Source organism: Bacteroides sp. AR20 (assembly GCF_964250605.1).
Lineage (GTDB): Bacteria > Bacteroidota > Bacteroidia > Bacteroidales > Bacteroidaceae > Bacteroides > Bacteroides uniformis.
In genome coordinates, this window is record NZ_CAXUGK010000003.1 from 1 (window position 1) to 115,343 (window position 115,343).

Sequence of the window (115,343 nt, forward strand, 5' to 3'; positions counted from 1 at the left end):
AAATTAAGAGAAAAGCTAACATAAAGTAAAGCTTTTCTCTTGATTTATTAGAAAGAGGAACATTTACTGAATATCCCTGGATAACTTAAAAGATTACCCCTTCCAGAAGATATTGAACAGACAATATAGTAACGATTGGAATAAGGAACAATTAGAAGTAAAACTATAAAACATGTTTTTTAGCCAGCCGATACGCTTCCCCGACCACTTCCTTCGGATAACCGCACATCTCGATAATCCGGATGGCATTACGTTCCGTCGCCGGTCCCGGTTTCAGCTTATAATCAAAAGACAAGGTATTGTCGGCAACACATTCACAAAAATGAAACGATTCATATTCGTTCTCAAGTAAGGAAGCCAGTTCAACGTCGTGAGTGGAAGCAAACACGATACTGTTCTTGTGTGCCAAAGCAGATAGCACAGCTTTGGCTATAGCTATCCGTTCCACCGTGTTCGTCCCTTTGAACAACTCATCCAGCAGGAAAAGCTGCCTACGTCCCTTTCCGACCTCCAGCATCTCTCGAACAATCTGTACCTCCTGCAGAAAGAAACTTTTTCCTTCCATCAGACTATCCTCCAGATGGATAGCAGAAAACAATGCGGTATCCATGGGAAAACGAAAACTGCGGGCGAAACAAGTATGGAACACTTGTGCGGAAAGCAGGTTAAGTCCGATAGCACGGATAAAGGTTGTCTTACCAGACATATTGGAGCCGGTAACAAGGACAGAACTGCCACAAAGCGTAATGTCATTGGGGATACAATGCTCTATAAGCGGATGATAAAGGCCCTCTGCATGAAGCGTTTCACCCTCGTCACAAGCTTCCGGAAGAGTATAATAGGGCAGCCCATCCCGAAGCTCGGAAACAGAGCAAAGCGCATCCACCAATCCAAAATAGCGGAAAACCTCTTCAATCTGTTCTTGCCTGCCCTGCAATAGAAAGAAAGCCTTGGAAACCGGAATAACCTCCCGCAGGAAAAACACATTCACCATCTCGATGAAGAAATAAGCAAGAATGGCGATGTCGCTCTCCAGCTTGATACTGAAACGGAAAGTGGAAAGTTGCTTTCGTAACGGACGCAGCGCCTGCAAAGTCTTTTGGATATCCCGATGCACCGATACACACAACGGAATCTGTGCCAGCCTCTCCGCTTGCCTGAGCAGCAGCCATAACTGAGGGATGGAAAAGAAATAGCCCTGAATCCGTGCCTTGCTGCGATAGTGCAATACCATGTTCACCAATACCGATATACACAATAACCCCAGAACGTAAAGCGAAGATGTAACATAAACCATCCCTGACAAAACAAAAGGCACGAACTGCAATATACTTAGCAAACGGTAAAAGCGGCGGGAATATATGGGATGGGAAATGGAAAACAACGATGCAATGGCGCAAGCATCCGGCGTATCCAGTTTCTGCAACTCCGACCGGATTTCTGCACGCAACTCCTTGTCGGCAGAGAGTTCGCGAATCACTTCCTCCTGTTCCGAAATCTCCGAAAGGCGGTTGTAATGCAACAAGTCGTAGAGGTACTGTCGGCCCACACAAGAAGAGGTACGGTCGGCCCATTCGAAAAAGTCATCCAGATTGAGGTCGTCCCAGGTTTTCTGTGACACCAAATGTTCTTTCTCCTTCACCGACCGGTACTCGTGGTATAGCGATATATCCGAAAATGGCTGTCCCATCAAAGAATTATTTAGAATGATGCACAAAAATAATGAAAAGCTTGCATTCTATCTAATTTCCTTGCAGCTTTCCCTATATTGTGTTTACTTTGCAGATACAAACACTTTTCGTTACTTCAACATTTAAATTCTAACAAGATGAAGCACACCCTTTTCACATTGGCACTGGTCTTATTGGCTCTGCTGTCAGCATCATGCGGAGATAAGAAGAAAGTAGTATATCAGAACCCACTTCCCATGGCCTTCGGAGACCCGTTCCTCCTGAAAGCTTCCGACGGGAAATTCTATATGTACGGGACGGGGGGAGTACAGAACGGCTTCAAAGTATATTCCTCCGATGACCTGGTGACATGGAAAGATGAGGGTCCCGTCTATCAAGGCGGCACATCCGACTCATGGGCCACCGACTGTTTCTGGGCGCCCGAAGTGTATGAGCGCGACGGCAAATACTACTTATGGTTCAGCGCCAACTGGAAGGAAAACCCCACTCAGGAGCAAGAGAACTTCCGTATCGGCGTAGCCGTAGCCGATAAACCCACCGGGCCTTTCAAAGATTTGTCCGACCGCCCGGTATTCGACCCCGGCTATCCTATCATCGACGCAAACATACTCTTTGACGATGCATCCGGAAAGACCTACCTCTACTACTCCCGCTGCTGCTACAAACATGCCGTCGAGAGCGAAGTCTCAGCATGGGCCAAAACAAAGGGCTGGTTTGACGAGATTGAGGAGAGCTGGATTTACGGCGTGGAGCTGAAACCGGATTTCTCCGGTGTCATCGGAGAGCCGGTAGCATTGCTTTGCCCGCCCAAAACGATGGACGACCCTCAAGCGAAATGGGAGAACCGTTCGGTGACTACACATGAGGTCAACAGACGCTGGACAGAAGGTTCGTATATGGTGAAACACGGGAATCTCTATTACATGCTTTACTCTGCAAACTTCTTCGGAGGAAAGAATTATGCGGTGGGCTATGCAACCTCCCAAAGTCCTTTAGGCCCATTCACAAAGGCTGCCAACAATCCGGTGCTGCAAAAGGATACAGAGCAAGGCGGCATCGTGACCGGAACCGGGCATTGTATGCTCATCGATATTCACAACCGCCTCTACTGTGTCTATCATGGACGCACCGAAACCACTGGTGACGAACGAATGGTATTCATCGACCCCATAGACATCCAACCGGACGGGAAACTGGTAGTCCACGGACCGAATACGGATTTACAGAAAATCACATATTAAAGCTATCAGGCGCAGACTGTACAGCATTTCACGGTTCATTATTCCCCGTGGCTCTCCTATACATTCCGCGCCTGATGAAAATTAAAAAGGACATATCCATACACAACAATCCGCTCCATATTTGTTCCTGACTTCAATTCTATTTTCACCGGTATCCAATACAATGCCTTTCCATTCCAGTACATTTACGGAATCAGGTTTTGCAGTCCCATATGCTTTGCCATTGATATACAATTTGGCAGCTCCGCTATTGCTGAATACTTGCACATCAACGGTTTTGCGGGTTCTGTTTACCAATCGTTTTCCTGCGATATATACAAACTTATCTTCTTGATTCCAGTTTGCCTTATAAAAGTAAAAGGCATCTTTCTTTATTTTCCGGTCGTAAGTCACCAGCCCCTTATCGTTGCGTCCCATAATGGATCCCTCCCTACGGCCTGCCGCCGAAAAGTCGAACATGCACCAGATGAAGTTGCACCACAAGAATTCGCGTTCCTGAAGCTGTTTCCAATTCTCCACATGATAATAAGTCTGCCAGTTTTCGGGATGCCATTGCCCCCACGGTTCCGGATGCCTCAGCGAGTCCTCCTGCTGGAATACGCATGCCCCGGCACCATACTCGCTGATGCCCATCTTCCGCTCCGGATGTGCTGCATGCTCGCGGTCTATCCAGCGCCCCATGTCATCCATGTTGTCGCCATACCAGCCGAAATACTTGTTGAAAGCAATCAGGTCGGTGAATCCGTTGAAGTCGTCATCCTGATTACTGGCTCCCATAGTGGGACGGCTCGGGTCCAACTGACGGGCCAAAGCATGAAGCTCTGCCGCCATACGCGAAGGACGGTCCAGCCAACCGGAATTTATCTCATTGAACAGCCCCCAGAACAAAATGCAGGGGTGATTGTAGTTCTGTAAAATCAGTTCCTTCAATTGCAGGCGCAAGTTTTCATCATAAGCAGGATTATTCACATAAACATTGACAAAAGGAATCTCAGCCCATGCCACCAGTCCCCGCTTGTCCATCTGTTGATGCATGTATTTGGCTTGCGGATAGTGACAAAGACGCACGGCATTGCATCCCATTTCCTGCATCAAGTCCAAATCTTCATCATGGTCTTGCGGATAAAATGCCGAAGCGCGTTCTGCCCTATCCTGATGCCGGTTCACGCCATTCAAGCGATAAGGCTTTCCATTCAGGAAGAAACCTTTCTCCGCATCGGCATGAAAGTAGCGGAAACCTATCTCTTCTTCGCGGCGGTCTATCTCTTTTCCATCCTTACGCAATATCACCACTCCTTTATATAAATAGGGATTCTTCACTCCATCCCACAAATGAGGCCTTTCAAGCACTATGTCCATCATCACCTTTTTATCCTCACCCACCTCTGCACTGGCAACACGGCAAAGCAACTTTTCCTTGTCATATAGTCGAAACTCCACCTCGCAACCGGTCACAGTAGTTTCCCTTGCCGAAAGCAGTGCTTCAATTTTCAAATGGGCCTTTTTCTCCGATACATCGGACTGAGTGAAGAATACACCTGAAGAGGCATAATAAGCAGGTTCTATGCAGACATCCTCCGTCACCAGCAGTTCCACCCCCCGATACAACCCACCAAACATATTGAAGTCGCCGCAAATGGGAGCGACATCCATAGTCTGAGCATTGCTGACACGAATTTCCAATACACTTTCTGTTCCCGGGACCAGGAAATCAGTCAATTCTGCCACAAATGCCGTATAACCACCCTTATGTTGCATCACAAAATGATGGTCGATAAAAATGTCGGCAACCGTCTGTGCAGCCATCACTTTCAAGAAAAAACGTTTGCCCCGATAATGGGCAGGAACAGACAACTTACGACTGTAATTGCATAATCCCCTATAATAATCGGCATTGCCAAACATGCCATCGCCCGCATTCCAAGTGTGAGGCAAAGTAACCTTCACTATTTCCGAAGCAGGTGCCTGAAAACCCCGGTGGAAATTCCATCCTTCATTCAGTGGAATCACCTCTACGGCAAATACACATGTTGACAATATTCCCAAAGAGAATAAAAATAAAATGATGAATCTGTTCATTTTCGATAAAGTATTAGAAGGTTAATCATATTGGCAGGAACCAGTCCTTCCCTGCAAAGGTATGAAATAAATGTTGAATAATAAATGAGAAAAACACTTCAAGACACGCAAGACAACAAACGGATGGCATGTTTAAGACTTATACGACCGCGATGCAACATTACAGACCTATTAATGCAACATATTTACGTTTATTTAAATAAGATATTGCTATCTTTGAGAATTCAATTTCAGATTATATAGTATGTCTTTTACAAACTATTTACACAAATTAGTGTTCCCCCTCATTATTCTGTTACTGGCTTATCTGCCGTTAGCAGGACAAACTCCGTATGTATTTCGCCATCTGAAAGTAGAAAACGGGCTTTCAAACAATAACGTAAAAACCATATTGAAAGACTGTGAAGGCTTTTTATGGATAGGGACCGCCAATGGATTGAACCGATACGACGGATATAGCTTTAAAGTGTATCAACCCAAAGAAAAAGACATCCATTCTTTATTGTCTAACGACATCTGGAACTTACAGGAAGACGGTTTGGGCAATTTGTGGATTGGAAGCGAGGCAAGATATTGTATATACGACCGAGACAAAGACAACTTCATTACCGATATTCCCTCATACCTCCTTAAAATAGGCATCCAGATAAATGGTACCTACAAAGTACATGTTGACAAAAGACACAATTTATGGGTACTGCAAGGCCAAAATGCTTTTTACTTCAATTTTTCTCATAAAACCCTTAAAACATTCAAAATAGAAAACTTTCCAGAAGAAACTCCGGAACTGAGTATCAGCGATGATGGTGAAAACCTATATCTTCTTTGGAATTCGACCTTATTGAAACTAGAGAACAACGCAAAGAAATGTAAACGGGTAGATAACATCAGCTTACCCTCCAACTCTATTATCGAAAAGCACATATACATTGATTATCATGGAGGCATCTGGCTATATTCATATACCGATGAACAAATATTCTATAAGAAAAACATAAAATCGGAATGGAACCAAATCAATCTCCATTCCAAAATAGAGACAAAAAGTAATGCGGTAAGGAGCATACTGGATGACTCGAACGGACATGTCTGGATAGGAACGGACCATAAAGGAGTATTCATTTATGACTACGTAAATGATAACCTTGTCAACCTCCTGAATACCCCTATGTCTTCCACATCCCTTGCTTCCAACAGAATAAATACAATCTACCGTGATGATTCAGGCGTCATTTGGTTAGGAAATTTCAAAAAAGGAGTTTCTTATTATCACGAAAGCTTCCATGAATTTATTGATACCCAGCATAAAGAATGCGGTGATATAGCCTCCATTTTAGAGGATAAGGCCGGAAACATTTGGCTGGGAACAGATGGGAACGGACTTTATGTAAAAGAAAAGCAAAAAGGATTTGCCATTCGCAAACTATCCATCCCCGACATAGCCATCATCAGTCTTCTCGAAGACCATAAAGGACGGATTTGGGCAGGAAGTTATCAAGACGGATTGTTCTGCTATGAGAACAACAGTATTCGCCATTTTACTCCAGAGAACAGCCAACTGCCATACAGTGGCGTATGGAGTATGAAGGAAGACCGATATGGAAACTTATGGATAGGTTATGTACTGGAAACTTTGGTTTGTTTTAATCCGGACACAAATACTGCGACAAGTTATCTACTACCTGATGGGAATAATATCAATGTACTCAATATCTGTTATGACTATGGAGACAAAATGTATATCGGGACTACATACGGACTCTGTGTAATGGACATCGTGACGAGAAAACCCGAAATGATTTATGCCAATCGAAAAGAGACACAGCCATTCAAGCAGCTCTTCATTTCCACTGTATTCAAGGACGACAGAGATATATTGTGGTTAGCCCATAAACAAGGATTGACTGCCTGGGACTTAAAAAATGATTCACTACACTGGTTCGACGTAAACAACGGATTGTGTGACAATCTCATTAACAGTATAACCCAAGACAATCATGGTAACATGTGGCTTGCAACAAGTAACGGATTGTCTATATTGGAAGTAACCCCAGACACCCAGGAAGGAGTAGACTTTTCTTTCAAGAATCTTTCTACCAGAGACGGATTGCCAGAAAATCATTTCAACTCCCATTCCGCTTGTAAATTGTCCAGCGGAGATTTACTGCTGGGAGGCACCAGTGGCTATACATCTATAAATCCGAACAAGCTGACCGAAAAGAGCCGACCGCTGGCAAAGGTGTATTTTACAAATCTGACCATTGGCAATCAACATATAGAAGTAGACTCAATATATGAAGGGCGTAAACTATTAACAACTGTACTTGGCAGAACCCCATCATTGTCTGTCAGATATGACGATTATTTAATCTCCATCGAATTTGCCGCAGGCGATTTGCTGAATGCTGATAAAATAAGATATGCCTATAAACTGGAAGGATTAAATACCCAATGGTACTATACAAACGAGAACAAAGTAGCTTTCACCACCCTTCCTCCTGGCAATTACAAACTATTGATTAAAGCTTGTAACAGTGACGGTATATGGAATGACGAAGCTAGTGAGTTGAATATAACCGTTTCATCTCCAATATATTTATGTAATGTTGCTATCATCTTATACATATTGTTTGCCATTGGTATAATATCCTATGTAATATACCGATTCAAAAAGCATCACAACATAAGACTGGAGCAACAACGAGCAAAACTGGAGCAAGAACAAAAGTTGCTCCTGAATGAGATGAAGCTAAAGTTCTTTACAAATATAAGCCATGATTTACGTACACCACTGACGCTTATCATTAGCCCGTTACAAATGTTATTGTCAGAAACCCTGGATGACGGAATACGCAAAAAACTAAATACAATCAATAAAAATGCACAACAATTACTTACATCGATAAACTCTCTGCTTGATTTCCGGAAACTGGATGTAGGAGCCGAGACAGCTCATTATAAATCGGGAGATATTGTCAACTTTATCCGCGAGATTTGCAGTACTTTTCAAGAGTATGCTCTTGACCATACCATCAGCTTCTGTTTCATGTGCGAAGTAGAAAACCTGAACATGTCCTTCGATCCGGTTAAAATAAAAAAAGTAATGAACAACTTGTTGTCCAATGCCTTCAAATACACTCCTGATAAAGGAGAAATCAATGTACATCTTTATCGCGAAGATGACAATGTATGCATCTGTGTGGCAGACAACGGACAAGGTATCATAGACAAAGACAAGAAACATATCTTCGAACGTTTTTATCAGGTGCAACAAACTTCGGAAAAAACCGGCAGTGGAATCGGCCTGCATATTGCAAACGAATATGTACATCTACACAAAGGAACAATCTCCGTTACAGACAATTTTCCTAAAGGTTCCGTATTTACCGTTAAATTGCCTATCGTCACATATGCCAGTGAAAAGGAGGAATTACTTCCGGAACTGCTAAACAATGACAAAGCTCCGAATGAACTTCCCGTTCCAAATGCGGAAGAATTGCGGTATACCATCTTGTTGGTGGACGACAACAAGGATTTCTGTAGTTTCATGTCTGAATACCTGTCCGATGAATACGCCATACAGGTTGCCTACAATGGAGCAGAGGCATTGAAGATATTAGAAAAAAACAGTGTCAATATTGTAATAAGCGACATCATGATGCCAGTGATGAATGGAACAGAGCTATGTCGGCAAATCAAAACAAACATGCAATGGTCCCACATTCCCGTTATATTGCTTACAGCCCGTATGGCAGAAGAATACAAAAGTGAAGGATTTGAGCAAGGAGCCGATGACTATATCGTAAAGCCTTTTGACTTCAAATTACTAAAGCTGCGCATCAGGAAATTTATTGAATGGACAGAAAAAAGCCATCGTAAATTCAGTCAGAAAATAGAAGTGACACCTAATGAAATAACAATCACTCCACTAGACGAACAATTTATTGAAAAAGCTATCAAAATAGTAGAAGAGCGCATGAGTGATTCCGACTTCTCTGTGGAAATGTTAGGAGCAGAATTGGGGTTGAGTCGTAGCCATCTCTACAAAAAGCTGATGTGTATCACCGGTAAAGGTCCGGCAGAATTCATCCGGATTATCCGTTTGAAGCGCAGTAAGCAACTTCTAAAGGAAAGCCAGAAACAAATTGCAGAAATTGCCTATGAGGTGGGATTCAGTTCTCCAAAAAGGTTCACTGTAAACTTCAAGAATGAATTTGGAATATCACCATCTGATTACATCCGCAGTCTAAAATGATAACTTGAAACATAAAGGTATGTTATTTGAGACATGATAGACCTATGCTATTATGATAACTTTCCATATTTGCAGTAGCTTTTAATAACAGTTATTTTTAAATCTTAAATTAAAGTATTATGAAGTTACACGCAAATGTATGCTCTCAATGGGAATGGACAAAATTGAGACAATTGCTTGTTATCGTGTTACTAGGTTTGGGTATTGTTTCCACGTATGGACAAACCAAAACAGTATCCGGTATCGTTAAATCAGAATCGGGCGGTGAGCCACTTGTAGGAGCCACCGTCAAAGTGAAAGAAACCAATACGGGCGGCATTACCGACATCGACGGCCGTTACACCATCCAGGCAAATCTGGGACAAACATTGATAGTCTCTTACATCGGCTACCGCACCAAAGAGGTGAAAGTAGAGCGCACCACCCGCATCGACATACTGCTGCAAGAAGACAATGAGATGCTGGACGAAGTAGTAGTAGTGGGATACGGTACGATGAAACGCAGTGACCTGACCGGTTCCGTAGTCAGCGTGACAGGTGACGAACTGAAAAAGTCCGTAGTCACCTCGCTCGACCAAGCTTTGCAAGGACGTGCCGCCGGTGTGCAGGTGACCCAGAATTCCGGAACTCCGGGTGGCGGTATCTCGGTCAGCATCCGTGGTATCAACTCCTTGAACGGCAACGAACCGCTCTACGTTATCGACGGTGTAGCCATCTCAGGCAACAACACCAGCAACAGCAGCGTGCTCAGTTCCATCAACCCTGCAGACATCGTTTCCATGGAAGTATTGAAAGATGCATCGGCCACAGCCATCTATGGTAGCCGCGCCTCCAACGGTGTAGTACTCATCACCACCCGTCAGGGCGAAGAGGGCAAAACGAAGGTCTCCTACGAAGGTTACTATGCCTTGCAACAGCTTCCCAAGAAACTGGAAACACTGACACTCCCCGAATATGCAGTTTACCAGAACCTCCGCGCCGCCACCATCGGCTTCGGTGCACGCGAAGAGTTCAAAGACCCCTCACTCCTCAGCCGCGGTACCGACTGGCAGAATGAAATCTTCCGCACTGCCCCGATGCACAACCATCAGATAAACATCTCCGGAGGTTCGAAGAGCATGAAATACTCGCTCTCCGGCGGCTACATGCAGCAAGACGGTATTGTATTCGGTTCGGACTTTGAGCGTTTCTCTTTCCGCGTCAACATGGACAACGACATCAACAAGTGGCTCACCACCGGCTTGCGCGCCTCCGTAGCCCGTACACAGCAGACCAACAACGTAGACGGTTCGGGTGCCATCTACAATGCCCTGAACCAGCTCCCCGAAGTGCCTGCCCGCAACCCGGACGGCAGTTTCGGCATGCAGACGGAGAACATGTATGGAACTTACTTCTCCAACCCCCTCTCCGACCTTATCCAAAATGAAAACTATAGTCGCAACACACAAGTCTATGTCAACGCCTTTGCCGACATCAAGCTGTGGAAAGGACTCGTATTCCGCACGGAATATGCCGCCAACTTCAATTACAGCAACGACTATAAGTTTACCCCCTCCTACGACTACGAGCACTTCAAGCAGCAGTCGTCAGCAAGCCGTGGAGCCGGCAACGGAAGCAACTGGACATTGAAAACTTACTTTACTTATAATAATACCTTCGGCAAACACGGCCTCTCTGCCATGCTGGGACACGAAGCGCAAGAAAACAAGTACGAGTCGCTGAGCGGCAGCCGTACCAACTTCCTCTTCAACTCCGTACACGAACTGGATGCGGGTGATGCCACAACAGCAAAAGCCAACAGTTCCCGTGGTTCATCCGCCATCGAATCATACTTCGGCCGTCTGAACTACAACTACGACGACCGCTACTTGCTGACCGCTACGCTCCGTGCCGACGGTTCGTCTTCGTTTGCCAAAGAAAGTCGTTGGGGTTGGTTCCCTTCGGTAGCATTGGCTTGGAAAGTCAACAACGAAGCTTTCCTCAAAGATGTGGAAGCCATCAACTCACTGAAACTCCGCCTGGGTTGGGGTGTAGTAGGTAACCAATGGGCGGGTTCCTATGCCTACGGCGTCACCATGGCTTCGGCAGCCTCCATCTGGGGTACTGGTTTCTATGCAGGCAACTATCCTAATCGTGAACTGAAGTGGGAAGAAACAAACTCCTTCAATGTAGGACTCGACCTCGCCCTCTTCAACAACCGCATAGAGTTCATCGCCGATGCTTATTACAAGAAAACGGACAATCTGCTGATGCAAGCTTCTCTTCCTACCTACGTAAGCGGTCTGATTCGTGCACCGTGGGTCAATGCCGGTGCCATGACCAACAAAGGTGTGGAATTTACCCTGAACACGCACAACATCCAGACACGTGATTTCACCTGGACCTCAGGACTCACCTTCTCCATCAACCACAACGAAGTGACGAAGCTCTACTCCGAATCATCCGCTATTTCGGGAATCAACGGTTCGGAAACACTGACCTACACCATGGTGGGCGAACCGGTCGGGCAGTTCTACGGCTATAAAGTAATCGGTATGTTCAAGGAAGAAGGAGATTTCTACAAGAAAGGTGCCGACGGCAACTTCCTGCTTGACGAAACGGGCAACCGTATCCAAGTAGCCATACCAAAAGACCAGACCATCGGCAAATCGGGCATCTGGGTAGGTGACTACATCTATGAAGACCGCGACAACAACGGTGTAATTGATGAGAAAGACCGTACGTTCCTCGGCAATCCGGCACCCAAATTCACGTTCGGCTTCAACAACTACCTTTCTTATAAAGGATTTGACCTCAACATCTTCCTGAACGGCTCGGTGGGCAACAAGGCTATCAACCTGATTCGCCGCACCTTCACCGATCCCATGCGTAACAGCAACCTGCTGAAAGAAGCTACCGGCATTGCCCAAATCGCCATGCACGACCCCGAAGTGGGCGACGAGGTACTTTCCAATGTTTACGTGGCCAACGCCGATGCAGCCAAAGTACAACGCATCACCACCAGTAGCGCCAACGACAACAACCGTATCTCCGACCGCTTTGTGGAAGACGCTTCCTACCTCCGCATAAAAAACATCTCGCTGGGGTACACCTTCCCACAGAAATGGTTGCGCCGTTTGCAGATAGACCATCTGCGCCTCTACGTCAACATCCAGAACCTCTGTACCATCACAGGCTACAAAGGCTACGATCCCGAAATAGGCGCTTTGAACTACAATGTATTGCTACGTGGTGTGGACGATGCGCGCTATCCTTCGCAACGTATCTATACATTTGGTCTTAACTTCAATTTCTAATGAGCCAGACAAATCATTTATCATTTAAAATCTCAATATAGTTATGAAACACAGATTTCTAACCCTTATATCATCGCTCCTTCTGCTTACGGCATGCAGCGACTCATTTTTGGAACGTGCTCCCGAAGGGAACTACGTAGATGTGACATACTACACTTCCGACGATGCACTCGAACAAGCCACTGCACCGCTTTACAACCGTGCATGGTTCGACCTCAACTCCCGCGCCATCGTGCCGCTGGGCAGTAACCGTGCCAACGATAACTTCAGTCGCTGGGGAGCTCCCGAGTTCACCAACTTCAAGGTGACAGCCCTGAGTGAAAACCTTGCCAATGCATGGACAGGTTTCTACTCGGTCATTACAATGGCCAATGCCGTTATCAGTGATGTGCAGACCAAATGTAGCAACAGCGTGAGCGAACGTGCCAAGCGCACAGCCATTGCCGAAGCCCGCCTGATGCGTGCCTGTGCCTACTTCTACATGGTTCGCCTCTGGGGACCGGTTATCATCATCGAAGACAACGACAAAGTGGTTGCCAATCCCATGCAACCGCTCCACCGCGAAGAAGATGTGCTGGAACTCGTTATTCGTGACCTCACTTATGCAGTCGAGAATCTTCCTGAAGTGGCAACCGCCAAAGGACGTGTCAACGCATGGGGTGCAAAAGGCATGCTTGCCAAAGTCTACCTCGCCCGCTCAGGCTGGAAAGGAGGCACACGCGACAACGCCGACCTGGAGAAAGCCAAGGAACTGGCCGCCGACGTGATAAACAACAGCGGCATCAGCCTTTACGAAAACTATGAAGACCTCTTCAAGTATAAGCACAACAACAATCCCGAATCGCTCATTGCCATGCAGTGGGTGCCACTGGGTGATTGGGGCGTATGCAACACTCTGCTTGCCGACCTCGCCGGCAACAGCAAGATGACCGGCGGTGTAAACGTATGGAGCAGCTATCAGGCAAGTATAGATATGCTCCAGCAATATGAGTTGGGCGACACTATCCGCCGCAACGCCACCTTCTGCACACCGGGTACATACTATTCATACATCTGCATTGCCGACGGTGGTTATACTTACGACGGCGCCACCTCTTGCATTAAAAAAGGTGTACCGGGCGGTCCGGACGACGACAACGACGGTTATATCCAGTCCATGAACTCTCCGCTCAACACCTACATCCTACGCCTTGCCGACGTTTACCTGACCTATGCCGAAGCTTGTCTGGGCAACAGCGAAGAACTGACCGGTGGTCCCGGCCTGGAAGCATTGAACCAGGTGCGCGACCGTGCACGTATCCCCCGCAAGGAACGCGTAACCTTCGAAGACATCATTCGCGAACGCCGCGTAGAGTTCTCGATGGAGTATTGTAACTGGTATGACATGGTATCGTGGTATCACTGGAAACCCGACTACATGCTGAATTACTTCCAGAACCAACACCGCGGCTACACGGTAGACCTCATCGTGAAGGACGAAGACGGTTACCTCCACTTCGGCAAGAAAGAAGGCGACACTTTCCTCGAAGGCATAGAAAATTGGCAGAAACCGGGCGAGAACATCGAAATCCACCACGGCAACATCCTGATGCCTTATCCGGAAAGCGATGTCATCCAGAATCCGCTACTGAACGAAGAACCGGTAGCATACGAATTCAGTGAATAAACCAAGTTATACATTCATTATCTCAAATAACGACTTTAATATGAAATATATACATTTTCCTTTTGTGTTGCTCACCATCCTGTTGGCATGCAACCTTTTCACCGCCTGCAACGATGACGAGGGCGGCGGTGTTCCCGTAATCCACCACATCCGTCTTGTCGACCCAGAGAAGGCCGACAGTACGTTCACCGATGTAAATCCGGGCACCATGATTGTAGTCATCGGCGAAAATCTGAATGATGTGCGGAAAGTGTTCATCAACGAACAAGAAGTTTCGTTCAATAGCAACTACGGCACTTCCACCAGTCTCATCCTCACTATCCCCGGCGAATTGCAACTGACGGGTGCCAACCCCGAACTGAAAGGCGAACTGCGTATCGAGACCTCGCACGGCATTGCCACGTACTCCATGCATGTACTCTCACCCGCACCCTACATCACCCGTGTAGCCACAACCTTCCCCGTGGAGACGGGCACGCCTCTGCGCATCGTGGGCGGTAACTTCTACGAAATTCAGCGCGTTTATTTCACCACTGCCGTGGACGACATCACCAATGCACCTGTTTCGGTAGAAGTAACGGACTACACGGTAAACAAGAACTTTGACGAAATATCATTCAATGCTCCCGCAGGCCTGATTGATGAAGGCAGTCTGGTAGTGGAGTGCTATACCGCATCCGCATTTACTCCCTTCCGTCGCACAGCCCTCCCACCAAGTATCAGCAAGGTAAGCTCCATGATGCCTATCACGGGTACCACAGTTACCGTACTGGGACAGAATTTTATGGATATCGCCTCCATCACAATGGGCAATCGCTCGGTAGATCTCTCTACTGTTACCGTAAGCGAAGCTAACGATATGCTTACCTTTACCATGCCGCGTGCACCGCAAGGCACTTGCTCACTCGCCATTACCACAATGGGCGGTACTGCCGAAGTTCCGGGCTTCTATCCTTTGGAGAATATAGTATTGAACTATGACAACATCGGTTGGTTCTCCTGGGGCGGGCAAGCTGTACCCGTCACTGCCGACGGTACAGCAGCTCCTTTCTTCTCGGATGGTAAATGCTACAGCATATCAGGGGAACTTTCAGCATGGAATTACTGGTGGGGCCAATTGCAGAACGGTGCCGTATGGGGCATTGACACAGCCTTCCTGCCTACCGATACACCGACTTCCGAACTGGCTTTGCAGTTCGAATGCTTCGTGGCAGTGGAATATGGCGAAGGTCCTGTATTCCGCATCTACCTCAAAGGGAATGAGGCTCACAACTACACGAACTATCGTCCGGTGAGCGACTTCACCGGAAAAACCGAAGTAGGCCAATGGATGCAGTGCAGCATTCCGCTCTCCGAACTGGTAGACGAAACCACTTGGGGCGAGTTCCAAAAACGTGACGGTGACGAGTTGGCACTCCAGATGACAAACCCCAGCGAAAACGGTCCATACAACATCGAAATGTATTTTGATAATTTCCGAGTTGTCAAGATACAATAATTTGAATTAAATTCTGGCACAGGATTACACAAAGTGACACCTTCTTTTAAACTCTTAGACGCTGATTCAATTGAATCAGCGTCTAAAAATAAATACACCGAAATTATTAAAACGAAATTTTACCGATACCATGACACAAATCTTCAAGAAAACCTTATTAACCAGCCTGGTTCTATTTCTGATGACAGCTTGCTCTGACGATAAAAAGGAGCTGAAAATCATCGTAGAGCCTACTTCTTTCCATTTTGAACAAACGGGTGGTAGCAAGAAATTCGGTATCACCCCCAATGAACCAGCCACTTTCCAAAGTTCGGAAGCATGGTGCAAAGTAACCTCGGAAAGCAGCACTCCCGTACAGGCAATCTATAACATAACCGTAGAACCCAACACTACGCCCGACGTGCGCAACGCCATCATCACCGTCAGCGTAAAGGAGCATATACAAGAAATCAACGTGGAGCAGGCGGCCTATATCCAAAGCGATGAACCGGAAAAATACACTGTACGCGAGAATCTCACAACCCACCAACTGATTAACGAAATGGGACTGGGCATCAACCTAGGCAACACGCTGGATGCCGTGGGCGACTGGATAGACCCAAGCAACATTCTCAATTACGAACAAGCATGGGGAAGCCCTATTATCACACAAGAAATCATTGAAGGATATGCCAAAGCGGGCTACTCATCTCTGCGCATACCGGTCAGCTGGGGCAATCTGCTGTCCGACGACTTCAAAGTGCATCCTGACCTGATGGACCGCGTAGAGAAAATCCTAAACTGGACCCTCGACTGTGGCATGGTGGCTATCATCAATATCCACCACGAAAACGAATGGATTAAACAAGTACCCACCGACAGCAAAGCAAAAGAAAAATTCACTTCCATCTGGAAACAGATATGTGAACGCTTCGAAAAGTACGGTGACCACTTACTGTTCGAGCCAATGAATGAAATCGGATACGATGAGATTTGGACTCCGTGGGGCGGTAGTGAAGCCGACAAGGCAAAGGCACTGGGATACGTGAACGACCTCAACCAGCTCTTTGTCGACATAGTAAGAAACAGTGGCGGCAACAACGCCAAACGTCATCTGTTGGTGGAAATCTACAACACCAACTTGGAGTATGCTTACGACCCCTTGTTCAAGATGCCGAATGATCCCGCAAACCGACTTGCTCTTACAGTGCATTACTATACTCCCGCAAACTTTGCCATACTGGGTGGAGGCGAGGTTGTCGATTGGGGTGTAGGCCGGGAAAGCTGGGGAACGGAAGCTGACTTCAAGGAACTGAACGACAATATGGACCTACTGAAGAAGAATTGCGTAGACAAAGGAATCCCCGTCATCATAGGCGAATATTGCGCCGACTCCAGAAACAGAACAAAGGAAGTGATAAGACTCTTCTGTGTTTCCGTAACCGAAGCCATCTACTCGCGCGGCATGTGCCCAATGCTATGGGACACTCCGGGGGGACAATACAACCGACAGACTTGCCAGTTCGACGACCCTCTCTTCTTAGAAGAAATGATGGCTATTCCGGTTAAATATCCACGGAATTAAACAAATATTCATAATCAATAATCAAATAAAAATGAACAGAATCAGCACTTGTTTCGCCAGCCTATTGCTTTCTTGTGCATTGACGGCACAAGCACAGCAATATCAACTGAATTCACCGGACGGAAAACTAATTGTCAACATCGAAGCCGGACAAGCCCTCAACTGGGCGATTGCCCACGACGGTACCACCGTTCTTTTGCCTTCAGACATTGCCATGCAATGCACTGAATCTGAGGGAAAGCCCATTGCTTTCACCTTCGGCAAAGATGTGAAGGTGACCAAAGCTACCCGCACTTCCGTCGACACTTCCTTCCCCACTCCTTTCTACAAAAAGGCGAGTGTGAAGGACACTTATAACCAACTCACGCTGAAATGCCGTAACGGCTATAGCATACAGTTCCGCGCCTACGACGACGGAGCCGCCTATCGTTTTGTTTCCGAACTGCGCAAACCTTTCTGCGTGAAGGACGAGATTGCCGAGTTCAACTTCGACCGCGATTACCACGCTTTCGTGCCCTATATTAACGACAATCGCGCCGGCGAGCGTTACTGCTACTCCTTCGAGTCCTACTACGATGAGGCCCCCCTCTCTCGCATGTACAAAGACTCGCTTGCCATTACTCCGCTGATGGTAGAACTGGAGAACGGAAAGAAAGCCGTCATTATGGAAGCCGGATTGTCCAACTATCCCGGCATGTTCCTCACTGCCAACCCACAGATGCCCCACGGAGTGAAGGCAGAATTCGCCCCCTATCCACTGGAAACAGTCATCGGAGGCTATGACCGCTTGAACCTCGTCCCTACCAAACGTGCCGACGTTATCAGCAAGCCCAACAATGCCCCCTACTTCTGCCCCAACGGGCGTCCCACAGGGAAACAGACCTATCCTTGGCGTGCCGTGCTTGTTGTTACCCACGACACACAACTCGCCAACAACGACATGATGCAACGCCTCGCACCCGAATGCCGCATCGCTGACACATCCTGGATTAAACCCGGAAAAGTGGCATGGGACTGGTGGAATACTTGTAACCTGACCGGCGTGGACTTCAAGGCAGGCATGAATACGCCCACCTATAAGAAATACATCGACTTTGCCGCCGAAAACCAGCTGGAGTATATCATCATCGACGAAGGTTGGAGCGGAAAGGAATCATTAATGGAAGACATCAGTCCCGAAATCAATCTCGAAGAACTGGTGGCATACGGCAACCAAAAGGGCATAGGCATCATCCTCTGGGCAAGCTGGCGCAATCTTACGGGAGGAGGCGACATCTCCCCTGCCGTGGAACAAGTTATCAGCCACTACGCACAAATGGGAATCAAAGGTTTCAAAATTGACTTCTTCGACCGCGACGACCAACTCGCCATCTCTTCTACCGAACAACTCGCAGCATGTGCCGCCAAGCATCACATGTTGCTTGACCTACACGGACTGAAACCCTTCGGCATCCAGCGCGCCTATCCCAACATCCTCAACTTTGAAGGTGTGAAAGGACTGGAAAACAGCAAGTGGGAGCCCATCGTGAACGGTGCACCCTTGCATGACTTCCCGCGCTACGACGTTACCGCCCCCTATCTGCGCCAACTCGCCGGTCCGATGGACTATACGCCGGGAGCTATGGTAAATGCCACCCGTTCCCTGTTCCGCTCCGTCAACGACCACCCCATGAGTCAAGGTACACGTGTACACCAGATGGCTATGTACACCGTCTTCGAAGCACCCTTGCAGATGCTTGCCGACAGTCCCAGCAAATACATGAAGGAACAGGAATGCACCGACTTCATCGCCAAGGTTCCCACTACCTTTGACGAAACCATTGCTCTTGATGGTAAAATAGCCGAATACATCACGATAGCACGCCGCAAAGGAAACACTTGGTTTGTAGGCAGCATGACCAACTGGACTCCGCGTAGCTGCACCATCGACCTCTCCTTCCTCAGCGAAGGCAACTACGAAGCCGAAATCTTTGCCGACGGCATCAATGCCGACCGTGAAGCTACCGACTATAAAAAAGAAGTACGCATCGTCACTGCCAAAGACAAACTCAATGTACAACTGGCACCCGGCGGTGGATGGACAGCACGAATTACAAAAAAATGAATCTGAGAAAACTGTTTCTGCCATTGTGTTCAGTAGCCTTGTGCCTGCAATCCTATGCACAAGACAAATCCTTCCTTAAGGATATGCTCTGGTATATAGACAACCCTTCTGTATTTGAAAAAGGACAAGAGGAAGGACACGCTTGGCATATGCCCGAAAAGAGCATGCTACTGAATGGGACATGGAAGTTTTTCTGGTGCGATACACCGGAAGGGATACCTGCACACTTTTTTAACCCCGAATTCCCGGATAAGCAATGGGGCGACATCAAAGTTCCCTCAAACTGGGAAATGCAAGGTTATGGTGACAAGCTGTTCAGAAATGTATCTGCTCCCTTCGGGGTGAATCCACCACATGCTCCCAAAGAGTATAACCCTACCGGACTATACCGGCGAACATTCAAGGTACCTGCAAGTTGGGCAGCAAAAGACCAGATATTTTTAAGGTTCGAGAAAGTGGCATCCGCTTCTTTTGTATGGGTCAACGGTCATGAAGTGGGCTACAATGAAGGAGCACAAGAACCTGCCGAATACAACATCACTCCTTATTTGAAGCCGGGCGAAAACACGCTGGCTGTCTGTGTACTAAAGTATTCGGACGGCTATTACCTGGAAGGACAAGATTATTGGCGACTGGCCGGAATCTTTGACGACGTATGGTTGTACGCCACACCTGCTGTCAGGATATTCGACTGGCAAGTAATCACAGAGTTTGATAATACGTATACCGATTCGCAGTTAAGTATTCAGGTAAAAATCAAGGACTACCAAAAGAAGCCAAATGAGAATTATGGATTGAAAGCTTACTTAAAGGATAAAAACGGCAAGATTATCTGTAACTTTTCCGCAGCTCCATTTGAAATGGACGCTGCGGAAAAGACAATACAGTTGCATACCTTGGTACAAGAACCCCGGAAATGGACAGCCGAGACACCCGAGCTTTATACGCTCGGTCTGGAATTATCCAATCCGGCCGGTCTGCAGAAAGACAAGATAGAAACGGTCATCGGATTCAAAAAGACGGAAATCAAAGACGGTGTTTTTTATCTTAACGGTATCCCACTGAAAGTCAATGCACAAAATTCGCACATGCAGCATCCCGAAGAGGGACATGTCATGGACGAAGCCACCATACGCAAGGATTTTGAATTGTTGAAACAGTTTAATTTCAATGCCGTACGTACCTCTCACTATCCTCCGGTGAATAAGTATTTGGAACTGGCCAATGAATACGGGCTTTATATCATAGACGAGGTGGGCGATGAAGCCCATGCCTCGGAATGGATTTCAAGTCTCCCGGAATACGAAGAGATGTATCGCGAGCGATGCCGCAGAATGGTGTTACGGGACAGAAACCATCCCTGCGTCTTGTTCTGGAGCGCAGGAAACGAAAGCGGTGAAGGTATCAACATTACCCACACCATTGAAGAAGGGAAATCGCTGGACCCCACCCGCTTCTGGATGTATGGCGGAAATGCATTCTCCCATCCGGCAGAAGATATTATCGGCCCCCGTTACCCTACTCCTATGGAACTGGAAATGCAGGTAGGCATAGGAGAGGATTCCCGACCATCGTTTATGGATGAATACTTATCGGTTGCAGGCAATGCCGGCGGTGCCCTGGACGATTATTGGGAAGCCATCTACCGACATCCCCGCCTGATAGGAGGGGCCATCTGGGATTTTGTAAGTCCGGGACTGACCGAACGGATAAGGCAAGTGGACGACCTTTCGCCCTTCCATACTCCCGCCCATCTGATGGGAAATGCCCGCTTGGTGAAGGAAGGAAAGAACACGGTGCTGGACTTGAACGGTCACGACCAATGGGTAGAGGTCTATCGTGCAGACAATGTGGAGTTGAACAGTAATGAACTGACACTCACTTGCAGAATCTACCCCCGGAAACTGGTAAGCAGTTGCGGCTCATTCATCACAAAAGGCAATTATCAGTTCGGGCTGCAACAACGCGGTAAAGACAAACTGGAATTTTATATCTATACTGATAAAAAGCATTCCGTATGCGCCTCCTTGCCTACTGACTGGGAATACAACTGGCATCAAGTGACGTGCGTCTACGACGGACAGAAAATGTCCATCTATATAGACGGAGCAGAAAAGGCCTCCACACAAGCATCGGGCAATATCCGGAACTTCCCCTACCCCGTCAACATCGGTCGGAATGCAGAAACACACGGCCAAGAGACTTCGGTCTACATCTGCGATGCTCAAATGGACGAAGTCGGCATTTTCGCCAAGGCACTGACTTCCTCTTTTCACCCGGAAGAAGCCGCTCTGTGGCTAGATTTTGAGCAAGAGACGGAAAATGGTACATTCTACAGTTACGGCATCGGTGCACGTACGTACGGCAGCATCTGGCCCGACCGTAGCGTACAGCCCGAAATGTGGCAAATGAAGAAAACCGGACAACCTCTTTCTTTTTCCATGTCGGATGTGACAGAGGGAGTCGTTGAGTTATGGAATCGCAATCATTATACAAATGCTTCCCGATATGCCATACGATGGGAATTGAAAGAAGATGACAAGGTTATTCAATCGGGCGACTTGGCACTCTCAACAGCGCCGCTTAGCCAAGAGCTGGTGCACATACCTTATAAGAAGCCAGCCCTGATTCCCGGCAAAGAATACCGCCTGATGCTTCATGCCGTCCTGAAAAAAGATGAATTGTGGGCAAAAGCCGGACATGAGGTGGCATGGGAAGAACTTGAACTGCCTTGGAGCCTGCCATGCTCTTCGGAAGAAAAGGCTCAAGGCGTACCTTCCTATTCACTTTCGGAGAAAGAATTGGTTGTCTCCGGAGATGGCTTCAAATATGTATTCAACCGTACCGACGGACAACTGACGTCGATGGTTGTTCAAGATATGGAACTGCTGGAATCACCGCTCCGGCTGAATCTTTGGCGTGCCCCGCTGGCCAATGAGCTGGACAACTGGAATGCCTCCAGCGCCCGCTCCTCCAACTGGAAAGAAGGTTACGGATACACGGTAGCCACAGAAATGTATTCTGCAGGGATTGACCGCCTGGCACATCAGCCCCTCTCTTTTTCGGTGTCCGAAACCACCGAAGGCGTACATATACACATCATTGATGCGGAATTGATGGGCAAAGGAGAAAAAGAGAAAAAAGACCTCTACATCGAAGGAGTACAGAACAACGGCATCATCAACCACTATGAGTATATTATCAATAGTGAAGGGACGATAGAGATACGCCATGTATTGAAGCCTGAAGGGAAAATGCCGCTTTGGTTTCCTCGCATAGGACTTACGCTGACCGTAAGCGATGCGCTCGACCAAGTGAAATGGTACGGCCGAGGACCGCAAGAGAACTATCCGGACCGGAAAACCGGCTATCCGATGGGGATATATGCCTCTACCGTACAAGCTATGTACGAGCCCTATCTAATGCCACAAGATTACGGATTGCGGACAGATGTACGCTGGCTGCAACTGACCACGGACAAAGGCATCGGCCTTCAATTCAAGATGAACGAATGGTTCAACTTCAACATTTATCCGTACAGCACAGACAATCTGACGAAAGCGATGTATACCTACCAATTGCAGAAGCAGAAAGGCATGACCCTGAATCTCGATTATGCCACTACCGGGGTCGGCTGTACGGCCCGCGGTGTATTCGGTGCTTACAAGGCGATGCCGCAGGAATATCGGAGAACCATCAGCATAAGACCTATGATGAAATAAAAATATTGTATCGGACTGGTAAGATTATGAAAAACAAAAATTACTTTATTCTATTAGTGTTGTTTTTAAGCGCTTTACAAATAAAAGCGCAGTATTCATTCGACAACGTGCTTTATGGTGCAGCCTACTATCATGAATATATGCCCTATGAGCGACTGGATGAAGATATCCGGCTGATGAAAAGAGCCGGCCTGACAGTAGTGCGCGTTGGAGAATCTGCCTGGGGAGTATTTGAGCCGCAAGAAGGAAATTTTGAATTTGAATGGATGGACCGCATTCTGGACAAGATGCATGCAGCAGGAATCAAAGTCATCTTGGGAACTCCCACCTATTCCATTCCTGCATGGCTGGCATACAAACACCCGGAAGTGCTGGCAGAACACGCCAAAGGAAACAAAGCCTATTATGGAATCAGACAGAACATGGATTTTACAAACCCGACCTACCAATTCTATTGCGAACGGATTATCCGCAAGATGCTGGAAAGATATGCACAGCATCCGGCAGTCATCGGGTATCAAGTGGACAACGAAACAGAAGCGCGCGGAGTAAACAACAGAGACTATTTCTTCGGATTCAGGAACTACATCAAACAGAAATTCAACAATGACCTGAATCTGCTTGCCAAGGAATGGGGAATGAACTACTGGGGAATGAACATCAACACCTGGGAAGAGTTCTATCCGCGCGATGGAGTGACAAGCCCCTCGTACAAGAATGAATGGGAACGCTATAACCGGAAGGAAGTGGCCGATTTTCTGAATTGGCAGTGCGACCTTGTAAATGAATACAAGCGTAAAGACCAATTTGTCACCCACTGCTTTATGCCCGACTTCCATAATATAGACCAAGTGGAAAGTTTCAGGCAGATGCAATATCCTGCCATCAATGTCTATCACGATGTACAGGATAAACAAGACGGCCAGCGCATCGCTTATGCCGGTGACTTCGTGCGCACCGTGGCCGACAACAATTACATCGTCATGGAAACCAACGCACAAGGCATCGGCTGGGATGCCCGCACCCAGTTTCCTCCCTACGACAACCAGTTGCGGCAGAATGTGTACGCACATTATGCTTCCGGAGCCAATATGGTGGAATACTGGCACTGGTCTACCCTGCACTACGGGCAGGAGACATACTGGCGAGGCGTGCTGGGCCATGACCTCCAGCCCAACCGCATATACAAGGAATTCACCACCACCGCCAAAGAGTTGGAAAGAATAGGCAGCCACATCGTGAACTTGAAAAAGAAAAACCGGGTAGCTATCCTCTACAGTCATGATTCTTATCATGCTCTCGGCTTCATGCCCTACACTTACAAGAGCAATTATCCCATTGATATGGTGCATAAAGCCCTCTATTTCCAAAACATAGAAACGGACATCATCCCTTGTGACAAGACAACCGATTTCAGCGGATATGACATGCTTGTCATTCCCCCTTTGTATGTGGCTACCGACCAATTGCTATTAGCCATTGATGAATTCGTACAGTCCGGCGGACACGTGGTAATGATGCACAAAAGCGGTTACTGCAATGAGCACTCCGCAGTTCGGGCCACCTTGGCTCCCGGGCCGCTACGCAAAGCCTGCGGCTTCCATTACCAGGAATTCTCCACTATCGGTGACTTATCATTAAAGGATAACCCCTTTCAATTAGAGGGAAAGAACCAGATAAGCGACTGGTATGAATTCCTGATTCCCGAGACAGCCACCCCGTTGGCTTATGCAGAGCATCCGTTCTTCGGCAAATGGCCCGTTGTCACCGAAAACAAGTATGGCAAAGGCAAACTGACCTACATAGGAGCCTACCCTTCGCAGGAATTGCTGAATGCCATCGTGCGAAAGGCAGCCATCCATGCCGGTATCATCTCTTCAGAGAGCGACGTGTTCCCCATCATACAGCGTTCGGGAATAAACAAAGCCGGAAAAGCCATCCGTTACTTCTTCAATTACAGCAGCGAGAGTAAAGAAATCACTCATAACTATCCGACATCCAAAGAGCTGATTTCCGGCAAGACTGTAAAAGAAGGAGACCATGTAACATTGCCCCCCTGGGGAGTTCTCATCATGGAAGTTTATTGACCATCAGAAAACATGAGAAAAAATGAGAAAAAAGATATTTGCCTTTCTATTGCTAAGTGCCCTATATGCCGGCGCCCAAGAAGCTCCGGACTGGGAGAATCCTATTGTAGTCGGCATCAACAAAGAGCCGTATCATGCCACACTGACATTGCCTTCGCAAAAAGTCGATTGCAAAGAAATCATATCCCTGAACGGCAAGTGGCGATTCCAATGGTCTGCCGACCCGGGAAAGCGCCCGGCCGACTTCTACAAGAATGATTTCAATACCGACACATGGGATACCATCACAGTGCCGGGAGCATGGCAATTGCAAGGTTATGGGAAACCTATCTATTCCAACGTAAACTATCCCTTCCAGAAGGATGCACCCAGAGTGACAAGCGAGCCTCCCGCCGAATATTACAGTTACGGGCACAGAAATCCCACAGGCTCTTATGTCACCACGTTCGAAGTGACGCCCGATATGAAAGACAAGTGCCTATACCTTCACTTTGAAGGAGTAAAATCGGCCATGTATGTCTGGGTAAACGGAGAGCGGGTAGGCTACAGCCAGAATTCGATGTCGCCTGCCGAGTTTGACATAACCGAATTTGTGAAGAACGGAGCCAATCGTCTGGCAGTGGAAGTGTATCGGTGGTCGGACGGCAGTTATCTGGAAGACCAGGACATGTGGCGGCTTAGTGGAATACTCAGGCCGGTAGAGCTATGGGTACGTCCCCGGACAAATATCCGGGACTATAGGTTCAGCAGCGACTTGTCGGACGACATGCGTTCAGCTACATTCGGAACCGAAATTTGGATAAGAAACCAGACCGACCGCAAAGTAAAAGACCTGACCGTAGAAATAAACCTGGTGGGGAAAGACAACAGAGGAAATAAACTCGACAAAAAAATGGTGGCTCCCGTAGGTACTATTCAGGCCTTTTCTGAAACGAGCGTCACACTGTCCGAAATGCTCCGGGAGCCTCAACTATGGTCTGCCGAAAAACCGCATCTATATGACATCCACATCAAGCTTCGCAGGAAGAATGAACTTTTGGAATCGTTCGAATACCATTGGGGCATACGGAAAATAGAAATCGCGGGAGACGTCTTCAAAGTCAACGGGAAAGCCGTCAAGCTGAAAGGAGTGAACCGTCACGACTTCCATCCCCGTATGGGATTCTTTGTCGACAGCCGGACGATGGAGAGAGATATCCGGCTGATTAAACAAGCCAACATCAACATGATACGCACGTCCCACTATCCACATCTGCCATTGCTGTACGAGCTATGTGACAAGTATGGAATCTACGTAATGGACGAAGCGAACCACGAAAGTCATGCCTACGGTTTGGGGAACAAAGTATTAGGAGACAACCCTCAATGGACACTGGCCCATGTGGACCGGGCAGTAGCCGTGGTGGAAAGGGACAAGAACCATCCGTGCATCCTATTCTGGTCATTGGGCAACGAGGGTGGAAGCGGTGCCAATTTGCGAGCTATGGCAGACACAATCCGTGCCTTAGACCCCACCAGACCGATATACGACGATACAGACCGCACCGTATCCGATGTCTATGACGAAGCTTATCTGCATCCCGACGCTTTGAAGGAACTTGGCGAGAAAATAACCGACCGCCCCGTATTCATGAGAGAGTATGCCTACGCCATGGGAAATTCCATCGGCAACCTCAAGGAGTATTGGGATGTGATTGAAAAGGACGAAAGTATTATCGGAGCTGCCATTTGGTGCTGGGTAGACCAAGGCATTCCTAAAAAGCTTAACGGTGCACCGTTAAGTTTCGGCGAGAGCCCCTCGTCACTCCCATTACTGCCCGATGAATTCTGGGCGTATGGAGGAGATTTCGGGGACTATCCCAACGACGGTCCCACCGGCATTAACGGGCTGGTATCTCCCGACCGGGTGCCTCACCCCCATTACTATGAAGTACAAAAAGTATATCAATACATCAAGTTTGAAAAGAAGGGAACACAGCAAATCAAATTGACCAACGGGTATGCGTTTTCCGATTTGGATGAATTCGATTACAGCTATGAGTGGATATGCAACGGAAAGGCTGTACGCAACGGCGACCTCCACTTGTCCGAAGGGAATCTGCTGGAGGTACCTTCAAGACCGGATAAGTGTGGGGAACTTTGCCTCAATGTATATGCCACGTTGAAGGAATCCACGACGTGGGCAGAGAAGGGCTTCAAAGTTGCCAAGGAACAACTTACGTATCATGACTATGAATTCCCACAATTGAAGGATGACGGCGGGAAGGCCACGTTTAAGGAGACACCCGAAGCGGTGGAAATTATAGCCGCCGATGCCTTGTTCACCATAGAAAAAGGTACCGGTGCTTTGGTGAGTTGGCGAGTCAAGGGAGAAGAGTTGTTGCACAGTGCCTTGGAACCCTATTTTTGGAAACCGGCAAATGACATTCAGGTCCGCAACGGCTACAATGAACGTTTGAGCGCTTGGAAAAATGCAGAGCAAAAACGTATCGTAAAGGCATACCAAGCAACCGTAAACGATGGTATGGTGATAGTGGATGCCAGTCTCTCCCTCCCCCGGATAGGAGCCGGTTACCATCTCCGCTACACTGTGGACGGCAAAGGCCGCATACAAGTAGAAGCAACCTATCAGCCTGAAAAGGAAGATATTCCGCTGATGCCCAAATTCGGTATGCGCATGAGAATGCCCTCGGCGCTGAACCGGATAGCCTGGTACGGACGCGGCAAGTTCGAGAACTATCCCGACCGCAAGAGCGCCGCTTTCCTGGGAGTCTACGAGTGTGGCATACACGAATTTATCACGAACTACATCGTACCGCAAGACAATGCCAACCGGTGCGATACACGCTGGTTCATGCTGGGAGACAGTGAGCGATGGAAAATACAAGTCAAAGGCTTGCAACCCCTATGTTTCCGTATATGGCCCTACGGGGAAGAAGACCTGGAAGGGAAAGAGCATGCGCACGAACTGCCCGAACGCGACTTCATCAACCTGAATATCGACTCCAACATACACGGAGTAGGTGGAAACGACGGATGGGGCGCACAGACCATGAAGCCATACACCATTGACGGCAATCGCTCCTACCGGTATGGGTTTATCATGGAGTATATGGACAAAACAGAATAATCCATTCATCAATGCATTCAAAAAGGGAATAAACATTTTGTAAACAACAATAAAGGTATGAAAAGAAACATCTTTAAAACAATTCTCCTATCCGCCTGCATCCTGCAAGGGGGCAGTGCATTGGCACAACAAGAGAAAGCAGAACCGGGCAAGTTCTCACCTACCTGGGAGTCATTGTCCCAATACGAAGTGCCCGAATGGTTCCGCAACGCCAAATTCGGCATATGGGCACACTGGGGTCCGCAATGCCAACCCGAAGCCGGCGACTGGTACGGTCGTGGCATGTACGAAGAGGGCGGTGCTGCCTACAAGTGGCACTTGGAGCATTACGGACATCCTTCGGAATTCGGCTTCAAGGATGTAATCAACGAATGGAAAGCCGAAAAATGGAATCCGGAGAGGCTGGTAGCCCTTTTCAAGAAAACCGGTGCCCGATATTTCTTTGCTATGGGCAACCATCACGACAACATGGACTTGTGGGACAGTAAATACCAATCATGGAACTCCGTCAACATGGGCCCCAAGCGAAACGTACTGGGCGAATGGGAGAAAGCGGCCCGCAAAAACAAACTTCCCTTCGGTGTCAGCATCCACTCCTCCCATGCTTGGACATGGTATGAAACTGCACAAGGAGCCGACAAGAAAGGCCCATACGCAGGAATCTCCTACGATGCCCGCGTAGTGACTAAGGAAGACGGCAAGGGAAAATGGTGGGAAGGCTACGACCCGCAAGAGCTATACGTACAGAATCATGCCCTGAGCGGACATGCTTGGGCTGCATGGGACTGGCCCGAAGGAACCTCTGTCCCCCCACAGAGCTACTACGACAACTTCTTCGACCGCACAGTGGACATGATAAACAAATATCATCCCGACCTGGTCTATTTCGACGACAGCGTACTCCCCTTCTGGCCCATCAACGATACGGGGCTGAAAGTCGTGTCGCACTACTATAACCAAAACATGAAGCTTCACAAGGGCAATCTCAATGCCGTAGTCTTCGGAAAGAAGCTGGAAGCTAAACATAAAGAGGCCATCGTATGGGATGTAGAAAAAGGGGTTCCATCGGAATGCCAGGACAAGGCGTGGCAAACCTGTAGTTGCCTCGGTACTTGGCACTATAACCGCTCTGCTTACGAAGACAACTGGTATAAATCAGCCGAGACCGTCATCCACATGCTCATTGACATCGTCAGTAAAAATGGCAACCTATTACTAAGCGTACCAATGAAAGGAAACGGCACCATCGACGACAAGGAAGAAAAAATTCTGGAAGACATAGCCGCCTGGATGGAGGTGAACGGAGAAGGAATATTCGACACACGTCCCTGGTGTATTTATGGTGAAGGTCCCTCCACAGAAACAGCAATACCTTTGGACGGAGCAGGATTCAACGAAGGCAAGAACGCACCCTACACTTCTGCCGACATCCGGTTTGTGAAAAAAGGGAAATACTTGTATGCCCATATCATGAAATGGCCCTCAGACGGAAAAATACAGATAAAATCACTGGCTACCGGCAGTCCCTACTGCAAAGGAGAAATCGAAAAGGTAGAATTATTAGGAGGTGGAAAGGCAAAGTTCAGAAGAACTTCCAAAGGCTTGCTTATTGACCTTCCCAAAGACAAGACACCCAATCCTATTTCTTTGGTACTGAAAATCACTAACCGTTAAACTGCTGATATTGTATGAAAAAGGGATTTTTTTTAAGACTATTTGTCCTGCTGATGCTGACATTTTTCATAGCAGAACAAGGCAGAGCACAAACCTACCAACGCACCTCACAAGGCATAAAAAGCACTGTGCAAGGTATAAATATAGATATTAGCTTCTTCTCTCCTGTCACAGTGAGAATCTTAAAATCGCCTGACGGCTGGAAGTATACCAAAGAAAGTTTGTCGGTCATCGGGCAACCGGAAAAAGTAAAACTATCCGTCTCTTCGAAAGGGGGCATATTGACTATCAAAAGCCATCAGCTTACAGTCCATCTCAACGAAGAGACCGGACAAATAACTTTTGCCTCTTCCGATGGAAAATCGCTGTTGCAGGAACAAAATAAAGGCGCACGTTTTGATGATTTCAACGATGCTGGCACAAAAACCTTCAGCGTTTATCAATCGTTCACCTTAGAGAAAGACGAAGCTATTTATGGATTGGGACAATTGCAAAACGGCAAAATGTCGCAACGTAACCAGACCAAACGCCTTATCCAAGACAATCTTGAGGATGTGATTCCCTTCTTCCAGTCCGTCAAAGGCTACGGTCTCTTTTGGGACAACTATTCGCCAACCATCTTCAAAGACAATCAAGAAGAGACATCCTTCCTTTCTGAAGTCGGCGACTGCATTGACTACTATTTCATGTACGGCGAAAATGCCGATGGAGTAGTTGCCCAGATGCGCTACCTCACAGGACAAGTGCCCATGTTTCCATTATGGACATATGGATTCTGGCAAAGCCGTGAACGCTACAAAAGCCAAAAAGAGATTGTTGGCGTAGTGCAAAAATACCGCGAACTGGGTGTGCCCCTCGATGGAATTATCCAGGATTGGAGATACTGGGGAAGCAACTACCTGTGGAACGCAATGGATTTTTTGAACGAAGAATTCTCCGACCCCAAAAAAATGATGGAAGACATACACGGAATGAATGCCCACATTATCATCTCCATTTGGTCAGCTTTCGGACCACATACCAAACCCTATCACGAGTTGGATAAAGGGAACATGCTCTTCAACTTCCGCACATGGCCCGAATCCGGTTCCGAGAAGTGGCCTCCCAATATGGACTATCCATCCGGTGCCCGCGTGTACGATGCCTACCATCCGCAAGCACGCGACATCTATTGGAAGTACCTGAACGAGAACCTACGTTCTGTGGGTATAGACGGCTGGTGGATGGACTCTACCGAACCCGACCATTTTCACCCCATTCCTGAAGATTTTGACACGCCCACCTATTTGGGGTCATTCCGTAAAGTACGCAATGCCTACCCTTTAATGAGTGTAGGTGGAGTGTACGACCACCAGCGTGCCGTAACTTCGGATAAACGCGTATTTATCCTTACCCGCTCAGCCTTTGCCGGCCAGCAACGTTATGGTGCCAATACATGGACAGGAGATATCACAGCATCATGGGAAGTTTTGGAGAAGCAAATACCTGCGGGATTAAACTTCTCACTATGCGGCATTCCCCATTGGAACAGCGATATCGGCGGATTCTTCCTATGGCAATATCCCTTGATGCTGGATGACCCGGATTATCGCGAGCTTTATGCCCGTTGGATACAGTTCGGTACATTCTGTCCCATGATGCGATCACATGGGGAAGGTGCTCCCAGAGAAATCTATCAATTCGGCAAAAAAGGCGAGCCAATATACGATGCGATTGAGAAATACATTCGGTTACGCTACAGTTTGTTACCATACATCTACACAACTGCCTGGGAGGTAACTGCCAATCAGTCCAGCTTCATGCGTGCCTTGGCAATGGATTTTGCCCACGATCGCAACGTGTGGAACATCCACAATCAGTATATGTTTGGCAAATCCCTATTGGTATGCCCTGTAACCCAACCCATGTATACCCAAACAGTTTCGGACACCATCCGTGTAGAAGATTTCAGTACCGTTAAGTCTATGCGAATATATCTGCCTAAAAATACGGAATGGTATGATTTTTGGACCAATCAGAAACACTCCGGCGGACAATATATCGTGAAAGATACCCCTATTGACATTTTACCACTTTATGTGAAAGCAGGTTCCATCCTGCCAATAGGTCCCGAAGTGCAGTATAGCACCGAAAAATCATGGGACAACTTGGAGATAAAAGTGTATCCCGGTTGTAACGGCGAATTCACACTTTACGAAGACGAGAATGACAACTACAATTATGAAAAAGGAATGTACAGCACCATTACGATGAAATGGAATGACCGTACTCGCATGCTCACTATTGAAAATCGGAAAGGAGAGTTTTCCGGTATGTTGAAAGAACGGAAATTCAACATAGTAACTGCTGATGGCGCAAAAAAGGCAGTGGCTTATAATGGGAAAAAAGTAACGGTTAAAATGTAATGGTTTCTAAAAACAGCTATTAATTTGCATTATGGAAATAAATACTCGTATGAAAAAATATCATCATTATCTTACCCTTTTAAGTTTATTTATGCTGCTCGGCATCCTGAAATTGCAAGCAGCGATACAACTCCCTGCCATATTTTCCAACCATATGGTGCTACAACGTAACTCAGAACTTACTTTCTGGGGATGGGGTATTCCGGGAGAAACAATTTCCATCGCCCCCGAATGGATGAAAGGAGAAATAATCAAAACCCAAGTCAATAATACGGGGAAATGGTCAGCCCGTGTACCTTCCGGCGAAGCCGGCGGACCTTATGAGATTCGTTTCAGCGGCTCGTCAGAAGTAACCTTGACCGATGTCATGCTAGGCGAAGTTTGGCTGTGCAGCGGACAATCCAATATGGAATGGAGCGCCAACCACGGCATAAAGAACGGAGACGAGGAAACGGCAAATGCCCATTGTCCCAATCTCCGAATTTTTCACGTGGCCAGAATAGCCGCCCCGTTCCCTCAAGAAAACTGTTTCTCGCAATGGACACAGTGCACGCCCGAAACGATGCGCAGCACGAGTGCCCTGGCCTACTTCTTCGGCCGCAACATCCAGGAAGAGCTGGACGTGCCGGTAGGAATCATCGTAGCCGCATGGGGCGGAACCACCGCCGAGACATGGACGCCCCGCGAATGCGTAATGAGCGACCCGGTCTTGTGCGACTATCCGTATGAATCCAATCCTTGGTTTCCGGCTGAAACAGGCACGTTGTACAACAGCATGATTTATCCCGTGATGCCCTACGGCATTGCCGGATGCATCTGGTATCAGGGAGAAGCCAACCAAGGCCGTGCCAGCTCCTACGCCCGGGTGATGCAGCGGCTGATAGGCTCGTGGCGTACCGGATTTAACAAGGAATTCCCATTCTATCTGGTCCAGATAGCCCCCTTCCAATACCACTCCAAAGACAACGGACCGGCACTGCTACGCGAGCAGCAGGCCATGTTGCCCGAAATGCTGGACAAGGTCAAGATGATTACCGTGTCAGATTTGGTGGACAATGTGCAGGACATCCATCCACGTGACAAAAGAAGCGTAGGCAAACGTCTCGCCAATCTTGCACTGGACGATACATACCATATATATGCAGGCCCCTATAAAAGCCCGGTCTTTGAAAGCGCCTGCCGCAAAGGCAACCATGTGACAATCTCTTTCAAAGACATAAAGAACGGACTGGCCGTACACGGGAAAAGGATAGAGGGGCTGATGATGGCCGCAGCCGGCCAGGAATGGCAAGAGGCCCGGGCCAGGATAGACGGGGGAAAGCTGATTGTCCCGGTAAAAGGAATCGAAAGCCCGGTTTCCATTCGCTACTGCTTCAGTGACGCTGCTCAAGGCAACCTTTTTTCAACGGAAGGCATCCCCTTAGCCCCCTTCCGGGCAGACAGCATTGCCTCTTCTGAAAACATTCCGGTTTCTACAGACAGCGCTTTGGAAGAATCTTTTGAATTCTCGCCCAAGTTCTCTACCGGCAATGCCAATCCCCTTCTCGACTTCCAATACATGGCCGACCCCACAGCAGTGGTGCACGACGGCCGCATTTATGTGTACGGCACTAACGACCACCAGCAATATGATGTAGTGGGCCGTAACGGGAAAAACACCTATCAGCACATCCATTCGCTGACGATGGTCTCTTCTGACGACATGGTGAACTGGACTTATCACGGAGTAATCAATGTAAAGGCTCTGGCTCCCTGGGGAATGGCTTCGTGGGCACCTTCCATCGCTTCGCGCAAGGAGGCCGACGGCAAAACACACTTCTATCTGTACTACTCCAACAGCGGTTCCGGTGTAGGTATGCTGACTGCCACTTCCCCCGTGGGGCCCTGGACAGACCCATTGGGCAAATGTGTGGTAGACGGTAATACTCCAGGACTCGGCAAGTGTAAAGCTCCCTTCGATCCGGGAGTAGTCATCGACGACAAGGGCATCGGCTGGCTCTCCTTTGGCGGGGGCGACAGCGACGACTACATTCCCGGAGACGCACGCATCGTGCGGCTGGCAAATGACATGAAGACGCTGGACAGCGAAATAGTTGAAATAAAAGCGCCATACCACTTTGAAGCAAACGAACTGAACTATCTGAACGGCACTTGGATTTACACCTACAACACCAACTGGAAGAACCGGGATGCATGGCCCCACAAGGATATAGACAAGCCGAGCCGGTGCTGCATGAGCTACATGACGAGTCGCACGCCACTTGAGACAGACAGCTGGACCTATCGGGACAACTACTTCAAAAATCCCGGCGACTATGGCATGTCCGACAGCAACAACCATACACATCTGGTAAAATTTCAAGGGAAGTACTATCTCTTCTACCACTCACTGGGCTTGCAGGACAGCCGCGACCTCAAAGTGGGTGTCCGCAGTATCTGCGTGGAAGAAATAGAGGTGGACGAAAAGGACCTCACTATCCACATGGGCACAGCCACAGCCAAGGGCGTTTCACAAATCAAGCCTCTCGACCCGTTTGCGCAGCAACAGGCCGAGACCACAGCCGCCACACGCGGCGTTGCCTTTGAACCTACCGGACAGACAGGCAACATGTCTGCCGTAGGAAACAAGAGCGGACAGGCCATCTGTGTCCGCGGTGCAGAATTCCCGCAATCACCTCAAGCCATACAGATGAAGATAAAAGGGAAAGGCTCCATCGAAATACACATGGACAGTCCAGACGGTCCGCTCCTATCCACCTTGACCTTTGATACCGATACGTGGCAAACATTGACAAAGCCGTTGGACAAACGGATAAAAGGCAAACACGACATTTACTTCGTATTCGGGAACGGAAAGTTCTTATTTGACGAATGGAAATTCACAAAATAATGAATCCGTCGGCAGAATCTGCCCAGTATCTCTTCACCCTTGTGATGATATCGCTGCACAATTCGAGCCAACACACAACAAGCCAGCAAGTTACTTTGCCAGCGTTTTGCCACCATATTGGCAAAGTTTTGCCATGCCTTTGGCAAAGCTTTGCCAATGTGGTGGCAAAACCTTGCCAACTTGTCGGCAAGAAAGACAAAAGCAACATCGCTGTCCGCAAAGAGGCGGAAGCACGTCCTCAATATAATTCCGCTAACGGGAAAGAGACAGATTGGTTCCATTAACGGGCAGAAGTTTTAAAAAATGGGAAGGATTTGGCACAATAGTTCCGCGCAAATTCTCATTTATCGAACAAAAATTGTATTTTTGCCTGCGACTGAAAAATCAGTAATATCATAGAATAGACAATTCCCGAACAAATATGAGCGAAGATTTTGAAGCACCGAAAGATGATTTGGACAAGGAACTCCCGGCCGGGAGCGAAGAACACTCGGATTACAAACCTGCGGACGCAAAGGATGCCAATATAAAGCACCAACTGAGCGGCATGTACCAGAATTGGTTTCTGGACTACGCCTCATACGTTATATTGGAACGTGCCGTACCCCATATCATGGATGGTCTGAAACCCGTACAGCGGCGTATCCTCCACTCCATGCGCCGCATGGAAGACGGGCGCTACAACAAGGTGGCGAACATCGTAGGACATACCATGCAGTTCCATCCGCACGGTGATGCTTCTATCGGCGATGCTCTGGTACAACTGGGACAAAAGGACTTGCTCGTGGATTGCCAGGGAAACTGGGGTAACATTCTGACGGGTGACAGCGCCGCTGCCCCCCGTTATATCGAAGCACGTCTCTCCAAGTTCGCACTGGACGTGGTATTCAACCCCAAGACCACCGAATGGAAACTCTCTTATGACGGGCGAAACAAAGAACCGGTTACACTACCGGTAAAATTCCCACTGCTGCTTGCACAAGGTGTGGAAGGTATTGCCGTAGGCCTGTCATCCAAAATATTACCACATAACTTCAATGAGCTGTGCGATGCTTCCATCAGCTATCTGCACAACGAAGAATTCAAGCTGTACCCCGACTTCCAGACGGGAGGCAGTATCGATGTATCCAAATACAACGACGGTGAACGTGGCGGTGCGATACGCGTGCGCTCCAAAATAGAAAAGATGGACAACAAGACACTTGCCATTAAGGAAATTCCTTACGGGAAAACGGTGGCCAGTGTATGCGACTCCATCGTAAAGGCCAGCGAAAAAGGAAAAATCAAGATACGTAAGGTAGAGGACCTAACATCCGGCAGTGTGGAAATATTAGTGCATCTAGCCCCGGGTGTATCATCCGACAAGACCATCGATGCCCTCTATGCCTTCACCGACTGTGAAGTGAGCATCTCTCCCAACTGCTGTGTCATCGACGACCAAAAGCCCCACTTCCTCACCGTGAGTGATGTATTGCGCAAATCAGTCGACAACACATTGGCACTGCTACGCCAGGAACTGGAAATCCGTAAGGGAGAGATACTGGAAAGCCTGCATTTCGCTTCACTCGAAAAGATATTCATTGAAGAACGTATTTACAAGGATAAGGAGTTTGAACAAGCCAAAAACATGGATGCCGCCTGCGAACATATCGATGAGCGCCTGACTCCCTACTACCCGACTTTTATCCGCGAAGTGACCAAGGAAGACATCCTCCGGCTGATGGAGATAAAGATGGCACGTATCCTCAAATTCAACTCCGACAAGGCAGAGGAACTGATAGCACGCATGCGAAAGGACATAGAGGAGATAGACTGCCATCTGGCAAACATCGTGGAATATACCGTCGACTGGTTCCGTATGTTGAAGGACAAGTACGGCAAAGCCTTCCCCCGCCGCACGGAACTGCGTAACTTCGACACCATCGAAGCAACCAAAGTCATCGAAGCCAACGAAAAGCTGTACATCAACCGCGAAGAGGGTTTCATCGGAACTGGATTGAAGAAAGACGAATTCATAGGCAACTGCTCGCCCATAGATGACGTGATTATCTTCTTCCGCGATGGAAAATATATCATCACACCGGTGGCCGACAAGAAGTTCGTGGGCAAGAATATACTTTATGCCAACATTTTTAAGAAGAACGACAAACGTACCATCTACAATGTCTGCTACCGTGACGGCAAGGAGGGGACAAGCTATATCAAGCGTTTTGCCATCACTTCCGTGGTGCGTGACCGCGAATACGATGTGACGCAAGGTACTCCCGACTCCCGTATCACCTACTTCACCGCCAATCCCAATGGAGAAGCTGAAATCATCAAGGTAACCCTGAAACCCAATCCCCGTGTACGCCGTATTATCTTCGAGGAGGATTTCAGCAACATCAATATCAAGGGACGGCAGGCCATGGGAAATATACTCACGAAACTCCCCGTACACAAGATAGCCTTGAAACAACGTGGAGGCTCCACGCTGGGTGGACGGAAAGTCTGGTTCGACCGTGATGTGCTACGTCTCAACTACGACGGGCGCGGAGAATATCTCGGAGAATTCCAGAGCGAAGACACCATCCTTGTCGTACAGAACAGCGGAGAGTTCTATGCCACCAACTTCGACTTGAACAATCACTATGACGATGGCATACGCGTATTGGAGAAATACGATCCGAACAAAGTATGGACCGCCGTACTCTACGATGCCGACCAGCAGAACTATCCTTACATCAAGCGTTTCTGCTTCGAGGCAACCGCCCGCAAGCAAAACTACTTGGGAGAAAACAAGAACAGCAGCCTCATTCTGCTGACAGACGAGTGCTACCCGCGTTTAGAGGTGGTGTTTGGCGGCCACGACAATTTCCGAGAGCCGATGGTGGTGGAAGCCGACGAATTCATCGCCGTGAAAGGCTTCAAAGCAAAAGGTAAGCGCCTGACCACCTATACTATAGAAACCATCAACGAATTAGAGCCTACCCGCCAACCTGAACCCTCGCAGAAAACCGAAGAGCAGGAAACGGATGAAGAACCGGAAATTCTGGACCCCGACCACGGTAAAAGCGAAGGGGACATACTGGACGAGATGACAGGACAGATGAAACTCTTTTGATGAAGGACGGAAATGAAGTATTAGTGGCTAACGATTACTAATTTGTAATTGATAATTTAATATGTACATATACAAGATAATAATCCTATGCGGACTGCTCTTGGGAAGTGTCGGACTGAAAGCACAAGAAGCACAATGCAGCATCGACCGGAAGCTACGGGCTGACTCCACCAACCGTAACCGTATTATCACCCGTGCCACCATGTATGGTGTCGGCTTCACCAACGTGTTCGACACTTATCTTTCACCTCAGGAGTATAAGGGAATCGATTTCCGTATCTCCCGCGAAAGCATGCGGATGACACGGTTGATGGACGGCAACGTGTCTCTGCAAACTTTCTTCCAGGCAGACTTGGGATATACACACAACAAAGTAGACAATAACAATACATTCTCCGGACTGGCCAACTGGAACTACGGCCTGCATTATAATTTTCCAATCACGGGCAATTTCAAACTGCTTGCCGGAGGAGTCGGCGACTTCAACGGTGGCTTTGTCTATAATCTGCGCAACGGAAACAACCCCGCCCAAGCACGTGCCTATATCAACCTTGCCGCATCTGGAATGGCTATTTGGGACTTGCGCATCAAGAACCGTCCCATCACACTACGCTATCAGGTAAATCTTCCTTTGGCAGGTATCATGTTCATGCCCAACTATGGACAGTCCTACTACGAGATATTTACGTTAGGACATTGGGACGGAGTAGTGAACTTCACCTCCCTGCACAACCAGCCCTCTCTGAGACAAATGCTGACCGCAGACTTTCCGGTGGGACGTGCCCGGATGCGTTTCGCTTACATATGGGACGCACAACAGTCCAAAGTAAATGAAATAAAGACACATACTTACTCGCATGTATTCATGGTGGGGTTCGTAAAGGAACTCTATCTGTTTCCTAACAAGAGAAAGTAAAAAGTGACAAGGTGATAAACGATAAGATGATAAGGATAATGTGCATGAAAAGAAGATATATTTTAATAATTTGGAGTATCCTACTCACGTTATTGCCCCTATTGAACGGATGTATTCGTGAGGAAGAGTTCGACAATACCCCACAAGGCAATTTCGAAGCCTTGTGGAAAATAATAGACGAACAGTACTGCTTCCTGGACTACAAGCAAATAGACTGGGATGCCATCCATGACAAGTATCAGCCACTCATTACCCCGGGAATGAGCTACGACGGTCTATTTGAAATATTAGGTAACATGCTTGCCGAGTTAAAAGACGGACATGTCAACTTGTACTCTTCTTCCAACATGGCGCGCTACTGGGACTGGTATCTGGATTATCCTCGTAACTTCAACGAAAGTATCATTGAAAAGTACCTGGGAAGAGACTACCGCATTGCTGGAGGCGCCAAATATACCATATTGGAGGACAACATAGGATATATCTATTACGGTGATTTCTCCAGCGGCATCGGAAACGGCAACCTGGATGAGATTCTGTTATACCTTTCCGCTTGTAACGGCCTGATTATCGACGTGCGCAACAATGGTGGCGGCAACCTGACAAACGCCACCCGAATGGCACAACGCTTCACGAATGAAAAAGTACTGACGGGATATATTCAGCACAAGACCGGCAAAGGCCATAGCGATTTTTCAGATCCGACTCCCATTTATGTGGAACCTTCCAACAGTATCCGCTGGCAAAAAAAGGTAATTGTCCTGACCAACCGTCATTCCTATAGTGCAACCAATGATTTTGTCAACTCCATGCGCTGTTTTCCCAATGTCACCCTGGTTGGTGACAAAACCGGCGGCGGGTCGGGCCTGCCATTCTCTTCGGAACTGCCCAACGGATGGGGGGTACGCTTTTCTGCCAGCCCGCACCTCGATGCCCAAAAACAGCATATCGAGTTCGGCATCGACCCGGACAAGAAAGTGGATATGAGCAAAGAAGATGAGAACAATGACTTGGACACCATCATTGAGGAAGCAAGAAAAATACTGAAAGTGACTTTCTAAAACGACTTTATCTACAAAACAATTTGCCAAAACGAAAATTCTTTCTATCTTTGCTCCCGCTAATCGGAATTATTCCGCGGATGTGGCGTAATTGGCAGCCGCGCCAGACTTAGGATCTGGTGCCGTGAGGCGTGTAGGTTCGAGTCCTATCATCCGCACAATCCCTATAATAAATTTCAAAAGACAAACAACTAAGAGGGGAGGATATTCATTAAGAAACATCCTCCCTAACCGCTTCAAGTACCTTTTTTATCTCATCAAAACACAATATTTAGAATACTTATTGTATCTTTGCTTCCAAGAAACACTTCGATTAACCTGAAAAAATGAAACAAAATACGATAAGACCGATGCTTTTCAAGTATTGGGTAGTGTGCCTTCTATTGTTCATCCTCTTCATCCAGGCCAGGGCTTCTTCCTTCATGCCCGCCGTCACCAACTATCTTGCCAAAGACTATGAAGCCGGTTATCAGAACTGGGCATGTGCGCAAGGCAGCAACGGCGAAATGTATTTCGGCAACAGCCAGGGGCTCCTGGTATATGACGGTTATCGCTGGACTCTCCACAAAGTGCCGGGGAACCATATTGTCCGTTCGGTGTATGTGAAAGAAGACCGTATCTATGTGGGGGCATTCGAGGAATTCGGCTATTTCAAGTATTCGGAGGCAGGCACTCTCCGGTACCATTCTTTGAGCAAATTCCTGAAAAATTTCCCCATGGAGAACAACGAGATATGGAACATTGTAGAGCTGGACGGTCGCATCTACTTCCAGTCGTTCAGCGCCTGGTTCTCCTACGACGGGAAGATGGTACACGCTTTCCGCAACAGACAGCAACAGCCGCTCTACTTCTACACCCAAAACGGACATATCTACACACAGATGATTGATGAGGACTTCTATGAATTCGACGGCAAGGATTTCCTTCATCTCTTCCCCCGCAGCCAAGTGAACGATGACAATGTAGTGGCATTACTGCCCGACGGGGACGACAGCTTCCTGATGGTCACAGAGAATAACGGATTGTTCCGCTACAACGGTGACATCACCCCCTGGAAAACAGACATTGATGCAGAGCTGAAGAAACAGCGGGTGAACCGCGCCGTCATGACCAATGATTCCATATTCATGATAGGTACAGTCTTGAATGGCATATACGCCATCGACCGCAAAGGACATTGCCTCTGGCACTTCAATCTGGATAACCGTCTGGACAACAACACAGTCCTGGGCTTGTTCTGTGACAAAGATAACAACGTATGGGCAGCATTGGACGACGGCATCGCATACATCCACCACAACTCACCCGTCATGCTGCTGACTCCTGCCAACCATGAAACCAAACTGGGCATGGTGTACGACATAGCCCACCGGGGCGACTGTTTCTATCTGGCCACCAACCAGGGCTTGTACGAATACCACCAGGTTACCGAGAATCTGCGCCTGCTTCCCCATACTGAAGGACAGAACTGGTATGTGAAGGACATTGACGGGCAACTCTTTGCAGGCAACAATGCCCATACCTTATTAATAGGCGAAAAAGGGAATGTTTCCGTCATAAGCAATACCAACAGCAGTACGTGTCTGATAAAGTGCACCCTCTATGGCGAAGAGATACTGTTGGAATCATCCTACGCCAATTTGCGTATCTATAAAAAGAAGAACGGGCAATGGACCTTTTCGCATGTCATAGACGGCTTCATTGCACCGGTCATGCACTTGGAGGTGGACCAAAGCGGTGTCATCTGGGCTTCACACATGTATCAGGGAGTCTATAAAATAGTCTTGAGCGATGACTTGTCGGCTGTAAAAAGCGTACGGCACATCTCCCATTTAGGCTCGGAATATATCATCGGCCCTATCCAAGTAATGAAAATGCGAGGACGTATCGTCTTTTCCAGTCCCAACGGCTTCTATACCTATGACGACATCACCCGGCAGATTATCCCCTTCCAAAAGCTGAATGCCATTCTGCCTTACATCAGGAATGCTCATTCTGTGGTATCCGTCACGAACGACCGCTTCTGGCTGTCCGGTTCACATGAGTACGTATTGGTAGAGTACGCAGAAGGAGAGTACATCGTGAAGCAGCGCATCCTCATCGAACTGTTTGATTCTCCATGCATAGAGAACTACAACAATGTGTTCGTCGACAATGACGTCGTCTATTTTAATCTGAACAACGGAATCGCCAGTTACAGCAAAAACACAGACAGCCTTAGTCCTACTCTGGAGTCCGCCCTCTCACTGAGCTCGGTCACTGCTTCCTCTTCCGATAAAAAGGAGAAACGCCTGCCTCTGTCTGGAAATGTCGAACTGGAAAGCAATTACCGGGATTTGCTGTTCTCAGTAAGCCTGCCGCATTACAATAAATTGTCCGTACATTTCCATTATGTCCTGCAAGGAGGACAAGGCATGGCGCTGACATCGGACCTGAAAGAGCCCGAAATCCGCTACGGTAGCCTGGATTACGGAGAATACACATTCCAGGCAGAAGCCTATAATGATTTGGGACAGAAAATCGGTGAGGTGGAATATCATTTTGCCATAGCCCGCCCTTTCTACCTCTCCTATTATGCCTTTGCGCTCTATCTCATAGTTCTCACAGCGCTTGTCTACTTTTTCTCCAAGTGGCGCGCCAACCGTGCCATGGAAAAGAAACGGAAGGAGTATGAGGCAGAGCAGGTGCAGCAGAACATCAAGATGCGCGAGCAGGAGCATCTGATAACTCTGCAGCAACAGCAATTGCTGGAAGCCGAGTTGTCGGCAAAGAGTAAAGACCTTGCCAGCATGGCACTGGGTGTATTTGCCAAGAACGAGGTCCTGGAGAAACTTCGTACTGTCGTACAAGAGTCCCTGGTGAAAGGGCAATATGGACGCAAGAACCTCGAATCTCTGCTGAAGCTCATCAACGAAAACATCGAGACACAGGAATTTTGGGATGTATTCCAGAACAATTTCGACCTGATTCATGAGAAATTCTTCCGTAATTTGCGCGAACGTTATCCCAGTCTTACCGCTACCGACCTCCGTTTTTGTGCGCTGCTGCGCCTGAATCTTTCTACGAAAGACATTGCGCAAATGACCAACCTCACTATCCGGGGAGTAGAGGCAGCACGCTACCGTTTGCGCAAGAAACTGGATATCCCCGACGGAACGGGATTAGTGGATTTTCTCATCGACTTGAAATAAAGCGGCTACAAATCATTCAATCATAACAAACTGATTATTAGAAACAAGTAACACGAAAACGTAGTAAAACGGTACCCATTTTTACCCTAAACGTATTATCGTGGTAGTGTTTTTTTTTGCCTTACTTACCGTAATTACTTCCTTTGCCGGCAGAATTATTAACTCTTAAATTTAGTTTATGAGAAGGCAAACTTTATTTCTTCTATTCATGATTTTGTTCTCATTGCCACTGACAGTTTTGGCACAAGGAACAAAGACAGTTAAAGGAACTGTTGTTGATCAGAACAACGAACCGATTATTGGAGCCACGGTTGTAGTAAAAGGCTCTACTATTGGAGCAGCTACCGACCTCGACGGTAACTATGTACTGAACGGCGTCCCCGAAGACGCAACTCTCGTATTCAACTATTTGGGCATGTTGCCGCAGGAAATAAGCGCTGCGGGACAATCCGTCATTAATGTAAAGCTACGTGAAGATGCACAACTACTGGAAGAAGTTGTTGTTATCGGTTACGGTTCGGCCAAGGCGAAAGACCTGACGGCCCCGATTGACGTTGTCAAAGAGAAAGAACTTATCAATGTTCCTACCTCCTCCCCGATGGCAGCATTGCAGGGAAAGGTACCGGGTGTTAACATCATCAATTCGGGAACGCCGGGCGAAGGTCCTAAAGTGACCATCCGTGGTATGGGTTCCTTCGGTGACACTTCTCCTCTCTATGTAGTGGACGGAATGTTCTACGACAACATCAACTTCCTGAACAATTCCGACATTCAGGACATGACCATCTTGAAAGACGCATCCGCATCTGCCATCTACGGTGTACGCGCCGCCAACGGTGTTGTAATCATCACCACCAAGAAAGGAAGCCGCAACCAGGATGCCAAGATTACCTATAACGGTTATGTAGGTATTCAGAAAGCCACCAACCTGCTGGAGATGTGTAACTCTCACGAGTATGCCACCATGATGTTGGAAGCCAACCCGGAAGCTTACCGGTCGATTTTCGAAAAGTCAGTAGCCGAATTCGGAGGCAATATGGAAAACCTGCAATTCAATGCCGATACCAACTGGTATGACGAACTGCTGCGCACAGCCATGATGACCAACCACAGCCTGAACGTCTCCGGTGGTACGGAAAAGGCAACCTACTCTGCCGGCATGAGCTATCTGGCACAAGACGGTATCATGGACGTGGAAAACTACTACCGCCGTCTGAACTTCCGCGCCGCCCTTGACTACGAAGCCCGCAAATGGCTGAAGATAGGTTTCAACGGCGTGTTCAGCAACTCGCAGCAGCAACTGCCCAAGAATGCCGCATGGCAACAGGCATACAACACACCGTCCATCATCCCGGTGTATGACGACCGCCGCGACGACACGGTGTTCCCCAAAAAGTACACATCACCCGAGCAAGTGGGCCTGACCAACAACTTCAACAACCCCATAGCCACTGCCAACTATTACGACAACCGGAACGAGACCTACCAAGTGCTGAGCAACTTCTATGCACAACTCAACCTCATCCCCGACAAGCTGAACATACGCAGCAGCTACAGCTACGACTACTCGATGATTCGCGGTTCCGAGTTCACCCCTACCTACTATGTAGGCACCAACCAGAAGAAAGAGGTTACCGAACTCACCAAGAAGAACACCAACTACTACAAATGGATATGGGACAACGTTGCCACCTACACCGACAAGTGGGGCAAGCACTCCTTTACCGGCATGCTGGGCGCTTCCATGCGCCAAGAGCAATACCGCCTGCTCGAAGGTACTGCCACCAACGTACCCGAAGGTGCAGACGTATGGAAATACATCGCACTGGGCAACAAGGAAGGCGCTACGGTGAAAGACGACGGCTGGAAATACCGCGGCCTCTCCTATTTCACCCGGCTGAACTATAACTACAACGACAAGTACATGCTGATGTTCACTTTCCGTGCCGACGGCTCGTCCAAGTACAACGACAAATGGGGCTACTTCCCCTCCATCGGTGCCGCATGGGTCATCTCGCAGGAACCGTTCATGAAGAACCAGAACATCTTCGACTACATGAAGCTGCGTGCCAGCTGGGGTAAGCTGGGTAACGACAAGATTGCCGCCAGTGCAGGTTTCGCAAGCATACAGAACGTACAGTCCGTATTCGGCCCCAATACCGCCATCGACGGATTCATCAACACCACCAACTTCAGCTGGCTGGGTTGGGAAGTAGTGAACGAAACCAACGTGGGCATCAACTTCAGCACGCTGAAGAACCGCCTGAATGCCGACATCGACTGGTACTACCGCCTGACCGACAACGCCGTGATTTCGCCCAAGCTCCCGATGAGCGGAGAGCTGCTGGCAGGCAACAACGGACAGATTCTGAATACCGGTATCGACCTCTCCTTGAACTGGAACGACAAAATCGGCAAGGACTTCAATTACAACATCGGTGTCAACCTCTCTTATCTGCACAACGAAGTGAAAAGCCTGAAAGGAAACATGAAAATCATCAAAGGCGGAAAGACCGTGAATATGGTGGGCGAGACGATGAACTCATTCTATGGCTACAAGGTCATCGGCATCTACCAGACTCCCGAACAATGTGCCGCCGACCCCATCGCCGTGGCCAACGGACTGGAACCCGGCGACTTCATCTACCAGGACGTGAACGGCGACCATGTGATAGACGGAAATGACAAGCAGGTATTGGGCTCGTACGTGCCCAGCTTTACTTATGGCTTCAACGCGGGATTCTCTTACAAGAACTTCGACTTCAGCCTCTCTACCTACGGACAGGCAGGCGGCGAACTGTGGAACCGCAAGCGCGCCCTGCGCTATGCAGCCGACTACTATAACTTTGACCGGGCTCAGTACGAGAACCGCTGGACGGGTGCAGGCTCTACCAACGAACATCCGTCTGCCAAGGCTCTTCTCAAAACCTGGAACAAGTCGGACAGCAACAACGCTTCCTATTTCGTGGAAAGCTCCGATTACTTCCGCATCCAGAACATCACGCTGGGCTACTCGTTCAAGAACCTGAAGATAGGCAGCTACGTGATGCCGGGACTCCGCCTCTCACTGACCGCCGACCGCCCCTTCACTACCTTCAAGGCGAACAGCTTCACACCCGAAGTGTCGGATGCCGAAGGTTGGGATACCGAAGTATACCCTCTGACTTCAACCTATACTTTCGGAGTGCAAATAGATTTCTAAACCCTAAAACGTAAAACAATGAAATTCTTAAAGAAAACATTCGCATATATACTTCCCGCCATGATGGTGCTGGGAGGAGCCACCGCTTGCACCGATTTCATAGAAATCGATCCGGAGAACAAAGTTCCCGAACAAGGCGTAGACTTTACCAACAAGAACAATATGTACCAACCCGTAGTGGGTGCCTACTCCAAAGTACGCACACAGGGCATGCACTGGTGCAACGCACTATTGATGTTCACCCGCGACGGTGACGTGTGGTCGGGCCGTACCGACGACCAGGGCGATGCCGTGACCTTCGGACGCAAGTTCAACTATAACAACTCCTTCTGGGCGCTGAACCAGGTATGGATGAACTTCTACGACATCATCCGCATCACCAATGCCGCCCTGCAAAGCCTCGACAGCTATGCCGAACACCTTGCAGCAGGAAGCGAAGACTACAAGACCTACGAATCCTATTGCGGCGAAGTGCGTACCATCCGCGCATGGGCCTACTACTGCCTGGTGACCAACTTCGGCCCCACCGTCATCTACCGTGACAACCTGCAGACCGATTTCCGCCGTTCTACCGTAGACGCCGTATATAATTATATGCTGGAAGATTTGAACTATGCCATCGGAAAACTGCCCCGCATGCGTCCCAACCAGATGGAGCACAAGGGAGCCGTGACAGCCTTCACCGCCCAAGCACTTGCCGCCCGCGTCTATCTGCTGAAAGGAGACTATGCCCAAGTGGAGACTCTGACCGACGACATCATCAAGAATGGCGGATTCCGTCTCTACGATGACTTCTACCAACTGTTCAAGATTCCCGGAAAGTTGTGTGACGAGTCTTTGTTCGAATGCCAGGTGACGGACTACGGCAATGGTTCGGGCGATTATCTGGGCGTAGACCAGTGGTTCAACTTCCAGGGTCCGAACATGGCAGAGAAGTATGTTGAAGTAGTGAACGCAGATGGCACCATCAGCTACAAGCAGGCCGAAGGAGCCAAGTCCATAGGCGGCTGGAACTTCATCGGCTACGAACCCGAGTTCGTGGCATGGGCCGAAGCCCGTGGCGAAGGTGTGCGTGCCGAGACTTCTTTCCTGAAAGCCCTGAGCAAGACACGCGAGGGTTGGCAGGTAGGTCCCACATCGGCCACCAAGACCGACTGTTGGAACGGCAAAGGTTACCTTCCCTACAATCAGATGACTCTTCCACGTACGACCTACGGAGCCAACAACAATGTGCGTATCATCCGCTATGCCGAAGTGCTGCTGATGAACTCCGAAGCCAAAGTCAGACTGGGCAAGGATGGAGACGCAGGCTACAACGAAGTGCGCCGGCGTGCAGGCATGAGCACCAAAACCGGTGTTACCCTGAAAGACGTGATGGACGAACGCCGGATGGAGCTTTGCGGCGAATGGTGTGCCCGTTATGTGGACTTGGTGCGTACCGGCGATGCCGCCACCGTACTCGGTCCCAAAGGATGGACAGCAGAAAAGACTTATTGGCCCATACCGGCCAACCAGTTGGACGACCTTCCCGACCTGAAGCTGGAACCCATTGACGGAATTGCCGAATAAATCCGCTCCAATATGGTAAAAAGATTCCTAATCAGTTGTGGAATAGCCTTTGCCGCTCTGGCGGCAAAGGCAACCCCTGACGATTCCATCAAAGTGGTGAAGGGGCAAGTCAGTGACTATTACATCACTGTAACCCAAGACCGTATCGTAAAAGGACACGTACTGGACACCAACCGCCAGCCACTCGCAGGCGCCACAGTCATGTTCTTCGCAAGTCCCATGCACAATACCACTGCCCACGACGGCAGCTTTGCCATCAAAGGAGCGAAGAACGACGTGCACCTGTATGTCTACTATCCCGGGAAAAAGATAGTGAACAGAATCCTGGCACTGGATGAAACCGATATTGAGGTAGTGATGGAAGAAGAGGTACACAAGGCAACCGCAATCCGCCGTCCCGCCCAGGCGACCCGGTGGTATGACCCGCAGGCGCCTCTGTCGCGCACCTTCTGCAATCCGATGAACATCAGTTATAACTTCGAGCCTTTCAACAACAATGTGCGTCCCAACGGTTCGTTCCGTTCCTCTGCCGACCCGATGGCGGTGGAATACAAGGGAGAATACTTTCTGTTCTCCACCAACCAGGGCGGTTTTCACTATTCCAGGAACCTGGTGGATTGGGATTTCGTTCCTGCCGGCTTCCAACGCAAGCCTACGGACGACGACCAGTGCGCGCCGGCAGCCTATGTAAGCGGTGACACGCTGTTCTATACCGGCTCCACCTACGAAGGCCTTGCCGTGTGGTACAGCACACACCCCAAAACGGGACGTTTCAAACGTGCCATCGAAAAGAATGTGCTTCCCACATGGGACCCCTGCATGTTTCTGGACGATGACGGCAGACTGTATATGTATTATGGCTCCAGCAATGAATATCCGCTAAAGGCGGTGGAACTGGACCGGAATGATTTCTATCCCATCAGCAAGATTCACGACGTGATGATGCTCCGCCCGGAAGAACACGGCTGGGAACGTTTCGGAATGAACAACGATGACGAGGTGACGCTCCGCCCATTCACAGAGGGCGCTTACATGACCAAACACAATGGCAAATATTATTTCCAATATGGTGCTCCGGGCACTGAATTCAAAGTCTATGCCGATGGCGTATATGTTTCGGATTCCCCGCTGGGCCCGTTTGTCTACCAGAAGCATAACCCGATGTGCTACAAGCCGGGCGGTTATGTGCAAGGTGCCGGTCATGGAGGCACGTTCTGCGACGTGAAAGGCAATTACTGGCACGTGGCCACCTGCATGCTCTCCCTGAAGTACAAGTTCGAACGCCGCATCGGTCTTTATCCGGTGGCTTTCGACAAGGATGGTGTCATGTATTCGTCTACTGCCTTCGGCGATTATCCCAACTGGGCAGAACCGATGGACGTAAAGAACCCTGCAGAGCGTTTCACGGGATGGATGCTTCTGTCCTACGGCAAACCGGTGGAGGTATCATCTACGGATAGCATCCATGCAGCTTCCAACCTGACGGACGAAAGTATGCGCACCTACTGGGCAGCCCGTTCCGGCAACCCCGGCGAATGGGCCGGGATAGACCTGGGCAGTACAAAGAATGTACGTGCCGTGCAGTTGAACTTCTACGACCATAAAGCGGTTCAATACAACCGTGCCATGGATATTTATCACCAATACCGTATTTTTGCTTCCGAAGACGGAAAAGAATGGACATTGGTCATAGACAAGAGCGACAGTGACAAGGATTGTCCGCACGACTACATCGAGCTCAACGAGCCGTTGCGTGCCCGTTATCTGAAATACGAGAATGTGCACATGCCTACGGGAAATGTCGCCTTGTCCGGCTTCCGCGTCTTCGGGAACGGTGACGGCGATGTCCCGCAAGCCGTGAAAGGACTGACTGTGAAACGTGACAGGAAAGACCGCCGGAATGCCCTTATCTCCTGGCAACCCGAAGCAAGCGCCTATGGCTACAACATCTACTACGGCACCGCCGAAGGCAAGATGTACAATGCCATCACGGTACTGGGACAGACGGAATATGACTTCCGCGGACTGGATGCGGACACGGACTATTACTTCACTATCGAGGCGCTGAACGAAAACGGCCGTTCGCCATTGTGCAAGATGACAAAAAATTAAACACAAGAAATAAAGATATGAAAAAACCAATAATGATACATGTGCTGGCTTTGTTCCTGATTTCCACATTGGCGGGCTGTGCATCCTGCTCTTCCGACTTGAAGGAAAACGGGAAAGAGAACGGAAAAGAGGAAAAGCCCGACACAGAGGAAGTACGTCCCGAATCATTCGCTTCGGATGACGAAATGCTTGATTACATCCAGAAGGTACATTTGAACTACATGTGGGACGGTGCGGAACCGACCTCCGGACTGGCACGCGAACGCATCCACCTGGATGGGGATTATCCCGAAAAGGACCAGAATGTTGTCACCACCGGCGGCAGCGGATTTGGTATAGCCGGACTGCTGGTAGGCATCGAACGCGGCTTCATCCCCAGGGAAGAAGGCGTGAAGCGCCTGACCAAGATTGCCGATTACCTGAAACGCGCCGACCGCTTCCACGGCGTATGGCCCCATTGGTTGTACGGCCCTACCGGCAAGGTGAAACCTTTCGGACAAAAAGATAACGGCGGAGACTTGGTGGAAAGCTGCTTCCTGATGCAAAGCTTGCTTTGCGTACGCCAATACTTCCGCGACGGCAACGAGCAGGAAAAGGCGCTGGTAGAGAAGATTGACCAATTGTGGAAAGAGATGGAGTTCAGCTGGTATCAGAATGGCAAGGATGTCATCTACTGGCACTGGTCTCCCGAATACAACTGGGAAATGAACTTCCCGCTGGAAGGCTACAACGAAGCATTGATTGTGTATGTGCTCGCAGCCTCCTCCCCCACTTATCCCGTTCCGGCTTCAGCCTACCACAACGGCTGGGCACGCGGCGGCGGCATCAAGTCCGACTCTGCCCCCTACGGCCTGCCTTTGGAATTGAAACACAACGGAGCCGAGAAACTGGGCGGTCCCTTGTTCTGGGCACAATACTCGCACATCGGTCTGGACCCGCGCAACCTGAGCGACCGCTATGCCAACTACTGGAACGTGGTGCGCAACCATGCCCTCTCCAACTACCGCTACTGCGTGGAGAATCCCAAACAATACAAAGGTTACGGCGAGGACTGCTGGGGACTGACCGCCAGCTACTCTACCAAAGGCTATGCAGCCCACTGCCCGGGCGACAACGACCATGGTGTCATCACACCGACAGCAGCCTTGTCCAGTTTTCCCTACACACCGGAGGAATCCATGCGTGCACTGAAGTATTTCTATTCCAAAGGCGACTGGATTTGGGGCAAGTACGGATTCTACGATGCCTTCTCCGAGGGAAGTGACTGGACGGTACCCCGCTATCTTGCCATCGACCAATGCACCATTGCCCCGATGATTGAGAACTATCGTTCCGGCTTGTTGTGGAAACTCTTCATGAGCTGTCCCGAGGTTCAGGAAGGATTGCAGAAGCTGGGATTTAAGGCTTAGGGATTTACGATTGAAGTTAGTATGCGACATGATGGAGCAGCTAAGCTTAAGTTGAATTTCTATATCACTATTCCCCTCCCCCTTCAGGGGGCCGGAGGGGATAATCAAAATTATATCATATGAAGAAATACACATTATTAGCAGCCTTGGCTTTCTCTGCCCTCACCGTGACGGCAACGCCCAAAGAAAACACATCCCAAGGCAATCCGCAGGAGATGGATAAATTCATTACGGAGCTGATGGGCAAAATGACGCTGCACGAGAAAATCGGTCAGCTCAACCTGCCGGTAACGGGAAACATCGTCACCGGACAAGCCAAGAGCAGCGACGTTGCCGGTAAAATCCGCAACGGTGAAGTCGGAGGTCTGTTCAACCTGAAAGGCGTGAAGAACATCCGCGAAGTGCAGAAACTTGCCGTAGAGAACAGCCGCCTGGGCATCCCCTTGCTGTTCGGTATGGACGTGATTCACGGTTACGAAACGGTATTCCCCATCCCCTTGGCACTCTCGTGCAGTTGGGACATGGAGGCTATAGAGAAATCGGCCCGTATCGCCGCCATTGAGTCGAGTGCAGACGGTATCTGCTGGACGTTCAGCCCGATGGTGGACATCTGCCGCGATGCCCGTTGGGGACGTGTATCAGAAGGCAACGGTGAAGACCCCTTCCTGGGTTCAGCCATTGCACAAGCCATGATTCGCGGTTATCAGGGCAAGGATATGAGTGCCAACAACGAGATAATGGCTTGCGTAAAGCACTTCGCACTGTATGGTGCCGGAGAAGCCGGCCGCGACTACAACACGGTGGATATGAGCCGCAACCGTATGTTCAACGAATACTTCCCTCCCTACAAGGCTGCCGTAGAAGCCGGTGTGGGTAGCGCAATGACCTCCTTCAATGAAATTGACGGAGTACCCGCCACTGCCAACCACTGGCTGCTGACCGACGTACTGCGCAACCAATGGGGCTTCGACGGCTTCGTGGTGACAGACTATACAGCCATCTCCGAAATGATAGACCACGGAATCGGCGACCTGCAGGAAGTATCCGCACGTGCCTTGACCGCCGGAACAGACATGGACATGGTAGCCGACGGATTTATCGGCACACTGGAAAAATCCCTGAAAGAAGGCAAAGTGACTGAGGCCGACATTGACAAAGCCTGCCGACGCATCCTAGAAGCCAAATACAAGCTGGGACTGTTTGCCAATCCGTATAAATACTGCGACGTGAAGCGTGCCGAAAAAGAAGTGTTCACTCCCGAACACCGTTCCATCGCCCGCCAGATTGCCACAGAGACATTCGTACTGCTGAAGAACCAGGACAATCTGCTGCCCTTGCAACGCAAAGGCAATATCGCCTTGATTGGCCCGCTTGCCAACACCCGTGCCAACATGCCGGGCACTTGGAGTGTGGCAGCCACAGCAGACAAATACAGCACCCTGCTGGAAGGTTTCAAGAATTCTGTCGGCTCCAAGGCCAACATTCTCTATGCACAAGGCAGCAACCTGATGTACGATGCCGACTACCAGACACGCGCCACGATGTTCGGCCGTGAACTGCCCCGTGGCAATGACCAAGAACTGCTGGACGAAGCCCTGAAAGTAGCCGCACAAGCCGATGTCATTGTAGCCGCCCTCGGCGAGTCCTCCGAGATGAGTGGTGAGAGCAGTAGCCGTTCCGAACTGGAAATGCCGGACGCACAGCGCCACCTGCTGGAAGCATTGCTGAAAACGGGCAAACCCGTAGTATTGGTATTGTTCTCCGGACGTCCCGTAGTGCTGACTTGGGAGAATGAAAATGTTCCTGCCATCCTGAATGTATGGTTCGGAGGTAGTGAAGCTGCAGACGCCATTGCCGACGTAGTGTTCGGAGACGTTTGCCCCAGCGGTAAGCTGACCACCACTTTCCCGCAGAATGTGGGCCAGTTGCCTATGGCATACAACCACAAGAATACCGGCCGTCCTCTGAAAGAAGGCAAATGGTTCGAGAAGTTCCGCAGCAACTACCTGGATGTGAGCAACGACCCGCTGTATCCTTTCGGCTATGGCTTGAGCTACACCACCTTCCAGTACAGTGACATCACGCTCAGCTCCAAGCAACTGAATGCGGACGGCAAGCTGACCGCTTCCGTAACCGTAACCAATACGGGTAACTACGATGCAGATGAAATCGTACAGCTCTATATCCGCGACTTGGTGGGCAGCATTACCCGCCCCGTGAAAGAGCTGAAAGGCTTCGAGCGCATCCACCTGAAAAAAGGCGAAAGCAAGCAGGTGACCTTCACCATTACCCCCGAATTGCTGAAGTTCTACAACTACGACATACAGTATGTATACGAACCCGGCGAGTTCCATGTAATGATTGGACCCAACAGCCGCGATGTAAAGACTACGAGTTTTGAGTTGAAATAGGTATAGTTTTGCTTTTAGGTAAGAGGGCAGTCCGCGAAAACCGGGCTGCCCTTTTTTAACACCGTCACCAAATCTTTTTTGCATTTTGATTGTTCAGAGGAGAAACTGAATGATTTATCCACTAAAAAATCAATGTAATGAAGAAGAACCTAAACCTTCCCAAGAAGAAAACCGGAAGACTGAGAAACCTATTTCTGACGGTGTGCCTGCTGGCAAGTGTCGCTGCATCGGCGCAGGAGAAAACAGTAACCGGTACCGTGACCGATGCCCTGGGTGACCCGCTGATTGGTGCCACCGTATTGGTGCAGGGAACCTCCAATGGCGTGATTACCGACATAGACGGCCGGTACTCCATCCAGGCCACCCCGGAGAACACATTGGATTTTTCCTATGTAGGCATGGTGAAGCAAGCTGTCAAGGTAGGCAGCCAGTCGGTAATCAACGTCCAGATGAAAGACGACTCGCAGATGCTGGCCGAAACCGTTGTCATCGGTTATGGCAGCGCCAAAAAGCGAGACCTTACGGGCTCCATCACCAACATTAAAGGCGACGAAATCGCCAACAAGCCGGTGGTCAACCCCGTATCCGCACTGCAAGGAAAGATTGCCGGCGTGCAGGTGATAAACTCCGGCAAGGCAGGCTCCGACCCGGAAATCCGTGTACGCGGAACAAACTCCATCAACGGCTACAAGCCACTCTATGTGGTGGACGGACTGTTCAACGACAACATCAACTTCCTGAATCCGCAGGACATCGAATCCATGGAGATACTGAAAGACCCGTCGTCGCTCGCCATCTTCGGTGTGCGCGGTGCCAACGGCGTGATTATCATCACCACCAAGAAGGCGAAAGAGGGACAGACACGCGTCAATATCAACGGCTCGTTCGGTTTCAAGTCCATCACCGACAAAATTGCACTGACGGATGCCGAAGGCTTCAAACTGCTGTACAACGAACAGTTGAGGAACGAGGGCAACCCGGAATACAACTTCTCGGACTGGACGGGAAACACCAACTGGCAGGATGAAATCTTCCAGACTGGGTTCATCACCAACAACAACATCAGCATCACGGGTGCCTCGGACAAGAACAGCTTCTATCTCGGTGCGGGCTATGCTTACGAGCAAGGCAACATCAAGCACGAGAAGTACAGCAAAATCACGCTGAACATCAGCAACGACTATAAAGTGACGGACAACCTCAAGGTAGGTTTCCAATTCAACGGGGCACGCATGCTGCCCGCCGACACGAAGAGCGTTGCCACTGCCCTGCGCGCAGCTCCGGTGGCGCATGTATTCAACTCCGAGTATGGCCTCTACACCTCACTGCCCGGATTCCAGAAGGCACAGATGAACAACCCGATGGTGGACGTAGACCTGAAGGCGAATACCACGAAAGCCGAGAACTACCGTGGCTCGGGCAACGTGTACGGGCAATGGGATTTCCTGAAACACTTCCAGTTCAAGGCCATGTTCTCCCTGGACTATGCCTCGAACAGCACACGGACATACACCCCGGTTATCCAGGTATATGACGCAAGCGTCGAGGGAGACATAGCCACGCTGGGCAACGGCAAGACCGGAGTGTCCCAAGCCAAAGAAACGGAAATGAAGGTACAGAGCGACTATCTGCTGACCTACACCAACTCCTGGGGAGACCACAGCGTGACGGCCACAGCCGGTTTCACCACCTACTACAACAAGCTCGAGAATCTGAACGGCGCCCGTACCCAAGGGGTAGGCCTGGTCATTCCGGACAATCCCGACAAATGGTACGTAAGTATCGGCGACGCAGCCACCGCCACCAACGGCAGTACGCAGTGGGAGCGCTCCACCGTGTCCGTGCTGGCACGCGTGCTCTACAACTACAAGGGCAAGTACCTGTTCAACGGCTCCTACCGCCGCGACGGTTCTTCCGCCTTCTCCTACACCGGCAACCAGTGGCAGAACTTCTACTCCGTCGGCCTGGGCTGGCTGATGAGCGAGGAAGCATGGATGAAGGACATCACCTGGCTGGACATGCTGAAACTGAAAGGCTCGTGGGGCACACTGGGCAACCAGAACCTGGACCGCGCCTATCCCGCCGAACCGTTGCTGACGAATGCCTACTCCGCCGTGTTCGGCACCCCGTCCGCCATCTACCCGGGCTACCAGCTTGCCTACCTGCCCAACCCCAACCTGCGCTGGGAGAAGGTGGAAGCCTGGGAAGCCGGTGCAGAAGCCAACTTCCTCCGCAACCGCCTGCACTTTGAAGGGGTGTACTACAAGAAGAAGACCAAAGACCTGCTCGCCGAAGTGCCGGGCATCTCGGGCACCGTACCGGGCATCGGCAACCTCGGCTCCATCGAGAATTCGGGCGTGGAGCTTGCCTTGAGCTGGCGCGACCGGATAGGCGACTGGAACTACAACATCGGTATGAACCTTGCCACCATCAAGAACAAGGTACTGAGCCTCGTGCAGGAAGGCTACTCCATCATAGCCGGAGACAAGCAGCAGAGCTACACAATGGCAGGATACCCCATCGGCTACTTCTACGGCTACAAGGTGGAAGGCGTCTACCAGACCCAGGAGGAGATTGAGCACTCTCCCAAGAACACACTGGCAACCGTCACCCCGGGCGACCTGAAATTCCGCGACGTGAACGGTGACGGAGAAATCACCACGGCAGACCGTACGATGATTGGTAACCCCACCCCCGACATCACCTACGGCTTCACGCTCGGACTGGGTTACAAGAACTGGGAGCTTGCCGTTGACATGATGGGGCAGGGCGGCAATCAGATTTACCGCACGTGGGACAACTACAACTGGAGCCAGTTCAACTTCATGGAGCAACGCATGGACCGCTGGCACGGCGAAGGGACCAGCAACACCCAGCCACTGCTGAACACCAAGCATACCATCAACAATCTGAACTCCGAGTATTACATAGAGGACGGCTCCTTCTTCCGCATCCGCAACGTGTCGCTGGCGTACAACTTCGACAAGGCGCTGATTTCGAAGATAGGCATGCAGGCACTGAAGCTCTACGTGAACATACAGAACCTGAAGACCTGGAAGCACAACACCGGATATACCCCGGAACTGGGCGGCTCGGCCATCGCTTTCGGGGTGGACGACGGCAGTTATCCGATGCCGGCGATTTATACGTTCGGATTTAATCTGACGTTCTAAAAGCCCTCCCCTAAATAAGAAAGAGTAACTTCAAACCTCCCCCGCCCCCTTCAAAGGAAACGGGGAATGAAAAATATAAATTTATGAAACTGATAAAATACATATTTACATTGCTGGTGGGTGCAACAGCCCTCTCACTGACATCCTGCAACGACTTCCTGGACCGCGACCCGCTGGGGCAGTTCACGGAAGATGACTCTCCTAACGCCCTTGTAGGCGGAAAGATATTCAACGTCTACTACCTGATGCGCTCGTACGATATCACTGCCGGTATTCCTGCTTTTATGGTGCACATGGTGCGCAGCGAGGACTCCGAGAAAGGCAGTGATGCCGGCGACGGCAGCAACGAGGCCGCCATGTGGGACGACTTCGAATACACTGCCTCCAACGGCCCTCTGAGTGCCTATTGGGGACAGAACTACAAAATCATCTACCAGTGCAACGAAATCCTGGACGACATTGAGAAGAGCGGACACAAGGACGACACCGAAGCCATCCGTAACCGTGGCGAAGCGCTCTTTTTCCGTGCCTGGTGCTACTTCAACCTGGTACGCGCCTTTGGCGAAGTGCCGCTGGTCACCATCAAGGTAGTGGAAGCCTCCGATGCCAACGTGCCCAAGACCACGGCGGAAAAGATATACGAACAGATTGACAAAGACCTGACCGAAGCCGAAGAATGCCTGCCCCTGCGGTGGGACAGCGACTATACGGGACGGCTGACCTGGGGCGCCGCACGCTCCCTGCACGCACGCACCTATATGATGCGGAACGATTGGGACAATATGTACACAGCCTCCACCGAAGTGATAAAGTCGGGCATCTACAACCTGAATACACCGGTCGACAAAGTCTTCACCGTAGAAGGGGAGAATTGCGGCGAGAGCATCTTCGAACTGCAATGCGAAGCCACCGACGCCATGAAAGAGGATGCCAGCATCGGCAGCCAGTTCTGCCAGGTGCAAGGGGTGCGCGGAGCCGGCGAGTGGGACCTGGGATGGGGCTGGCACATGGCCACCAAACTGATGGGAGAAGCCTTTGAGCCGGGCGACCCGCGCCGGAACGCCACATTGCTCTACTTCCGCCGCAGCACGGACGAGCCCATCACACCGGAGAATACCAACCAGCCTTATGGCGAGTCACCCGTATCCACCGCCATGGGTGCCTACTTCAACAAGAAGGCCTACACGGACCCGACACTGCGCCGCAAGTACAGCCGTATGGGTTTCTGGGTAAACATCCGCCTCATCCGCTATCCGGACGTGCTGCTGATGGCTGCCGAAGCCGCCAACGAGAAAGGGCTGACGGGCGAAGCCGCCGGGTATCTGGAACAAGTACGCGCCCATGCCCGCGGCACACTGGCAAACGTGCTTCCGAAGGTAGAATCTGCCAGCCAGTCCGTGCTGCGTGACGCCATTCGCCACGAACGCCGCGTAGAGCTGGCATTGGAACCCGACCGCTTCTACGACCTCGTGCGCTGGGGCATTGCCAAAGAAGTGCTGCAAGCTGCCGGAAAGAATTACCAGGACAAGAATGCACTACTGCCTCTGCCCCAGACAGAGATAGACAAATCGAACGGAGTACTGGTACAGAACCCCGACTATTGATACCCGGCCAAAGGAAACAGCCGATCCAATCAATGGCAAAAGGTCTATTTCATAACTTGCTTTCAATCAAAGCATTGTTACTGCAAAGAGCTGCAAACTTTTTGCAGTGGCACTGCAAAAGTGTTGCAGTAGCACTGCACAACAGTTGCAGTGTCGCTGCAAAGCAGTTGCAGTAGCGCTGCAAACCGTTTGCAGTATCACTGCAGAGAAATTGCAGCACCGTTGCAAAGAAGTCATAGCGCTACTGCAATAGAGTGACGGCAATCTAAAAACAATGAAGGGAACATACTTACAAACAATTAATTCAATATGAATATGAAGAAAATTTTCAAGAGAACAAGTCTGCTGCTCGCGACCGCTTTAATAGGCGTCACCGCCACCGTGCAGGCGCAGAAGTCTCCGCAGGACATGGACCGCTTCATCGACGCACTGATGCGTCGGATGACTGTGGAAGAGAAAATCGGCCAGCTCAACCTGCCCGTGACCGGAGAGATCACTACCGGTCAGGCAAAGAACAGCGACGTGGCCAAGAAGATTGAGCAGGGGCTCGTGGGAGGGCTTTTCAATCTGAAAGGAGTGGCCAAGATACGCGACGTACAGAAACTGGCCGTAGAGAACTCCCGCCTGGGCATCCCCCTGCTGTTCGGCATGGATGTGATACATGGCTATGAGACCATCTTCCCCATCCCCCTCGGCCTCTCCTGCACGTGGAATATGGCAGCCATCAAGCAGTCTGCCCGCATAGCCGCTACAGAAGCCAGTGCCGACGGTATCTCATGGACATTCAGTCCGATGGTAGACATCAGCCGTGACCCACGCTGGGGACGTGTATCCGAGGGTTCGGGCGAAGACCCGTTCCTCGGAGGTGCCATCGCCCGCGCCATGGTGTTGGGGTATCAGGGAAAAGACCTGAACGACCAACTGAAACGGAACGACGAAATCATGGCATGCGTCAAGCACTTCGCACTGTACGGTGCCGGAGAAGCCGGACGCGACTACAACACCGTAGACATGAGCCGCAACCGCATGTTCAACGAATACATGTACCCCTATGAAGCAGCCGTCCATGCCGGAGTGGGCAGTGTAATGGCCTCTTTCAACGAAGTGGACGGTGTGCCCGCCACCGCCAACCGCTGGCTGATGACAGACGTGCTGCGCAAACAATGGGGCTTCAACGGTTTTGTGGTGACCGACTTTACCGGTATCTCCGAAATGGTGGAGCACGGCATCGGTGACCTGCAGACCGTTTCCGCCCGTGCGCTCAACGCCGGTGTGGACATGGATATGGTGAGCGAAGGTTTCGTGGGCACGTTGAAAAAGTCGCTCACCGAAGGCAAAATAACCATGAAGACGCTGGATGCAGCCTGCCGCCGCATCCTTGAAGCGAAATACAAGTTAGGGCTGTTCGATGACCCTTACAAATACTGCGACCTCAGCCGTCCCGCACGCGACATCTTCACGCGCGAGCACCGCGACGCCGCACGCCGGATTGCCGCCGAAAGCTTTGTGCTGCTGAAAAACGAACCTTTTGAGGGACAAGGCAAGAAGTCTTCTCGTCCCGTCCTTCCTTTGGAGAAGCAAGGCACCGTCGCCGTCATCGGCCCCCTGGGCAATACCCGCAGCAACATGCCCGGTACCTGGAGTGTTGCCGCACGCCTGGACGACTATCCCTCTCTGTACGAAGGATTGAAAGAAATGACAGCCGGCCGGGTGAACATCACCTACGCCAAAGGCAGCAACCTCATCGGTGATGTAGCCTACGAGGAACGCGCCACCCTATTCGGCCGATCGCTGAGCCGGGACAACCGTACGGATAAGGAACTGCTGGACGAAGCTTTGAAGGTGGCCTCCGGTGCCGACGTGATTGTAGCCGCCCTGGGCGAGTCTTCCGAAATGAGCGGTGAAAGCTCGAGCCGTACCGACCTCGATATCCCCGACGTGCAACGCACCCTGCTGGAAGCCTTGCTGAAGACCGGAAAGCCCGTTGTACTGACCCTCTTCACCGGCCGACCGCTGACGCTCACCTGGGAGCAGGAACATGTGCCCGCTATCTTGAACGTATGGTTCGGTGGCAGTGAAGCGGCATACGCCATCGGCGACGTACTGTTCGGTGACGTGAACCCAAGCGGTAAGCTGACCATGACTTTCCCGAAGAACGTAGGGCAGATACCTTTATTCTACAACCACAAGAATACCGGTCGCCCGCTGGCTGCCGGCAATTGGTTCGAGAAGTTCCGCAGCAACTATCTGGATGTGGACAATGAACCGCTGTATCCCTTCGGATACGGACTCTCATACACCACTTTCCAGTACAGCGACATCGCCCTCAGTACCCCGGTCATGGGACAAAATGGCTCCACCACTGCCGTAGTCACCGTGACCAATACCGGTAAGCGTGACGGTGCAGAAGTCGTGCAGCTCTATATCCGCGACCTCGTAGGCAGCATTACCCGCCCCGTACGCGAGCTGAAAGGCTTTGAAAAGGTGTTCCTGAAAGCGGGCGAAAGTAAGACCGTATCCTTCAAGATTACCCCTGAGCTGCTCCGCTTCTACGACTACGACCTCAACCACGTGGCCGAGCCGGGAGATTTCGATGTGATGATAGGTGGCAGCAGCCAGGCAGAAAAGACAGCCCGACTGACACTGAAATAAAATAAAATATTTAATATTGCACTCTAAAAACAAGAAAACATGAGATATACTACTTTACTCCTTTGTTTTTGCAGCATTCTGCTCCTTGGCAGCTGCAAGAGCCAGCCCTCCGCACAGAACGGACAGCCGCTGGAAGTGATGACGTTCAATGTCCGCCTGGATATTCCTTCGGACAGTGTAAACAACTGGAATTACCGCAAGGGTGACGCCTGCCGTATGATAGCCTACTACAGCCCCGACTTGCTGGGCATGCAGGAAGTGCTTCACAACCAAATGGAAGACCTAAAACGCGGGCTGCCGCAATACACAGCACTCGGTGTGGGGCGCGACGACGGCAAGGAAGCAGGCGAATACTGCCCGATATTCTTCCGGACCGACCGGTTTACACTGGTGGAATACGGCAATTTCTCCCTCAGCGAGCAACCCGAAACTATCGGCATCAAGGGCTGGGACGCTTCCTACAACCGTGTCACCACCTGGGCGATACTGCAGGAAAAGAACAACGGACAAAAGTTTGTATATTTCAACACCCATCTGGACAACGACGGAAAGACAGCCCGCAAAGAGGGCGTGCAACTCATTCTCGACAAAATCAAGGAGATAGCACCGGACATGCCCGCCATCATCACTGGTGACTTTAACTGTACGCCCGGTGAAGAACCTCTGCAAACGCTGGAAAAGGGAGGAATGGAAAATGCCGCAAAGACAGCTGCCGTCACCTACGGTCCGTCCTGGTCTTTCCATGACTTCGGCCGTCTGCCGGTGGAGGAACGCGTACTGCTGGACTATGTCTTCGTGACCAAAGGCGCAAAGATAGACCACTACCGCGTTATCCAAGACAAACCGGAGAACAGCTACCTTTCCGACCACTGTCCTATACTTGTTGAATTGACCGTGCAATGAATATAGATAAGTAAATGATAAAAAAACAAGTAAGCATTGGTACAATGAAAATACAATACTGTTTATTATTGTTCCTGCTGTTGCTCGGTTTCACGCAATGCAAAAGCCCCGCCGCCAAAGAAGACCGGCTGAGCGACGATGCCCTGATGGACACCGTACAGCGCCGTACCTTCAACTACTTCTGGGAAGGTGCCGAGCCCAACAGCGGACTGGCACGCGAACGCATCCACATGGACGGTGTCTATCCGGAGAACGACCAGAACGTAATCACGTCCGGCGGAAGCGGCTTCGGCATCATGGCCATACTTGCCGGTATAGACCGCGGCTATGTCACCCGCCAGGAAGGGCTGGAACGAATGGAGAAAATCGTCTCCTTCCTCGAAACCGCTGACCGTTTCCACGGTGCCTACCCGCACTGGTGGTATGGCGATACGGGCAAGGTGAAACCCTTCGGGCAGAAAGACAATGGCGGCGACCTGGTAGAAACAGCCTTCATCATGCAGGCGCTGCTCTCCGTCCACCAGTACTACATCGACGGTTCGCCCGCCGAGCAAGCCCTCGCCGCCCGCATCGACAAGTTGTGGCGCGAAGTGGACTGGAACTTCTACCGCCAGAACGGCCAGAACGTGCTCTATTGGCACTGGAGTCCGGAATACGGTTGGGAAATGAACTTTCCCGTACACGGTTACAACGAATGCCTCATCATGTATATCCTTGCCGCCGCCTCGCCTACCCACGGCGTGCCTGCAGCAGTCTATCACGAGGGCTGGGCGCAGAACGGGGCCATTGTAGACCCTCATAAAGTGGAGAATATCGAGTTGCATCTGCGCTATCAAGGCACAGAAGCCGGACCGCTCTTCTGGGCACAATACTCGTTTCTCGGCCTCGACCCCATCGGGCTGAAGGATGAATACTGCGCCAACTACTTCGACGAGATGCGTAACCTGACGCTTGTGAACCGTGCCTACTGTGTCCGCAACCCCAAGCACTACAAAGGTTTCGGGCCCGACTGCTGGGGACTGACAGCCAGCTACTCCGTCAACGGATATGCCGCCCACGCTCCCAACGAACGCGACGACCAGGGAGTCATCTCTCCAACTGCCGCCTTGTCATCCATCGTCTATACCCCGGAACAGTCGTTGCAAGTGATGCGTCACCTCTACGAGATGGGAGATAAGGTCTTCGGCCCCTATGGCTTCTACGATGCTTTCAGCGAAACGGACAACTGGTATCCGCAGCGCTACCTCGCCATTGACCAGGGCCCGATAGCCGTCATGCTCGAGAATTATCGGTCGGGACTGCTGTGGAAGCTCTTCATGAGTCATCCGGATGTGCAGAAAGGGTTGAAGGAGTTGGGGTTCTCAACAGTCAGCAAGTAACTTACTATCATAAAAAATCCCCTTCTGAAACTTGTATTCTCTGATGAATAGCGAGGTACAAGTTTCAGAAGGGGATGTATTTACAACCTATTCACCGCCGCCACCGGAACCACTGCCACCGCTCTTCACATCATCATTGCTGATAGTGCGCGCAGCCTTTTTCACGCTTGCCTTCAACTCACCGATACGGTAGCTGACGCTTATGCCGAAGCGTTGGCGGCTGTACTTATAATTGCTTTCCCGTATAAAACCGCTGCCTTCGGTGGTGGAGCTTTGGTCCATATACTTCTTGAAGAAGTTGCTGGCAAAGGCAGACAAGGTGAGGCGCTTGTCCAGGAAGGACTTGTTGACGCTCAAGCCATAATCAAAGAAGCTGCTGCCCTTACCTTGCAGCATAATCCACGGCGTCTGTCCGAAGACATTCAGACTGATGCTCCAGTCATGGGGCAGCGTCTGCTGTGCACCGCCGTAGGCAAAGAGGCTCCAGCCATCGTTACGCATGCCTTCACTGCCCTCCAGATAAGAGTAATTGCCGCTCATGTTCATGTAGATACGTGTACGTGGAGTGGCATTCCAGTTGACGTAGCCGTTCACACTGGCATAACGGGTCTTGCCGATGTTGGCATAGGTAGAATAAAGCACATCCTTGCCCGTGGGATTCTTCAATCCCTCAATCTCCGTATCGGGCATGAGCCTTGTCACATTCTCAATACTGTTGTTGGTAAACGAGTAACGGGCCGAGATATTGATGTTGAACTTCTGTGTGAAGTTACTGTAACTCAAGTTGAAAGCATGGCTCTTCTCGCTGTCCAGCTCCGGATTACCCTGGCTGATGTAGGAGGGGTCCGTATCATTCAGATAAGGATTCAGAGACCAGATTCCCGGACGATAGATACGCATGTTGTATCCTAAACGCAGATTGGACATATCCGTCAGCTTGTAGCCGATGGAAGCGGAAGGCACTACGTCGTCAAAGTTCTTTGTGAAATCCTCACCGCGGCCCACCAGATACTTCACATCTTGGATGGTATGCTCGTAGCGTAATCCCAAACGGCCCGAAAGTCTCTTCACCTTCAGTCCATATCCCAGATAGGCGGCGATAATATCGTTCAAATGCTTGTAGTGTGAGCTCTGGTCCTTGTTGTATTCATACTTTCCGGTATCGTCCGCATCAAAACGGTCGTCTTCGGAGGAGTTGTTGCGCAGAATGTACTTGGCACCTGCCTCCAATGTATGCAGCTTGCCGATAGGCGTGGTATAGTCGGCCTGGAACGTATGCTCCGTGGTATTCTGCTCACCGTCGTTATGCTGGTTCTTCAAACGGTTCAGATAGTCTGCCCAATCGGGGTTATAGCCATTGTCTATTTCATATTCCGTATAGGAATCCGACGTTTGCGGACGGGTGTTTATCTTGTAGGAGAACGTCAGCATGCGGTCCTTGACCTTGAACAGACGCTGGTAGTCGATACCTCCGTCGATGGAATACCAGGAAGACTTGCTGCGGTTGAAGGCAGAGTAGCTGTAAATGGGAGCAGCGTTTATGTTCTCCGGAAAAGTAGCGATGTAGTCCGTAGAGCCGTTACTCTTGTTCCCGCCGCCCCAAAGTCCGAAAGACATGGTGACCAGGCGTAATGTATCTATTTCGTAGCTGGCCTCCATGCTGCCCGACTGGAAAGAACCGTGTCCCTTGTTGCTGCCGTCATAGTCCAGATTGGAAGAATTCTCCGTAACAGCTTCCGGTGTCACATGCTGGCTACCACTGCTGTAGTTGCGGGGCTGGTCGTTGTAATTGTAATTGTAGCGGGCGCCGACGGTCAGCTTTCCGCTCTTTATGGTACCGAATGCCCCGCCGCCTGCACCGCGGTTGCTGACGTTGGCACTGAACGTAGCCGTATAGCCTTCGAGTCCGCTGCCCACGGTGACGATGTTCAGAATACCGCCCACACCCTCGGCGTCATACTTGGGGCCGGGATTGGTTATCACTTCAATATGCTTGATACTGTTTGCAGGCATACTTTTCAGCACTTCCGTCGGGTTGTTGCTCATCATGTTGTTGGGCTTTCCGTTGACATATACCTTAAAGCTGCTACTCCCGTTCACCTGAATATTGTCCTCGCCATCCACCGTTACCAACGGTACCTTGCGAAGCATTTCCAGCACGGAGTTCGACTGGGCGTCAGGGTCATCCTGCACATTGTACTCTATCTTGTCGATATCTGCCTTCACCAGAGGCTTCTGTGCCACTATTTCCACCTGCCCCAGCTCATTGGAGGCATCTACGATATACAGCGTGCCGAAGTCCACCAGCTTCTCCCCTGCCTTCACAGAAAAGTCCTTCACGATGGGAGTACGTCCCACGGAAGTGATGGTCATCACGAAGTTGCCCGTACCGGGTACTTTCTCCTGGAACTGGCCTTTCATGTCCGTTACCAGCATTTTCAGCGCCTTTGCAGGGGCCTCTTTCTTCACGATTTTAATGGTAGCATAAGGTTCACCCTCCTGGGTGAGTGAGTCGAGCAAAATTCCTTTAACCTGGAAAGAAGTGTTTGCCGTGTTTTGCGCTGCAAGCAGTCCCGAAATCATCAGCATCCATAGCAGCACAGTCCATTTTGTTCTCATTGCGTTTTTATATTTAGTGACTATTCATGTTTATTGTCTTGGTATTAGACGTTTCCCGTTCGAGTTTTGTCACAATGAATTCGGCAAAAATAGCCCCTTTTTCATGCATTTACGAGACTTTCGGAGTTAAAAAAGCAAAAAGAAAGCAATTTAGAGAAAATAGAAGAAAAGTAACAGACAGATATTTGCGGCAATAACAGAGCCGAATCCCCCCAATATCCACGGCCGCAAAGGGCTTTTTCCACCGGCAAAGAATAACGCGTAGCACATGTTTACCGCTATATTGCTGACAATAGCCTGCATGCTGCAAGCCGTAATCACCAGCACCGCCACACTGCCCGTTCCTTGAAGCAGGTTCAGGATGAAAGGAGTAATGTCACTGAACCCCGAAATGAAAGAGAGCAAGTTCAGTCCACCCGTGCCGGCATACACCAGCGTATAGTGGGTCAAGATAGTGAACACCACAAACAGCATGGCAAAAATCAGCGCTACCTTGAACTCCAACGGATTACTGCTGTCCTCGTCCTCCGTGGTCTGCGTGCCGTCGTCCACCCGTTTCCGCTTGGAATGCAGATACCATGCCACGGCTGCCGTTACCACCGACATTATCAGCAGGTAGGGATAAATGGCCAGTAGCGTCTCCCGGCTGAAAATACCTATCAATATCAAGAAACGGAGGAACATCATGCTGACCGCCAACAACATGGCTGCCACATATTCGGGAGCATCCTGCACAGAAGCCTTACGGCTCTTTCGCGCCAGTACGGAAATGGTAGCCGTGCTGCTGTACAAGCCTCCCACGATGCCCGAAACCAGAATGCCCGACTCATGGAAAACGTAACGCTTCAACAGATAAGAAAGGTAGGAAATGCCCGATACAACCACCGTGGCCAGCCAAATACTGTATGGCGTCAGGTTGATGCCGGGAATAAGATTCTCATTGGGCAGCATCGGCAGGATAATGCCGCTGATGGCAAGGAACTTGGCAAGCGTAATCATCTCGTCGTTCTTCATGCGCTGGGCCAGTTCCGTGAAGGTGTGTTTCAGCTCGGTGAAGAGCAGGACGGTCACTATGACCATGACGTAGAACCACGACGGCTGCGTGGCCACAATGGGAGCAATACAGTAGGTGATGAGTGCAATAATGATGGTGGTTACTCCGAACACATGGTACTGTGACTGCTTCACATAATAGTTCAGTCCGAGCAGCAGTCCCAGAATGGCTCCTCCTCCCATGAACAGACGATAGCCCGTAGGGTCGAGGATATAGAGCAGATAGCCCAGAATGCCTATAAAAGTGAAGGTGCGGTCGGTACCGAAAAGCGTAGTTTCCCCTTCGCGCTTCAAGCTGATTTTACGCTGTGAAAGCCCGATGAGTAAAGAGAATACAGTGACCAAAAGGAAGGTGACCAGTTCTCTTGGCAGGTAGTCGTAAAGTTTCTCCATGACGATTAAACAAGTACGGCATACAATTGGTTTGCTACCATGTGGTGAAAGGGTGTTTCATCAGTTGCGAGTTATAGTAGCGGACATCTCCCGTCACCTCCCGTCCGATGAATGCAGGTTTCACGAAAGGCTCGTCTTCCGAGGAGAGTTCCACCTCGGCCACAGTCAGTCCCTCATTCTCGCCATAGAATTCATCCACCTCAAAGACGTGCTGTCCGCTGCGCACCAGGTAACGGGTCTTGTCGATGATACCCGGTTCGCACAGCTTCAGCAATTCCCGCGCTTCGCACAGCGGAATTTCCTTTTCCCACTCGTAGCGGCTGGTTCCCGATTCATTGGATGCACCCTTGATGGTGAGAAATCCCCGTTCATCGCGGATGCGCACCCGTACTGTCCGTCCACGTACACTGCTGATGTATCCTTGTACGATACGGCTGTGTGCATACGCTTGTGGCTTGTATTCTCCCGTCACGAGGAATTTCCGTTCTATCTCCTGCGGCATGTCGTTTCCAGTGATTTTATCAGCCCCAGTAAGAGTAAGCCACAAACATGGCGATGACCAATACAATGGCTATTACTCCCATCGTCATCATCACTTTCTTGGCTTGTTGCTCTTCCTTCTGGCTGTGCATTGCTTTCTTTTTACTTTTTCCCATGGTGTGTTTTATAGTTTAAAGTTCAACGATGAACAAAGTAAGAAGAAATTCGGGAAGAATGCAAATGAAAGGGAGAAAATTTATTCGCCACTTCCTGCAAACTCCATCAGGTAAGCTTTGATAAAGCCGTCTATCTTTCCATCCATCACACCATTCACATCACTGGTCTGGAAGTTGGTACGGTGGTCCTTCACGCGGCGGTCGTCGAAGACGTAGCTACGAATCTGGCTACCCCATTCGATTTTCTTCTTACCGGCTTCCACCTTTGCCTGCTCGGCCATGCGGTGTTGGAGTTCCTTGTCGTAAAGCATGGAACGGAGAAGGCGGAGAGCGTTCTCGCGGTTCTTGGGCTGGTCTCGTGTCTCGGTATTTTCAATCAGGATTTCTTCCTCTTCGCCCGTATATGGATCCTTATACTGATAGCGCAGACGGACACCGGACTCTACCTTATTGACGTTCTGTCCACCGGCGCCACCACTTCGGAAGGTATCCCATGACATGCGGGCAGGTTCGATGTTCACCTCGATGGTATCATCTACCAAGGGAGTGACAAACACGGATGCAAAAGAAGTCATACGCTTGCCCTGGGCATTGTAGGGCGAAACACGCACCAAGCGGTGTACACCGTTCTCACCTTTCAGGTAGCCGTAGGCATAATCGCCGGAAATCTCGATGGTACAAGTCTTGATACCTGCCTCGTCTCCTTCCTGCAGGTTGGCGATGGTGGCCTTATAGCCGTGAGTCTCGGCATAGCGCAGATACATACGCATCAGCATGCTTGCCCAGTCCTGGCTCTCCGTACCACCGGCACCAGAGTTAATTTTCAGCACACAGTCCATCTGATCGGCTTCCTCGCGAAGCATATTCTTGAGTTCGAGGGCCTCGACAGCAGTGATTGCCTTGGCATAGGCATCGTCCACTTCCTCTTCAGTCACCAGTTCGTCTTTGTAAAAGTCGAAAGCCAGTTGTACCTCGTCAGTCAAGGTCTTTACCTCATTGTAGCCGGAAATCCATTGCTGCAAGCCTTTCACTTTCTTCATCTGAGCCTCGGCAGCCTTCTGGTCGTCCCAGAAACCGGGAGCCTGGGTGCGGAGCTGCTCTTCTTCCACCTGTATCTTCTTTCCTTCAATGTCCAGATAGCGGTTCAACGCCTCGGTACGTTCTTTGATATCTTTCAGTTGTTCTGCGGTAATCATATATGCATTTACAATTTAGGAAGTGCAAAGGTACAAAAAAACACATAATTCCGCAATTGTCAATCCAATAAGTAATGCTAACGGCAAATGATTCCACCAGAACACCCTAAAGATTTATTCAAAAGACAAGGTGCCGAAAAAGGCCGGACAGTGGAACATGGGGCGTTCCAGCCCGATAGGACTCCAAGAAAGGAAGTGGGGAGTCTGGAGTTTGTCACCACACTTGTAGAAATTCCCTTTCATTGTTTTTCCGTCCAGAGAACCGACGGAATGCTGGAAGAAAGCGGAAACGGGAATAACCATGGCCAGTTCCCAGCTGCACTCGCCCAAACGTTCCTCGAAAGGTTCGCCGGCCAACGAGCTCCAACGTTTCACCATGCCCAGCACCTCCTGACTCGCCGTAGGACGGCGCTCATTGACTGCACCTCCCTGAATCAGCAGCCTGCCGGCGCAGTTACATTCGAAATTGTAATAGCGGTCGTCACCTTCGGTAGATACGAAGAATTCCACACAAGCATCTTCCCATACCCGGCCATTGTCTCCGGAGGCCACTGCACGCACACTGGCTTCCTTCACTTTGTAGTGGAGCAGGATTTCGCGCCCCGTATGGGCTATGCGGAAACTCACTTCCGGCTTGTAGGGATAATCTTTCCAGTTGACCACATCAAGAGGCTGAAACTCTATCCCGTTCTCGTCCAGCAAGGACGGCACAGCCTCACCTTCCGGTGAAGCCGTACACATTACTTTCTTTACGGACAAGCTCTTTCCACTCTGGGCATTGCAACAAACCATGCCTACCATTGAAAACACCAAGAGCAGAAGGAGTTTGCTCCCGTAATCTCTCACTATCATAAAACGTCCTTTCATTTCTTATTAGTAGAAGCCTTGTCTGCTACTGCTACATCCCAACCGGAAACAACGTCGCCGTAAAGATAGAATGTCACGTCAAAAGTAGTCTTGCTATTCTCATCCACCACTTGGTAGCAGCGTGTCGCGTCATAGGAATCCACCTCCTTGTACTCGCCCAATGCCAGCGGAGCCGGCTCTTCCTTGCCGGCAGCCTTGGCTATGATTTGCTGCATGCGTTCCTGCATCAGCTTCATAATGCCTTCATGCTTGAAGGGGTCGGGATCCGCCACTTCGGGATGGGTAGCCTTTATCACCCCGCCATTGGCGGCACGCACGGCTCTGACACTGTCCGTATAAGCCTTGAACTGCCTCTTCACCTCCGGAGAACGCAGTCCATGAATGGTAAATACGGCAATTCCCTGGGCGCCGTTGTTGAGAGCGGCATCCATGCATTCGAACATCATCGGGCCGTCGGTGGCGGTCATGCCGCAGTACAGTGTAGTCATATCGTTCTTGTCGCGTACATTCTCAACCGTACAGTCGGAAATGAAGCTGGCATCGCCCGTATAGAAGGTATGGTAAACCATCGGGAACACGATGTCGAGATTCCATTTGCCCCAGTCCTGGCGCACCATGCGTGAAGCCATCTTCGGGGTGGGGAACGGGGAGGCAGCCATTGTCTTGCCGTAGGAGTGCACCACTTCGGCAATCATATTGGCCACTTCGGTTATCTGGTCGCAACGGAACTGGCGCCACTTCACATCGAGGGAAGGGTCTTCCTGCTCGCGGGGGTCATAACCGTACTGCTCCTTGAACAACCTGAGCATTTCCGGATGGTAACCGTAATCCCACGCAGCGTATTCACGGTCCTGCACAATGCCATAATGGGGCCACAAGGTGGTGGGAAGCACCACATCCACAAAACGATGATAGTCGATGGCAATGCCATTCAAGCCTTCCACTTCGCAGTAGGCCTTGATTTTTTCCTTGATGAACTCGCGGACTTCGGGCAATGCCGGGCAGAGAAACTTGTAATAGCCTACATAGGCGGTAGTGTCTGCCAGGCTCTTGCCGTTACGATTCACGCTGAACCATTCGGGATGCTCCTTCAATATCTTGTCACGGTCGTGTTCCAGATTCATGGTCCATAACCAGGCATACACTTCGATTCCGTGTTTATGGGCAACCGGTATGGCAGCCCGGTAATCGTCGGGAGTCGGCGCATTCAGCATAATTCCATCCATGCCGATGTCGTTCATCACTTGGCAGATGGAGTCGAAGTTCATGCCGGGACGATAGTCCAGCCACGTCCAGAACATGGGATATTCCTTGGTTGTTTTCTTAGCTCCCTGCTGGCACGAGAACATGCCCAGCGCAAGGAACAGCAGCAAGAATGCAGGTAAAAAGCTCTTTTTCATTCTATCTAAATTTTAAGTTTAACATGCAGTTTTTCCATCACCCAGGTAACGCCGATTACCACAAAGGCAAAACAAAGGCAGTTGACCAGCCCCATGAATCCATGTGTGAACCAGTCCGGCAGGACAACACCGGTCACATCAGCAAAGCCATAGAAGACATAAGGCACCAGATAAGTGGTCAGCGTAGCCGTTCCGGCAGGGCGTATCAGGTTGAACCAACCTGTGACCTGATGGCTGACCAGATAGCCGAGCAGTGTGTAGAGCCCCACGGAAATGGCAGACACATAGAACACCCAGGGAGGAGTGCCACCCATCTTGGCCACAATCCAGAAATGGTGTGTCCCAATTCCGACCAGCAGAAGCAGAACGGCAACCGTCAGCCCATTGCGGAGTTTCCAGCCGTCACCCTTGCCGGCATAGCGGGCGCTGAGAATGGAAAGGATGACACCTCCCATTGTAAATGCGGGCAAAGCCCCGTTGCCGATATGCAGGATGGACAACATGCCCTGATAGAAGTTGCGTTCGGGAAAGGCAAGGATAGCCTCACCGCCAAAGCCCTCGCGCAAAGGCGTACCCAGCAGGCATATCAGGATAAAGGCACCCCAGGCAGGCAGCAGATACTGCAACCGGTCACGGCTGAAGATATAGATTACGGCACATACCAGATAGGTCCAGCCGATGGAGCCCAATATTCCCCAATAGGCACCGAATACACCTCCCTGCGGATTGCGGAACGTGAAGGCAAGGTAAAGGAGAACCAATACTCCGATTATTTTAAAAGCACGGAAAAGGTTCTTCTGAGTGCCGGAAGCCGGTTTCGGATATTGGTTCCACACACCGATAAAGCCTATGGCCATCAGGAACCAGTATACTCCTATCGGATAGGGAGCTTCCGGTGAAAGCCGGAACTCCGAGTTCGTTATAAACGCCCCCATCACCAGCAAGGCAAAGGTGCGGGAAAGGATATGCCCCAAGGTGGACTCTGCCGAGAAGCCCTTGGCATATCTGCGCTCAATGGCGTAAGGTATGGACATTCCCACTGCAAACAAAAAGCAGGGGAATACAATATCCGCCAGTCCCATAAAATCCTCACCATAGACGGCATGTTCCAGCCAATGGGGTACGTCATGCACTTTCCAGAAGTCATTGACGAAAATCATGGTGAACATGGTCAACGCCCTCAGCATGTCAATGGCCGGATTGCGCCGTGAATAAACAGTCTTGTCACTCATATCATCTTGCTTTAGAATTCGGAAACCAACATCAGCCATCTGGCAGCCGAAGAGCCCCAGACTTCCTTATAAGTAGCCGTATTGAACTGCGGCCAGTAGGGAGCATCTTCATTGAAATAAGACTGCATACCTACGGGTATCTCTCCTACCGTTTCTCCGGGCAGTGCCGTATAGAGCTGCGGATAGTTGCTGCCCTCCCCATAAATCATGGACTGTCCGAAAGGATTCCTGCCTACAACCCAGAAGAGCTGCTGTTCTGCAATGTCTTTCAGTTCCTTGTCCTTCAGTACCCTGGCACAGATAGCGGCAGCTTTACCGGTAGACAAATGTACGGCAATATTTCCCTTAAACGAGAACCAGACGGGGAATATGCGCAAATAATGCTCTTTATCCAGACGGATACCGTTTTCGAGCTGTTCCTCGAAATCCTTATCGGCACCGCTGCGAATCCCTACCTGAACGGCGTAGAAGTTGGCGGAATCCTTCACTTCATCTTTGTGATAGATGCCACTGGGCACCATTCCATAAGGATATACATACTTCATGATATTCTTCAGATAACCGCCATAGAGTTTCATGGCACGAATCCACTGCTCATACTCGGCATGGCCGGACTGTGTCTCGCAAAGGGCGGCAAGGGCTTCCATATAGGCATAGTCGCGGGACTGGTGGGTATAGTGTACAATGGACTTCCTGGCCAAATCACGGTAGAAGAAGCCGCAGGTCTTGTCTTTGTCTTTCAGCGGTTCGGTGCGCTGGCACTGCAAGGTGTAGCGGATAGCCTTCACGGCCTCATCGGCATACTGCTGTTCGCCGGTCAGCTTGTAGAGCATGCTGGCTGCCCATGAAATATTGGCGTGATACTGGCTTTCGGATGCCATGGCGGCATGTCCCCCACCCTTCTTTATCAGTTCGGCAAAGCCCAACTCATTAAAGCGTTTCATGGCATAACCGAAGTCTTCCTTTGCAATCTTTTTCAGATTGCTCCTGAGGGCTTCATCCTTCTCAACCATCATGGAGGCATACGCTTCAATTCCTGCAAGCAGGAAGTTTTCCAAAGCTCCGTTATGGACAAGCAGTTCACGGCGGCCGGCATCGTCGTCGGTGCCTACCTCACCGTCAGTCCATAGATTGGTACCCCATGTCTGTGCACGGTAACCATCGCCCAGCCGGGTCTTCATCACATAGTCCATTCCCCACAAAGCCTCTTCCATCAGGCGGTTGTACAAGTCGACATTGCCTTTTTCTTTGGCGCGTTCGGCCATCAAGAGCAAGGAATAGGCTATTTCTCCCGTCTGTAAGGTCTGTTGGGACATGTCGGCAGCATCGTGCCATCCTCCGTTTATAGGAATAATATGTCCGTTGTAAGTGGCATGCAAGTCATTATGACAAGCCCCGTGCTTTCCGGGAACGGGATAACCGCAACGCTCGCAGAACAGGAAGTTCACCATACGCCAGGCAGAATCCTCCCACACATCCTGATGGATATAGAAAGGCAAGGTGGTGACATCCCCTACCTGAATGACGTAACGGCCTTGTGTCTTGAAGTCCGAGAAGTCTATCGTCTCGAACTCTCCCAGGCCGGTCTTTTCCTTACGAACAGGACCGGTATAAACGATGGCCTGCGTCGCGGCATCCTTCAACTGGAACTGTCCGCCGTGCTTTTCCACATTGACAATGGCGCTTTTGGGGCTCTCTATACTATAACCGGTAGTAGAGAAGATAATGCGGTTCTGTGCAGGCATCCAGCCTTTTACGGTTTCCGGGTTCTCCACCTTCTGAAGTTCCACGGCATCTACATCGAAGCGAAGGAAGTCGCCCATAGTACGTTCTTTGCCGAACACTTCGATGGCAAATGAAATCTTGGTTACCTTGTCGCGCGCCAGTCCAGACATCTCGACGAAGCATTCGTTCCATTGGTTATTTTTCAGATTGATTTCGTGGTAGCCTTCCCGACCGTAAATGTCGGGTACTTTTATTTCTCCGTCATTCTCCACATAAAGGTTGAGGTAGATGCTGCGTGCTCCTTCGCACGTGGGATAGATATAGAACTTCAGGCGGTTGTAACCTTCCCAGTTCACACCTCCTATATCATAAGAGGCCATGCAAGTACCGCGTCCCAACCCCCAGCCGAGAATCTTTTCCGGATGGGCGGGCGCTTCCAGGCGCAGGCTGTACTTGCCGGACTTGCTCCGTTCGTCAGTCAAACCAATCTTACCGATGCCCTTGTGCGACCATTTGGAGAAATCCTCCATATCACACAGCATCACAGTTTCCAACACTTTCTTTTTCAAGCCGAATGTCTCGAAAGCCTTTGTCTCGTCGAGCGGCAACGGACTGTGCACGTAGCCCGTGCTGACGATGTCGGCTTTCAACTTTTCATCTACTTGGGCATGAAGCAAAACAGCCGGGGCACAAAGCAGACCGGTCAACAAGCAGAGAGGTTTAATGAGTTTCTTCATAATATATTTTTTAAGATTAAATCAGGCTATTGAAAAATGGGGTTCAGTAGCCTGATTGTGCTAAGTTAAGAATTCCCCTTTATAGTAAGAACCGACGAGAAGGTTCAAACCCTAATGTAAAAGCGCAGGTTATTAGTTAATTATTCTAAACCAAGTCAGTTCAGTCGTATACTGAATGCAGCGCATTATAATAACACTGATAATCAAGAAGCTGCAAAGCGAGTACAAAACATCGATAAATTACAACAAATTATTAAAATATCATTGTACTCACTTCGTAGCGGATACATAAAAGAATTTGGGTACGGTGACCCTATATCAATATAACATAAGGAGAAGTATGAAAAACAGATTTCATACTTCCCCTTAAAAAAACATGCTTCAAAAAGTCCTCATCACTTAATCTCTATGATAATAATGCGGATTAGAAGTTCGGTTTATCTACATCCCAGAAGATGCGAGTACCGCCATTGTCCGGTCCGCCCAACATTTCGACGGCTTTGGCATAACCGGTAGGATTATTGCCTTTTTCATTGATGGTGAAGGGTAAACGGCGTGGGCCAAGATCTGTATCAATCTCACCTTGACTGTAGTTCACCATTACCGGGAATAATTTGGGATAACCAGTGCGACGTATCTCAGCCCAGCCATTCATACCTTCAGGATAAATAGCAATCCAGCGTTGTGTGGCAATCTTAGCAAATTTTTCCTCGTTACTCAAAGACTCGTCCCATTTAGCAGTCACCTTGCTCTGGCCTTCAATGCTGGCAGCGGGAATAACGGGGTCTACATACGCTGCAGCAGTAGTCGTACTGCTTAAATAATCGCCCACAGCGGCTCCCCATTGTTCGAACGATGTCCGTATACCCTTTTCATACAAGCTCTGAGCGGTGCCCTTACCATTTACATCCCAACCACGCAAAGCAGCTTCGGCTTCCAACAAAATGGTTTCGGCAGCAGTTGCCAAAATAGCAGGAGAGGTTTCTGTCAAGTTGGGTCGACTTACAATCGCCTTATAGGCATCCGAAAACCCTTCTTCTTCCAGTCCTTTAATACCAAGACGAATACCAAAATATTCACTCTTGCTGTTCTGTGTAGCATACTTATCAAGACGCGCATCGCCCATACCAGACAAGATAGAAGGAATATTAGCACCTAAAACACCATCTCCATAGTTGAATGCAATACCGTAAAGCGGATTGACATAACCGTTTCCTGCAATGCCGAAATTAGCATCATTGGTTTCAATCAATCCATTACTATCGTTCATGGCAGCTTCCGCCTCACTTTTTGCCCAAGCAGCATCATACTTCACAATACGCATGGCCAAACGCAAACGAATGGTGTTACACAACTGCGCCCATTTGTTCAAGTTACCTCCATAGGCATAATCAAACATCATAAACGAAGCCACATCCTTTTCTTTAGCAGTACGCAGCACGTCTGCAGCTTCTTTCAATTCTTCAAAGAATTTTTTATAAGCATCCTGTCCTGAATCATACTCACCACCAGTAGCCGATTCGCCATAGTGAGAATAGATAATACATCCGTATTGGTCGGCAAGACGCGACATAGCTATTACGCGGCAGATGGTATTGATAGCCTCGAAATGGGCATACGTCTCCATATCGTCTTTGCACTTGTTGGTGATTTTCAAGCTTTCCACCATTACGTTTCTATAAGCATAATCCCAACAGTTGTCATTCCATCCTGCATTCATGGCATAGGTCACATTACTTACATTGCCGGCAAATGCAGTAGCCGTACTGATATAGCCTGACCACAAATCGGCATTCAAATTTTGAATAAGCTGATATTCCCATACATTGACACCTGCATTTTTATTATAATAGATAGACTGCATCATGGGAATGAAGTGCATACCAATGTAGTTGTTATCTTGTTTTAGTTCTTCATCGCTCACTCCCTTCGGATTAGTGTTCATATCCTCGAACGCTCCCGTACATGCCGAGAATAAGGTAGCTGCCAGCAGCGCTACAGCTGTAAGTCTAAATATATTTTTCATAATCATATCTACTGTTTAAAAATTAACTTTCAAGTTGAACCCAATCGAACGGTTGGTAGGCATACCAAACACATCAACTCCTTGCAGACGGTTGCTGGTAGAAAGCATGCCATCAGGATCATATGGAGCATTGTTCTTGAAGAAGAACAGGTTGCGGCCTACAAGTGAAACCTGTGCGTTCTTAATGACACCAGTCTTTGCCAACCAAGCCTGAGGCAGACTATAGCCAATGGAAAGTTCGCGCAAACGTATGTTGGTAGCACTGTACATATAATGCTCGGTCACACCCGCACGGCCACCAACCTGATTATAGAAGCCTTCCACATCTGTAATTTGACGGCCTTCCAGCATCACGTAACCACGGTCACGAGCATCACCCGTTGCCTTGCTTACTCCCTGCTGATCGAGGTCGGCTTCCGTCAAAGACATCACTTCACCTCCAAAACGTCCATCAATCAAGAAGTAAAGAGAGAAGTCCTTCCACGTGATTGTATTGCTCCACCCCAAGTTAAAATCAGGAGTAGAATTACCCAGTTTCACCGGATTTGTCTTATCCACCAATGGAAGTCTATCACTATCTTTTTGTCCTTCTTTTGCAGGTTCATACTGAATATTGCCTTTTTCGTCACGTACAAAAGTAGTACCGTAAATGTCACCAAACGAACCACCTACTTCTAAACGACTCCATACATTGTTACTTTCGCCACCGCTAAATGTAAAATAACCAAAGTCATCACCAGCCAGTGCCTTTGCTTCGTTCTTATTGGTTGCAAAATTAACACCGGTTTTCCAGCGGAAATCCTTAGTCATGACAGGAGTTCCATTCAACATAACTTCGACACCGGTATTCTGAATATCACCGGCATTGATGTAATATCGGGCGTATTGTGAACCTGACGGAGCATCCAACGTAAAGAGTTGATTCTTTGTATTAGTCTTATAATAAGTGAAGTCGAACTCCAAGCGGCTATTGAAAAAGCGCCACTCAGTACCAAACTCAATGGAAGTAGTCATTTCCGGTTTCAGTTCTGCAAACGGAGCTGTACTGTTGAAATTGATGCTACCACTCTTTGTAATGGAGTTGAGAGGATTTGAAGTATAAGTATTCAAACCGTTACCCACCTTTGACCATGCACCGCGAATCTTACCTAAATCAATCCAAGAAGGTAATTTCAATGTTTCGTTCAGCAACCATGTCACACCTACTGACGGATAGAAAAAGCCTTTGTTTTTGTATTTGGTAAATGCCAATGTTGAAGTCCAGTCGTTACGTGCTGTCACGTCCACATAAATCTGATCTTTGAAGCCTACCTGACCGGTGAAGAACACACTCTGGCTTTGAGTATGGGTTTTCCAATCGGTCAATGAGCCCTTGTTCAAGGAGCAGTTCTGCATAGTGAATACGTTGGGCACAGAGAGTATACCCGGATAGGAATCGAAACCTGTACCGTTTCCTGTATAATCGTTGATGCTGGCACCTACCGAAGCATTGACACTGAAGTTAGTGAATTGCTGTTGATAAGTAAACAAAACATCCCCATAAGAAGAAAGGCTACTTGATTCACCGTAGATGTAACGACCGTTAGTTCCTGTTCCAGCCGGATTCATACCACACAACACCGGGCTGGTACCTGCATACATACGTGTATTATTCTTGTCTACAACATAGTCGGCACTACCACGAGCCTGTATACTGAACAGGTCATTGAACTTATACTTCACACTCAGATTCAACAATGTACGATAACGGGTATCCTCATTCGGAACCTTATTAATCAACCAATAGGGATTCTGCTCCATATCAGTACCTTGAGATTTATACCAGTTCTGGTCCATTATGTTACGACCGGCATTAAGAATCTGATAATTATCTTTGTAGTAGTTAAAGTCCTTTCCACCTTCAACACCACCACGCGGGAAGTGATAAAGACCTACCAAAGGATTCATGTAATAACCTCCCGAAGTAGTACGGTTGTTCCCCCTTTGATACATCGCATTGATATTGGCATCAACAGTCAGTTTGTTATTGAGGAAGTTGGCAGTTTCGCGAAAATTGAAATTATGCTTCACCAAGCTATTACCTTCCACCACGCCCTTGCCGTAAGTATTAGCATAGGAAAAGTAAGTTTGCATAGCTTGCGAACCCATGCTCAACGAGAGCGAGTTGATAGTAGTGACACCTGTTTTGAAGAAATCGTCTGTATAGTCGGGACTACCTTTGATATCACTGCCCCAACTGGTTGACACACCCGTATAGTGATTCTGGAATTCGGGAATACCGTATGCAGCTATATCGAAAGTGGTGCTGGTATTGAAACTGATACTGGCGCGTCCTTCCTTGCCCTTCTTAGTGGTAATAATCACCACACCATTGGCAGCCGAACTACCGTAAAGTGCAGCAGCGGCAGGGCCTTTCAATATGTTCATGCTCTCAATATCATCGGGATTCAGATTGGAAATACCGTCGCCACGGTCGTAGTTACCACTGTCGTTGTCTCCGCCGATAGTAGTTGAGGTATTTTCGTTGGTAGATGAACCGAACGGTACACCGTCTATTACATACAACGGCTGGTTACTTCCGCTTACCGAACGGTTACCACGGATAATCACTTTGGAAGAACCTCCCAAACCGGAAGAACTCTTATTAATCTGCACACCTGCCGTCTTACCGGCCAATGCATTCATCATATTGGGGTCTTTCACACGTGCCAGTTCATCACCGTTTACCACCTGGGTAGAGTACGTCAGTGATTTTTCTTTCTTTGCGATACCCAATGCCGTTACCACCACTTCGTCCAGCAATTTGGCATCATTCTTCAATGTGACTCTTATCGTCCCCGGAGTGACGGGAACTTCTTGTGTTATCATACCTACGAAAGACACTTGCAGGATTTTCGCACCTGCGGGCGCATCTGTAATAGTGAATTTGCCGTCTAAGTCTGTTACGGCTCCGGTAGTGCTTCCTTTTACCAATACGGAAGCTCCGATAATCGGTTCATTGTCCTCAGCTGAAATAACGATACCGGTAATGGGGGAATTTTGGGCTGCTACCCAACCGATGGCTGCCAGCAGGCAAACCAAGGTCAGCATAATTCTTTTTTTCATAAGCTGTTTTTCGGAAAATAAATATTAGATTAAATATGTGTTAAGTTAATAAACAGATTCTCGGAAATCTGTTATCCCGATCGGCCAGTTTGATTGGCTGTTCCTCTCATTTCTTCTTTGTATGCTTCATAGGCTATTAGTATGTTACGGTTAATATTTAAGCTTATCCAAATGTCTTTATTCTGCAGATTTCTTTCAAGCTCTCGTATATAAAACCGGGGGCACAACCGCAACCCTATCGGAAAAGGATGATTTATTTGCTAATAAAAGTTAATGAAGAAAAGCTGCTGGCAGAACCGGTGCTTTATTGCATGGTTTTAAGCAGATTACGGCATCACCCTTCTCTCCCTCGCCTAAGAGTGAGTCTTTCATTATCTACAAGAGAACTCTCCCCCGGCACCGCGACAAATTAACCTCTCCACTGCGACAAACTAACTATTTTCTCGCATCTCATTATTCTTATCACAGTCATGTTAGTTTCTTACAACAGCTGTATTCTTTTCTTATAACAGCTGTGTTCTTTTCTTACAACAGCTGTTGTAAGAATAATAAGAAGCATAAAAACTGCCAGTCAGCAGTATACAGATGATTAGTTTCTCGCAGTGCAGGGGGTAGTTTCTTTCTGTTCAGAAGAAGGAGATAAAAAACAGACCGTCCGGCCCGGAATGAAAAAGATTCACCCCAGGTCGGACGGTTATAAACAAAAAAACAAAGTTTTATTCTTCGTACATCTTATCAATCAGCTCCTTGTAGTTCTTTGCCACAACAGAACGTTTCAGCTTCAGCGTATTCGTCAGTTCCCCACGCTCCATACTGAATGGTTCCGGCAGAAGCGTGAAGCGCTTCACTTGCTCGTAATGGGCGAACTGTTGCTGCAAGGTATCGATACGGGCACGGAACAACGCTTGTATCTTGGAATGTTGCAGTAACTCATCCATATTGTTGTATGCAATGCCTTTCTCCTTGGCATAATCCTTCACAAAGCCATAAACGGGAACTATCAAAGCGGAAACAAACTTACGCTCATCGGCAATGACAGCAATCTGGTCAATGTAACGGTCAATAGCCAGCTTCGTTTCCAATGCCTGCGGCGAAATGTATTTTCCGTTGGAGGTCTTGAACAAGTCTTTGATACGCTCCGTCAGATACAGATGGCTATCCTTCAAATAACCGGCATCACCCGTGTGGAACCAACCGTCACGGTCGATGGCAGCAGCCGTTGCCTCCGGTTTCTTGTAGTAGCCGGTAGTGATAGTCTTACCACGAAGAAGTATCTCGTTGTTCTCGCCAATCTTCACCTCCACATCAGGCATCACCGTACCTACGGAACCAATCTCATAGCCTTCGTTGAGGAAGCAGGAAACGGTAGCCGTAGATTCCGTCAGACCATAGCCCACCACCATGTTTATACCTACAGAATGCACAAACTCGCAGATTTCATCGGGCACAGCAGCACCTGCCGTAGGAAAGAAATTACCGTTCTCAATACCTATCGTCTTCTTCAGCAGAGCATAAATGGTCTTTTCGTAGAACTTGTATTTCAGATGAAGCATCATCGGAGGAGTCTTTCCTTGGCGCAAATAATCAATGTTATGCGTCCTGCCCACCTTGATGGCATCCAACATCATCGCCTTACGCAGACCGGTTTCCTGGGAAATCTTCTCCTGCACACCGGCATAGACTTTCTCCCAAAAACGGGGTACACTGCACATCAGTGTAGGGCGTATCTCTTTAATAGTAGTTTGGATATCTTGTGGACGGAGATTGATGCAGACCTGCACTCCCCGATGTATACAAAGGTAGGTCCATGCCTTTTCGAATACATGGGTCAGCGGAAGGAAGTTCATGGAAACATCCTGGTCTGTCATGAAAGGCAATCGGATATCATGAATGCGGAAAGCCTCTCTATAATTGAAATGATGGAGCATGACACCTTTCGGCTCACCGGTAGTACCGGAAGTATAAAGGATATTGGCGAGGTCATCATCTGAGGCAGCTGCTGTACGTTCTTCTACAATGGCATTGTGCTGCAACTCTTCATCCATTGCCATAAATTCATCAAAATAGATGGAAGTCATGTCGCGCGGATCTTTCACCACAGCACGGTCGAAGATGATGAGCTGCTGCAGAGACTGGCAAAATCCGAACACGCTGAAAGCGGCATCGTACTGGAACTGCTCGCCTACAAACAGATAACGTATCTGTGCATCGTTGATGATATACTGTGCCTGGGCCGGTGAGCTGGTAGCATACAAAGGTATAGTCACCGCCCGGTTGGCGAATGCACCGAAATCAGTAAAGAGACATTCGGGTTTATTCTGCGAGAAGATACCGATATTCTCTTGTGGCTCTATTCCCAAAGCCACCATTGCATTGGCAGTCCGGCGTACAGTCTGTGAGAACTCTTTCCAAGAGATGGGTATCCATTGTGCAGTTTCATAGTCCCTGTATTTCAGGGCTATTTTGTCTCCATACTTCTCTGCCTGGCGATGCACCAGGACAGATAAATGATGATAAGTCATAACTTTTGATATTGGTAAATACGGTACAAAGGTAGTGGTTTCATTTGAAACTAATTTGATATTAGCGGGTAATTATTCAAACTTTACCTTTAAAGTATCCGACCATCCGTTAGCAAATTATCCACAAAAGATACTTTCTTTACCATTAAAACAATAGAAACATATTAAATATCTATATATTTGTGGTGATATACAAACTAAATCAAATTCAATGAACATGAAAAAAGTATTGCTTTTAATGGCTATGCTGACCATAGGTTTAGCAAGCATCAATGCTCAAGACAACCTCAGATGGGGAGCAACAGTCGGCATGAACTCCAGTAACTTCTCCATTACCGGTTTCGACAGTAAAATAGGCTTTCATGCTGGGGTAAAGGCTGAAGTAGGATTGCCTCAAATTTCAGAAGGAGTCTACCTCGATATGGGTGCATTACTTACGCTGAAAGGAGCCAAAATAGACGGAGGCTCTGCTGCTTCTATCAAGTTCAATCCCTACTACCTGGAAATTCCTGTACACATTGGCTATAAATATGCAGTGAATGAGAACTTTGCCATATTCGGCAATGCCGGTCCTTATTTAGCCATCGGTCTTTTTGGCAAAGCCAAGGCAGAAGGAGATATTCTTGACGAATATGAGTTTGATGATAACTCCACCAATGTATTCGGGGATGATGCCATGAAGCGTTTTGATTTCGGTCTCGGATTAAAAGCCGGAGTCGAATTCAGTCAGAAATATCAGATTTCCATCGGTTATGACTGGGGACTGTTAGAGAACATTAAAGATTCAGGCAACAAAAACCGCAACTTGATGATATCACTCAGTTGCTTCTTCTAAACAATATTGAAAAAACAGAAAGGACGTCGGTTTGGCGTCCTTTTCATTTTTTATCCGTAAGTTTGCGGCCAGATTATTTATTTACCGAATATGATTTACGATATACCGACTTTAACTTCCGAAGCAATCGGATTGCTCAAATCACTGATAGCCATTCCTTCCTTGAGCCGCGACGAGGAGAAGGCGGCAGATTATCTGCAGAACTATATCGAAATGCAAGGCATGGCAACAGGACGTAAAGGCAACAATGTATGGTGCCTCAGCCCGATGTTCGACTTAAAGAAACCGACCTTGCTGCTGAATTCCCATATCGACACCGTAAAACCCGTCAACGGGTGGCGGAAAGATCCTTTCAAACCAACGCTGGAAAGTAATGGAAAGCTCTACGGGCTGGGCAGCAACGATGCCGGAGCCAGTGTAGTCAGCCTGCTGCAAGTATTCCTGACATTGTGCCGCACCACTCAGGCCTACAATCTGATATATCTTGCCTCGTGTGAGGAGGAAGTATCAGGCAAGGGGGGAATAGAATGCGTATTGCCGGAACTCCCTCCCATACAGTTTGCCATTGTAGGCGAGCCGACAGAGATGCAACCTGCCATTGCAGAAAAAGGATTGATGGTGCTGGACGTAACTGCTACCGGAAAATCGGGACATGCTGCCCGAAACGAGGGAGATAATGCTATATATAAGGTATTGGATGATATTGCCTGGTTTCGTGATTACCGTTTCCCAAAAGAATCTTCCCTGCTGGGTCCCGTGAAGATGAGCGTAACCATGGTAAACGCCGGTACACAGCATAACGTCATTCCCGACCGTTGTACTTTTGTCGTAGACATTCGCAGCAACGAGTGTTATAGCAATCAGGAGCTATTCGATGAAATACAGAAACACATCACGTGTGAAGCCAAAGCCCGCTCCTTCCGGCTAAGCTCTTCACACGTAGCTCCGGAGCATCCGGTAGTGCAAAAGGCTATTACCATGAAACGTACTCCTTTCGGCTCACCGACCTTGTCCGACCAGGCACTGATGCCATTCCCTTCTCTGAAGATGGGACCGGGGAAAAGTGCCCGTTCACACACTGCCGATGAATTTATCTTTGTCAAGGAGATAGAGGAGGCGATAGGGATGTATCTGGAGCTGCTGGAAGGAGTAAAAATTTAAATTATCATTATCTGTTCAGCCACGGCTCCGGATTCAGTTTTTCCTTCTCTTTCCTCAATTGGAAGTGTAGCACCGTACGACCATTGTCGGCCCCATCCGAGAAGATTTGTCCGAGAGTCTGTTTGGTGGCAACATCATCGCCCTGCTTCACCGAGGCCGATGACAAGTTGCAATAGACTGATATATAATTCCCGTGACGGACAAGGATATTGAACAGTCCGTTCAGTTTAAAGACAGCCGCCACTTTACCATTGAAGATGGCACGGGCTTGGGCACCCGGTTTCCCTTGTATATCAATGCCCTTATTGTCCAGCTTGACATTGCGCAAACCTTCCACAGAATACTGGCCGTAATGGCTGGTAATGATATACGCTCCGGTGATGGGCATCGGCAACTTACCGCGATTATTAGCAAAGTTCCCTGATAATTCACGGTCTGCCTTACTCATGGAGTAAGTTTCCAAAGGCTGTGCCTTCGGCTTTGCGGGCGTAGAGGCAGTTGCCGTTTTTTCGGTTTTCTCACCAGCCTTTTTACGTGCGGCTGCCTCACGGCGCGCTTCTTCTGCCGCACGCTTACGCGCTTTCTCTATTTCTTCCGCTATCAGACGGTCAATGCGTGCATTGAGCTGATTGGCTTCACGGCGTTTCTTATTCAGTTCGTTCTGCAATCCCCGCTGTTTCTTTTTCAGATTGGCTACCAACAACTTTTGTTCCTTCTCCTGCGCTTCCAGCTTGACTTTCTCCTCTTCACGTTCTTTCAACAATCCTTCCTTGGCAACCTTCACTTGCTGAAGCTCAGTCTTCTTACGGTTCACCTGCTCCTGCTTTTTCAACACTTCCTCGCCTTGCAGGCGCTGATAAGTAGCATATTCACGTACATAGCGCATGCGTCGATAGGTCTGTGCCAGGCTCTTGGCAGAGAAAATGAACATCAGCTTCTCTTCAATGGAGCGGTTCTTATACAAATATTGAACGGACGATTCGTATTTCTTCTTCTTGTCCCTTAGGTCACGTTGCAGGCGGGTCAACTGACGTTCTAATGAAGACAACTCGCGCTCTATGGATTCCACATCATTATTGATAGTCAGAATATAGCGTTTGCGCTCTTCTATCTGTCCGGTCAGTGCAGCAAGACCGTTCAACTGGCTTCCCACATCCTTCTTGGTGGTTATCAACAGCGTTTCCGACTCTGCTATCTGTTTCTGCAAGGCACCACGCTTGCTTTCCAGTTCCTTAATCAGCTTGTTGGACTGGGCAAGGAGCGGAGAAACCGGCAAAAGGAGGAGAAAGAAGAGAAGGAGAAGCTTCATAAGTTATGAGTTATAAGTTATGAGGGATTATCTGACAATTATCAACTAATCAAAGGTCCATCAGCATTTCCAGCAGTTCTTCCAGCTCCACCTCTTTATATTTCTGTGAGAGCTGGGTAGGAGTCAGTGCAAAAGGCTTATCCGAGAAGTTGGAAAGTTCAATCTTTCCCTTTTCCAGAGAGGGTATCCCGAGTTCCTTGCCGGTAAGCACCTTCTTGCCATTGGGTTTGGAAGCAGCATAAAGCAGTTTCTCCAAATGGGCAAAATCCGCCTTCTTGGGCAGCACATCCTTCAGTTCCTTACGTGTTGCACGGACATAACGTTTTCCCATACGGTCTACCAACAGAATCTCATCCGGGGTGACTTCCATACGTGCCACCTCCGTACGAAGTATCGGCATCAGAAAGGAAATCTGCATGCATTCTTCCTTCTTCAACTTCATCGTACCGTTCACAGTAAGGGTGGCATCTTTATGGGGTACCGTCAGCTGCACTTTGGAGGAAAGGCAGGCAGATTCTCCGGACAGAGAACTTGAGTGACGCGAAGTCTTGCAACCGGCAAGCCCCACAGCCAGCAACAACAGCAAGGACAATAGGCGGCACGTCCTTGCCATATCATTCAGCAGGTTTAGTTTCATCTGATATATATTTCTTTTTTTGTATTTTCTGTTTCAACGTATCAGAGCGATTGCCCTTATCCCAGGCTTGTTTCCAGTATTTCAAGGCACCTTCCGCATCGCCAGTCATGTAATAGATATCTCCGCAATGTTCCAAGACCACGTCACTGCTATCTTTATCATTCTTTATCGCCTCATCTATGTAGAGACGCGCCTCGGCATAATTACCTTTAACAAACAATATCCATGCATATGTATCGAGATAGGTGGAATTGTTCGGCTCGGCTTTCACTGTCTTGTAGCTCATCTCTTCCGCCTTGTCCAAGTCGCGGCGCTCCACGGAAAGATAATATGCGTAGTTATTCAAGGCACCGATGTTTGAAGGATTGTACACCAAAGCGGAATCATAAGCCGCATAAGCTTCCGCATGCAGATTCTTGGTGTGATAAGCATCACCGATAATGGCATAAAAATCTGATACGACCTCCTTCTTGCTGTCGTCCTTGACGTGCGACAAAGCCTTTTGACAGATGGCAAGGGCATCATCCGTCCGTTCCGCCTGGTTGTAGGCAATGGCCAGATAGAAATAGAACTCCAACATATCGGGATTGGACTCCACACCGGCTTCGCACAAATTCATTATTTCCTTGTAATCCTCCTGGCGCACAGCTTCCCCCAGCAATGTCATACGAGCCGCTGTGTTGGTAGGGTCTATCGCCAGAACCTGGCGCAGAACCGGTCCAGCCTCCTTGTTCATTCCTTTGGAAAGAAGATATTGGGCATACAGCAAAGGTAATTGCGCCTCATCGGGCTCCTGCTCCATGATACGGTTGAAGAGCGTAATGACACGTGTGCTGTCCTTGCCTGCCTGCTCGTTCTGCACGATGAACTGCCGCATCACATTCAGTTTGGTGTCCGAAGCCACTTTCTTGTTCAGCAACAGCGTGTCCAATTGCTGTTCATACAGCCCCTTCTGTCCGGTCTCTTCGTAGTAAGAAGCCAATGAGTACATGGCCATTGCATTGTCCGGCTCTTCGGCCAGCACCTTCTTGTAAATCTCATAAGCTTCCTGCTTTTTCCCGTTCTGCATATAGACATCCCCCAGCACTACTTGATAGCGCATATCGTTGGGATACTCTTCTACCAGACTTTCTATTTCATGAAAGGCGCTCTTGTCGTCCTTCTTTTGCAGATAGATGCGGAACTTCTCCATACTGAGCTGTTCATTCTTGCCCATCCGTTCCTCGAGCTTGTTCAGTATACCGATAACTTTGTCATACTCTTCCTGGCGGTTGTAAATCTCCAGCAAGTTGTATAGCGGGTCCAGCTTATCCGAGAAACGTACCGCCATATTTTCCAACAAGGCAGCGGCTTTCTCCGTTTCGTTTTGCTGCATATACAGATTGGCAAGTCCCTGGGCATACCAGTAATTATGGGGAGCATTCTCCACCGCCTTTTCCAACGCGGCTTGTCCCAACGGCACCTGCTTGAGGTACATATAATACTGGGCCATCTCATACAAAGCCGATGATGCGTTCGGGTTTATCGTCAGGCAATGTTGCAGGACATCGAAAGCCGCATCATAGTCTTTCTGGACTTTCAGACGGGCGGCTTCAAGAAAGAAGTAGTCGTAACGGCGCTGCTGTTCGGGGGTAAGCTCCTTTACGGGCGAAACGTCGGCTTTCTTCGACTTCTTCCGTTTCTTCAATTCCTTCCGTGCCTTTTCAGACCGACCGTACCCGCTCATTTTCTCCTTAGAAGCTTGAACATTGGCAGCCTGCACTCCGTACGTAGTAAAGCAGAAGGTACCTATCAACAACGCAAGTATTATTTTTACTCTGATTCTCATCTATTTAATTATAAATTCTTAACCCGTAAAACGGAACAATATCCATTCATTTTTTACCCGTATGCCCGAAGCCACCGGCACCGCGCTCCGTCTCATCCAGCACTTCCACTTCCTGCCAAAGAGCTTGTTCGTGACGCGCTATCACCATTTGTGCAATCCTCTCCCCATCTTCGATGACGAAGGTTTCTGCAGAAAGGTTGACGAGAATAATACAAACTTCACCACGGTAATCGGCATCAATCGTTCCAGGGGAGTTCAGCACGGTAATCCCCTTCTTAATGGCCAATCCGCTACGCGGACGCACTTGCGCCTCAAATCCTTCCGGAAGAGCGATATAAAGGCCAGTAGGCACCAGACACCGCTGCATCGGAGCCAGCGAAATAGGTTCATTAAGGTTTGCACGGATATCCATTCCTGCAGACAGCTCAGTGGCATAAGCCGGAAGCGGATGCTTTGATTTATTGATGATTTGTACGTTCAACATGATGTTATTTACGATTTGACGATTTACTATTTACGATTGGGGCTACTTCTATTCTTACAATTCGAGTAATTCAAGTTTCGCAATTCATCTTCCTTTTACTATAAACTTGGGCGAAAATACGGCTTTTTATACAAAATAGTGATACATTTGCAGTTAAATAATAGTAACTTCAATCGTAAATAGTAAATCGTCAAATCTCAAATAACATCATGATGAATTGGAATACGCTCATATCTGCCAAACGCTTCGGACTGGAAGAGTTTCACCAGGAACGCCATGAAAACCGCTCGGAATTCCAACGTGACTATGACCGCCTTGTCTTCTCTGCCCCCTTCCGCCGTCTGCAGAACAAAACCCAGGTATTCCCTCTTCCCGGTAGTGTATTTGTCCACAACCGATTGACACACAGCTTGGAAGTATCATGCGTAGGCCGCTCATTAGGCAACGATGTATCGAAAGTTCTCATTGCCCGCCACCCGGAACTGCAAGGCAGCTACCTCACCGAAATAGGCTCCATAGTTTCGGCCGCCTGCCTGGCACACGACTTGGGAAATCCTCCTTTCGTACATTCGGGAGAACGAGCTATTTCCACCTTTTTTTCTGAAGGAAAAGGAATGTCCCTGAAGGGCCAACTGACACCTTCCCAATGGGAGGACCTTACCCACTTTGAAGGGAATGCAAATGCGTTCCGCCTGCTTACCCACCAGTTTGAGGGAAGGCGACAGGGAGGATTTGTACTCACCTACTCCACCTTGGCAAGCATCGTGAAATATCCCTTTTCATCGAGTCTTGCAGGCAAAAAGTCAAAATTCGGTTTCTTCATCACAGAGGAAGAAAGTTTTCGCCGCATAGCAGAAGAGTTGGGTATGGAGAAGCAGAACGATGCCCCGTTGAAATATGCCCGCCACCCGCTGGTCTATCTGGTGGAAGCCGCCGATGACATCTGCTACCAGATGATGGATATTGAGGATGCTCACAAACTGAAAATTCTGACTACACAAGAAACCAAAGAGTTGCTTCTTTCTTATTTCTCGAAAGAGCGCCAAGCACACCGGCTCAAAACGATGGAGATAGTAAGTGACACCAATGAACAAATAGCCTATCTGCGTTCCAGCGTTATCGGACTGCTTATCGGCGAATGCGTGCAAGCCTTTGTAGACAATGAAGAAAAGATTCTGAAAGGAGAATTTGAAGGAAGCCTCATCAACCATATATCCGAGGTACCAGCCAATGCCTACAAGCACTGTGCAGACATCTCCCTGAAGAGGATTTACCGTTCACGCGATGTACTGGACATTGAACTTGCCGGTTTCCGCATCATCAGTACCCTGCTCGAACTGATGATTGACGCCGTGCGTTCTCCGGAAAAGGCATATTCGCAACTGCTCATCAATCGCGTATCGGGCCAGTACAACATAAAAGCGCCTGCACTCTACGAAAGAATACAGGCGGTATTGGATTACATCTCCGGAATGACGGATGTATTTGCACTCGATTTATATAGGAAAATAAACGGGAATAGCTTGCCAGCGGTATAACAGACGACAAACATTCCTCCGGATAGTCCTATGATACAACCTTATTTGCTCCCGACGTAAGCTTGCACGCCTCCGGTTCGCTCGCTATGAACGACTCGATGTGGCGGATGCGCTTTTCTGCCAAAATCTCGTCCACGGCAATCAGGATACCCGTTTCCTCCACATCTCCAAAACCGTAATTGATGGCTGTACCGAACATACGCATGGTAGGGCTAAGACTCATATAGGCATTCACCAACGGGGGAATATTGTACCCCGCCTTACGGATTTCACAATTCAAAATCTTATAGTCTTCCTTAAAAGAGTCTTTACAGAATAGAGCATCCAATTCATTCTCGTCCGACTCCAGAAGCAACGGTTTCATCGGAGTAATCAGGTTGTCCTTATCCGCAAAATGTTTCCGAAGGAAATAAAGAATCTTATCACGGCTCTGACGATGATAGCTGGGATACATAGTCACCTTTCCGAAGAAATACTTCACATTGGGCATGACTACGGTCAGTGCGCCCAAACCATCCCACAGATTATCCAACGCGAACAGCCCCTTGCTGTCAGCACGCGTAGACTGATACTCCAACGTAACGAACGAACGTCCCAACTCAATGGTCGTAGGAAGATAGTCCTTCAAAAATTTATCCGAAAAGTTAAACATATGGGCAGTTGCCAGAATAGGGGCACCATGTTCGTCAAAACGCACATCCGTACCTAAGATATAACGGTATCCACCCAAAATTTCTTCAGCTTCCGGATTCCAGACAATCAACTGCTTGTACGGATTGTCCATGATGTCATATTCGTCAATATCCATAGACTTGCCCGTTCCTCCTCCCGCAGCGCGGAACGCAATCTCGCGCAAACGGCCGATCTCCTTCATGGTATTCGGAGAGTCTTGGGCAGTAATGATATATATCTGGTTATGACTTCTATTGGTCATGCGCAGGCGCTTCTCCTCAGTCAACTCCGCTTTCAACAGCTCCTTGCTTATCGGTGCAATTACATCTTCCATATTTCTCTGTTAGTAGTTCTTCTTTTATATAAATACGGTCTCTCTACAATTTATATACAATATCCTTCACATATTGCGCCCATCCGGCCGGGCTTTTCGATTTGTCGAAAGTTTGCCAGGGGATAGGCTTCCCTATGGTGATGGTAAATGTTTTATGGCGATTCTTCAGCATTTCATCTGCCAGGTAAAGCATGGCGATATTGAACTTGATGCCCAACATCTTACAAAAATTGGCAAGATTATAAAAGAAGTTGGAGTTCCGCCCCTCGAAGTGGATGGGAACTACATCACGGTGGGCTTCGACACTCTTCACGATAAAGGTCTTTTTCCAATCCAAGTCACGGATGACCCCATTCTGCCTACGTGAACAAAGACCTGCGGGAAACATGATGAGCTGATTGTCCGAAGCAAATCCCGCCTCCACCATTCTCGGGAAGTCTTTGGCCTGCTTTCCCGTCTTGTTGATGGGGATACAGAGCGGTGCCAGTCCGTGCAGGTTCATCAGCAGGTCGTTGACCATATATTTCACCTTGCCGCCATAAAAGGAGCCCAGGACATAACCCAACGCCACTCCGTCCTGCCCACCCAGGGGATGGTTGGATACAAAAGTATAAAGCCCTTCTTTAGGCAGATTCTCCTCCCCCTTTACCACAATATCGGCATCAAGGAACTCCAGACAAGCTTTCAGAAAATCCACACCGACTTTATCTTTCGACTCCCGCAAAAAGACATTCAATTCCTCTTGATGAACGATATGCTTCAAATAAGAAACCACGAACTTGGGGATATACTTAGACTTCTTCGGAGCCTTTTCCCGAAGTATCTTGTCTATGTCAATCAAAAATAAAGAGTCGTCAGCCATTCTTCTTTTGATGAAATGAATGCGCAAAATTAACTCATCTTTTTAATTAATCGCAAAAAAATGACAGAAAACTGCACCCGAAATCTATCAAATAGCACCTAAAAACTGTCAATTGATAGTTTTTCCCCTAAAGTGTGTTTGAAATCCGTCTGCCTGAAAGAGAAAACTTCCGTAAACTTGCAATATCAAGATTAACGAAAAAAAACATAGCACATATGAACAATATAACATTTAAAAAAGACCTGCTCGGAGTTCAAGACGATTTATTGCGTTTTGCATACAAACTTACTTCCGACCGTGAAGAAGCCAACGACCTCTTGCAGGAAACATCCCTGAAAGCTCTGGATAACGAAGAGAAGTATACGCCCGATACTAATTTCAAAGGATGGATATACACCATCATGCGCAATATCTTCATCAACAATTACCGCAAAGTGGTGCGTGACCAGACTTTCGTGGATACCACGGACAATCTCTATCACCTGAACCTGCCGCGCGACGCCGCTTTTGAAAGCACAGAAAGCGCATATGACCTGAAAGAGATGCACCGCATTGTCAACTCCCTTCCACGGGAGTACAAGATTCCCTTCTCCATGCATGTCTCCGGCTTCAAATACCGCGAAATTGCAGAGAAGCTAGGGTTGCCCTTAGGCACGGTAAAGAGCCGCATTTACTTCACCCGCCAAAAACTACAACAAGACTTGAAGGATTTTGTTTAAGCACTCAGCATATAAAACCAGTGATTTCCATAAATTAAGAAGAGTACAGATTTTAGTTGTATCAAAAGAGAGAAAGGCAGGCCGGGACAATCCCGCGTCTGCCTTTCATGGTCTCGCCCCTTGTATTTCGTACACAAACTCATTCAAGCCGTTACGCTTTGCGATAATATTATTTACAAAAATCAGGATAGCAATCTCTGGCTACATCCCACTTTTCCACCTATCCGAGGCACTGAAAGCTAACCAAAGCCACCCGAAAACTGCCAATTGTTAGATTTTACCCCAAAGAGAGTTTGATTTCCGTCTATCAAAAAGAGAAATCATCCGTAGCTTTGCATCATCAATAAAACGAACAATAATTTAAAAAACATCCATTATGAATAATAGAACATTTACCCAAGACCTACTCGGAGTTCAAAACGACTTATTACGCTTTGCATATAAATTAACCTCCGACCGCGAAGAGGCCAACGACCTGCTTCAAGAGACATCCCTGAAAGCTCTGGACAATGAAGAGAAGTACACACCTGATACCAACTTTAAAGGATGGATATATACCATCATGCGTAATATTTTCATCAACAATTACCGTAAAGTGGTACGTGACCAGACATTTGTAGATACCACAGACAATCTCTATCATCTGAACACGCCGCACGACCTCACACTCGACAGCACAGAAGGCGCCTACGACCTGAAGGAAATGCACCGCATTGTCAATGCCTTGCCACGTGAGTACAAGATACCTTTCTCCATGCATGTCTCCGGTTTCAAGTACCGTGAAATCGCAGAAAAGCTGAACCTCCCACTTGGAACAGTAAAGAGCCGCATCTTCTTTACCCGCCAGAAACTGCAACAGGAACTGAAAGATTTCAGATAAGAGAATACGGCAACCTAAGAATTGTTTATTAATTGGCCGGATAAAAAAGTAAATATGCTTATCTTTGGGCAATCATGGGACACAAACCAAGATACCTAAAGAAAAACCGAGTAATTAATAAACAACATGAAGAAACAGACAATCATTACAGCCTGCACATTTGCAGCAATGACAATGGCTACTCCTGCCGTTTTTGCCGTACAGCCGGCCATGAGTAACCACGTATGCGCCTCCGACGCTATCAAGAAAGACAACCGACCGGTAGAATCAAAACGACTGTTCCGTTCCAAAGCCGTAGAAGAACAAATTCAACGGATACAGCAGCTGCTGAAAAATCAGAAGCTGTCATGGATGTTCACTAACTGCTTTCCCAACACGCTGGACACCACCGTCCATTTCCGCAAGGACAAGAAAGACGGGAAGCCCGACACATTTGTCTACACCGGAGATATCCATGCCATGTGGCTCCGCGACTCAGGTGCGCAGGTGTGGCCCTACGTACAGCTGGCCAATGAAGACAAGGAACTGAAGACGATGCTTGCAGGAGTCATCAACCGCCAATTCAAGCTGATTAATGTAGACCCGTTTGCCAACGCCTTCAACGACGGCCCCATCCCCGACGGACACTGGAAAACCGACCTTACCGACATGAACGACGAGGTGCACGAGCGTAAATGGGAAATCGATTCACTGTGTTATCCGCTACGCCTTGCCTACCATTACTGGAAAACGACCGGTGATACAAGCATCTTCGATGCCGAGTGGATAAAAGCAATCCAAAACATCCTGACCACCTTCCGCGACCAACAGCGCCGTGACGGACGCGGTTCCTACCATTTCCAGCGGGTAACTGAACGCGCACTGGACACGATGACCAACGACGGCTGGGGCAATCCGGTGAAACCGGTCGGACTGATTGCATCTTCTTTCCGCCCTTCCGATGACGCCACCACCTTCCAATTCCTGATACCCTCCAACTTCTTCGCCGTATCTTCGCTGCGTAAGGCAGCCGAGATTCTGACTGAAGTCAATAACCGCCCGGAGCTTGCAAAAGAATGTACCGACCTGGCCGGAGAAGTAGAAACCGCCCTACGAAAATACGCTACCTACAACCATCCCAAATACGGCACCATCTATGCCTTCGAGGTAGACGGTTTCGGCAACCACCTTCTGATGGACGACGCCAATGTACCGAGCCTTATCGCACTGCCCTATCTGGGCGATGTGGACATCAACGATCCTATTTACCAGAACACCCGTCGTTTCGTATGGAGCGAGGATAACCCATACTTCTTCAAAGGTACGGCAGGCGAAGGCATTGGAGGTCCGCACATCGGCTACGACATGATTTGGCCGATGAGCATCATGATGAAAGCCTTCACAAGCCAGAACGATGAAGAGATTAAAACTTGCGTGAAGATGTTGATGGATACAGAAGCCGGAACCGGCTTTATGCACGAGTCTTTCCACAAAGACAATCCCGCCAAGTTCACCCGCGCCTGGTTTGCATGGCAAAACACATTGTTTGGCGAACTCATTCTAAAACTGGTGAACGAGGGCAAGCTAGACTTGCTGAACAGCATACAGTAAAAAAACATTTATCCCCCCCTGGATTCTGTGGATGAATGTAATAATCAACCACTCCAGGGGGAATATTATCACTCCTCCCTCCCATCATCTTCCGGTAAGTAGTAACGTTCACAAAATAGACGGGAAGTTAACAAAAAAAGTTTCAGAAGTTAATACTAAAACAAGAAAGAGTTAAGAAAGAGCTTTATCCCAAACTTTGGTTTTTCCAAACCAAGCCTGGGGATAGAGAAACCAAGTCTTGGTTTAGATATCCGCAAAGCTGGGAAAGAAGTTTCCCACCCAAGACACCATTCCACCAACAAGCGACTTTCAAACCAAAGACCGTCATCCTCAACCGAATCTTTTCAAAAGAGACTACACGAATCCCCCACCAGCAAAGCGTTTCAAAAGCAGCTTCATTATCAAATGAATAAGCTATCAACAAGGTGTTGAAAACTTCTTCCTAAGATTTTAGTTAAAAGATTGTGGGGAATTGTGGGGAAATGTGTATTTTTACCGTCACTTATTATAATAAGGTGAGAAATGATACAATTTTTAGGTAATATCGAGGCTAAGGCGGATGCAAAAGGAAGAGTTTTCATCCCGGCCACCTTCCGGAAACAGCTGCAAGCCGCTTCTGAAGAAAGACTCGTGTTGCGTAAGGACGTGTATCAGGATTGCCTGGTGCTCTACCCGGAAAGTGTATGGTTTGCCACTCAAAACCAACTTCGCTGCCGACTGAATAAATGGAACGCCAAACAACAAATGATTTTCCGCCAGTTCGTAAGTGACGCGGAAGTCATGACCCCTGACGGGAACGGACGCATCCTGCTCCCAAAACGTTACCTGCAAATGGCGGGTATACAAAGTGATGTCCGCTTCATTGGTGTGGACAACACAATAGAAATCTGGGCTAAGGAACGTGCCGACCAACCATTCATGAACCCCGACGAGTTCAGCGAGGCTCTTGAAGAACTGCTGGGAGACGAAAATATTTGTTGTGACGAAAATAAGCTATAAACAACAGATGATGAAAGAAGAAACAACATATCACATCCCCGTATTGCTGATGCCGAGCGTAGATGCAATGAACATCCGTCCGGACGGCACGTATGTAGACGTAACGTTTGGTGGAGGAGGACATTCGCGCGAGATACTGTCCCGCCTGGAAGACGGTGGCCGGCTGCTGAGCTTCGACCAGGACGAGGATGCGGAACGCAACATTGTAAACAACCCGCATTTTACATTCGTACGCAGCAACTTCCGCTACCTGCACAACTTCCTACGCTATCACGGCATCGAAAAAGTGGATGCCATACTTGCCGACCTCGGCGTATCTTCCCATCACTTTGATGACAGCGAACGGGGATTCTCCTTCCGCTTCGACGGGGCACTGGATATGCGTATGAACAAGCGGGCCGGCCTGACCGCTGCCGACATCGTGAATACCTACGAAGAAGAAAAGCTGGCCGATATTTTTTATCTGTACGGCGAGCTGAAGAACAGCCGGAAACTGGCATCTGTCATCGTTAAGGCACGGACTACGCAGAGAATTGCCACCATCGGCGAATTTTTGGAAATCGTCAAGCCACTCTTCGGCCGCGAACGCGAGAAGAAAGAACTGGCAAAAGTATTCCAGGCATTGCGCATTGAGGTAAACCAGGAAATGGAAGCACTGAAAGAAATGCTGTATGCGGCAACAGAAGCGCTAAAGCCGGGAGGCCGCCTGGTGGTGATAACCTATCACTCCCTGGAAGACCGTATGGTGAAGAATATCATGAAAACCGGCAACGTGGAAGGCAAGGCCGAAAAAGATTTTTTCGGGAACGTATTGACCCCGTTCCGGCTAGTCAACAACAAAGTGATTGTACCGGACGAGAAAGAGATAGAGCGCAATCCGCGTTCGCGCAGCGCCAAGCTGAGAATTGCAGAAAGAATAATGAATGATTAGTGACTAGCAATGGAAAAGAAGCAAGAAGAAAAGAATACGGAAAAGGTGAAAAAACGCACCTCACTGAAGAACATCATCGGAGGCGACATTCTGGCCACAGACTTCTTCCGCCGCCAAGCCGGATTGTTGTTCCTTATCATGGTGCTTATCATTATTTACATCAACAACCGTTACGAATGCCAACTGCAACTGATAGAGATAGACAATCTTAAAAAAGAGCTGATAGACATCAAGTACGATGCCCTGACACGCAGTTCGGAATTGATGGAGCGGAGCCGCCAATCGCGCATCGAGGAATACATCGCCACCAAAGAAAGCGATTTGCAGACTTCCACTAATCCACCGTACTTACTAAAATAATGGAGAATTGAGGATTAAAGTAATTTCAATAGTACATCGTAAATCGTTAAATCGTAAATAACATTGGCTGTAAATAAAAAAAACATAATGACCCGTTACTTCTTCGTCGTCCTACTCATGGGGTTGGTGGGGATAGCTATTGTTGTGAAAGGCGCCATGATTATGTTTGCCGAGCGACAGTACTGGCACGATGTAGCCGACCGCTTCGTAAAAGAGAATGTAACGGTGAAGCCCAACCGGGGAAATATCCTGTCCTCGGATGGCAAACTGATGGCAAGTTCGCTGCCAGAATATAAAATATATATGGACTTCATGTCCGGCGAAAGGGACGAGAAACGCCGCAAAAAGGACCAGCAGCGCAAGGATTCTATCTGGAAAGCCAATTTCGATTCCATCTGTATCGGGCTTCATCAGATTTTTCCGGACATCAGTGCCGCCACCTTCAAAAGCCATCTGCGCAAGGGGCGGGAGATGAAGAGCCGGAACTACAACATTCTTCCCAACCGCAACCGGCGCATCTCTTACATTCAGTATAAGGAAGCCAAACGGTTACCCGTATTCAAGATGAACAAGTACAGAGGCGGGTTCCACGAACAGATATACAACCAGCGTAAAAAGCCGTTCGGTTCTTTGGCAGCCCAAACCCTGGGCCGTCTCTATGCCGATACAGCCATGGGAGCCCGTAACGGCATTGAACTGGCCTTCGACACCCTGCTGAAAGGACGGAACGGTATTACCCACCGTCAGAAGGTGATGAATAAATACCTGAATATCGTAGACCTTCCCCCGGTAGACGGTTGTGACATCATATCCACCCTCGACGTAGGCATGCAGGACATCTGCGAAAAAGCCCTGGTGGACAAGTTGAAGGAAATCAATGCCAACGTCGGGGTAGCCGTACTGATGGAAGTGGCTACCGGAGAAGTAAAGGCCATTGTCAACATGATGAAAGCCGGAGACGGCAATTACTACGAAATGAACAGTAATGCCATCAGCGATATGTTGGAACCGGGCTCCACCTTCAAGACAGCCTCCATTATGGTGGCACTGGAAGATGGCAAGATAACCCCGGATACCGAGGTAGACACGGGCAACGGTATTACGAATATGTACGGCAGCAAGATGAGGGACCACAACTGGCACCGGGGAGGTTATGGAAAGATAGATGTGACACGTATTCTGGAAGTTTCTTCCAATGTGGGCGTCTCCTACCTCATCGACAAGCACTACAAGGATAATCCGCAGAAGTTCGTGGACGGTTTGAAGCGCATGAGCATCGACCAGCCGCTTCATCTGCAAATACCCGGTGAAGGGAAGCCCAACATCAAAGGACCCAAAGAGCGTTATTTTGCCAAAACGACTTTGCCGTGGATGAGTATCGGCTACGAGACTCAGGTACCTCCTATGAACATACTGACCTTCTACAATGCCATAGCCAACAACGGGGTCATGGTACGCCCCAAGTTTGTGAAAGCAGCGGTAAAGGACGGTGAGGTAGTGAAAGAATATCCTACGGAAGTAATCAATCCCAAGATATGCTCCGACCATACCCTGACACAAATCCGCGAAATCCTTCGGAAAGTGGTATCGCAAGGATTGGCAAAACCCGCCGGCAGCAAGCAGTTCTCTGTATCGGGCAAGACGGGTACGGCACAGATTTCACAAGGAGCCGCCGGATATAAGTCGGGACGGGTGAACTACCTTGTAAGTTTCTGCGGATATTTCCCCTCGGAAGCACCCAAATACAGTTGCATCGTTTCCATCCAGAAGCCTGGGTTACCAGCTTCAGGCGGTCTGATGGCAGGTAGTGTCTTCGGGAAAATAGCAGAAAGAGTTTATGCCAAAGACCTGCGTTTTGACATACGCAGTGCCATAGACAGTACCACCAATGTGATTCCTCCCGTGAAAGCCGGAGAGATGAACGAAGCACTCCTTGTACTGAATGATTTGAAAGTGCCCGTTCAGAAACAGTTCTCTGGACAAAAGAAAAAGGAACAGTGGGGACATACACAAGCTGCTCCGTCGGCAGTCATCCTGCAGGACCGGGAACCGGCCTCGGGCACCGTGCCCAGCGTGGTAGGTATGGGAGCGAAAGATGCTGTCTACCTTTTAGAGAGCAAAGGACTGAAAGTAAGGCTAAACGGCGTAGGACGGGTGAGGAACCAGTCCATAGCAAGCGGTAGCCGGATAGTGAAAGGACAAACCATAGCCCTGACACTACGTTAACATGAGAATAAACAAGATTTGGATATACACTATATATAATAAGGTATGAGATTAAGTGATTTGTTGCAAACAATACAGCCGGTCCGGATTACCGGAAATACAAGCATGGAGATAACGGGGGTGAATATAGATTCCCGCCTGATAGGAACCGGACATCTGTTCATGGCCATGCGTGGTACGCAGACCGACGGGCATGCCTATATTCCGGCTGCCATCGATAAAGGGGCTGTTGCAGTATTGTGTGAAGAATTGCCGGAAGAGCTTAAGGCCGGCATCACCTACATTCAGGTGAAAGACAGTGAAGATGCCGTAGGGAAAGTGGCTACCACTTTCTATGGTGACCCTACATCCAAGATGGAACTCATCGGCGTGACCGGAACCAACGGAAAAACAACCGTTGCCACCTTATTATATAATACTTTCCGCTATTTCGGCTACAAGGTCGGACTGGTTTCCACTGTATGCAATTACATCGACGACCTGCCCGTACCGACCGAACACACCACCCCGGACCCGATAACCCTGAACCGCCTGCTCGGAGAAATGGCAGATTCCGGCTGCAAGTATGCCTTCATGGAAGTCAGTTCCCATTCCATTGCCCAGAAGCGCATCAGCGGTCTGAAGTTTGCCGGCGGTATTTTCACTAATCTGACCCGCGACCATCTGGATTATCATAAAACGGTGGAGAACTACCTCAAAGCCAAGAAAAAGTTCTTCGACGAACTGCCAAAAGGAGCTTTCAGCCTGACCAACCTGGATGACAAGAACGGACTTGTGATGACGCAGAATACCCGTTCGAAGGTATACACCTACTCTTTGCGTAGTCTTAGCGACTTCAAAGGCAAAGTCTTGGAGTCTCATTTCGAGGGAATGTTGCTCGACTTCAACAATCACGAACTGGCAGTACGTTTCATCGGAAAGTTCAATGCCTACAACCTGCTGGCGGTATTCGGTACTGCCGTATTGCTTGGCAAGAAAGAAGAGGATGTACTGGTTGCCCTCAGCACGCTGCATCCGGTAACCGGCCGCTTCGATGCCATCCGTTCACCGAAAGGCTACACCGCCATTGTGGACTATGCGCATACTCCAGACGCCCTGGTCAATGTATTGAACGCCATTCACGGAGTGCTGGAAGGAAAAGGGAAAGTGATTACCGTTGTGGGCGCCGGCGGCAACCGCGACAAAGGCAAGCGTCCCATCATGGCCAAAGAATCCGCCCGCTTGAGCGACCGGGTCATCATCACCTCCGATAACCCGCGCTTTGAAGAGCCGCAGGACATCATCAACGACATGCTGGCGGGACTGGATAAAGACGACATGCAGAAAACCATCAGCATCACCGACCGCCGCGAAGCCATCAAGACAGCCTGCATGCTGGCACAGCCGGGAGACGTGATTCTCGTTGCAGGCAAGGGGCATGAGAATTATCAGGAGATTAAAGGCGTGAAACACCATTTTGACGACAAAGAGATATTAAATGAAATAATGTGCTGATATGCCAATGTGCTAATTGCCATGCGTCATGTAGGATATTCATTCCTTTACCAGCAGATATACCAGACTATCAATTAGCATATTGGCACATTAGCACATTAAACAATTAAATAATTAACATCATGTTATACTATTTATTTCAATGGTTAGACAAATATGACTTCCCCGGTGCGGGCATGTTTGGCTATACATCCTTCCGTTCGTTGATGGCAATCATTCTGGCATTGCTCATTTCGAGTATCTGGGGAGATAAGTTCATCAATCTACTGAAACGCAAGCAGATTACTGAAACGCAACGTGATGCCAGCATCGACCCGTTCGGCGTAAACAAGGTGGGAGTACCCAGCATGGGCGGTGTCATCATTATTTTTGCCATACTCATTCCTTGCCTACTACTGGGCAAATTGAGCAATATTTATATGATATTGATGCTGATTACCACAATCTGGCTGGGGTCGCTGGGCTTTGCCGACGACTACATCAAGATATTCAAGAAGGACAAGGAAGGCCTGCACGGTAAGTTCAAAATCATCGGTCAGGTAGGCTTGGGACTTATCGTCGGACTGACTCTCTACCTCAGTCCGCAGGTGGTTATCCGCGAGAACATAGAAATAGAGAAACCGGACGGACAGATAGAAGTGGTGCATGCCGCCAAGGAAATCAAGGCAACACAGACCACCATCCCATTCTTCAAGAGCAACAACTTCGACTATGCCGACCTAGTGGGCTTCATGGGTGAACATGCCCAGACAGCAGGTTGGATACTGTTTGTGATTATCACGATTTTCGTAGTTACCGCCGTCAGCAACGGAGCCAACCTGAATGACGGAATGGACGGAATGGCGGCAGGGAACTCTGCCATTATCGGACTGACCTTGGGAATACTCGCCTACGTATCGAGCCACATTGAATATGCCGGCTACCTGAATATCATGTACATTCCCGGCTCGGAAGAACTGGTAATCTTTATCTGTGCCTTCATCGGTGCACTTATCGGCTTCTTGTGGTACAATGCCTATCCGGCCCAGGTATTCATGGGCGATACGGGCAGTCTGACCATTGGAGGAATCATCGCAGTATACGCCATCATTATTCACAAGGAACTGCTGATACCCATCCTTTGCGGTATCTTCCTGGTGGAGAACCTTTCGGTCATCCTGCAACGCCTCTACTACAAGGCAGGCAAGCGGAAAGGCGTGAAACAACGTCTCTTCAAAAGAACACCGATACACGACCACTTCCGCACTTCCATGAGCCTGATAGAGCCGGGATGCAGCGTAGTATTCACCAAACCGGACAAGCTGTTCCACGAATCCAAAATCACCATCCGCTTCTGGATTGTGACGATTGTATTGGCAGCGATAACGATTATAACATTAAAAATTAGATAACAAACAAATGAAGAACTAAGAATGAAGAATGAAGAATTTAGCTGTACATCATCTCGCTGCATAGCGATTCTTCATTCATCATTCTTAATTAAAAAAGTATGAGTAGAATTGTAGTATTAGGAGCTGGCGAAAGCGGCGCAGGCGCTGCCGTACTGGCCAAAGTGAAAGGATTCGACACGTTCGTCTCCGACATGTCCGCCATCAAAGACAAATACAAGGAACTGCTGGATAAATACGGCATTGCCTGGGAAGAGGGACACCACACAGAAGAGCTGATTCTGAATGCTGACGAAGTAGTGAAAAGCCCCGGTATTCCCAACGACGCTCCGCTCATTATGAAATTAAAGGAAAAAGGTACGCCCATCATCTCTGAGATAGAGTTTGCGGGACGGTACACTGACGCAAAGATGGTCTGTATCACCGGCTCGAACGGAAAGACTACAACCACCTCGCTCATTTATCACATCTTCAAGAGTGCAGGCCTGAACGTCGGCCTCGCCGGCAACATCGGCAACAGCCTGGCCTTGCAGGTAGCCACGGAGCAGCATGATTACTACGTCATTGAGCTGAGTTCCTTCCAGCTGGACAATATGTATAACTTCCGTGCCAACATTGCCGTACTGATGAACATCACACCAGACCACTTGGACCGTTACGACCACTGTATGCAGAAATATGTGGACGCCAAATTCCGCATCACCCAAAACCAGACATCGGAAGACGCTTTTATCTTCTGGAACGACGACCCCATCATCAAGCGCGAGCTGGACAAGCATGGCCTGCGCGCCCATCTCTACCCGTTCGCTGCCGTGAAGGAAGACGGGGCCATCGCATACGTGGAAGACGGTGAAGTGGAAATCAACGAACCGATAGCCTTCAATATGGAGCAAGAGGAGCTGGCGCTGCACGGCACACACAACCTATACAATTCGTTAGCCGCCGGCATCTCGGCCAATTTGGCCGGCATCCGGAAAGAATATATCCGCAAAGCCTTGTCCGACTTCAAGGGAGTGGAACACCGGTTGGAGAAAGTAGCCACCGTACGCGGCGTGAGCTTCATCAACGATTCCAAGGCTACGAACGTAAATTCCTGCTGGTATGCCCTACAAAGCATGACCGGCAAAACCGTACTTATCCTCGGCGGTAAAGACAAAGGAAACGATTACACGGAAATCGAAGACCTCGTACGCGAAAAGTGCTCTGCCCTGGTCTATTTGGGATTGCACAACGAAAAGCTGCACGCCTTCTTCGACCGTCTGGGACTGCCCGTAGCCGACGTGCAGACCGGCATGCAGGATGCCGTAGAAGCAGCCTTCAAGCTGGCAAAGAAAGGTGAAACCGTGTTGCTCAGTCCTTGCTGTGCCTCCTTCGACCTCTTCAAGAGCTATGAGGACCGCGGCGATCAGTTCAAAGCATGTGTCAGAGCACTATAAGATACAGATGCCGTAACAGTCCTATTACGAATTCCGTAACAAGAACGGCAACTTTTAATTCTTTAATTATTAATTTTTAATTTGCGAAGCATTGGATTTATTAAAGAGCATATTCAAAGGCGATAAAGTGATTTGGATTATTTTCCTTTTCCTTTGCCTCATCTCCATCACAGAGGTATTCAGTGCTGCCAGTACGCTGACCTACAAGAGTGGCGACCATTGGGGACCGATTACGCAACACAGCATCCTCCTGATGGTAGGCGCCGTCATTGTAGTACTGGTACACAACATCCCCTATAAATGGTTTCAGGTGTTCCCGGTATTCCTGCTTCCGATATCCATCGGACTGCTGGCTTTTGTGATGCTGATGGGATTCATTACCGGCGACCGCGTAAACGGCGCAGCCCGCTGGATGACCTTCATGGGTATTCAGTTCCAGCCGTCGGAAATAGCGAAGATGGCCGTCGTCATCGTTACCGCCTTTATCCTCTCGAAAGGGCAGGATGAAGACGGTGCAAGTCCGAAAGCCTTTAAGCGCATCATGATTATTACCTGCATTGTCTGTGGCCTTATCCTGCCGGAAAACTACTCGACGGGAATGCTGCTCTTCGGAACGGTCTACCTGATGATGTTCATCGGGCGGGTATCTGCCAGGAAACTGCTGATACTGGGAGGAGGGATTGTGGCATTCGTAACAGTCTTTGTCGCCTTCCTGCTGGCCACGCCAGACAAGACATTGGAAAATATACCGATGGGGCACCGCTTCACCACTGTAAAATCCCGTATTGCAGACTTTACCAACAAGGAGGAAGTTCCTGCCGCCAAATTCGACATCGACGGCGACGGGCAAGTGGCACATGCCCGTATTGCCGTAGCTACGAGCAACGTTGTAGGCAAGGGTCCGGGAAACTCCGTACAGCGTGACTTTCTGAGCCAGGCATTCTCCGATTTCATCTATGCCATCATCATCGAGGAACTGGGACTGGTAGGCGGAATAGTCGTTGTGTTCCTTTATGTCTGCCTATTGGTGCGAGTGGGCCGTATCGCCAAAAAATGCGACCGCACTTTCCCCGCTTTCCTCATTACCGGAATAGCCTTGCTGCTCGTCACGCAGGCGCTGTTCAACATGATGGTTGCCGTAGGTCTGGCACCCGTCACGGGACAACCGCTTCCACTCATCAGCAAGGGTGGTACATCCACTTTCATCAACTGTGCCTACATCGGCATGATACTGAGTGTCAGCCGCTATACAGCCAAGCTGGAGGAACAGCGGATGCATGATGCGCAAGTGCCGATGCTGATAGATGCCGGAAATGCCGAGAACCCGGAACAACCGGCCGATAGCGAAGCACAGACAGCCGCCGAGCCGACAGCAAAGGTACTGAACAGTGATGCGGAGTTTGAATAACAGCCTCTCCCCCAACCCCTCCCCCGTAGGGAGGGGAGAAAAGAATAATTGAGTAATGGAGAGCATGCCAATAATACAAAAATAAAAAAGAACAAGAATATGAGTAAAGAGGCGAACAACTATACAACCAAAAGTAACTCTACCCCTCTCCCTACGGGGAAGGGGGTGAGGCTTATCATCAGCGGCGGCGGTACCGGAGGACATATCTTTCCGGCCATCTCCATCGCTAACGCCATAAAAGAGTTGTGTCCCGACGCGGAGATTCTCTTCGTAGGTGCCGAAGGAAGAATGGAAATGCAGCGTGTTCCAGATGCCGGTTACCGGATTATAGGCTTACCCGTTGCCGGATTCGACCGTAAACATCTGTGGAAGAACTTCTCCGTACTGCTGAAACTGATACGAAGCCAGTGGAAAGCACGGAGCATCATCAAGGAGTTCCGCCCGCAAGTAGCCGTCGGTGTAGGTGGCTATGCCAGTGGTCCTACGCTGAAAATGGCGGGCATGATGGGTATTCCCACGCTGATACAAGAACAGAATTCCTACGCCGGTGTCACCAACAAGCTGCTGGCACAGAAGGCATGCAAGATTTGCGTGGCCTACGAAGGTATGGAAAAATTCTTCCCGGCAGAAAAGATAATCATGACAGGTAATCCGGTGCGCCAGAACCTGCTCGGACATTCCATCCTGCACGCAGACGCCGTAAAGTACTTCGGATTGAACCCGGAAAAGAAGACTATCCTCATTCTGGGCGGCAGTCTTGGAGCGCGTACCATCAACCAGACATTGACTGCCGGACTGGATGTCATTCGTACCCACCCCGACGTACAGTTTATCTGGCAGACTGGCAAGATATACATTGACCAAGTCAGAGAAGCCATTACAGCCACTACGGGAGAAGCCGTACGTAACCCGCATATCAGTGCCATTCCGAATCTGTATGTGACGGACTTCATTAAGGATATGGCAAACGCCTATGCCGCTGCCGATCTGGTGATTTCACGTGCCGGAGCCGGTTCCATCTCCGAGTTCTGCCTGCTGCACAAGCCGGTCATCCTGGTTCCCTCACCCAATGTGGCCGAAGACCATCAGACCAAGAATGCGCTGGCGCTGGTGGATAAGGATGCAGCTATCTATGTGAAGGATGTGGAAGCGAAAGAGAAGCTGCTGCCGGTGGCGTTGGAGACAATCGCTAACCCCGAGAAGCTGCAAGACTTGAGCAAGAATATCGCCAAGCTAGCGTTGCCGGACTCGGCGACAATTATTGCGAAGGAGGTATTGAAGAGCCTCTCCCCTTGTCCCTCCCCCGTAGGGAGGGGGGAATAGATAGTACTGCTATCGTTCTTTTTATAATATCATACTTTTGGAAGAAGAGTTTGAAGAAAAAATTTGAATATGAATAAAAATATAAGCAATAGTAACTCATCTCCCCTCCCTACGGGGGAGGGGCAGGGGGTGAGGCTTGAAGCCATTCGCTCCGTTTATTTCGTCGGTGCCGGCGGCATCGGCATGAGCGCTCTGATACGCTATTTCCTCTCTAAAGGAAAGACAGTAGCGGGCTACGACCGTACGTCGAGCGAACTGACAGAACGTCTGATTACGGAAGGAGCACAGATACACTACGAAGAGGATATCGACCTTATTCCGGAGGAGTGCAAAGACAAGGCAAGCACGCTCGTGGTCTATACCCCCGCCGTGCCGCAAGGGCATGCAGAACTGACCTATTTCCGTGAAAACGGCTTCAACATACATAAGCGCTCCCAAGTATTGGGCATCATCACCCGCAGCAGTAAAGGCCTGTGCGTGGCAGGTACGCATGGCAAGACTACCACCAGCACCATGGCTGCCCACCTGCTGCACCAGTCACACGTGGGCTGCACCGCCTTCCTCGGAGGCATTTCGAAGAACTACGGTACGAATCTGCTGCTTTCCGCCACCAGCCCTTATACCGTTATCGAAGCGGATGAGTTCGACCGCTCCTTCCACTGGCTATCGCCCTGGATGAGTGTCATTACTGCCACCGACCCCGACCACCTGGATATATACGGCACCAAAGAAGCCTATCTCGAAAGCTTCCGCCACTACACCACGCTTATCCAGCCGGGCGGCGCCTTGATTCTGCACAAAGGACTGGAAATGCAAGCCGACGTACAACCGGGCGTCACCACCTATACCTACTCGCGCAACGAAGGCGACTTCCATGCCGAGAATATCCGCATCGGAAACGGTGAAATCTTCATCGACTTCGTGGCGCCTGACACCCGCATCAACGATATTCAGTTGGGGGTTCCCGTCAGTATCAACATCGAGAATGGTGTTGCCGCCATGGCACTCGCCCATCTCAGCGGTGCCACCGACGAAGAAATCAAGCAAGGCATGGCAAGCTTCCGCGGAGTGGACCGCCGCTTCGACTTCAAGCTGAAGAACGACCGGATTGTATTCCTCAGCGATTACGCCCACCACCCTGCCGAAATAGCCCAAAGCGTGAAGTCCGTCCGCGAGTTGTACCAAGACAAGAAGATAACCGTCATCTTCCAGCCCCACTTGTACACCCGTACTCGCGACTTCTATCGTGACTTTGCAGACAGCCTTTCCCTATCCGACGAGGTGATTCTGACAGAGATATACCCTGCCCGCGAGCAACCGATTCCCGGCGTGACGAGTCAGCTGATTTATGACAACCTCCGCCCCGGCATCGAGAAATGCATCTGTAGGAAAGAAGACGTCCTCAGCCTCCTCGCCCAAAAGCACACCGAAGTATTGGTAGTGCTGGGAGCCGGAGACCTGGACAACTATGCGCCCCAAATCACCCAACTATTATCAGAAAAATATCATGGTTAAAAGGATTCTACTTTCTATCGTTCTGTTGCTTGTCATTGCTTACCTGGTAGTGGCTGTCACAGCTTTCAACCGCAAGCCCACCTCGCAGGTGTGCCAAGACGTGGAACTGGTGATAAAAGACACGGTATATGCCGGCTTCATCACGAAGAAGGAAGTAGCTACCCTGCTGGAAAAGAAAGGCATCAGCCCCATTGGGAAAGACCTGGAACGCGTGCGTACCAAGACCTTGGAGCGCGAACTTGCCAAGCATCCCCTCATCGACCAGGTGGAGTGCTACAAAACCCCGAGCGGCAAGCTCTGCATCGAAGTGACCCAGCGCACCCCCATCCTGCGCGTGATGAGCGCCAACGGCGAAAACTACTATCTGGACAACAAAGGTACCGTGATGCCCCCCGATGCAAAGTGCGTTGCACACCTCGCCGTTGTAACCGGAAATGTAGAAAAGTCGTTTGCCATGAGGGATTTATATAAGTTTGGTGTATTTTTGCAAAAGAATTCTTTTTGGAATGCACAGATAGAGCAAATTCACGTATTGCCCGGCAAGAACATCGAGTTAGTGCCCCGTGTCGGCGACCATCTTATCTATTTAGGCAAGATTGCCGGATTCGAGAAGAAGCTGAAACGTGTAAAGGCATTCTACGAAAGAGGATTGAACCAGGTGGGTTGGAACAAATACTCCCGTATCAGCGTTGAATTTGATAATCAAATCATCTGCACAAAGAGAGAGTAGAGAAAGGGATTTACTAATAGTCCTTCTTTATCAAAGCGCAGCAAATAGTAAATTGTAAATAGTAAAATAGTAAATAAATAGATATGGCAACAACAGATTTCATCGCCGCTATCGAGTTGAGTTCTTCCAAGATTTCCGGTATCGCAGGAAAGAAGAGCAGTGACGGAAGTATCCAGGTGTTGGCTTATGCACGCGAAGATGCATCCCCGTTTATACACAAAGGGGCCATCTACAACATTGACAAGGCCGCACAAGCGCTGACTTCCATCATCAACAAGCTGGAAGGCCAGTTGAACAACTCCATCGCCAAAGTATATGTAGGCATCGGCGGACAATCATTGCGCACGGTGAGGAATGCGGTAAGCCGTACGCTGGAGGAAGAGAGCATCATTTCGCAAGAACTGGTAGACGAGATTTGCGACGAGAACCGTGATGTACCCTTGGTAGACATGAGTGTGCTGGATGTAGCCCCGCAAGAATACAAGATAGACAACACGCTGCATGTGGAGCCCGTAGGAGTTGCCGGAAGATACATCACCGGGCAGTTCCTCAACATCGTGGCGCGTGCCTCGCTGAAGAAGAACCTCGAACACAGCTTCGAGCAAGCCAAAGTGGAAATTGCCGACGACCTGCTCGTGGCTCCCACTGCGTTGGCCAAAGCCGTGCTGACCGAAAACGAGATGCGTTCAGGCTGTGCACTGGTGGACTTCGGTGCCGACACCACCACCGTGCTGGTCTATAAGAACAATATCCTGCGCTACCTCAGCGTACTGCCGCTGGGTGGAAACAACATTACCCACGACATCACTTCCCTGCAAATGGAAGAGGAAGATGCCGAGAAGCTGAAACTGCAATACGGTGATGCCCTCTACGAGGAGGAAGAAGACGCCGAGCCCCCTGCCGTATGCACGTCGGAAGACGGCCGTACCTTCGAACTGGCCCTGCTGAACAATATTATCGGAGCACGTGCAGAAGAAATTCTTGCCAACGTATGGAACCAGTTGCAACTTTCCGGCTACGAGGACAAACTTTTCTCCGGTGTTGTATTCACCGGTGGAGGAGCCAATCTGAAGAATCTTGAGAAAGCCTTCCATAGAGTGAGCAAGATTGAAAAGGTAAAGACCGCCAAGTTCGTACAGACCACCGTCCACACACGCAGCGACGAGCCCAAGAAGGACGGCATGCACAACACACTGCTGGGCCTGCTGGCTGCCGGCAACGAGAATTGCTGCCTGCAAGAGGTGAAGCCGGTGCAGCAGCCTGCCTCCAATGTTCCTCCCAAACCGGTCGACATATTCGTTGACGACGAAGCGCTGAAAGAGCAGGAAGCCGCCGCACGCGCCGCCAAGGCACAGCGCGAGAAGGAAGAGAAAGAACGCAAGGAGCGTGAGCGCAAAGAAAGGGAGCTGCGCGAAAAGGAAGAAAAGAAGAAGAAAAAGAAAGAAGGCCCCAGCTGGTTCGAAAAGACTTTCAACAAGCTTTCCAACGAAATCTTCTCGGACGACGATATGAAGTAATAATGTGATAATGTGCCAGAAAATTAAGTTATTATGGAAGATATAGTACAATTCGATTTCCCGACCGATTCACCGAAAATCATTAAAGTAATCGGTGTAGGCGGAGGTGGCGGCAATGCCGTGAACCATATGTACCGGGAAGGTATACACGACGTGACGTTCGTACTGTGCAACACAGACAACCAAGCGTTGAAGGACTCTCCCGTGCCCGTGAAGTTACAGCTTGGAAAAGAAGGCCTGGGAGCCGGAAACCGCCCTGCCCGTGCCCGCAAGGCAGCAGAAGAGAGCATCGAAGACATCAAGAATATGCTGAACGACGGCACCAAGATGGTATTCATCACTGCCGGAATGGGCGGTGGTACCGGTACGGGTGCCGCACCCATCATTGCACAAACCGCCAAGGAAATGGACATCCTGACCATCGGCATCGTCACCATCCCTTTCCGCTGGGAGGGCGACAAGAAGATAGACCAGGCACTGGATGGCGTAGAGGAAATCAGCAAGCACGTAGATGCCCTGCTGGTCATCAACAATGAAAAGCTGAGCGAGATATACAGCGAGCTATCCGTAGACGACGCGTTTGACAAGGCCGACGACACCCTTTCGGTAGCCGCCAAGAGTATTGCCGAAATCATCACCCTGCATGGAAAGGTGAACCTCGACTTCAACGACGTGAAAACAGTGCTGAAGGACGGCGGCGTAGCCATCATGAGTACCGGCTACGGCGAAGGTGACAACCGTGTCAGCGAAGCCATCAAGAACGCGCAGCACTCGCCGTTGCTGAACAACAACGACATCTTCAACTCCAAGAAAGTACTCCTCAACATCTCTTACAGTGCACAATACAAGCTGATGATGAGCGAGATGGACGAGGTGAAGGAGTTCATGAACCGTTTCAGCCGCGACTTCGAAACCAAATTCGGTATGGCCATTGACGACAAGCTGGAACAGAAAGTGAAAATCACCCTGCTTGCCACCGGTTTCGGTATCCAGGACATCCACATGAAGGAGATGGACGACCGCATCACCCAGCGCACCGCCGAAGAACAGCAACGCCTTGCCGAGCTGGAGGAGGAAGAGGAACAAAGACGCAACCGCCGCGAAGTGTACTATGGCAAGGATGCCAATGCCCGTTCCCAGCGCAGCCGCCGTCGCCATATCTATCTCTTCAATCCCGAAGACATGGACAACGCCGACATCATCAGCATGGTAGAGAATTCTCCGACCTATCTGCGTGACAAAAGCACGCTGAACAGCATCAAGATGAAGGCAGAGCAGGAAGGGCAGCTCGCCACCGAAGCCGCGCAAGAGGCAGAAGGCGGTGCAGGGGGAGTCATCACCTTCTGATTTTTCCGTTCCCGATATGTAAAACCATCCTCCTCCCCTTCGGGGGAACAGGAGTAAACCTATAACAATATGGATTTATTTGAAAAAGTCAGCGAAGACATTAAAACAGCCATGAAAGCCAAAGACAAAGTGGCTCTCGAAACATTGAGAAACGTAAAGAAAGTATTCCTTGAAGCCAAAACCGCTCCCGGAGCCAACGATACCCTGAGCGATGCAGATGCTTTGAAGATTATCCAAAAACTGACCAAGCAAGGCAAAGACGCCGCTGAAATCTATGTACAGCAAGGTCGCCAGGACTTGGCAGACGATGAGCTGGCACAAGTAAAGGTGCTTGAAACCTATCTGCCCAAGCAGATGAGCGCCGAAGAACTGGAGGCAGCCTTGAAGGAAATCATAGCCGAAGTCGGCGCCACCAGCGGCAAGGACATGGGCAAGGTGATGGGTGTAGCCAGCAAGAAACTTGCCGGACTTGCCGAAGGCCGCGCCATCTCAGCCAAAGTAAAAGAGTTGCTGGGATAAAGAAATACACTTCCCCTATCATATAAGCCGTGCTTCAACAGAGGGACTCAGCGTCCAAAGTCTGTTGAACACGGCTTTTTACATACCAATCCATATCCTCCCCCACAAGAGATTATACACTATCTATCAACGCATTATATTTACCGACCGTTTACCATAAGATGTAAAAGCCGTTACCTAATGATGTAACGACGGTTACCCTATATTGAAACGGTCGTTACCCTATATTGTAACGACCGTTACAGCTTATCGTAACGACCCTTACAGCAGTAAGTAAAACTCCCTACTCCTATAATAAAGGCAGCGCACACTTATTGGGCCGTTACACCGACGATAATCAATCAAAAAGCTCCTTCAATACCTCAAGTGATTTCAATACCGGGAAATCCGTCAGATGCAGACGATAATATTCATTCATAATGTTCAGGCAGCGGGTACGCTCCAACCGGTTCATGGTGAAAAGATGCATCGTTTCATAATTCATGCGCATCAGCTGTGTCAGGCGGGCCGCCTCCTCGGGAGCGATGTAATTGGAATGGAGCTGCGGACGCAAGGGAGTGAAACAAGCATTCTGCAAATCGAAGTAATCTCCGGCATGATAATCCTCCAGGTTGGGATACAAACCGAGAAAACGGGAAAGGCGCATCAGGAAGACCAGATGGAAATTGGCAAACCCCTCCCTGCATTCATCCAGCCAGATGACGGAATGATACAGATAAGCAAACAGCGGACGGTTCTCTGCCTCCTCCCGGACGGCGCGATAAAGGAATTCCGAAAGAAACAAAGCGATGGCAGATTTGTAGGGATCGTAGGGAAGCGTGGCGAAAGGATAAAGAGACTTCGCCTCCTTCACCTTATATATAGTGGCATTAGGACGGAAATCGGCTTCAAGTTCCACCAATGCCAGCGGCTGGAAGAGTACCGGCTTCACCGCCGCCTTGCGCGAACGGGGTATGGACACCATGAAGGAAGCCCTGCCAGCCACCTCCGTATAGATGTCTGCAATGAGAGATGTATCCTTATATTTCAAGGTATGCAGCACAATTCCCAGTGTTTTCTGTAACATTCCCGATTTCTTTATCTGCTTTCAATCTGATAACAAAGCTACAAAAAAAAGCCCGAAAGAAGAGAAACAAAAGGAGAAGAATAAAAAAACAAGGTAAGGAGTGTAAAAAAGCAAAAGCGCGTATCGCACTGATTTTCAATAAATAAAACGTTAACCTAGGACAAAAAGCAACAAAAAGCTATATTTTTTTCTTGCGAATGTTTTGGTAATTCAAAAATAGTTTCTACCTTTGCATCCGCAAACGAGAAATAAAGGCTCTTTGCAAGAGCGGAAACGCTCACCAAAGGATGGCCCGTTCGTCTATCGGTTAGGACGCAAGATTTTCATTCTTGAAAGGGGGGTTCGATTCCCCCACGGGCTACAAAATAAAAAAATAAACGAATTAAAAAAGATTAGTCGAGATGGCAAATCATAAATCATCACTGAAGAGAATCAGACAAGAAGAAACAAGAAGACTTCACAACAGATATTATGGCAAGACCATGAGAAACGCTGTTCGTAAGCTTCGTGCTACTACAGACAAGGCTGCAGCAACAGCAATGTATCCGGGTATCACAAAACTGTTGGATAAATTGGCTAAGACTAATGTAATCCACAAGAACAAGGCTAACAACCTGAAGTCAAAATTGGCTATCTATATCAACAAGCTGGCTTAAGTTGACTGTTACACAAAAGATATTACAAGGCTGGACTTTTTAGTCCGGCCTTTCTCATTTA

Annotated in this window: 70 protein-coding genes and 2 tRNA genes; 51 read left to right on the forward strand and 21 right to left on the reverse strand. The window is 49.1% G+C overall.

The window, feature by feature from the left end:
- Window positions 1–163: 163 nt before the first annotated feature.
- Window positions 164–1,690: a hypothetical protein gene (locus ACESTD_RS02555; RefSeq protein ID WP_005834655.1), complete on the reverse strand. Its 1,527-nt coding sequence runs from the start codon at window positions 1,688–1,690 to the stop codon at window positions 164–166.
- Window positions 1,691–1,828: 138 nt separating this feature from the next.
- Here ACESTD_RS02555 and ACESTD_RS02560 point away from each other — a divergent pair, with 138 nt between their 5' ends.
- Window positions 1,829–2,932, forward strand: coding sequence for a glycoside hydrolase family 43 protein (locus ACESTD_RS02560; protein ID WP_005834653.1), 1,104 nt, complete (start codon window positions 1,829–1,831; stop codon window positions 2,930–2,932).
- A gap of 81 nt (window positions 2,933–3,013) precedes the next feature.
- On the opposite strand, the gene ACESTD_RS02565 is transcribed toward ACESTD_RS02560, so the two are convergent.
- On the reverse strand, window positions 3,014–5,011 hold the full coding sequence (locus ACESTD_RS02565) for a glycoside hydrolase family 2 protein (RefSeq protein WP_005830268.1): 1,998 nt from the start codon (window positions 5,009–5,011) through the stop codon (window positions 3,014–3,016).
- A 244-nt stretch (window positions 5,012–5,255) separates the two neighbouring features.
- Here ACESTD_RS02565 and ACESTD_RS02570 point away from each other — a divergent pair, with 244 nt between their 5' ends.
- The 28 genes from ACESTD_RS02570 to ACESTD_RS02705 all read left to right on the forward strand — a co-directional run bounded on the left by ACESTD_RS02570 (window position 5,256) and on the right by ACESTD_RS02705 (window position 63,987).
- Window positions 5,256–9,266: a hybrid sensor histidine kinase/response regulator transcription factor gene (locus tag ACESTD_RS02570; protein ID WP_055288244.1), complete on the forward strand. Its 4,011-nt coding sequence runs from the start codon at window positions 5,256–5,258 to the stop codon at window positions 9,264–9,266.
- 119 nt (window positions 9,267–9,385) lie between these two features.
- Window positions 9,386–12,562, forward strand: coding sequence for a TonB-dependent receptor (locus ACESTD_RS02575; protein ID WP_005834643.1), 3,177 nt, complete (start codon window positions 9,386–9,388; stop codon window positions 12,560–12,562).
- Window positions 12,563–12,605: 43 nt separating this feature from the next.
- On the forward strand, window positions 12,606–14,228 hold the full coding sequence (locus tag ACESTD_RS02580; RefSeq protein WP_373158667.1) for a RagB/SusD family nutrient uptake outer membrane protein: 1,623 nt from the start codon (window positions 12,606–12,608) through the stop codon (window positions 14,226–14,228).
- Between the two features lie 40 nt (window positions 14,229–14,268).
- A complete protein-coding gene (locus tag ACESTD_RS02585) occupies window positions 14,269–15,726 on the forward strand; it encodes a glycan-binding surface protein (protein ID WP_005834641.1) in 1,458 nt (485 codons plus the stop codon).
- A gap of 130 nt (window positions 15,727–15,856) precedes the next feature.
- Window positions 15,857–17,290, forward strand: a complete 1,434-nt coding sequence (locus ACESTD_RS02590; RefSeq protein WP_005830286.1) for a cellulase family glycosylhydrolase — start codon at window positions 15,857–15,859, stop codon at window positions 17,288–17,290.
- A 31-nt stretch (window positions 17,291–17,321) separates the two neighbouring features.
- Entirely contained in the window at window positions 17,322–19,394 is a 2,073-nt protein-coding gene (locus ACESTD_RS02595; protein ID WP_005834638.1) for a glycoside hydrolase family 97 protein, read from the forward strand.
- Complete coding sequence (locus ACESTD_RS02600) at window positions 19,391–23,116, forward strand: glycoside hydrolase family 2 TIM barrel-domain containing protein (RefSeq protein WP_373158666.1); 3,726 nt, start codon at window positions 19,391–19,393, stop codon at window positions 23,114–23,116. The genes ACESTD_RS02595 and ACESTD_RS02600 overlap by 4 nt, the downstream gene beginning before the upstream one ends.
- Window positions 23,117–23,142: 26 nt before the next feature.
- Entirely contained in the window at window positions 23,143–25,203 is a 2,061-nt protein-coding gene (locus ACESTD_RS02605) for a beta-galactosidase (RefSeq protein ID WP_005830295.1), read from the forward strand.
- A gap of 22 nt (window positions 25,204–25,225) precedes the next feature.
- Window positions 25,226–28,333 carry a glycoside hydrolase family 2 TIM barrel-domain containing protein gene (locus tag ACESTD_RS02610; protein ID WP_057256299.1) on the forward strand — a complete coding sequence of 1,036 codons (3,108 nt, stop codon included), beginning with the start codon at window positions 25,226–25,228 and terminating at the stop codon, window positions 28,331–28,333.
- Between the two features lie 57 nt (window positions 28,334–28,390).
- The gene (locus tag ACESTD_RS02615; RefSeq protein WP_009037731.1) at window positions 28,391–30,007 is read left to right on the forward strand and encodes an alpha-L-fucosidase; all 1,617 of its coding nucleotides are present in this window, start codon (window positions 28,391–28,393) and stop codon (window positions 30,005–30,007) included.
- Between the two features lie 14 nt (window positions 30,008–30,021).
- A complete protein-coding gene (locus ACESTD_RS02620; protein WP_009037730.1) occupies window positions 30,022–32,412 on the forward strand; it encodes a TIM-barrel domain-containing protein in 2,391 nt (796 codons plus the stop codon).
- A gap of 49 nt (window positions 32,413–32,461) precedes the next feature.
- Window positions 32,462–35,302 carry a family 43 glycosylhydrolase gene (locus ACESTD_RS02625; protein WP_229031904.1) on the forward strand — a complete coding sequence of 947 codons (2,841 nt, stop codon included), beginning with the start codon at window positions 32,462–32,464 and terminating at the stop codon, window positions 35,300–35,302.
- Window positions 35,284–35,586 (forward strand): hypothetical protein, encoded by a 303-nt coding sequence (locus ACESTD_RS02630; RefSeq protein WP_005830309.1) that lies wholly within the window; start codon window positions 35,284–35,286, stop codon window positions 35,584–35,586. Before ACESTD_RS02625 ends, ACESTD_RS02630 begins: the two co-directional genes overlap by 19 nt.
- Window positions 35,587–35,723: 137 nt before the next feature.
- Window positions 35,724–38,405 carry a DNA gyrase/topoisomerase IV subunit A gene (locus tag ACESTD_RS02635; protein WP_098031823.1) on the forward strand — a complete coding sequence of 894 codons (2,682 nt, stop codon included), beginning with the start codon at window positions 35,724–35,726 and terminating at the stop codon, window positions 38,403–38,405.
- Between the two features lie 61 nt (window positions 38,406–38,466).
- Window positions 38,467–39,321: a DUF3316 domain-containing protein gene (locus ACESTD_RS02640; RefSeq protein WP_005830316.1), complete on the forward strand. Its 855-nt coding sequence runs from the start codon at window positions 38,467–38,469 to the stop codon at window positions 39,319–39,321.
- A gap of 44 nt (window positions 39,322–39,365) precedes the next feature.
- Complete coding sequence (locus ACESTD_RS02645; RefSeq protein ID WP_085931088.1) at window positions 39,366–40,382, forward strand: S41 family peptidase; 1,017 nt, start codon at window positions 39,366–39,368, stop codon at window positions 40,380–40,382.
- Window positions 40,383–40,458: 76 nt separating this feature from the next.
- Window positions 40,459–40,540, forward strand: a tRNA-Leu gene (locus ACESTD_RS02650).
- Window positions 40,541–40,708: 168 nt separating this feature from the next.
- Complete coding sequence (locus ACESTD_RS02655; protein WP_005830320.1) at window positions 40,709–43,573, forward strand: hypothetical protein; 2,865 nt, start codon at window positions 40,709–40,711, stop codon at window positions 43,571–43,573.
- 178 nt (window positions 43,574–43,751) lie between these two features.
- Complete coding sequence (locus ACESTD_RS02660; RefSeq protein WP_272195614.1) at window positions 43,752–46,775, forward strand: TonB-dependent receptor; 3,024 nt, start codon at window positions 43,752–43,754, stop codon at window positions 46,773–46,775.
- 18 nt (window positions 46,776–46,793) lie between these two features.
- Window positions 46,794–48,344, forward strand: a complete 1,551-nt coding sequence (locus tag ACESTD_RS02665; protein ID WP_034529274.1) for a RagB/SusD family nutrient uptake outer membrane protein — start codon at window positions 46,794–46,796, stop codon at window positions 48,342–48,344.
- A 12-nt stretch (window positions 48,345–48,356) separates the two neighbouring features.
- Complete coding sequence (locus ACESTD_RS02670) at window positions 48,357–50,456, forward strand: family 43 glycosylhydrolase (protein WP_009037724.1); 2,100 nt, start codon at window positions 48,357–48,359, stop codon at window positions 50,454–50,456.
- Between the two features lie 17 nt (window positions 50,457–50,473).
- A complete protein-coding gene (locus tag ACESTD_RS02675) occupies window positions 50,474–51,865 on the forward strand; it encodes a glucoamylase family protein (protein WP_034529406.1) in 1,392 nt (463 codons plus the stop codon).
- A gap of 119 nt (window positions 51,866–51,984) precedes the next feature.
- Window positions 51,985–54,276, forward strand: coding sequence for a beta-glucosidase BglX (bglX, locus tag ACESTD_RS02680; protein WP_005830329.1), 2,292 nt, complete (start codon window positions 51,985–51,987; stop codon window positions 54,274–54,276).
- A 137-nt stretch (window positions 54,277–54,413) separates the two neighbouring features.
- On the forward strand, window positions 54,414–57,449 hold the full coding sequence (locus ACESTD_RS02685; protein WP_195288344.1) for a TonB-dependent receptor: 3,036 nt from the start codon (window positions 54,414–54,416) through the stop codon (window positions 57,447–57,449).
- An 83-nt stretch (window positions 57,450–57,532) separates the two neighbouring features.
- Window positions 57,533–59,053: a RagB/SusD family nutrient uptake outer membrane protein gene (locus tag ACESTD_RS02690; protein ID WP_119979541.1), complete on the forward strand. Its 1,521-nt coding sequence runs from the start codon at window positions 57,533–57,535 to the stop codon at window positions 59,051–59,053.
- A 315-nt stretch (window positions 59,054–59,368) separates the two neighbouring features.
- The gene (bglX, locus tag ACESTD_RS02695; RefSeq protein WP_373158665.1) at window positions 59,369–61,705 is read left to right on the forward strand and encodes a beta-glucosidase BglX; all 2,337 of its coding nucleotides are present in this window, start codon (window positions 59,369–59,371) and stop codon (window positions 61,703–61,705) included.
- A 39-nt stretch (window positions 61,706–61,744) separates the two neighbouring features.
- Window positions 61,745–62,608, forward strand: coding sequence for an endonuclease/exonuclease/phosphatase family protein (locus tag ACESTD_RS02700; RefSeq protein WP_195288341.1), 864 nt, complete (start codon window positions 61,745–61,747; stop codon window positions 62,606–62,608).
- 44 nt (window positions 62,609–62,652) lie between these two features.
- Complete coding sequence (locus tag ACESTD_RS02705; protein ID WP_035447069.1) at window positions 62,653–63,987, forward strand: glucoamylase family protein; 1,335 nt, start codon at window positions 62,653–62,655, stop codon at window positions 63,985–63,987.
- 87 nt (window positions 63,988–64,074) lie between these two features.
- On the opposite strand, the gene ACESTD_RS02710 is transcribed toward ACESTD_RS02705, so the two are convergent.
- The 12 genes from ACESTD_RS02710 to ACESTD_RS02765 all read right to left on the reverse strand — a co-directional run bounded on the left by ACESTD_RS02710 (window position 64,075) and on the right by ACESTD_RS02765 (window position 83,518).
- Window positions 64,075–66,606 (reverse strand): TonB-dependent receptor domain-containing protein, encoded by a 2,532-nt coding sequence (locus ACESTD_RS02710; protein ID WP_373158664.1) that lies wholly within the window; start codon window positions 66,604–66,606, stop codon window positions 64,075–64,077.
- A gap of 150 nt (window positions 66,607–66,756) precedes the next feature.
- The gene (locus ACESTD_RS02715; protein ID WP_005830344.1) at window positions 66,757–68,052 is read right to left on the reverse strand and encodes a DUF4010 domain-containing protein; all 1,296 of its coding nucleotides are present in this window, start codon (window positions 68,050–68,052) and stop codon (window positions 66,757–66,759) included.
- Between the two features lie 34 nt (window positions 68,053–68,086).
- On the reverse strand, window positions 68,087–68,554 hold the full coding sequence (locus tag ACESTD_RS02720) for a CYTH domain-containing protein (RefSeq protein WP_005834595.1): 468 nt from the start codon (window positions 68,552–68,554) through the stop codon (window positions 68,087–68,089).
- A 19-nt stretch (window positions 68,555–68,573) separates the two neighbouring features.
- Entirely contained in the window at window positions 68,574–68,708 is a 135-nt protein-coding gene (locus ACESTD_RS02725) for a hypothetical protein (RefSeq protein ID WP_005830349.1), read from the reverse strand.
- 80 nt (window positions 68,709–68,788) lie between these two features.
- Window positions 68,789–69,904 carry a peptide chain release factor 2 gene (gene prfB / locus ACESTD_RS02730; RefSeq protein WP_005830350.1) on the reverse strand — a complete coding sequence of 372 codons (1,116 nt, stop codon included), beginning with the start codon at window positions 69,902–69,904 and terminating at the stop codon, window positions 68,789–68,791.
- Window positions 69,905–70,018: 114 nt separating this feature from the next.
- Window positions 70,019–70,771: a carbohydrate-binding family 9-like protein gene (locus tag ACESTD_RS02735; RefSeq protein WP_195288339.1), complete on the reverse strand. Its 753-nt coding sequence runs from the start codon at window positions 70,769–70,771 to the stop codon at window positions 70,019–70,021.
- Window positions 70,768–72,171 carry a family 10 glycosylhydrolase gene (locus tag ACESTD_RS02740; RefSeq protein WP_005834590.1) on the reverse strand — a complete coding sequence of 468 codons (1,404 nt, stop codon included), beginning with the start codon at window positions 72,169–72,171 and terminating at the stop codon, window positions 70,768–70,770. The genes ACESTD_RS02735 and ACESTD_RS02740 overlap by 4 nt, the downstream gene beginning before the upstream one ends.
- A gap of 5 nt (window positions 72,172–72,176) precedes the next feature.
- Complete coding sequence (locus ACESTD_RS02745; RefSeq protein ID WP_373158663.1) at window positions 72,177–73,403, reverse strand: hypothetical protein; 1,227 nt, start codon at window positions 73,401–73,403, stop codon at window positions 72,177–72,179.
- Window positions 73,404–73,414: 11 nt separating this feature from the next.
- Complete coding sequence (locus ACESTD_RS02750) at window positions 73,415–75,865, reverse strand: glycoside hydrolase family 9 protein (protein WP_005834585.1); 2,451 nt, start codon at window positions 75,863–75,865, stop codon at window positions 73,415–73,417.
- A 424-nt stretch (window positions 75,866–76,289) separates the two neighbouring features.
- Window positions 76,290–77,891 (reverse strand): SusD/RagB family nutrient-binding outer membrane lipoprotein, encoded by a 1,602-nt coding sequence (locus tag ACESTD_RS02755; RefSeq protein WP_005834583.1) that lies wholly within the window; start codon window positions 77,889–77,891, stop codon window positions 76,290–76,292.
- 15 nt (window positions 77,892–77,906) lie between these two features.
- Window positions 77,907–80,996 (reverse strand): SusC/RagA family TonB-linked outer membrane protein, encoded by a 3,090-nt coding sequence (locus ACESTD_RS02760; RefSeq protein ID WP_005834581.1) that lies wholly within the window; start codon window positions 80,994–80,996, stop codon window positions 77,907–77,909.
- Window positions 80,997–81,712: 716 nt separating this feature from the next.
- Window positions 81,713–83,518 (reverse strand): long-chain fatty acid--CoA ligase, encoded by a 1,806-nt coding sequence (locus ACESTD_RS02765; protein ID WP_117922853.1) that lies wholly within the window; start codon window positions 83,516–83,518, stop codon window positions 81,713–81,715.
- Window positions 83,519–83,735: 217 nt separating this feature from the next.
- Between ACESTD_RS02765 and ACESTD_RS02770 the strand changes: the two genes are divergently transcribed.
- Both ACESTD_RS02770 and ACESTD_RS02775 read left to right on the forward strand, forming a co-directional pair.
- Entirely contained in the window at window positions 83,736–84,353 is a 618-nt protein-coding gene (locus tag ACESTD_RS02770; RefSeq protein WP_373158662.1) for a porin family protein, read from the forward strand.
- A 90-nt stretch (window positions 84,354–84,443) separates the two neighbouring features.
- Window positions 84,444–85,514, forward strand: coding sequence for a M20 family metallo-hydrolase (locus tag ACESTD_RS02775; protein WP_117588744.1), 1,071 nt, complete (start codon window positions 84,444–84,446; stop codon window positions 85,512–85,514).
- 7 nt (window positions 85,515–85,521) lie between these two features.
- On the opposite strand, the gene ACESTD_RS02780 is transcribed toward ACESTD_RS02775, so the two are convergent.
- From ACESTD_RS02780 to dut, 4 genes are read right to left on the reverse strand one after another with little or no spacing between them, the layout of a single operon-like run.
- Complete coding sequence (locus ACESTD_RS02780) at window positions 85,522–86,823, reverse strand: murein hydrolase activator EnvC (RefSeq protein ID WP_005830365.1); 1,302 nt, start codon at window positions 86,821–86,823, stop codon at window positions 85,522–85,524.
- Window positions 86,824–86,872: 49 nt separating this feature from the next.
- The gene (locus ACESTD_RS02785; protein WP_005830366.1) at window positions 86,873–87,460 is read right to left on the reverse strand and encodes a DUF4292 domain-containing protein; all 588 of its coding nucleotides are present in this window, start codon (window positions 87,458–87,460) and stop codon (window positions 86,873–86,875) included.
- A complete protein-coding gene (locus tag ACESTD_RS02790; protein ID WP_272221693.1) occupies window positions 87,438–89,288 on the reverse strand; it encodes a tetratricopeptide repeat protein in 1,851 nt (616 codons plus the stop codon). Before ACESTD_RS02790 ends, ACESTD_RS02785 begins: the two co-directional genes overlap by 23 nt.
- Before the next feature lie 46 nt (window positions 89,289–89,334).
- The gene (dut, locus tag ACESTD_RS02795) at window positions 89,335–89,769 is read right to left on the reverse strand and encodes a dUTP diphosphatase (RefSeq protein WP_025831605.1); all 435 of its coding nucleotides are present in this window, start codon (window positions 89,767–89,769) and stop codon (window positions 89,335–89,337) included.
- A gap of 212 nt (window positions 89,770–89,981) precedes the next feature.
- Here dut and ACESTD_RS02800 point away from each other — a divergent pair, with 212 nt between their 5' ends.
- The gene (locus ACESTD_RS02800) at window positions 89,982–91,310 is read left to right on the forward strand and encodes a deoxyguanosinetriphosphate triphosphohydrolase (RefSeq protein ID WP_373158661.1); all 1,329 of its coding nucleotides are present in this window, start codon (window positions 89,982–89,984) and stop codon (window positions 91,308–91,310) included.
- Between the two features lie 28 nt (window positions 91,311–91,338).
- Here the strand turns inward: ACESTD_RS02800 and ACESTD_RS02805 are convergent, their stop codons facing one another.
- Both ACESTD_RS02805 and ACESTD_RS02810 read right to left on the reverse strand, forming a co-directional pair.
- The gene (locus ACESTD_RS02805; protein ID WP_117588746.1) at window positions 91,339–92,316 is read right to left on the reverse strand and encodes a GNAT family N-acetyltransferase; all 978 of its coding nucleotides are present in this window, start codon (window positions 92,314–92,316) and stop codon (window positions 91,339–91,341) included.
- A 43-nt stretch (window positions 92,317–92,359) separates the two neighbouring features.
- Window positions 92,360–93,178 (reverse strand): 1-acyl-sn-glycerol-3-phosphate acyltransferase, encoded by an 819-nt coding sequence (locus ACESTD_RS02810; protein WP_329779234.1) that lies wholly within the window; start codon window positions 93,176–93,178, stop codon window positions 92,360–92,362.
- A 215-nt stretch (window positions 93,179–93,393) separates the two neighbouring features.
- Here ACESTD_RS02810 and ACESTD_RS02815 point away from each other — a divergent pair, with 215 nt between their 5' ends.
- From ACESTD_RS02815 to ACESTD_RS02895, 17 genes are all read left to right on the forward strand, one after another.
- A complete protein-coding gene (locus tag ACESTD_RS02815; protein WP_057097758.1) occupies window positions 93,394–93,897 on the forward strand; it encodes an RNA polymerase sigma factor in 504 nt (167 codons plus the stop codon).
- A gap of 376 nt (window positions 93,898–94,273) precedes the next feature.
- A complete protein-coding gene (locus tag ACESTD_RS02820) occupies window positions 94,274–94,777 on the forward strand; it encodes an RNA polymerase sigma factor (RefSeq protein WP_005830374.1) in 504 nt (167 codons plus the stop codon).
- Between the two features lie 168 nt (window positions 94,778–94,945).
- Window positions 94,946–96,367 carry a glycoside hydrolase family 125 protein gene (locus tag ACESTD_RS02825; protein ID WP_085931532.1) on the forward strand — a complete coding sequence of 474 codons (1,422 nt, stop codon included), beginning with the start codon at window positions 94,946–94,948 and terminating at the stop codon, window positions 96,365–96,367.
- Window positions 96,368–96,889: 522 nt separating this feature from the next.
- Entirely contained in the window at window positions 96,890–97,366 is a 477-nt protein-coding gene (mraZ, locus tag ACESTD_RS02830) for a division/cell wall cluster transcriptional repressor MraZ (protein ID WP_005834563.1), read from the forward strand.
- A 10-nt stretch (window positions 97,367–97,376) separates the two neighbouring features.
- Window positions 97,377–98,297, forward strand: a complete 921-nt coding sequence (gene rsmH, locus ACESTD_RS02835; protein WP_057097771.1) for a 16S rRNA (cytosine(1402)-N(4))-methyltransferase RsmH — start codon at window positions 97,377–97,379, stop codon at window positions 98,295–98,297.
- Between the two features lie 9 nt (window positions 98,298–98,306).
- On the forward strand, window positions 98,307–98,657 hold the full coding sequence (locus ACESTD_RS02840; protein WP_005830386.1) for an FtsL-like putative cell division protein: 351 nt from the start codon (window positions 98,307–98,309) through the stop codon (window positions 98,655–98,657).
- Window positions 98,658–98,744: 87 nt separating this feature from the next.
- Window positions 98,745–100,883 (forward strand): penicillin-binding protein, encoded by a 2,139-nt coding sequence (locus ACESTD_RS02845; RefSeq protein ID WP_373158660.1) that lies wholly within the window; start codon window positions 98,745–98,747, stop codon window positions 100,881–100,883.
- A gap of 45 nt (window positions 100,884–100,928) precedes the next feature.
- Entirely contained in the window at window positions 100,929–102,377 is a 1,449-nt protein-coding gene (locus tag ACESTD_RS02850; RefSeq protein ID WP_057097761.1) for a UDP-N-acetylmuramoyl-L-alanyl-D-glutamate--2,6-diaminopimelate ligase, read from the forward strand.
- 122 nt (window positions 102,378–102,499) lie between these two features.
- A complete protein-coding gene (gene mraY / locus ACESTD_RS02855; RefSeq protein ID WP_005830392.1) occupies window positions 102,500–103,768 on the forward strand; it encodes a phospho-N-acetylmuramoyl-pentapeptide-transferase in 1,269 nt (422 codons plus the stop codon).
- Window positions 103,769–103,866: 98 nt separating this feature from the next.
- Entirely contained in the window at window positions 103,867–105,201 is a 1,335-nt protein-coding gene (gene murD, locus ACESTD_RS02860; RefSeq protein WP_022402146.1) for a UDP-N-acetylmuramoyl-L-alanine--D-glutamate ligase, read from the forward strand.
- Window positions 105,202–105,292: 91 nt separating this feature from the next.
- Window positions 105,293–106,609 (forward strand): FtsW/RodA/SpoVE family cell cycle protein, encoded by a 1,317-nt coding sequence (locus tag ACESTD_RS02865; protein ID WP_005834555.1) that lies wholly within the window; start codon window positions 105,293–105,295, stop codon window positions 106,607–106,609.
- A 99-nt stretch (window positions 106,610–106,708) separates the two neighbouring features.
- The gene (gene murG / locus ACESTD_RS02870; protein ID WP_005834552.1) at window positions 106,709–107,932 is read left to right on the forward strand and encodes an undecaprenyldiphospho-muramoylpentapeptide beta-N-acetylglucosaminyltransferase; all 1,224 of its coding nucleotides are present in this window, start codon (window positions 106,709–106,711) and stop codon (window positions 107,930–107,932) included.
- Between the two features lie 69 nt (window positions 107,933–108,001).
- On the forward strand, window positions 108,002–109,447 hold the full coding sequence (gene murC / locus ACESTD_RS02875; RefSeq protein WP_229122345.1) for a UDP-N-acetylmuramate--L-alanine ligase: 1,446 nt from the start codon (window positions 108,002–108,004) through the stop codon (window positions 109,445–109,447).
- Complete coding sequence (locus ACESTD_RS02880; RefSeq protein ID WP_005830403.1) at window positions 109,440–110,177, forward strand: cell division protein FtsQ/DivIB; 738 nt, start codon at window positions 109,440–109,442, stop codon at window positions 110,175–110,177. The genes murC and ACESTD_RS02880 overlap by 8 nt, the downstream gene beginning before the upstream one ends.
- Window positions 110,178–110,260: 83 nt before the next feature.
- Window positions 110,261–111,694 carry a cell division protein FtsA gene (gene ftsA, locus ACESTD_RS02885; RefSeq protein ID WP_250712782.1) on the forward strand — a complete coding sequence of 478 codons (1,434 nt, stop codon included), beginning with the start codon at window positions 110,261–110,263 and terminating at the stop codon, window positions 111,692–111,694.
- A 33-nt stretch (window positions 111,695–111,727) separates the two neighbouring features.
- A complete protein-coding gene (ftsZ, locus tag ACESTD_RS02890; protein ID WP_005830408.1) occupies window positions 111,728–113,041 on the forward strand; it encodes a cell division protein FtsZ in 1,314 nt (437 codons plus the stop codon).
- A gap of 69 nt (window positions 113,042–113,110) precedes the next feature.
- The gene (locus ACESTD_RS02895; protein ID WP_005830410.1) at window positions 113,111–113,560 is read left to right on the forward strand and encodes a GatB/YqeY domain-containing protein; all 450 of its coding nucleotides are present in this window, start codon (window positions 113,111–113,113) and stop codon (window positions 113,558–113,560) included.
- A 337-nt stretch (window positions 113,561–113,897) separates the two neighbouring features.
- Here ACESTD_RS02895 and recO read toward each other — a convergent pair whose 3' ends face one another.
- Window positions 113,898–114,626 (reverse strand): DNA repair protein RecO, encoded by a 729-nt coding sequence (gene recO, locus ACESTD_RS02900; protein ID WP_373158659.1) that lies wholly within the window; start codon window positions 114,624–114,626, stop codon window positions 113,898–113,900.
- Between the two features lie 289 nt (window positions 114,627–114,915).
- On the opposite strand from recO, the gene ACESTD_RS02905 reads away from it, so the two are divergent.
- Window positions 114,916–114,987 (forward strand) — tRNA-Glu (locus tag ACESTD_RS02905).
- A 40-nt stretch (window positions 114,988–115,027) separates the two neighbouring features.
- The gene (gene rpsT / locus ACESTD_RS02910) at window positions 115,028–115,282 is read left to right on the forward strand and encodes a 30S ribosomal protein S20 (protein ID WP_005830420.1); all 255 of its coding nucleotides are present in this window, start codon (window positions 115,028–115,030) and stop codon (window positions 115,280–115,282) included.
- Window positions 115,283–115,343: the final 61 nt, after the last annotated feature.

Excerpts from the sequence above, each read along its gene's own strand:
- ACESTD_RS02755 (WP_005834583.1), bottom strand. The coding sequence starts at position 77,891 with ATGAAAAATATATTTAGACTTACAGCTGTAGCGCTGCTGGCAGCTACC.
- ACESTD_RS02690 (WP_119979541.1), top strand. The coding sequence starts at position 57,533 with ATGAAACTGATAAAATACATATTTACATTGCTGGTGGGTGCAACAGCC.
- ACESTD_RS02560 (WP_005834653.1), top strand. The coding sequence starts at position 1,829 with ATGAAGCACACCCTTTTCACATTGGCACTGGTCTTATTGGCTCTGCTG.
- ACESTD_RS02620 (WP_009037730.1), top strand. The coding sequence starts at position 30,022 with ATGAAAAAGGGATTTTTTTTAAGACTATTTGTCCTGCTGATGCTGACA.
- ACESTD_RS02590 (WP_005830286.1), top strand. The coding sequence starts at position 15,857 with ATGACACAAATCTTCAAGAAAACCTTATTAACCAGCCTGGTTCTATTT.
- rpsT (WP_005830420.1), top strand. The coding sequence starts at position 115,028 with ATGGCAAATCATAAATCATCACTGAAGAGAATCAGACAAGAAGAAACA.
- ACESTD_RS02770 (WP_373158662.1), top strand. The coding sequence starts at position 83,736 with ATGAAAAAAGTATTGCTTTTAATGGCTATGCTGACCATAGGTTTAGCA.
- ACESTD_RS02715 (WP_005830344.1), bottom strand. The coding sequence starts at position 68,052 with ATGGAGAAACTTTACGACTACCTGCCAAGAGAACTGGTCACCTTCCTT.
- ACESTD_RS02760 (WP_005834581.1), bottom strand. The coding sequence starts at position 80,996 with ATGAAAAAAAGAATTATGCTGACCTTGGTTTGCCTGCTGGCAGCCATC.
- ACESTD_RS02750 (WP_005834585.1), bottom strand. The coding sequence starts at position 75,865 with ATGAAGAAACTCATTAAACCTCTCTGCTTGTTGACCGGTCTGCTTTGT.
- ACESTD_RS02585 (WP_005834641.1), top strand. The coding sequence starts at position 14,269 with ATGAAATATATACATTTTCCTTTTGTGTTGCTCACCATCCTGTTGGCA.
- ACESTD_RS02745 (WP_373158663.1), bottom strand. The coding sequence starts at position 73,403 with ATGAGTGACAAGACTGTTTATTCACGGCGCAATCCGGCCATTGACATG.
- ACESTD_RS02580 (WP_373158667.1), top strand. The coding sequence starts at position 12,606 with ATGAAACACAGATTTCTAACCCTTATATCATCGCTCCTTCTGCTTACG.
- ftsZ (WP_005830408.1), top strand. The coding sequence starts at position 111,728 with ATGGAAGATATAGTACAATTCGATTTCCCGACCGATTCACCGAAAATC.
- ACESTD_RS02840 (WP_005830386.1), top strand. The coding sequence starts at position 98,307 with ATGGAAAAGAAGCAAGAAGAAAAGAATACGGAAAAGGTGAAAAAACGC.
- bglX (WP_005830329.1), top strand. The coding sequence starts at position 51,985 with ATGAAGAAATACACATTATTAGCAGCCTTGGCTTTCTCTGCCCTCACC.
- ACESTD_RS02880 (WP_005830403.1), top strand. The coding sequence starts at position 109,440 with ATGGTTAAAAGGATTCTACTTTCTATCGTTCTGTTGCTTGTCATTGCT.
- ACESTD_RS02600 (WP_373158666.1), top strand. The coding sequence starts at position 19,391 with ATGAATCTGAGAAAACTGTTTCTGCCATTGTGTTCAGTAGCCTTGTGC.
- rsmH (WP_057097771.1), top strand. The coding sequence starts at position 97,377 with ATGAAAGAAGAAACAACATATCACATCCCCGTATTGCTGATGCCGAGC.
- mraZ (WP_005834563.1), top strand. The coding sequence starts at position 96,890 with ATGATACAATTTTTAGGTAATATCGAGGCTAAGGCGGATGCAAAAGGA.
- ACESTD_RS02825 (WP_085931532.1), top strand. The coding sequence starts at position 94,946 with ATGACAATGGCTACTCCTGCCGTTTTTGCCGTACAGCCGGCCATGAGT.
- ACESTD_RS02660 (WP_272195614.1), top strand. The coding sequence starts at position 43,752 with ATGAGAAGGCAAACTTTATTTCTTCTATTCATGATTTTGTTCTCATTG.
- ACESTD_RS02615 (WP_009037731.1), top strand. The coding sequence starts at position 28,391 with ATGAAAAGAAACATCTTTAAAACAATTCTCCTATCCGCCTGCATCCTG.
- ACESTD_RS02575 (WP_005834643.1), top strand. The coding sequence starts at position 9,386 with ATGAAGTTACACGCAAATGTATGCTCTCAATGGGAATGGACAAAATTG.
- ACESTD_RS02740 (WP_005834590.1), bottom strand. The coding sequence starts at position 72,171 with ATGAAAAAGAGCTTTTTACCTGCATTCTTGCTGCTGTTCCTTGCGCTG.
- ACESTD_RS02625 (WP_229031904.1), top strand. The coding sequence starts at position 32,462 with ATGAAAAAATATCATCATTATCTTACCCTTTTAAGTTTATTTATGCTG.
- recO (WP_373158659.1), bottom strand. The coding sequence starts at position 114,626 with ATGTTACAGAAAACACTGGGAATTGTGCTGCATACCTTGAAATATAAG.
- ACESTD_RS02895 (WP_005830410.1), top strand. The coding sequence starts at position 113,111 with ATGGATTTATTTGAAAAAGTCAGCGAAGACATTAAAACAGCCATGAAA.
- ACESTD_RS02710 (WP_373158664.1), bottom strand. The coding sequence starts at position 66,606 with ATGAGAACAAAATGGACTGTGCTGCTATGGATGCTGATGATTTCGGGA.
- ACESTD_RS02555 (WP_005834655.1), bottom strand. The coding sequence starts at position 1,690 with ATGGGACAGCCATTTTCGGATATATCGCTATACCACGAGTACCGGTCG.
- ACESTD_RS02805 (WP_117588746.1), bottom strand. The coding sequence starts at position 92,316 with ATGGAAGATGTAATTGCACCGATAAGCAAGGAGCTGTTGAAAGCGGAG.
- ACESTD_RS02705 (WP_035447069.1), top strand. The coding sequence starts at position 62,653 with ATGAAAATACAATACTGTTTATTATTGTTCCTGCTGTTGCTCGGTTTC.
- ACESTD_RS02810 (WP_329779234.1), bottom strand. The coding sequence starts at position 93,178 with ATGGCTGACGACTCTTTATTTTTGATTGACATAGACAAGATACTTCGG.
- ACESTD_RS02605 (WP_005830295.1), top strand. The coding sequence starts at position 23,143 with ATGAAAAACAAAAATTACTTTATTCTATTAGTGTTGTTTTTAAGCGCT.
- ACESTD_RS02735 (WP_195288339.1), bottom strand. The coding sequence starts at position 70,771 with ATGAAAGGACGTTTTATGATAGTGAGAGATTACGGGAGCAAACTCCTT.
- ACESTD_RS02645 (WP_085931088.1), top strand. The coding sequence starts at position 39,366 with ATGAAAAGAAGATATATTTTAATAATTTGGAGTATCCTACTCACGTTA.
- ACESTD_RS02595 (WP_005834638.1), top strand. The coding sequence starts at position 17,322 with ATGAACAGAATCAGCACTTGTTTCGCCAGCCTATTGCTTTCTTGTGCA.
- ACESTD_RS02675 (WP_034529406.1), top strand. The coding sequence starts at position 50,474 with ATGAAAAAACCAATAATGATACATGTGCTGGCTTTGTTCCTGATTTCC.
- mraY (WP_005830392.1), top strand. The coding sequence starts at position 102,500 with ATGTTATACTATTTATTTCAATGGTTAGACAAATATGACTTCCCCGGT.
- murC (WP_229122345.1), top strand. The coding sequence starts at position 108,002 with ATGAATAAAAATATAAGCAATAGTAACTCATCTCCCCTCCCTACGGGG.
- ACESTD_RS02790 (WP_272221693.1), bottom strand. The coding sequence starts at position 89,288 with ATGAGAATCAGAGTAAAAATAATACTTGCGTTGTTGATAGGTACCTTC.
- ACESTD_RS02820 (WP_005830374.1), top strand. The coding sequence starts at position 94,274 with ATGAATAATAGAACATTTACCCAAGACCTACTCGGAGTTCAAAACGAC.
- ACESTD_RS02850 (WP_057097761.1), top strand. The coding sequence starts at position 100,929 with ATGAGATTAAGTGATTTGTTGCAAACAATACAGCCGGTCCGGATTACC.
- murD (WP_022402146.1), top strand. The coding sequence starts at position 103,867 with ATGAGTAGAATTGTAGTATTAGGAGCTGGCGAAAGCGGCGCAGGCGCT.
- prfB (WP_005830350.1), bottom strand. The coding sequence starts at position 69,904 with ATGATTACCGCAGAACAACTGAAAGATATCAAAGAACGTACCGAGGCG.
- ACESTD_RS02775 (WP_117588744.1), top strand. The coding sequence starts at position 84,444 with ATGATTTACGATATACCGACTTTAACTTCCGAAGCAATCGGATTGCTC.
- ftsA (WP_250712782.1), top strand. The coding sequence starts at position 110,261 with ATGGCAACAACAGATTTCATCGCCGCTATCGAGTTGAGTTCTTCCAAG.
- ACESTD_RS02765 (WP_117922853.1), bottom strand. The coding sequence starts at position 83,518 with ATGACTTATCATCATTTATCTGTCCTGGTGCATCGCCAGGCAGAGAAG.
- ACESTD_RS02720 (WP_005834595.1), bottom strand. The coding sequence starts at position 68,554 with ATGCCGCAGGAGATAGAACGGAAATTCCTCGTGACGGGAGAATACAAG.
- ACESTD_RS02640 (WP_005830316.1), top strand. The coding sequence starts at position 38,467 with ATGTACATATACAAGATAATAATCCTATGCGGACTGCTCTTGGGAAGT.
- ACESTD_RS02655 (WP_005830320.1), top strand. The coding sequence starts at position 40,709 with ATGAAACAAAATACGATAAGACCGATGCTTTTCAAGTATTGGGTAGTG.
- ACESTD_RS02670 (WP_009037724.1), top strand. The coding sequence starts at position 48,357 with ATGGTAAAAAGATTCCTAATCAGTTGTGGAATAGCCTTTGCCGCTCTG.
- ACESTD_RS02630 (WP_005830309.1), top strand. The coding sequence starts at position 35,284 with ATGGAAATTCACAAAATAATGAATCCGTCGGCAGAATCTGCCCAGTAT.
- ACESTD_RS02635 (WP_098031823.1), top strand. The coding sequence starts at position 35,724 with ATGAGCGAAGATTTTGAAGCACCGAAAGATGATTTGGACAAGGAACTC.
- ACESTD_RS02610 (WP_057256299.1), top strand. The coding sequence starts at position 25,226 with ATGAGAAAAAAGATATTTGCCTTTCTATTGCTAAGTGCCCTATATGCC.
- ACESTD_RS02800 (WP_373158661.1), top strand. The coding sequence starts at position 89,982 with ATGATGAATTGGAATACGCTCATATCTGCCAAACGCTTCGGACTGGAA.
- ACESTD_RS02785 (WP_005830366.1), bottom strand. The coding sequence starts at position 87,460 with ATGAAACTAAACCTGCTGAATGATATGGCAAGGACGTGCCGCCTATTG.
- bglX (WP_373158665.1), top strand. The coding sequence starts at position 59,369 with ATGAAGAAAATTTTCAAGAGAACAAGTCTGCTGCTCGCGACCGCTTTA.
- ACESTD_RS02845 (WP_373158660.1), top strand. The coding sequence starts at position 98,745 with ATGACCCGTTACTTCTTCGTCGTCCTACTCATGGGGTTGGTGGGGATA.
- murG (WP_005834552.1), top strand. The coding sequence starts at position 106,709 with ATGAGTAAAGAGGCGAACAACTATACAACCAAAAGTAACTCTACCCCT.
- ACESTD_RS02565 (WP_005830268.1), bottom strand. The coding sequence starts at position 5,011 with ATGAACAGATTCATCATTTTATTTTTATTCTCTTTGGGAATATTGTCA.
- ACESTD_RS02700 (WP_195288341.1), top strand. The coding sequence starts at position 61,745 with ATGAGATATACTACTTTACTCCTTTGTTTTTGCAGCATTCTGCTCCTT.
- ACESTD_RS02815 (WP_057097758.1), top strand. The coding sequence starts at position 93,394 with ATGAACAATATAACATTTAAAAAAGACCTGCTCGGAGTTCAAGACGAT.
- ACESTD_RS02725 (WP_005830349.1), bottom strand. The coding sequence starts at position 68,708 with ATGGGAAAAAGTAAAAAGAAAGCAATGCACAGCCAGAAGGAAGAGCAA.
- ACESTD_RS02570 (WP_055288244.1), top strand. The coding sequence starts at position 5,256 with ATGTCTTTTACAAACTATTTACACAAATTAGTGTTCCCCCTCATTATT.
- ACESTD_RS02685 (WP_195288344.1), top strand. The coding sequence starts at position 54,414 with ATGAAGAAGAACCTAAACCTTCCCAAGAAGAAAACCGGAAGACTGAGA.
- ACESTD_RS02665 (WP_034529274.1), top strand. The coding sequence starts at position 46,794 with ATGAAATTCTTAAAGAAAACATTCGCATATATACTTCCCGCCATGATG.
- ACESTD_RS02780 (WP_005830365.1), bottom strand. The coding sequence starts at position 86,823 with ATGAAGCTTCTCCTTCTCTTCTTTCTCCTCCTTTTGCCGGTTTCTCCG.